This window comes from Bradyrhizobium sp. 956_D2_N1_4 (genome assembly GCF_052076025.1).
GTDB classification, from domain to species: domain Bacteria; phylum Pseudomonadota; class Alphaproteobacteria; order Rhizobiales; family Xanthobacteraceae; genus Bradyrhizobium; species Bradyrhizobium barranii.
The window spans coordinates 3,925,526-4,039,409 of sequence record NZ_CP197237.1 but is presented as its reverse complement, the minus strand read 5'-3'; the positions used below and the strand labels follow the sequence as shown (position 1 = coordinate 4,039,409).

At 62.8% G+C, this 113,884-nt stretch carries 109 protein-coding genes, 1 tRNA gene and 3 pseudogenes (2 of these 113 cut by a window edge); 60 read left to right on the top strand and 53 right to left on the bottom strand.

The genetic code is table 11. The features are described 5' to 3' along the window. The 3 genes from xylB to AB7535_RS19025 form a co-directional block, all read left to right on the top strand. A protein-coding gene (xylB, locus tag AB7535_RS19035; protein ID WP_439036774.1) for a xylulokinase crosses the window boundary here: on the top strand, positions 1-367 show its final stretch. 1,088 nt of this gene lie to the left of the window's left edge; only the last 367 of its 1,455 coding nucleotides appear in the window; the start codon falls outside the window, past its left edge; the stop codon is at positions 365-367. Positions 368-455: 88 nt separating this feature from the next. Next, positions 456-1,472, top strand: coding sequence for a zinc-dependent alcohol dehydrogenase (locus AB7535_RS19030; protein WP_439036773.1), 1,017 nt, complete (start codon positions 456-458; stop codon positions 1,470-1,472). Between the two features lie 23 nt (positions 1,473-1,495). Continuing rightward, on the top strand, positions 1,496-2,161 hold the full coding sequence (locus tag AB7535_RS19025; protein WP_439036772.1) for an HAD family hydrolase: 666 nt from the start codon (positions 1,496-1,498) through the stop codon (positions 2,159-2,161). Between the two features lie 598 nt (positions 2,162-2,759). Here the strand turns inward: AB7535_RS19025 and AB7535_RS19020 are convergent. Together AB7535_RS19020 and AB7535_RS19015 are read right to left on the bottom strand one after the other, a co-directional pair. Beyond that, a complete protein-coding gene (locus tag AB7535_RS19020) occupies positions 2,760-3,881 on the bottom strand; it encodes a D-alanine--D-alanine ligase family protein (RefSeq protein ID WP_439036771.1) in 1,122 nt (373 codons plus the stop codon). Positions 3,882-4,319: 438 nt separating this feature from the next. Continuing rightward, positions 4,320-4,584, bottom strand: a pseudogene (locus AB7535_RS19015) (transposase); the annotation flags it as partial. A 36-nt stretch (positions 4,585-4,620) separates the two neighbouring features. Between AB7535_RS19015 and AB7535_RS19010 the strand changes: the two are divergent. The 5 genes from AB7535_RS19010 to AB7535_RS18990 all read left to right on the top strand — a co-directional run bounded on the left by AB7535_RS19010 (position 4,621) and on the right by AB7535_RS18990 (position 9,561). Further along, the gene (locus tag AB7535_RS19010) at positions 4,621-5,457 is read left to right on the top strand and encodes a hypothetical protein (protein WP_439037378.1); all 837 of its coding nucleotides are present in this window, start codon (positions 4,621-4,623) and stop codon (positions 5,455-5,457) included. Positions 5,458-5,609: 152 nt separating this feature from the next. Further along, complete coding sequence (locus AB7535_RS19005; RefSeq protein WP_439036770.1) at positions 5,610-6,137, top strand: hypothetical protein; 528 nt, start codon at positions 5,610-5,612, stop codon at positions 6,135-6,137. A gap of 138 nt (positions 6,138-6,275) precedes the next feature. Continuing rightward, complete coding sequence (locus AB7535_RS19000) at positions 6,276-7,217, top strand: MBL fold metallo-hydrolase (protein ID WP_439036769.1); 942 nt, start codon at positions 6,276-6,278, stop codon at positions 7,215-7,217. Between the two features lie 104 nt (positions 7,218-7,321). Further along, a complete protein-coding gene (locus AB7535_RS18995; protein WP_439036768.1) occupies positions 7,322-8,446 on the top strand; it encodes a WD40/YVTN/BNR-like repeat-containing protein in 1,125 nt (374 codons plus the stop codon). A 98-nt stretch (positions 8,447-8,544) separates the two neighbouring features. Next, entirely contained in the window at positions 8,545-9,561 is a 1,017-nt protein-coding gene (locus AB7535_RS18990) for a Vgb family protein (RefSeq protein WP_439036767.1), read from the top strand. 21 nt (positions 9,562-9,582) lie between these two features. Here AB7535_RS18990 and AB7535_RS18985 read toward each other — a convergent pair whose 3' ends face one another. Beyond that, positions 9,583-10,431 (bottom strand): HoxN/HupN/NixA family nickel/cobalt transporter, encoded by an 849-nt coding sequence (locus tag AB7535_RS18985; RefSeq protein WP_439036766.1) that lies wholly within the window; start codon positions 10,429-10,431, stop codon positions 9,583-9,585. Positions 10,432-10,910: 479 nt separating this feature from the next. Here AB7535_RS18985 and AB7535_RS18980 point away from each other — a divergent pair, with 479 nt between their 5' ends. Next, complete coding sequence (locus AB7535_RS18980) at positions 10,911-12,434, top strand: multicopper oxidase family protein (RefSeq protein ID WP_439036765.1); 1,524 nt, start codon at positions 10,911-10,913, stop codon at positions 12,432-12,434. Positions 12,435-13,332: 898 nt separating this feature from the next. On the opposite strand, the gene AB7535_RS18975 is transcribed toward AB7535_RS18980, so the two are convergent. The 5 genes and pseudogenes from AB7535_RS18975 to AB7535_RS18955 all read right to left on the bottom strand — a co-directional run. Continuing rightward, positions 13,333-13,554 carry a hypothetical protein gene (locus tag AB7535_RS18975; RefSeq protein WP_439037354.1) on the bottom strand — a complete coding sequence of 74 codons (222 nt, stop codon included), beginning with the start codon at positions 13,552-13,554 and terminating at the stop codon, positions 13,333-13,335. A 5-nt stretch (positions 13,555-13,559) separates the two neighbouring features. Further along, the gene (locus AB7535_RS18970; protein ID WP_439036764.1) at positions 13,560-14,840 is read right to left on the bottom strand and encodes a tetratricopeptide repeat protein; all 1,281 of its coding nucleotides are present in this window, start codon (positions 14,838-14,840) and stop codon (positions 13,560-13,562) included. A gap of 274 nt (positions 14,841-15,114) precedes the next feature. Next, a complete protein-coding gene (locus AB7535_RS18965) occupies positions 15,115-15,381 on the bottom strand; it encodes a hypothetical protein (RefSeq protein ID WP_439036763.1) in 267 nt (88 codons plus the stop codon). A 74-nt stretch (positions 15,382-15,455) separates the two neighbouring features. After that, positions 15,456-15,716, bottom strand: coding sequence for a hypothetical protein (locus AB7535_RS18960; protein WP_439037353.1), 261 nt, complete (start codon positions 15,714-15,716; stop codon positions 15,456-15,458). A 1,129-nt stretch (positions 15,717-16,845) separates the two neighbouring features. After that, positions 16,846-17,622, bottom strand: a pseudogene (locus AB7535_RS18955) (IS110 family transposase); the annotation flags it as partial. Between the two features lie 275 nt (positions 17,623-17,897). Between AB7535_RS18955 and AB7535_RS18950 the strand changes: the two are divergent. Continuing rightward, positions 17,898-18,209, top strand: coding sequence for a DUF736 domain-containing protein (locus AB7535_RS18950; RefSeq protein WP_439036762.1), 312 nt, complete (start codon positions 17,898-17,900; stop codon positions 18,207-18,209). A gap of 445 nt (positions 18,210-18,654) precedes the next feature. Here AB7535_RS18950 and AB7535_RS18945 read toward each other — a convergent pair whose 3' ends face one another. Beyond that, positions 18,655-20,211 carry an ISL3 family transposase gene (locus tag AB7535_RS18945; RefSeq protein ID WP_439036634.1) on the bottom strand — a complete coding sequence of 519 codons (1,557 nt, stop codon included), beginning with the start codon at positions 20,209-20,211 and terminating at the stop codon, positions 18,655-18,657. A gap of 243 nt (positions 20,212-20,454) precedes the next feature. Between AB7535_RS18945 and AB7535_RS18940 the strand changes: the two genes are divergently transcribed. After that, the gene (locus AB7535_RS18940) at positions 20,455-20,697 is read left to right on the top strand and encodes a hypothetical protein (RefSeq protein WP_441279797.1); all 243 of its coding nucleotides are present in this window, start codon (positions 20,455-20,457) and stop codon (positions 20,695-20,697) included. On the opposite strand, the gene AB7535_RS18935 is transcribed toward AB7535_RS18940, so the two are convergent. Continuing rightward, the gene (locus tag AB7535_RS18935) at positions 20,672-21,196 is read right to left on the bottom strand and encodes a very short patch repair endonuclease (protein WP_439036760.1); all 525 of its coding nucleotides are present in this window, start codon (positions 21,194-21,196) and stop codon (positions 20,672-20,674) included. The two genes, AB7535_RS18940 and AB7535_RS18935, sit on opposite strands and share 26 nt — an antisense overlap. A gap of 542 nt (positions 21,197-21,738) precedes the next feature. On the opposite strand from AB7535_RS18935, the pseudogene AB7535_RS18930 reads away from it, so the two are divergent. Beyond that, a pseudogene (locus AB7535_RS18930) lies at positions 21,739-22,038 on the top strand (thiaminase II); the annotation flags it as partial. Beyond that, a tRNA-Leu gene (locus AB7535_RS18925) sits at positions 22,028-22,103 on the top strand. The pseudogene AB7535_RS18930 and the gene AB7535_RS18925, both read left to right, overlap by 11 nt. Before the next feature lie 100 nt (positions 22,104-22,203). On the opposite strand, the gene AB7535_RS18920 is transcribed toward AB7535_RS18925, so the two are convergent. Beyond that, entirely contained in the window at positions 22,204-22,647 is a 444-nt protein-coding gene (locus AB7535_RS18920) for a hypothetical protein (protein ID WP_439036759.1), read from the bottom strand. 12 nt (positions 22,648-22,659) lie between these two features. Next, positions 22,660-23,667 carry a hypothetical protein gene (locus tag AB7535_RS18915; protein WP_439036758.1) on the bottom strand — a complete coding sequence of 336 codons (1,008 nt, stop codon included), beginning with the start codon at positions 23,665-23,667 and terminating at the stop codon, positions 22,660-22,662. Between the two features lie 335 nt (positions 23,668-24,002). Between AB7535_RS18915 and AB7535_RS18910 the strand changes: the two genes are divergently transcribed. The 7 genes from AB7535_RS18910 to qhpG all read left to right on the top strand — a co-directional run bounded on the left by AB7535_RS18910 (position 24,003) and on the right by qhpG (position 37,869). Beyond that, positions 24,003-27,263 (top strand): S8 family serine peptidase, encoded by a 3,261-nt coding sequence (locus AB7535_RS18910; protein WP_439037352.1) that lies wholly within the window; start codon positions 24,003-24,005, stop codon positions 27,261-27,263. 394 nt (positions 27,264-27,657) lie between these two features. Further along, positions 27,658-28,779, top strand: coding sequence for a hypothetical protein (locus AB7535_RS18905; protein WP_439036757.1), 1,122 nt, complete (start codon positions 27,658-27,660; stop codon positions 28,777-28,779). Then, a complete protein-coding gene (locus AB7535_RS18900) occupies positions 28,766-32,383 on the top strand; it encodes a DNA/RNA non-specific endonuclease (protein WP_439036756.1) in 3,618 nt (1,205 codons plus the stop codon). The genes AB7535_RS18905 and AB7535_RS18900 overlap by 14 nt, the downstream gene beginning before the upstream one ends. 223 nt (positions 32,384-32,606) lie before the next feature. Further along, complete coding sequence (locus AB7535_RS18895; protein WP_439036755.1) at positions 32,607-33,764, top strand: ferritin-like domain-containing protein; 1,158 nt, start codon at positions 32,607-32,609, stop codon at positions 33,762-33,764. A 43-nt stretch (positions 33,765-33,807) separates the two neighbouring features. Further along, complete coding sequence (locus AB7535_RS18890) at positions 33,808-35,064, top strand: LodA/GoxA family CTQ-dependent oxidase (RefSeq protein WP_439036754.1); 1,257 nt, start codon at positions 33,808-33,810, stop codon at positions 35,062-35,064. 167 nt (positions 35,065-35,231) lie between these two features. Continuing rightward, positions 35,232-36,431, top strand: a complete 1,200-nt coding sequence (locus AB7535_RS18885) for a radical SAM protein (protein WP_439036753.1) — start codon at positions 35,232-35,234, stop codon at positions 36,429-36,431. 22 nt (positions 36,432-36,453) lie between these two features. After that, a complete protein-coding gene (qhpG, locus tag AB7535_RS18880) occupies positions 36,454-37,869 on the top strand; it encodes a flavin-dependent monooxygenase QhpG (RefSeq protein ID WP_439036752.1) in 1,416 nt (471 codons plus the stop codon). A 1,228-nt stretch (positions 37,870-39,097) separates the two neighbouring features. Here the strand turns inward: qhpG and AB7535_RS18875 are convergent. From AB7535_RS18875 to AB7535_RS18865, 3 genes are all read right to left on the bottom strand, one after another. Continuing rightward, entirely contained in the window at positions 39,098-39,919 is an 822-nt protein-coding gene (locus AB7535_RS18875; protein WP_439037351.1) for a DUF2182 domain-containing protein, read from the bottom strand. 49 nt (positions 39,920-39,968) lie between these two features. Beyond that, a complete protein-coding gene (locus AB7535_RS18870) occupies positions 39,969-40,598 on the bottom strand; it encodes a DUF1326 domain-containing protein (protein WP_135214888.1) in 630 nt (209 codons plus the stop codon). 288 nt (positions 40,599-40,886) lie between these two features. Beyond that, entirely contained in the window at positions 40,887-41,180 is a 294-nt protein-coding gene (locus AB7535_RS18865; protein ID WP_439036751.1) for a hypothetical protein, read from the bottom strand. A 200-nt stretch (positions 41,181-41,380) separates the two neighbouring features. On the opposite strand from AB7535_RS18865, the gene AB7535_RS18860 reads away from it, so the two are divergent. Beyond that, on the top strand, positions 41,381-42,556 hold the full coding sequence (locus AB7535_RS18860; protein ID WP_439036750.1) for a lipase family protein: 1,176 nt from the start codon (positions 41,381-41,383) through the stop codon (positions 42,554-42,556). Between the two features lie 45 nt (positions 42,557-42,601). On the opposite strand, the gene AB7535_RS18855 is transcribed toward AB7535_RS18860, so the two are convergent. From AB7535_RS18855 to AB7535_RS18845, 3 genes are all read right to left on the bottom strand, one after another. After that, complete coding sequence (locus AB7535_RS18855) at positions 42,602-42,787, bottom strand: hypothetical protein (RefSeq protein WP_439036749.1); 186 nt, start codon at positions 42,785-42,787, stop codon at positions 42,602-42,604. Continuing rightward, positions 42,784-43,998 carry a zinc metallochaperone GTPase ZigA gene (gene zigA / locus AB7535_RS18850; RefSeq protein WP_439036748.1) on the bottom strand — a complete coding sequence of 405 codons (1,215 nt, stop codon included), beginning with the start codon at positions 43,996-43,998 and terminating at the stop codon, positions 42,784-42,786. The genes AB7535_RS18855 and zigA overlap by 4 nt, the downstream gene beginning before the upstream one ends. A 225-nt stretch (positions 43,999-44,223) precedes the next feature. Beyond that, positions 44,224-44,481: a hypothetical protein gene (locus AB7535_RS18845; RefSeq protein ID WP_174770120.1), complete on the bottom strand. Its 258-nt coding sequence runs from the start codon at positions 44,479-44,481 to the stop codon at positions 44,224-44,226. A gap of 215 nt (positions 44,482-44,696) precedes the next feature. Between AB7535_RS18845 and AB7535_RS18840 the strand changes: the two genes are divergently transcribed. Further along, positions 44,697-45,071, top strand: coding sequence for a hypothetical protein (locus tag AB7535_RS18840; RefSeq protein ID WP_063982749.1), 375 nt, complete (start codon positions 44,697-44,699; stop codon positions 45,069-45,071). 3 nt (positions 45,072-45,074) lie between these two features. On the opposite strand, the gene AB7535_RS18835 is transcribed toward AB7535_RS18840, so the two are convergent. After that, entirely contained in the window at positions 45,075-46,388 is a 1,314-nt protein-coding gene (locus AB7535_RS18835) for a polysaccharide deacetylase family protein (RefSeq protein WP_439036747.1), read from the bottom strand. A 161-nt stretch (positions 46,389-46,549) separates the two neighbouring features. Beyond that, positions 46,550-47,356: a polysaccharide deacetylase family protein gene (locus tag AB7535_RS18830; protein ID WP_439036746.1), complete on the bottom strand. Its 807-nt coding sequence runs from the start codon at positions 47,354-47,356 to the stop codon at positions 46,550-46,552. An 82-nt stretch (positions 47,357-47,438) separates the two neighbouring features. Between AB7535_RS18830 and mgtE the strand changes: the two genes are divergently transcribed. The 4 genes from mgtE (at position 47,439) to AB7535_RS18810 (ending at position 51,429) form a co-directional block, all read left to right on the top strand. Next, positions 47,439-48,860, top strand: a complete 1,422-nt coding sequence (mgtE, locus tag AB7535_RS18825; RefSeq protein ID WP_439036745.1) for a magnesium transporter — start codon at positions 47,439-47,441, stop codon at positions 48,858-48,860. Positions 48,861-49,087: 227 nt separating this feature from the next. Then, positions 49,088-49,423, top strand: coding sequence for a helix-turn-helix domain-containing protein (locus AB7535_RS18820; protein WP_354078200.1), 336 nt, complete (start codon positions 49,088-49,090; stop codon positions 49,421-49,423). 145 nt (positions 49,424-49,568) lie between these two features. Next, complete coding sequence (locus tag AB7535_RS18815) at positions 49,569-50,387, top strand: aldo/keto reductase (protein ID WP_354078202.1); 819 nt, start codon at positions 49,569-49,571, stop codon at positions 50,385-50,387. Between the two features lie 49 nt (positions 50,388-50,436). Continuing rightward, positions 50,437-51,429, top strand: coding sequence for a hypothetical protein (locus AB7535_RS18810; protein WP_354078204.1), 993 nt, complete (start codon positions 50,437-50,439; stop codon positions 51,427-51,429). Between the two features lie 245 nt (positions 51,430-51,674). Here the strand turns inward: AB7535_RS18810 and AB7535_RS18805 are convergent, their stop codons facing one another. After that, positions 51,675-52,073: a hypothetical protein gene (locus AB7535_RS18805; protein WP_135214881.1), complete on the bottom strand. Its 399-nt coding sequence runs from the start codon at positions 52,071-52,073 to the stop codon at positions 51,675-51,677. On the opposite strand from AB7535_RS18805, the gene AB7535_RS18800 reads away from it, so the two are divergent. Both AB7535_RS18800 and AB7535_RS18795 read left to right on the top strand, forming a co-directional pair. After that, the gene (locus tag AB7535_RS18800; protein ID WP_161495942.1) at positions 52,063-52,212 is read left to right on the top strand and encodes a hypothetical protein; all 150 of its coding nucleotides are present in this window, start codon (positions 52,063-52,065) and stop codon (positions 52,210-52,212) included. The two genes, AB7535_RS18805 and AB7535_RS18800, sit on opposite strands and share 11 nt — an antisense overlap. Before the next feature lie 147 nt (positions 52,213-52,359). After that, positions 52,360-52,554 (top strand): hypothetical protein, encoded by a 195-nt coding sequence (locus AB7535_RS18795; protein WP_028150530.1) that lies wholly within the window; start codon positions 52,360-52,362, stop codon positions 52,552-52,554. Positions 52,555-52,739: 185 nt separating this feature from the next. Here AB7535_RS18795 and AB7535_RS18790 read toward each other — a convergent pair whose 3' ends face one another. Next, on the bottom strand, positions 52,740-53,456 hold the full coding sequence (locus AB7535_RS18790) for a DUF599 domain-containing protein (RefSeq protein ID WP_354078207.1): 717 nt from the start codon (positions 53,454-53,456) through the stop codon (positions 52,740-52,742). A 124-nt stretch (positions 53,457-53,580) separates the two neighbouring features. Here AB7535_RS18790 and AB7535_RS18785 point away from each other — a divergent pair, with 124 nt between their 5' ends. The 5 genes from AB7535_RS18785 (at position 53,581) to AB7535_RS18765 (ending at position 56,731) form a co-directional block, all read left to right on the top strand. Next, positions 53,581-54,243, top strand: coding sequence for a glutathione S-transferase family protein (locus AB7535_RS18785; protein WP_439036744.1), 663 nt, complete (start codon positions 53,581-53,583; stop codon positions 54,241-54,243). An 89-nt stretch (positions 54,244-54,332) separates the two neighbouring features. Then, positions 54,333-54,701 (top strand): YidB family protein, encoded by a 369-nt coding sequence (locus AB7535_RS18780; protein ID WP_354078211.1) that lies wholly within the window; start codon positions 54,333-54,335, stop codon positions 54,699-54,701. A gap of 205 nt (positions 54,702-54,906) precedes the next feature. After that, positions 54,907-55,098, top strand: coding sequence for a hypothetical protein (locus AB7535_RS18775; RefSeq protein WP_014494643.1), 192 nt, complete (start codon positions 54,907-54,909; stop codon positions 55,096-55,098). A 156-nt stretch (positions 55,099-55,254) separates the two neighbouring features. Then, positions 55,255-56,247, top strand: coding sequence for a hypothetical protein (locus AB7535_RS18770; protein WP_354078213.1), 993 nt, complete (start codon positions 55,255-55,257; stop codon positions 56,245-56,247). Between the two features lie 43 nt (positions 56,248-56,290). Beyond that, the gene (locus AB7535_RS18765; RefSeq protein WP_028150535.1) at positions 56,291-56,731 is read left to right on the top strand and encodes a DUF1489 family protein; all 441 of its coding nucleotides are present in this window, start codon (positions 56,291-56,293) and stop codon (positions 56,729-56,731) included. Positions 56,732-56,740: 9 nt separating this feature from the next. Here the strand turns inward: AB7535_RS18765 and AB7535_RS18760 are convergent, their stop codons facing one another. Together AB7535_RS18760 and panC are read right to left on the bottom strand one after the other, a co-directional pair. Continuing rightward, on the bottom strand, positions 56,741-57,490 hold the full coding sequence (locus AB7535_RS18760; RefSeq protein ID WP_081369242.1) for a hypothetical protein: 750 nt from the start codon (positions 57,488-57,490) through the stop codon (positions 56,741-56,743). 76 nt (positions 57,491-57,566) lie between these two features. Further along, on the bottom strand, positions 57,567-58,418 hold the full coding sequence (gene panC / locus AB7535_RS18755; RefSeq protein ID WP_354078216.1) for a pantoate--beta-alanine ligase: 852 nt from the start codon (positions 58,416-58,418) through the stop codon (positions 57,567-57,569). 280 nt (positions 58,419-58,698) lie between these two features. Here panC and AB7535_RS18750 point away from each other — a divergent pair, with 280 nt between their 5' ends. The 4 genes from AB7535_RS18750 to AB7535_RS18735 all read left to right on the top strand — a co-directional run bounded on the left by AB7535_RS18750 (position 58,699) and on the right by AB7535_RS18735 (position 62,499). Then, the gene (locus AB7535_RS18750) at positions 58,699-59,622 is read left to right on the top strand and encodes a division plane positioning ATPase MipZ (RefSeq protein WP_439036743.1); all 924 of its coding nucleotides are present in this window, start codon (positions 58,699-58,701) and stop codon (positions 59,620-59,622) included. Positions 59,623-59,964: 342 nt separating this feature from the next. Further along, a complete protein-coding gene (locus tag AB7535_RS18745) occupies positions 59,965-60,825 on the top strand; it encodes an alpha/beta fold hydrolase (protein WP_063982761.1) in 861 nt (286 codons plus the stop codon). Between the two features lie 145 nt (positions 60,826-60,970). Then, a complete protein-coding gene (locus AB7535_RS18740; protein ID WP_439036742.1) occupies positions 60,971-61,714 on the top strand; it encodes a VWA domain-containing protein in 744 nt (247 codons plus the stop codon). A gap of 59 nt (positions 61,715-61,773) precedes the next feature. After that, entirely contained in the window at positions 61,774-62,499 is a 726-nt protein-coding gene (locus AB7535_RS18735; protein WP_063982763.1) for a DnaJ domain-containing protein, read from the top strand. Between the two features lie 217 nt (positions 62,500-62,716). On the opposite strand, the gene AB7535_RS18730 is transcribed toward AB7535_RS18735, so the two are convergent. Beyond that, positions 62,717-64,567, bottom strand: coding sequence for a D-alanyl-D-alanine carboxypeptidase (locus AB7535_RS18730; RefSeq protein ID WP_354078221.1), 1,851 nt, complete (start codon positions 64,565-64,567; stop codon positions 62,717-62,719). 390 nt (positions 64,568-64,957) lie between these two features. Here AB7535_RS18730 and AB7535_RS18725 point away from each other — a divergent pair, with 390 nt between their 5' ends. After that, the gene (locus tag AB7535_RS18725) at positions 64,958-65,296 is read left to right on the top strand and encodes a phasin family protein (RefSeq protein ID WP_014494653.1); all 339 of its coding nucleotides are present in this window, start codon (positions 64,958-64,960) and stop codon (positions 65,294-65,296) included. Between the two features lie 116 nt (positions 65,297-65,412). On the opposite strand, the gene AB7535_RS18720 is transcribed toward AB7535_RS18725, so the two are convergent. Next, the gene (locus AB7535_RS18720) at positions 65,413-65,685 is read right to left on the bottom strand and encodes a hypothetical protein (RefSeq protein WP_354078261.1); all 273 of its coding nucleotides are present in this window, start codon (positions 65,683-65,685) and stop codon (positions 65,413-65,415) included. A 450-nt stretch (positions 65,686-66,135) separates the two neighbouring features. Here AB7535_RS18720 and clpS point away from each other — a divergent pair, with 450 nt between their 5' ends. After that, positions 66,136-66,468, top strand: coding sequence for an ATP-dependent Clp protease adapter ClpS (clpS, locus tag AB7535_RS18715; RefSeq protein WP_014494655.1), 333 nt, complete (start codon positions 66,136-66,138; stop codon positions 66,466-66,468). A gap of 293 nt (positions 66,469-66,761) precedes the next feature. Continuing rightward, on the top strand, positions 66,762-69,176 hold the full coding sequence (gene clpA, locus AB7535_RS18710; protein ID WP_014494656.1) for an ATP-dependent Clp protease ATP-binding subunit ClpA: 2,415 nt from the start codon (positions 66,762-66,764) through the stop codon (positions 69,174-69,176). A 71-nt stretch (positions 69,177-69,247) separates the two neighbouring features. On the opposite strand, the gene AB7535_RS18705 is transcribed toward clpA, so the two are convergent. The 5 genes from AB7535_RS18705 to AB7535_RS18685 all read right to left on the bottom strand — a co-directional run bounded on the left by AB7535_RS18705 (position 69,248) and on the right by AB7535_RS18685 (position 73,868). Beyond that, on the bottom strand, positions 69,248-69,706 hold the full coding sequence (locus AB7535_RS18705) for a PEGA domain-containing protein (RefSeq protein WP_092193127.1): 459 nt from the start codon (positions 69,704-69,706) through the stop codon (positions 69,248-69,250). 122 nt (positions 69,707-69,828) lie between these two features. Beyond that, a complete protein-coding gene (locus tag AB7535_RS18700) occupies positions 69,829-71,250 on the bottom strand; it encodes an MFS transporter (protein WP_439036741.1) in 1,422 nt (473 codons plus the stop codon). 183 nt (positions 71,251-71,433) lie between these two features. Next, the gene (locus tag AB7535_RS18695; protein ID WP_439036740.1) at positions 71,434-72,459 is read right to left on the bottom strand and encodes an aldo/keto reductase; all 1,026 of its coding nucleotides are present in this window, start codon (positions 72,457-72,459) and stop codon (positions 71,434-71,436) included. Between the two features lie 116 nt (positions 72,460-72,575). Continuing rightward, positions 72,576-72,812 (bottom strand): hypothetical protein, encoded by a 237-nt coding sequence (locus AB7535_RS18690; RefSeq protein WP_259257235.1) that lies wholly within the window; start codon positions 72,810-72,812, stop codon positions 72,576-72,578. Positions 72,813-72,911: 99 nt separating this feature from the next. Then, complete coding sequence (locus AB7535_RS18685) at positions 72,912-73,868, bottom strand: helix-turn-helix domain-containing protein (RefSeq protein ID WP_135216955.1); 957 nt, start codon at positions 73,866-73,868, stop codon at positions 72,912-72,914. Positions 73,869-74,064: 196 nt separating this feature from the next. Between AB7535_RS18685 and AB7535_RS18680 the strand changes: the two genes are divergently transcribed. Next, positions 74,065-75,081 carry a carbon-nitrogen hydrolase family protein gene (locus AB7535_RS18680; RefSeq protein WP_071917400.1) on the top strand — a complete coding sequence of 339 codons (1,017 nt, stop codon included), beginning with the start codon at positions 74,065-74,067 and terminating at the stop codon, positions 75,079-75,081. A 28-nt stretch (positions 75,082-75,109) separates the two neighbouring features. After that, a complete protein-coding gene (locus tag AB7535_RS18675) occupies positions 75,110-76,150 on the top strand; it encodes a phenylacetaldoxime dehydratase family protein (protein ID WP_439036739.1) in 1,041 nt (346 codons plus the stop codon). Here AB7535_RS18675 and AB7535_RS18670 read toward each other — a convergent pair. Continuing rightward, the gene (locus AB7535_RS18670) at positions 76,147-76,785 is read right to left on the bottom strand and encodes an HAD family hydrolase (protein WP_439036738.1); all 639 of its coding nucleotides are present in this window, start codon (positions 76,783-76,785) and stop codon (positions 76,147-76,149) included. The genes AB7535_RS18675 and AB7535_RS18670 overlap by 4 nt on opposite strands. Positions 76,786-77,083: 298 nt before the next feature. Between AB7535_RS18670 and AB7535_RS18665 the strand changes: the two genes are divergently transcribed. From AB7535_RS18665 to AB7535_RS18645, 5 genes are all read left to right on the top strand, one after another. After that, positions 77,084-77,278: a hypothetical protein gene (locus AB7535_RS18665; RefSeq protein ID WP_063982774.1), complete on the top strand. Its 195-nt coding sequence runs from the start codon at positions 77,084-77,086 to the stop codon at positions 77,276-77,278. A 419-nt stretch (positions 77,279-77,697) separates the two neighbouring features. Continuing rightward, positions 77,698-79,983 carry a glycosyltransferase family 4 protein gene (locus AB7535_RS18660; RefSeq protein ID WP_439036737.1) on the top strand — a complete coding sequence of 762 codons (2,286 nt, stop codon included), beginning with the start codon at positions 77,698-77,700 and terminating at the stop codon, positions 79,981-79,983. Positions 79,984-80,017: 34 nt separating this feature from the next. Continuing rightward, positions 80,018-81,316: a glycoside hydrolase family 130 protein gene (locus AB7535_RS18655; RefSeq protein ID WP_439036736.1), complete on the top strand. Its 1,299-nt coding sequence runs from the start codon at positions 80,018-80,020 to the stop codon at positions 81,314-81,316. Positions 81,317-81,375: 59 nt separating this feature from the next. Beyond that, positions 81,376-81,618: a hypothetical protein gene (locus AB7535_RS18650; RefSeq protein ID WP_063982778.1), complete on the top strand. Its 243-nt coding sequence runs from the start codon at positions 81,376-81,378 to the stop codon at positions 81,616-81,618. Between the two features lie 42 nt (positions 81,619-81,660). Further along, positions 81,661-81,855, top strand: coding sequence for a hypothetical protein (locus tag AB7535_RS18645; RefSeq protein WP_439036735.1), 195 nt, complete (start codon positions 81,661-81,663; stop codon positions 81,853-81,855). An 82-nt stretch (positions 81,856-81,937) separates the two neighbouring features. Here the strand turns inward: AB7535_RS18645 and AB7535_RS18640 are convergent, their stop codons facing one another. Continuing rightward, complete coding sequence (locus AB7535_RS18640; protein WP_439036734.1) at positions 81,938-82,954, bottom strand: TRAP transporter substrate-binding protein; 1,017 nt, start codon at positions 82,952-82,954, stop codon at positions 81,938-81,940. A gap of 21 nt (positions 82,955-82,975) precedes the next feature. Between AB7535_RS18640 and AB7535_RS18635 the strand changes: the two genes are divergently transcribed. From AB7535_RS18635 to tsaA, 4 genes are all read left to right on the top strand, one after another. Continuing rightward, positions 82,976-84,016: a transglycosylase SLT domain-containing protein gene (locus AB7535_RS18635; RefSeq protein ID WP_439036733.1), complete on the top strand. Its 1,041-nt coding sequence runs from the start codon at positions 82,976-82,978 to the stop codon at positions 84,014-84,016. A 108-nt stretch (positions 84,017-84,124) separates the two neighbouring features. Continuing rightward, a complete protein-coding gene (locus tag AB7535_RS18630; protein ID WP_063982781.1) occupies positions 84,125-84,865 on the top strand; it encodes an AzlC family ABC transporter permease in 741 nt (246 codons plus the stop codon). Next, complete coding sequence (locus AB7535_RS18625) at positions 84,862-85,212, top strand: AzlD domain-containing protein (RefSeq protein WP_439036732.1); 351 nt, start codon at positions 84,862-84,864, stop codon at positions 85,210-85,212. The genes AB7535_RS18630 and AB7535_RS18625 overlap by 4 nt, the downstream gene beginning before the upstream one ends. Positions 85,213-85,243: 31 nt before the next feature. Next, entirely contained in the window at positions 85,244-85,735 is a 492-nt protein-coding gene (tsaA, locus tag AB7535_RS18620) for a tRNA (N6-threonylcarbamoyladenosine(37)-N6)-methyltransferase TrmO (RefSeq protein WP_014494668.1), read from the top strand. 121 nt (positions 85,736-85,856) lie between these two features. Here tsaA and AB7535_RS18615 read toward each other — a convergent pair whose 3' ends face one another. The 4 genes from AB7535_RS18615 to AB7535_RS18600 form a co-directional block, all read right to left on the bottom strand. Then, a complete protein-coding gene (locus tag AB7535_RS18615) occupies positions 85,857-86,285 on the bottom strand; it encodes an HIT domain-containing protein (protein WP_063982784.1) in 429 nt (142 codons plus the stop codon). Positions 86,286-86,336: 51 nt separating this feature from the next. Further along, complete coding sequence (locus AB7535_RS18610; protein ID WP_439036731.1) at positions 86,337-87,578, bottom strand: GNAT family N-acetyltransferase; 1,242 nt, start codon at positions 87,576-87,578, stop codon at positions 86,337-86,339. Positions 87,579-87,795: 217 nt separating this feature from the next. Next, positions 87,796-88,542, bottom strand: coding sequence for a glycerophosphodiester phosphodiesterase (locus AB7535_RS18605; protein ID WP_439036730.1), 747 nt, complete (start codon positions 88,540-88,542; stop codon positions 87,796-87,798). 16 nt (positions 88,543-88,558) lie between these two features. Next, on the bottom strand, positions 88,559-89,026 hold the full coding sequence (locus AB7535_RS18600) for a RidA family protein (RefSeq protein ID WP_014494672.1): 468 nt from the start codon (positions 89,024-89,026) through the stop codon (positions 88,559-88,561). Positions 89,027-89,259: 233 nt separating this feature from the next. Between AB7535_RS18600 and AB7535_RS18595 the strand changes: the two genes are divergently transcribed. Beyond that, positions 89,260-90,105 (top strand): cell envelope integrity EipB family protein, encoded by an 846-nt coding sequence (locus tag AB7535_RS18595; RefSeq protein WP_247341615.1) that lies wholly within the window; start codon positions 89,260-89,262, stop codon positions 90,103-90,105. Positions 90,106-90,177: 72 nt separating this feature from the next. Then, complete coding sequence (locus tag AB7535_RS18590; RefSeq protein WP_014494674.1) at positions 90,178-90,579, top strand: RidA family protein; 402 nt, start codon at positions 90,178-90,180, stop codon at positions 90,577-90,579. Positions 90,580-90,668: 89 nt separating this feature from the next. Here the strand turns inward: AB7535_RS18590 and AB7535_RS18585 are convergent, their stop codons facing one another. Next, positions 90,669-91,070, bottom strand: a complete 402-nt coding sequence (locus tag AB7535_RS18585; RefSeq protein WP_354124227.1) for an ACT domain-containing protein — start codon at positions 91,068-91,070, stop codon at positions 90,669-90,671. 201 nt (positions 91,071-91,271) lie between these two features. Between AB7535_RS18585 and AB7535_RS18580 the strand changes: the two genes are divergently transcribed. Continuing rightward, a complete protein-coding gene (locus AB7535_RS18580; RefSeq protein WP_196236503.1) occupies positions 91,272-91,427 on the top strand; it encodes a hypothetical protein in 156 nt (51 codons plus the stop codon). 16 nt (positions 91,428-91,443) lie between these two features. Here the strand turns inward: AB7535_RS18580 and AB7535_RS18575 are convergent, their stop codons facing one another. Both AB7535_RS18575 and AB7535_RS18570 read right to left on the bottom strand, forming a co-directional pair. Next, positions 91,444-92,736, bottom strand: coding sequence for a DNA polymerase IV (locus AB7535_RS18575; protein ID WP_439036729.1), 1,293 nt, complete (start codon positions 92,734-92,736; stop codon positions 91,444-91,446). Further along, positions 92,733-93,044 (bottom strand): DUF3572 domain-containing protein, encoded by a 312-nt coding sequence (locus AB7535_RS18570; protein WP_028150563.1) that lies wholly within the window; start codon positions 93,042-93,044, stop codon positions 92,733-92,735. The genes AB7535_RS18575 and AB7535_RS18570 overlap by 4 nt, the downstream gene beginning before the upstream one ends. A gap of 228 nt (positions 93,045-93,272) precedes the next feature. On the opposite strand from AB7535_RS18570, the gene AB7535_RS18565 reads away from it, so the two are divergent. Beyond that, entirely contained in the window at positions 93,273-93,638 is a 366-nt protein-coding gene (locus AB7535_RS18565) for a response regulator (RefSeq protein WP_008566616.1), read from the top strand. A 14-nt stretch (positions 93,639-93,652) separates the two neighbouring features. Then, on the top strand, positions 93,653-95,026 hold the full coding sequence (locus AB7535_RS18560; protein ID WP_028150565.1) for a PleD family two-component system response regulator: 1,374 nt from the start codon (positions 93,653-93,655) through the stop codon (positions 95,024-95,026). Positions 95,027-95,344: 318 nt separating this feature from the next. Here AB7535_RS18560 and AB7535_RS18555 read toward each other — a convergent pair whose 3' ends face one another. Continuing rightward, on the bottom strand, positions 95,345-95,950 hold the full coding sequence (locus tag AB7535_RS18555; protein ID WP_354124231.1) for a TetR/AcrR family transcriptional regulator: 606 nt from the start codon (positions 95,948-95,950) through the stop codon (positions 95,345-95,347). 129 nt (positions 95,951-96,079) lie between these two features. Between AB7535_RS18555 and AB7535_RS18550 the strand changes: the two genes are divergently transcribed. Next, positions 96,080-97,318 (top strand): MFS transporter, encoded by a 1,239-nt coding sequence (locus AB7535_RS18550; RefSeq protein WP_439036728.1) that lies wholly within the window; start codon positions 96,080-96,082, stop codon positions 97,316-97,318. A gap of 191 nt (positions 97,319-97,509) precedes the next feature. On the opposite strand, the gene AB7535_RS18545 is transcribed toward AB7535_RS18550, so the two are convergent. Next, the gene (locus AB7535_RS18545) at positions 97,510-97,917 is read right to left on the bottom strand and encodes a hypothetical protein (RefSeq protein ID WP_085405561.1); all 408 of its coding nucleotides are present in this window, start codon (positions 97,915-97,917) and stop codon (positions 97,510-97,512) included. Positions 97,918-98,731: 814 nt separating this feature from the next. Between AB7535_RS18545 and AB7535_RS18540 the strand changes: the two genes are divergently transcribed. Beyond that, entirely contained in the window at positions 98,732-99,088 is a 357-nt protein-coding gene (locus AB7535_RS18540) for a hypothetical protein (RefSeq protein ID WP_223154002.1), read from the top strand. A gap of 41 nt (positions 99,089-99,129) precedes the next feature. On the opposite strand, the gene AB7535_RS18535 is transcribed toward AB7535_RS18540, so the two are convergent. The 7 genes from AB7535_RS18535 to AB7535_RS18505 all read right to left on the bottom strand — a co-directional run bounded on the left by AB7535_RS18535 (position 99,130) and on the right by AB7535_RS18505 (position 106,667). Then, positions 99,130-100,260 carry a L,D-transpeptidase family protein gene (locus AB7535_RS18535; RefSeq protein WP_439036727.1) on the bottom strand — a complete coding sequence of 377 codons (1,131 nt, stop codon included), beginning with the start codon at positions 100,258-100,260 and terminating at the stop codon, positions 99,130-99,132. Positions 100,261-100,610: 350 nt separating this feature from the next. Beyond that, on the bottom strand, positions 100,611-101,459 hold the full coding sequence (locus tag AB7535_RS18530; RefSeq protein WP_085398842.1) for an SDR family NAD(P)-dependent oxidoreductase: 849 nt from the start codon (positions 101,457-101,459) through the stop codon (positions 100,611-100,613). A 439-nt stretch (positions 101,460-101,898) separates the two neighbouring features. After that, positions 101,899-102,225: a BA14K family protein gene (locus AB7535_RS18525; protein ID WP_014494689.1), complete on the bottom strand. Its 327-nt coding sequence runs from the start codon at positions 102,223-102,225 to the stop codon at positions 101,899-101,901. After that, complete coding sequence (locus AB7535_RS18520; RefSeq protein ID WP_166097105.1) at positions 102,212-102,526, bottom strand: hypothetical protein; 315 nt, start codon at positions 102,524-102,526, stop codon at positions 102,212-102,214. The genes AB7535_RS18525 and AB7535_RS18520 overlap by 14 nt, the downstream gene beginning before the upstream one ends. Before the next feature lie 895 nt (positions 102,527-103,421). Then, positions 103,422-103,589 carry a 50S ribosomal protein L33 gene (gene rpmG, locus AB7535_RS18515; RefSeq protein ID WP_007603295.1) on the bottom strand — a complete coding sequence of 56 codons (168 nt, stop codon included), beginning with the start codon at positions 103,587-103,589 and terminating at the stop codon, positions 103,422-103,424. A gap of 207 nt (positions 103,590-103,796) precedes the next feature. Continuing rightward, positions 103,797-105,122 carry an LLM class flavin-dependent oxidoreductase gene (locus tag AB7535_RS18510; RefSeq protein WP_071913077.1) on the bottom strand — a complete coding sequence of 442 codons (1,326 nt, stop codon included), beginning with the start codon at positions 105,120-105,122 and terminating at the stop codon, positions 103,797-103,799. A gap of 207 nt (positions 105,123-105,329) precedes the next feature. Further along, complete coding sequence (locus AB7535_RS18505) at positions 105,330-106,667, bottom strand: amidohydrolase (protein WP_439036726.1); 1,338 nt, start codon at positions 106,665-106,667, stop codon at positions 105,330-105,332. 161 nt (positions 106,668-106,828) lie between these two features. Here AB7535_RS18505 and AB7535_RS18500 point away from each other — a divergent pair, with 161 nt between their 5' ends. Together AB7535_RS18500 and AB7535_RS18495 are read left to right on the top strand one after the other, a co-directional pair. Further along, on the top strand, positions 106,829-107,371 hold the full coding sequence (locus AB7535_RS18500; RefSeq protein ID WP_166097103.1) for a hypothetical protein: 543 nt from the start codon (positions 106,829-106,831) through the stop codon (positions 107,369-107,371). Positions 107,372-107,448: 77 nt separating this feature from the next. Further along, a complete protein-coding gene (locus AB7535_RS18495; RefSeq protein WP_439036725.1) occupies positions 107,449-108,807 on the top strand; it encodes a metallophosphoesterase family protein in 1,359 nt (452 codons plus the stop codon). Positions 108,808-108,834: 27 nt separating this feature from the next. On the opposite strand, the gene AB7535_RS18490 is transcribed toward AB7535_RS18495, so the two are convergent. The 4 genes in view from AB7535_RS18490 to topA are tightly spaced (at most 32 nt apart) and all read right to left on the bottom strand, a layout consistent with a single transcriptional unit that may run on beyond the window. Continuing rightward, positions 108,835-109,584 (bottom strand): NUDIX hydrolase, encoded by a 750-nt coding sequence (locus tag AB7535_RS18490; protein ID WP_166097102.1) that lies wholly within the window; start codon positions 109,582-109,584, stop codon positions 108,835-108,837. Positions 109,585-109,616: 32 nt separating this feature from the next. Next, the gene (locus AB7535_RS18485) at positions 109,617-110,057 is read right to left on the bottom strand and encodes a DUF983 domain-containing protein (RefSeq protein ID WP_354098449.1); all 441 of its coding nucleotides are present in this window, start codon (positions 110,055-110,057) and stop codon (positions 109,617-109,619) included. Beyond that, positions 110,051-112,399, bottom strand: a complete 2,349-nt coding sequence (gene rnr, locus AB7535_RS18480) for a ribonuclease R (protein ID WP_439036724.1) — start codon at positions 112,397-112,399, stop codon at positions 110,051-110,053. Before rnr ends, AB7535_RS18485 begins: the two co-directional genes overlap by 7 nt. A 19-nt stretch (positions 112,400-112,418) precedes the next feature. Continuing rightward, positions 112,419-113,884, bottom strand: the 3' portion of a protein-coding gene (topA, locus tag AB7535_RS18475; protein ID WP_439036723.1) for a type I DNA topoisomerase. 1,282 nt of this gene lie beyond the right edge of the window; 1,466 of the gene's 2,748 nt are visible here — the last part of the coding sequence; its start codon lies beyond the right edge, outside the window; it ends in the stop codon at positions 112,419-112,421.

The following is a 113,884-nucleotide window of genomic DNA, read 5'->3' as shown; positions in this document are numbered from 1 at the left end:
GCCGTTGCACATCGGTCGCGCCGTCATCGAGGGTGTCGCTTTTGCCATTGCCGATTGCCACGACGCGCTGATTGCGGCCGGCGCGTCGATCGGAACGATCGCACTTGTCGGCGGTGGTGCGCGCAGCCGGTTTTGGGGGCAATTGATCGCGACCGTCATCGACCGCCCGCTGCTGCTGCCGCCATTAGCTCTGCTGGGTCCGGCGCTCGGTGCCGCGCGGCTGGCGCGCCAGGCGAGCGGCGGTGGATTGAGCCACGAGGGCGACCGCCATGGAATGACCATGCTTGAGCCACGCGCCGGCTGGCGTCCGGGTTTGGAGGAACGACGCGCCATCTATCAGCAGCATTATGCCAAATTGCCAGCATGAACATTTGTAAATTAAGCGATACATATGTATAGTGCCGTCATCGCGAAGGCGGTGGCGCCGAAAACATGCAGGAATCAGGGTTTTGAACATGCGCGCAGCGGTGCTCCACGAAGTTCGCGATATTCGCGTCACCGAAATTCCGACGCCAACGCCGGCCGCTGATGAGGTCATCGTGAAGGTTAAGGCCGTAGGCGTCTGCGGCAGCGATTTGCACTCGTACCTTGAAGGCGGCACAACGGGTCCGACCCGGATCAATCCGTTTGTGCTTGGTCACGAATTTTCCGGCACGCTGATTCCGGAGAGTGCGAAACGGGCAGGCTTACCGGCGGATGCGCTGTTCGCCGTGGACCCGTCGATTTCATGCGGTCGTTGCGAGTGGTGTCATCGCGGCCATACCAATCTCTGTCCTAATGTGCGGTTTCTGGGTTACGCCCCGAACAACGGGGCGATGGCCGAGTTCATCTGTGTGCCGACATCCGCGTTACACATCGTGCCTGACAGCATCGATCCCGCAGGTGCGGCCATTCTGGAAACGCTTGGCGTTGCGATCCACGCCATGGATCTCGCGCGCCCCCGATTAATGGAGACCGTCGCAGTGCTTGGCTGCGGCCCGGTCGGTTTGCTGCTGATACAGTTGGCGCGCCTCGCGGGCGCCAGCAAGATCATCGCGATTGACCCGATAAAGGAACGGGCGGATATCGCTTGCGATCTTGGCGCCCACGTCAGCTGCGGCTGTCCTGAAGAAGCTATTGGCTTTACCGACGGCCGCGGCGCCGACCTCGTTATCGAGGCGACGGACTCCTCGCACGGCTTCGAGCATGCCGCGCGCAGTGCCCGCATTGGTGGTCGACTCGTCATCGTCGGAATCCCGGAGAATAATCAGTATGTGCTGAGCGGCGCAGAATCGCGCCGCAAGGGCCTGTCGATTAAATTTTCGCGTCGCATGCCGGAGGTCTATCCGCGAGCGATCGCTCTGGCAGAGGGCGGTCACGTTAAACTCGCCCCCCTCGCAACGCATCGCTTTTCGCTGGACCAGACGCCGGTGGCGTTCGAACAGCAGGCTGCGCGCCGCGACGGGATCATCAAGGCGATCATTTACCCCTAACCCTGTGCTCGCGAGCTCAGTGAATGGCCAAAGCGCTGATTTTCGACTTCGATGGCGTTGTCGCTGACAGCGAGGTTCTAGCCAACACTGTGCTTGCCGAAATCGTAACCGAGCTTGGCGTGCCGACGACGGTTGAGGACTCGTACCGTGCCTATCTAGGTAAGCGCTTCAGCGAAATTCTCGCTGAGATCGAGAGGACGGTCGGCAGAAAGCTGCCTCTCTCATTCGGCGACCAGTATCAGGCCCGCACTCTGGATCGTTTCAGGCGATCACTGCTGCCTATCGCAGGCGTGCGCGAATTCATTGCAAGATTCGATCACGTGCCGCGATGTATTGCATCGTCCTCCTCGCCGGACAGGCTCGCTCTTTGCCTCGACGTTATGAATATGACGTCTCTTTTCCATGGGCGTGTATTCAGTGCGTCCAACGTCGAACGGGGCAAACCCTACCCCGACATCTTTCTCCACGCTTCGGCCAGCATCGGAATTCCTCCAAACGCCTGCATTGTCATTGAAGACAGCCCGAGCGGAGTGACTGCGGCAAGGGCAGCGGGATGTACGGTCGTTGGACTACTGGCTGCGGGACATATCCGCGAAGACCATGGCGCCTATCTTAAGAAGGCGGGGGCGCACTACTTGGCGCTGGACTACCTTGAAACAGAGCGCATCGTTGCCCAACTGCTTGACTGAAGCGCGCGCGAACATCTCCCGGAGCGCTCTGATGTGCTAATTGACAGTGCTCGAGACTTGCTAGCTGCCCCGCAGCGTCTTCCTGGGCGAGCAGCTTTATGCCTTTCCAGACGAGTGCAACGCTATACCGGTTTCGAGATCGCTCGAGTGTCTTGAAAGCGCAATCATGGCAGATCGTGAGCGCTGTCGCGGCCGTCGCCGTCGTGGCCGCTCCGTCCGACGGGTCGTGAACGGTTGTGACAGCGAGCTTTTCGGCGGCTGGACGGCGGGGACCGATTTGGTCAAGAGCCTACAAACTGAGGCCCTTAACAAGTGGCGCACCCGACACGATTCGAACGTGTGATCTTTACCTTCGGAGGGCAACGCTGCCGGACCAGCGAGAAGCAGCACATACGGTTGGCGCGTCCGCTAGTCGCGGATCGGGCTCTCGTGAACCGAGCCGCGTCGCGTCTCGGGCATTCGGCTTCGATCCCTTCTGTAATCCGAACAAGATGGTCAAGCCCTTTTCCAGGGCACCTATGTCTCGCTTAAGGGTAGAACGGCCACTTGGGGATTAAACGTTAAGGTCCTGCTTGGACCCAAAACCGGAAAATCACGCCTAGCTCAAATAGCCCCGCTCCAGTGTTTGGCGCTGCCGGTGTCGATCGAGCGCTCGGTCAACGAGGCGCGTCAATAGCTCTCCATAAGGCAAGCCCGAAGCTTCCATCATCTTCGGATACATGCTGATCGAGGTGAATCCGGGGAGGGTGTTGATCTCATTGAAGTAGAACTCGCCGGTTTGTCGGTCGAGGAAAAAGTCAACGCGAGCAAGGTCGCTACATTCGAGGGCCACGAACGCCTCGGCCGCGAGTGACCGCACGCGCTCCATTTGGGCTGCGTCCAGCTTGGCCGGCAGATCAACCTGAGCACCATCGGGATCGAGGTATTTTGCCTCGTACGAATAGAATTCATGGTGAGAGCTGGGGTTCAGTTCGCTCGCGAGGCTCACCAAAGGTGGCTCGCCCTCAAGCACCGCCACTTCAATTTCGCGTGCGTCGATGCCCTGCTCAACCAACACCTTCAAATCATAACGGAATGCATCATCAATCGCCGCGCCGAGCACATCCCATGCTTTGACTTTATGAATGCCGACACTAGAGCCCATGTTGCAGGGCTTGACGAAGACAGGGAGCTTCAAACCTTCGGCCGCCTTCGCGAGAGATGAAGGCCGATCCTGTATGAAAGCTCTACGAGTGAGCGCGCGATAGGGCGCGACGGGAATGCCAGCCAGTCTGGCGAGGCGTTTAGCGACATCCTTATCCATGCTGACGGCGGAAGCGAGAACGCCGGATCCAACATAGGCGACTTCGGCTAAATCTAACAAGCCCTGTACGGTGCCGTCTTCGCAGAGTGGTCCATGTATGACCGGAAAGACAACATCGATCTCAATTGGGTTGGCCACTTCCGCGTAAATCGGGATGAGGGTGCCGCGTCCGCCAGGTCCCCTTGCGAGCCGCACCTCAAGTGCATCGGGCAGGATCGGCAAGGCCTGAGCGGACGCCTGATCAATGAGACGAAGATCGTTCCATTGCCAGAGCCCCGTCTTGTCGATGCTGACCGGAATTACCTCAAAACGCTCGCGGTCGAGGTGCCGGAGCACGGCGGCCGCCGATTTCAGCGAGACCTCATGTTCGCCGGACCTGCCGCCATAGAGAAGGACGACGCGAATCTTCTCAGTCATAGGCTCAATCATAACGGGCAATGCGGTCATCTTCTAGGCCCGCCGACGATCGTACTTAGACCAGATGGCGTGTCTCCTGGCCGCTTCCGGCCCATCACGGCCGTCGGCTGGTCCACGAGAAATATCTGCTTGTGAGGCGGAAGAAGTATACAGTGTTCGGTGGCCCGCCGTACCGCCGGTCACGCTCTACTCGCAGGCATACGCCTGCGAGTAGAGCCGCGGAGCGTCTCCGCCCCTTGGGTCACGATCGTTGCCGCCTACTGCTTCTGCCTGGTCCTCGCTTCTGTTCGAAGTCGGCCACAAATGGCTCGCTCCAGGATGGGGTCCGGCGAGGCGAGCTCGTCCAAGCTCACAGCACGTGCTGAAACGCACAGGGATCGAAACGGACTGACCTTCCCCACGTCTTCGGCAGAGCAGATAGCTACGCCGGAACGATCCTTAAGTCGCGTTCGAAGCCGATGGCTGGCCGAAGCGAAATTCGGTACCGGTCACCCACATACGGTGCATGATAATAGCCAGCTTTCTGCCACGCATCCTTTCTTCGCCCTACGCGTTTGGCGAGCTTTATGCCCCACGCGCGCAGAACAGACCATTTCTTCGCGATCCGAAGATGCGAGTTCGCTGCTTCGTAGAGAGCGTGACGCATCAGCTTGTCACCACACTTGCTGATATTACCAGACCGGTCGATCTCGCCAGACTGATAGATTACGCCCGGGGATAGCCATGTTAGTGTGTGCGCATGACCGGAACTGCCCTGAATGTCTTGTCGTTCCTGTTGCTCGGCTTCTTCCTCGGAATGAGGCATGCGACCGACGCCGACCATGTGGTCGCTATCGCGACGATCGTCAGCCGTGAACGCAGCGTGGCGGGTTCGGCGCTGATCGGTGCCGCTTGGGGCGTAGGACACACCATCACGGTCATGGCGGTCGGTGCGGCGATCGTCGTGTTCGGGGTCGTTATCCCGCCGCAGCTTGGTCTGTCGATGGAATTTGCGGTCGGCATCATGCTGATCCTGCTCGGCGTTCTCACCTTGACGGGGATCGGGCGCGCGGTCGGCGCAGCTCACGTCCATGCCGGCGTCCGCAGCGGACATACGCTTGATCTTCATGACCACTTGCATGCGCACGGCGATTACGTGCACCGGCACCCGCACGGTCACCACCTTGGTGCGCACGGGCACACTGAGGAGCATACACCATTGGCGCGGCTTGACCGATCCTGGCTCGGGCGGATCGCGCTCTATGAGTGGCTGCGCCCCTTCGCGGTCGGCCTCGTGCACGGCCTTGCAGGATCGGCCGCCGTCGCCCTGATGGTCCTATCCATCATACGCGAGCCGATCGCTGCGCTCGGCTATCTGCTGCTGTTCGGGCTCGGCACCATCGCCGGAATGATGTTGATCACGCTGATACTGTCGGCGCCGTTTGTGTTCACGGCGGTCAATCTGCCGAAATTCAATTGGCGGCTCCGGGTGGCCTCGGGGCTCGTTAGCTTCGTCTTCGGGCTGGTCCTGGTCTACGGGATCGGCTTTGCCGAGGGGGGCCTGTTCACTGGCGCACCGACCTGGGAACCCCATTGACCGCAAGTTGGCGACGGCAAGGAATTGGTGCGGGCAGGTCTGTTTCACCGCCGCGTCGGTTGACCGCCGCGGAAACCGAGGGATAGACTGCCGCAACCATAAATGGAGGATGCGCCATTCAGACGATCGGCACGGCCGGTGGGCGATCCTTGTTGCTGGCGGGCGTCGTTGTGGCGCTCGCGGCAACCGCGGGTGTGGCATGGCTACACGAGATCCGACCGCGGTCGCAACCAGCCCTGCAACCGATCAACGCGCGGGCCGAGAAGGCGCAGCTGCCGGCATTGACGGCGGACGAGGAGCGCTTCGCAACAACCTTGTGGGCGGTCCACCGTGAGGCGACGCGGTCGGCCGTGGCATTGAGCTTTGCCGGCATCACCTATCAGACCGAGGATCGGGACGCACGGGCGTTCGCACGAAAGATCGAGCCGCTGGCGAAATTCTTTCATGATGCCGAAATGCAGGTCCGCGCCATGAGCGCGCCACCCTCGCTATCAAAGACACAGTCGCAGTACGTCGACGCGATGGCACTCTACGCCAACGCCGCGGCCGAGATGCTAAAGTTCGCCGAAGACGGCGACTCGCAGCGACTCCAAGTTGCGCATGGGTTGGATGTGAAGGCTTCGGAGTACATGCTTCGCGTTGGCGAAGTGCTTTGGCCGGGACAATACAAGCCGCACTAGTGGTCGATCGAAGGGAAGCAGCAAGCGAAATCCGATCTTTCAGTCAAAAAAGAAGTCATCTAGCTGTAACGGAGGAACGCAATGAGAAAATGTGCACCAAGAATCCGTTCGTTTGCGTTGACCGCGGGGATAGCGGCGATGACAAGCCTATTCGGCTTGGCGGCGCAGGCCCAACAACCGGTCTGCTCGGCATGGCTGGTCGAGAGCAGCCGTTTCATGAACGTGCCGTTCGGATCCTTCATGCCAGATCGGACTTTCGTGCCTGGCAGCACCAAGCCGGAGAGCAACATTCCGAGCGTCGATCTGCCGGTAAACATCGGCGTGATCAAATGCGGAAGTGAGTTGATCCTCTACGATACCGGTTGGAAGCAGCAGGATTACCTGAAGATGACCGGGTCGGATCACTGGGCTCCGCTGCCGGACCAGTTGAAGGCTCTCGGCTTCAATGCGGCCGATGTCACCAAGGTAGTGATCGGCCACGCTCATTGGGACCACGCCGGCCAATTGTCCGACCTGCCCAATGCCGTGCTCTACGTCCAGCGCGAAGAGCTCAAAGCGATTGAATGGGCCCTCAACTATCCGGAACCGCACATCCGGGCGGTTAACTCCGATCCGGGGGGCTGCAACCGTACGCCTGCTTGCGGCTACATGCCGCTCACCGTCGAGGAGGTCTACGGCAAGGTGCTGAAGGGCAAGGCGGTGATCGTCGACGGCGAGACGGAGATCCTGCCGGGCGTGCGGATTCATCCGGCGTTTCGCGCTCATACAGCCGGCTCGCAACTGCTCGAGGTGCCGACCAGCATCGGTAAACTAGTATTTGGCTCGGACGCGTTCTCGTCGTACGAGGGCATCCGCGATTGGATGACGGCGAACGTGCAGCAGACTGATACCGTCCAGCAGTTTCTCGCCTATGAGAAGTGCTACAAGATCACCGGCGGCTATAACAACTGCGTCGCCGCCCACGAGCCGCTGAGCTACACGGACAAGTATCCGTTGACGAAGAATTCTTGGGTAGCGCTGAACGGCGGCCGCATGGCCGAGCTCACGCTGGCGCCGGGTGAAAAGTCGCGCAAGCCATGAGAGGTGTTTTCGAAGTGGGATCAGTCTTCCCACCTCGACCGCTTGATCCTGCGATTGGAAGAAGAAGTATCTGCGCGCGTTGGCTGCCCCTCTGGCTTGCCTGCGTGATGTTCCTTTTGACTGGCAGCGTGTCTGCGCATGACGCGAGCAGCTATGGTGGCGTGTTTCGCTCCCGTGATCTCGGCGCCGCCTGGTTGAATGCTGATGTCGGCCTGTTTCTCAATGCGGCACTTGTCGTCGCCGTCGACCCAAGCGATTCCTCCCACCTGTTGGTCGGCACCGACCTCGGAATCTTGAGTTCGCACAATGGAGGTCGGAGCTGGGTGCCGGAGGCGCGAGATCTTGTCATCGGCGCGGTATTCGCGCTTGCCTTCTCGCCGGAGGGCGAGTTGGCGGTGTGCGCGGCTGCAAACGGTCTGTTTCGCCGCGACCGCAACGGTTGGCTGCGCGCCAGGGCCCCGGACTCCGCGATTCCGGCGCGAACTCTGGTCGGCGGACCAGCGAACAATCATTTCTATCTGCTCGGGCGCAGCGGGCTGTTTTCGAGCGAGGACGGCGGGCGCACCTATGCGGTCGTGCCCGGGGTCCCCCAGGGGAGCGAGATGACGGCGCTGGCGGCAATTGCGGGAACGGCCGACACTCTGGCGGCGGTGATTGAGGGCCGAGCGATGATCAGCCGCGATGGGGGACGCACCTGGTCCGACGCCGGTTTTGGCGGCGCAGACGCGCCCGTCGACACGATCGCCACCGATGCGATGCGGCCGCGTCGGTTGTGGGCGGCGGCGCGCGGCAGAGTCGTTGTCCGCGACGATCTCGGTTCCGATTGGCATTCCGTTGGACGTTCACTGCCTGAGCCGAAAGCCAGAGTGCGCGGTATTGCGGCGAGCGCAGACGCGATGGTCCTGGTGGTTTCCTCTGATCGCGGAATCTACCGCAGCGAGGATGGCGGAGAAACGTGGGCGCAGAAAGAAGACAACCTTCCGATTCATATCGAGGCCGGCCCTCTCGCCCGCGATCCGAAAGATGCCGGTGTCATCTACGCTGTCTTTTCGCTGATGCCCTATGCGGAGGTCTGGCGCATGGCGGTCGACGGCGGCAACCTGTTGGCGCGCATCGAACCGATCAGCCTGGCCGGTGCTTTCTCGTTCGTTCTGCTCGTTCTGATCGGCGGCTGCCTTGCGGTACGTTACCTGTCACGCAAACGCGGCGCCGCCGATTTGTCGCTTTGATCCGCGCGTGGCCGCCGGTACCACTGACGCGAATAGCCGCGGCCACTATCGTTGAGAAGTTCGGATTCAGGAACGGTATCAGAGTCGTGGAGTGACTGGTGTCGACTTCGAAACTCGTGCGGAGTGCACCGCGAAGGATTGTGAACTTCGGAATCGGGGCGTTAACCGCAATGCTTTGTATCGCGGTTCTGGCGGGCGGTGCGCTGGTGCTGGTACGAGCCGTCGCCAAGGAAAAATTCGTTGAGTACCGCATGGGCGGGCCAGAGGATGCGCCAATCGCGATTGCAGCAGGCATCGACGGCAGCATCTGGTTTACCATCGACCATGCCTATGCGATCGGTCGCGTGCGGAATGGCCGCATCGAGCGGCTGCCTACGTCGAACCGCAACATCGAGCCGCTCGGGCTCGCGGTCGCGGCTGACGGTAGCGCCTGGTACACGGACCTCGCCGCGCGCGCTATTACGCGCGTGAGCAGTAGCGGCGAGATCGCACGGTTTATGCTCGATACTCCGATCACTCGCCTCGGACGGCTGGCGATCGCGCCCGATGGGGCCGCTTGGTTCGCCGACCTGACCGGCTATGGCGTGACCAGGCTGAAAGCCGGAGTTTTTACCCGCCATCGAATCGAATCTGCGAGGGGCGGACCCTATGGCATCGCCGTGTCCACCGATGGCACCGTGTGGGCGACTTTGCAGAACGGCAACCAGCTGCTCCGTGTCGCCGCCGATGGGACTAGCGAGACGTTCGACCTCCCCCACGGTGGCGCCGTGCCAACTGACGTCGCGGCTGGCTCCGACGGCTCGGTGTGGTTCCTGCAATTCCGCGCCAACCAAATCGGGCGTTTCAAGGATGGGCAATTCTCGGATGTCGAAGTGGGGCAGGAAAACGTCGGTCTAAGCGGTATTGCCATTGCTCCCAACGACGACGTGTGGTTCGGCATGATGCGCCGTGCGAGTGTCGGGCGATTGCGCAATGGCCGCATCGCGGTCTTTCCGCTGCCGCGCGACAATGCCCGGCCATTCAGTGTCGCTGTCGATCGCGATGGCAATGTCTGGTATGCGGATATTAGCGGATTTGTCGGCATGCTGCCGGCCAAGCATGCGGGGGCACCCTAAGCGCAGAAGACACAATGAGAGTTAGGACGCCGACAATGCCGCCAGTTCGGATACCGCCCGAATTGTCAGCACGACGCCCATCCCGACGATCAGCAGACTGGTGGCGATCTGCAGGCGGACCATCCAGATGCTCTCCAGCCAGTCGAGCACCTTTTCGCCGACTTTCGCGGCAACGATGCCGACCACCACCAGCGTCGCCGCGAAGCCCAGGCTGAATACCAGGACGGTGATCACGCCCAGCATGACTTTTCCGCTCGACAAGGCGCCGAGCAGCAGCGCCAGCGCGGCGGGATCTGGGAGCAGGCCACCTGCAACACCCAACGCCAGCAGCACCGGCAACTTCGGACGATTTTCGGCCACGACGTCAAGCCGGTGCGCATGGACTTTGCCGAATCCGTGGCTATGCCAGACCACCGGCTCGTGACGGCCATCGCCATGAGCATGCCCATGGCTATGCGGGTGGTCGTGGTGAGCGTGGTCGTGCTCCTGATCGCGCGCGCGGGCGTCCGCACGATGCGTAGCGTCGGCCGGCTGATAAGCTTCGCCCATCGCGAGCGCCACAAGATCGCGCTGCGTCCATAGCATCCATAGGCCGAGCACGATCACCAGACTGCCGACTACGACCGCCAGATAGGCTTCAATCCGATGCGGTTGCAACCAGGCTGAGCCGAGCGAAGCGAGCACGCCAATCAGGACGATACCGCTGACGTGGGAAAGCGTGACGAAAATTCCAAGGATCACCGCGTCGATCGGCTTGCCGCGCGTACCAACGATGTAGGCAGCCGCGATCGTCTTGCCGTGACCCGGTGTCGCCGCATGCGCGGCGCCCGCCCAGAAGCTTGACGCGATGAAGAACAGGAGTTCTCGCATTCAGGGCAGACCGTCAGTTGGCCGGTTATGGTCGTGGAATGTGCTACTTTAACGCGGTCAAAAATTCCCTCAAGGCCGCCACGGGGGCCACGGATTGGATTCGCGCCGTGCTCTTGCCTGCAGCTCGCTTCAGTCGCCGCCGATCCGTCAAGCCTTTGCTTGTCTGCATTCGCATGACCAGACCAACTTTCGCTTCGCGTCAAAAGCGGCGGATTTGAGCTCGGCCGCAAACTTCTGGTCTGCCCCTATGAACCGACATGTAGCTGCACGCGTCAACGGAAGCGATGGGCCATAACCAAAAGTTCCAGCTGCCCGCCTCGGACATTCTTCGGGCAAATTGCGATGGGAAGCTGCAAAAAGCTGTGACGAAACGGTAAGTCGCGACACATTCTAATCGCCTACCGCCATCCGGCTCACTCACAAATGGCGGGACGCAATTTGGCCCGATGGAGGATACTTAGTATCGTCTGGCGGTATCCATGCGCGTGATGAGGGATGCAATGCGCCAGTCTTGGACGCCCGACCGCCGCTTGTTTATCAGGGCCGCTAGTCGTTTCCTTGGCGCGACGGCCGCGGCCGGAGGTCTGCTGTCGCTTGGCCCATCGATGCCGGGGGCACGTTCGCAGCCTGAACCGCCACAGCCGGAGCCACTCATCCAGCCGCCGGAGATGCATAGCGTCAATGGCGTGCTCGATGCGACGATTGCGGCAGCGCCTGGATCGGTGCAACTCGGCGATCGCGCGTTTGCCGGCCTCCTTTACAATGGCGCCTATCTGCCGCCGACGCTACGAGCGCGTTTGGGAGACATGCTGCGGATCACGTTCCGCAACAATCTGACCGCCGGGCTCGATCGTCCTGGCTACGTGGGTCCTATTTGTACCGGCGCCGGCACCGCGTCGAACCTGCACTTTCACGGTATGAGCGTGTCGCCACAGGGCAACAGCGATAACGTGTTCGTTCACGTTCAACCCGGCGATACATTCCAATACCAAGTGCGCATCCCGGCGTCAGGTCGGCAAGGTCCAGGCTTGTTCTGGTACCACCCCCATGCGCACGGCTTCGTCAATGATCAAATCCTTGGCGGTATGTCAGGTGCTCTGGTCGTTGATGGCATTGATCAACTTTTCCCGCTGCTGCACAGGTTGCCTGAACGCTTTTTTCTGATCAAGCACGTCAAGTTTGACGACGAAAGCGAAATGGTTTCGATCAACGGTCAGATCAATCCCGCCGTCGTCATGCGCCCCGGCGAAATGCAATTTTGGCGCATCGCGCACATCGGAGCGTCGGATTTCTACAAATTGCGTATTGAGGGCATGCCGCTATACGTCGTGGCGACCGATGGGCACGCGTTGTCGCAGCCACGCAAGATGACCGAATGTTTCATTGGCCCCGGCGAGCGGATTGACGCCATTGCGATCGGTCCGCCGGCAGGGGAGTACCCGATGCGAACCATTTCTTTTCAGAACGAAGCCTGGCGGCCGCCGGAACCGGTTAGGCAATTGGCAGTCATCCATTCCAGCGGTTCGTCGCAGAGTGCGGCGATCGAGGATGATGTCTTGCGCCAGCGAGTCACTGGGCCGCAATGGATAAACGACCTTCGCGCCGCGGCGATTGCACGGAGACGGACGCTATCTTATTCGCGAACCGCCGACCGTAAGGTATTCATGATTGACAGCCGCGTCGTTGACGAGGCGCGCACCGACCAAACCGTAAAGCTCGGCGATACGGAAGAATGGACGGTGATCAACACGGATCAGCAGTATCACAGCTTCCACATTCACCAGACACCGTTCCTGGTGACAGAAGTAGGCGGCGTTTCCTGGCGCGATGATAGCCTGCGCGACACTTTTTCAGTACCGCCGGCAACGGACCTAGGGCCCGGCGTGCTCAAGGTCGTCATTCCGTTCACCGATCCAGAAATCGTCGGTCGATTTGTGTACCATTGTCATGCAGTCGACCACGAAGACAAGGGCATGATGGGCATCATCGAAGTCGTTGCTTGAACGCACCTGCACGCCGCGAGTAGGTGACAAATACCTTTCTCGCTCCGAGTCAAAGGCTGCCCTCGGCAGCCAGCATGATCTTAATCGGTTCACCTTCCGGCAGCCGACGTCGCGACGTTGGGAGCGAAGTCCGCCACGGGCCAACAGGGGAAGCACCGCGGCTTGACCGTTCACTGACCAAGCGCGTCCTGATAGCGTCCGGCGCGGCCAAGCCTGGAATGCCTCAGCGACAAGATTAGCGGAAAAGCCGCCGCCGGGTTGAGCGCGGCGACGGCTTCTTCTTTACGCACTCAGACGGCGGCGACTACCCGTCGCGACGCATGAAGGAAACGGTTAGCGGGCGCTGCGACGCCATCAATTGGATGACGTTCCTGTTTGCGCAATTCATCGACTAGACGTTCGAGGTACGGCGGCAGAGGCCACGCTTTGAGAGATAAGTTCTGTTGCAATCTGTCACCCACCTCGTCACAGATCGACCGGGCAGTCTGATGATCGATGTGGTCCGATATTCTGCTGGTCGGTTCCATATCGCGACCTTTCGATTAGGCCCCACGATTAACTCAAGTTACAGGGATGCGAAAATGTTTCGCGCACCTTCGAAAGAATGCCGATGGCTTCATTGAATGGAACGAAGACACTGTGCGTCAGGCCGATTGCCATTCTCAGCGCTGATACCTACAACCCGCCGAGTTAGTGAAACTCTTGGGGCGCGACTTTCAACACTCAGAATGTCCGTTCCGGGTCACGAGCAGTAATACTTGCAGTGAGCAAATCAAGTCGGCTCCGCCTCTGACAGGGGACCTCGGCAAGGCTCCCGCAATTGTCGCGATGTGCCACAAACGGACTCGCTGCCCTCCTTTAGATCTCCTCGTCAAGAAGTGTCTAACCCTCACCTCACTCATTGCTCCCGCACGCCTCCCTTCCTCAGCCCATCGACAATGTCGTCGATCTCGCGCCGAAACTGCGGGTTAGTTGAGAATGCATAAACAAGTTGACCGTACGCTTGCACGGTGAAGTTTGGTCGAACCTTGTTCAATTCGGCCAACGCCTGCCGGGCCTGCTCCAATTGTCCGGTAGTTCCGTAAGCCGAGACCAAATCTATATAGGCGTACGCGTACAAGTTGTTCAGATTGACCGCGCGCCGGCATTCTTCGATGGCTTCTCCATATTCGCGCAGGTGCAAGTGTGCATGGCAGGCCAGAAACGCCAAAGAAAAGCAACAGGATCTCTGGGACTGAGACGGAGAGCCAACTGGGCCGGGGAGAAGGCTTCGCGCGCCCGCCCGGAGACGATCAATGCGATTGCTTTACTACCGTGGGCAGTTGGATAATTTGGATCAATTTCGAGCGCAGCATCGTATTCAGCCAATGCCTCCTCGGGGTATCCAAATACAAGAATGTTTCCCTTGACCGCATGGGCCCTCGCGCTTGGCGAGCTTTTGGACAGAACTCTGTCGATGAGGTCGATCGCTTGCTTTTTGTCTTCAACAACGGACGCAGACCATCCGTTGTTCACATCTGCGGCTAAACACTGCGCTTTCCCGACCATGGCCTCAACGTTGTCCGGATCGAGCCGTAGCGCACTGTCGAACAAGTCCTTTGCCTGGGCATTTTCTGTCTTCGACCGCGCCTCATAGAACTTTGCCCAGCCGCGCATACTGAAGTCCATGGCGTCAGGATTGCGTGATCGGTCCGCTTCGCTGCGGCGGCTTTCGGCCTGGATCAGTTCAATGTTGAGCGAGCGGGCGAGCCGCGCCGTGATCCGGTCCTGCAACGCGGCGACATTGGTACGATCGCCATCGAAACGATCCGACCAGATGTCGCGGCCGCTCGGAAGATCCGTAAGGGATACGTTGACCCGGACCTGATCCCCGTTGCGCCGCACCGCGCCCTGGACTGCCCACCGGATGCCAAGATCCTTGCCGAGCGCCTTAAAGTCGATCTGCTTGTTTTTGTATGTAAAGGCCGTCCCGCGTCCGATGACGAACGCGCCAGGCATTTGCGCGAGATCGGTCGTCAGATCGGTCGTAATGCCGTCAGCGAAATAGTCCTGCTCCGGATCGTTGTTGAGGTTTGCGAATGGCAGGACGACGAGAGACAAACGGGGAGCAATGTCGGGCCGGGCCGTCGCCTCCTTCTGCGTCTGTTGCTTGTCCGGAAACACGTCGGTGCGGAGCGTCTTCCACACAGTCCAGTAGCCGACGAGGCCACCCGCGATCGCGCCGACGGCGGCAATCGAGGCAAGCGCCCCGCCGATCAACTGCAATCGTGCCCGCAGGCGACTCTTTAGATTGCGATCGGATGGCGGTTTCCCCGGTTGCTCCTTATCGGACGTCGCTTTGTCCGGTTGCTCGTTATCGGATGTCGGTTTGTCCGGTAGGTCGTCGGAGACTTCCGAGTTCGTCACCGTTGCTTCCCCGCAGGGGCCAAACGCCCGGATCCAAACACTAGCAGATTTTCGCCGCCTCGAGTTAGTCAAGGTTGCTGACTAAGTTCACGCCTCTCTCAAGTTGTTGCTTTGACAATTGTCGGTTCTACGTCGTCCGAATAGACGTCCGGTTGGGGTTCAAATGCGAAGAACTCAGAGTGAGCAAAGTAAGTCCGCTCTACCCCACCAAGCTGACCTCAATGATAGGTGTCGCCACTTCGCTGATGGGCCAGCAGCCGACATTGGCCGCTCCTCAATCGCTCCGCCTGTTAGACCGGTCCGCACTTTGGTCCAGCGCGCCGCCAAGCCAGATCGACACGGCACTCGACGGAATAATTTGCTTCGGTGTGTGCGGATTGAGGGTGCCCGCGGTCACGACCAGCCCTTCGTCGAGTTTTTCTTTCGCAAAGATCTTGGCTTCCTTCTCCGTCTCGAATGTCTTGGTCAGCCGAGGATGTCTTGGCTTTGGCAACATCCCTCGACGTTGCACCTCGAAGGTTACGTACCAAGTGTGCCTCATCGATTGCTCAAAATGTAGCGGGTCACAAAGCTGCCGTGCCGAGAAGTGCTCCGCTCGTGACCCGCAACAAGGCATTACCGCCGCACCCCAACTCGATTGACACCGCCGTTTAAGTTGCCACCGGCGTTATGACGGACTGCAGCGCGCGCTACAGGTCGAGGCCTAAGCACGACACCGGCCCGCGCGATGCAGCCCGCCGGATAACCAACATACGTGCAGTAGATCACCGCGTGAGCCGGTGCCGGGGAGAGAGAGAGACCTGCGAGTCCCAACAGAGCGCTGGCCGCAATCCCTGCAACTGTGCTCGATCCAATCCATAGACGCTTCCCATTCATGGTAATCCTCCCGCACTTGCGAACTGAAAGGAGACTCAAGCTGCCTCTGTGCTGACATTGCTTGAGCGTCGAGAAATAGTTGACGTTGATCTGGATCAAGGGCGGATGTGAAGCCATGCATGCCGGGCGGTGTCAGCATGAGAGTGCTGCCGTCCAATAATATAGATCAAGACGAAGGCGGCAAAGGCGAGTAGACTCTTGAACCTGGGGCAGTCCAGCAAAGGAGGCAGTCATGATTTCTCGACGAAAGCTTCTTTCTTCCTTGGGCTTGGCGACCACAGTAGCCGCGCTCCCGAGCATGCTGATGGTATCCGACGCCGAGGCGCAGACCGCTGGCATGGAGAGGCGTCAAGATCGACGTGAGGGGCGCCACGAGCGCCGCGAAAATCGTCGTGACGCGCGCCAAGTGCGCCGGGAGGGTCGCCGTGACGCGCGCGAAGTGCGGCGAGGAGGCACACCGGGGACGGCAGGCACGACTGCGACAGGAGTTACGACGGGAACAGCTAAGTAGCTGAGCCTAGTGGACTGCCCGGTCATCATCTTGCTCACAGTCCCGCGCAGCCTCGCTGAGTAGGTCGCGTGCGTGAAGGGCACGCTGCTTTCCCTTTACCCAGCGAGCCGCGCTCGCTTCGCCGTGAACTTTTCGGCGCGCGCTCCGCACGGTCGTTGGGGACTTTGGAGCGTATGAGCCCAGCGGGTACCGAACGACCGCTACCCACTAATCGAGAATGGCTCAAGTTCCGCGTTCTTAGTGAAATGCTCTGCTTGAGTCCGGTAAGGGTCAAAATCCGAAGAACTCACGTTGAGCACAATTGGTCTGCTCTGCTCCCGGAAGCAGACTTCCTATCCAGCCATTTATGAGTACACGCCCTTCTGTAATGGGCCCGATGATGTCAAGCCTCCCGAGTGAACGCCACGCCGCCGAGCTCATGCTTCTGTTCGTGGTCGACGCCTGGCCGCCACATCATGCTGTCAGAGGGAGCGGTGAGCCTATCTAGATACGCGTGGTTCGTCGGACGACGGCCACTGGGCGTGTAACGGCTTCACCGCATCCACCGTCCCGGCGACGGGACTTCGGGCACCGGGCTTCAGTTCATCCCGGTTGCGTTCTTGATCTCCTCCACGTCTTCTATGCTGCGATTGAGCCCGCTTCGGCCCATCGGTAAGTCGTGCCATCGACCCAGATCCGATGCAGGATCACTGCGAGCTTGCGTGCCAAGGCGACCTTTGCGCGCTTCGAGCCTCTCCGCTTGGCGACGTCCATCCCCCAGCGTTTGAGTTTTGAGAACCGCGTGATGCGCGATAGCAGAACGTTGGCGGCTTCATACAAGGCCGTCCGCACCGTCTCATCGCCGGCCAGCGTGATTCCGCCCGTGACGTCCTTTTCTCCCGATTGATATTTCTTTGGCGTGAGCCCGAACAGCGCGCCTGCTGCCTTTGACTTTACAATGCGATGAGGATCATCAATCGCCGATTTGTAGGTGATGGCCACCAGGGGACCAACGCCTGGTACTGTCATAAGCTGGCGGCAGACTGCATCATCACGCACAATTGCCAGCACAGCCTTGTGTAGTCTTCCGTATTCTGCCTTCAGGGCCGATCGTGCCGAAAGCATCGCACCAGCAATGCGCTCCAATGTCGCCTGGCCTGCAACCAACTCTCGAATCCGCGCTTCGAAATTCCTTCGCGTCACCGGGCCAACCTTCAGACCGAAGCCGCGCAAAATCCCTCGGATACTTAATTCTACATCGATCAGCCGCCCGAGAAGCTGTTTGCGTGCGATCAGGAGTGCCCGGATCTCTTGCGCATCAACCGACTTTGCGTGTAGACGTCGCTTTCGTCCTGATCGATCCCGCCGTTTTCCAATGCTGTGGTGGGCGTTGGCAGCCATGGTCATCGCTGTCAGTTCGGTCATGGGCTCGCGTCCAACGCACCCTCGATTGGCTGATTAGGCCCGAGGGACGGCAAGAGCCTCGATCGCCTTCCCGCAACAGCTCACGCCTGCTTTTTTCCCCTGCCGCCAAGCGGCGGCATTCCTCGCGGAAGACAAAAAAGCAGGCTTTCGCCGTCCTCCGCTGGCGCTGCGGGCCTGGTGGCTGCGGGCCGATCGCTTCCCGGGCCAAGGATCGCCATCGAGGCTGCGATGGGCGCGGCCCGAACAACAGACAGACGGAGATCACCATGGCGACCATCGGCACTTTCACCGCTTCGGACAACGGCTACACCGGCTCGATCAAGACGCTAACGCTGAACATCAAGGCCAAGTTCACGGCCTCCGAGAAGGACAACGACAAGGCTCCCGACTACCGCATTTTCGCAGGAGCGACCGAGTTTGGCGCCGCCTGGAAGAAGACCGTCCGCGACAGCGACCGCGAATATCTCTCGGTCAAGCTCGACGATCCGAGCTTCCCGGCTCCGATCTACGCCTCGCTGGTCAAGGTCGAAGGCGACGAGGGTTTCAGTCTGATCTGGTCGCGCCGCAGCGGCGACTGACGCCTTCGGATCATCGGCCCCGCCTCCTCGGAGGCGGGGCCTTTTTGCGTTTTCCTGCGCCGCTGTTTAAGGGGAAGGAGAAGAGCAATTCTGCCTCCAAAGGAGGCGCGCACCGTCGGATTTGCGGGACACCTCAAGCACGATTTGAGGCGCCTAGTTGTAAGTTAATTGAGCTTTTGGGTGCGCTTTTGTTGGGTGGATCAAGAGCTCAAGCGCCATCTGCGCTATCGATTGAGGCGCCGGATTCGACTTGATAGCCGGCTCCAGGAGCAGGCCTCATGTGCGAAATTGAGCCGCTTTCCCGGCGAGATAATCGGTTCTGGATCGCGAGACATTCGAGAGGCAACGCATACGTCGAAGCGTCGCCCAGCGCCGTTTGTGCGGTTGAATGGGGTGTCAATCGGCCTGTAAATTTGGCTCTGACGCAATTTTGGTGCAGCTCCGATTATTCTGCACCGATTAGCCTGGCCTGAAGGAGATCGATTTTCCCGCGACCGTACATCTGCCTTCTCACGAGCTTGAGGCGGGTGATCTGACCTTCAGTCTGTCCGTTGGACCAGGGCGAAGTGATTGCCGCCCGAACCGCCGCTTCATCCTTCGTGACGCCGCTGGCGAAGGAAGTCACGAGACTGGCGCGGGCGCGGTCGATCCACGGCGTGAGCCCTGCTTCGGCTCTGCGCCGGATCATCAAGTGGAATTCGGCGATGATCTCGCGAGCCTCGACCAAGGATGGTACGCCAGCTTCGATTGCCGCGACCGTGACGGTCTCTGCTTTCGTGAGCAGATCTCCGCCGATTGTCATGAGGCGCGCGATCGTTCTGGCCGATGGAATCCGCTGAAGTTTTCGTGCGTCGGGCTTTTCAGCCCTTCGTCTGCGGGTCGCCCACTCGCTGATGACGCGGAGCGAGCCTCTGAAGCCACGCGCCGTTAAACGACGCCAAAGTTCAGCCCCGTTTCGGCAGCCGGACGCCCACTGATCGTCGAGCCACGGCAAGTGTAAGTCCAACGAACTTTGCCGGGTCCGGAAGACATCGTGTCGTTCGCCGCGAATCGCCTGCCGTACCAGCTGCCTGCTGTGACCAGTCTGACGCACGATCTGCTTGATGGGTATGCCATTCTTCGACAGAGCCAGGATAGCCGCATTGGTCTCCTCGCGGCGCAGATAACCCTCATACTGGATCCGCTCTGCGGCTGTTAGCAGCTTGGGATCAATCGTGGTCGCGCCGATCACTGTGCGTATCTGGCGCATCGATTTGCGAACGGCATCGAGGAAGGCCCGACTGGCGTTCTCCATCAGATGCCAACGATCTGCAACCTGTACCGCATGCGGTAAGGCTCTTGCTGTCGCTTCGCCATATCCCCCACCACGGTCACGGGCAACGATCGCGATCGTGGGATGAGCAGCGAGCCAGGCTTGGGCAGTTGCGGGCTCCCGATCCGGGAGCAGGGTGACTACTCGGCGCCGCTCCAGGTTGCAGATGATGCTGGCGTATCTGTGGTTGCGCCGCCAGGCCCAATCATCAATGCCGATAACCCTGAGCGGATCAGCTGGCGGACGGCTACGGCGTCGGACCACGCGAAGGAGCGTATCCTTGCTCACCGGCAGCATTAGCCGTTTTGCGAAGCCTGCTGCCGGTCGACCGCCAAGTGCCAGACCGAGGTGATGGACGATAGAGTCCAGCCTTGCCGTGCGTCGCGCCGACGGTGCCAGCACCCCTTCGGCGAAGCGCTCGGTGAAGATTTGGCGCCCGCATAGGACGGCGCCGCAACGGAAGCGACGAGCAATCACCAGAAGCTGTACGATCCGCCCCGAAAGGGGAAGATCAGTCACACGACGCCGGTATCGGCTATGGACGCGTCGGGAAACCGTTCCGCAAGATGGGCACAGACCAATGCTTCCCGACGCCCGGACCGCAATAACAGCCTTATCACCTTCGTAGTACGCACTCTCTACAACAAATCCACTCGGCACCAGACTGGAGCGCTGGAGTGCCTGCTGCATGGCGCTGATTCTCCCCCAAATCAAAGCGCCAGACATCCCTCGAACTGCATCAAAAGTGAGTCAGAGCCAAAATTGGACGCCGATGAGGGGTCAAATTTACAGGCCGATTGACACCAGTGCGGTCTCGATGGTGATTTCGATACCCACCCCGAACTGAAGGGATGGCTGCGGAAGGCGCACGCGCTGGCGGAATCCGTCGCGTCGATGCGGCCCCGGTTCTGGCGGGCGGAGCGTGCAGGGCCGATGGGATTGCCATGCCTCGCCGAGACGGACGGGCAGGGGCGCGTCAACCGGCGCTTGATCGTGATCCATCCGCTTTGGCGCGCGGATCCGACCTTGCTGAGCAGACTGGGCGTCGCGTCGCCCGGCGTGCGCACGCTGCCGATCGACACGTTCGATCTCGAACGTCGGCCGCTGCGCGCGCTCGAGATGGCCGGCGAGAGGCCGCCGGCTCCGGCCTTCACCGCAGACGCTGCCGCGGGTTAGTCCCCGCCGCATCGAACAGGCGTCGGAGGATGCGGTCCAGTTTGGCCGCGTCCTTTGCCTGACACTCCCAGATAACAGCGCTTCGCCATCCGGAACGCTTCAAGAGCCGTCGGGCCGCCTTATCCCGCTGCGCGTTTCGTTGGAGCTTCTTCGTCCAATAGTCCGCGTTCGTCTTCGGCAGCCGGGCCCGCTCGCAATGGTGCTGGTGCCAAAAACATCCGTGAACGAAGAGGGTGGTCTTCCATCGCGGGAAGACCAAGTCCGGCGTGCCGGGAAGCTCGGTGCCGTGGATCCGAAAGCGCAGCCCGAGAGCGTGCACGGCCTTGCGCACGGCGATCTCCGGCTTCGTGTTCTTCGATCGCACTTGCGCCATCGTCCATGAGCGGAGCGACGGATAGCTCTCCTTCGGCCGGCGCGTAGCCGGCGAGACCTGCTTGCCAGCGTTCGGGCGAGGCCGTTTTGGACGTGCTCGGACAGGTGCTCTGCGATGGACTGCCATTGTTCACCGGCATAGTCGTCGGCGAAGGCACTTTCGAGGCCATCGCCCCTTGGAGCATGGAACTTCCTTAGCTTCACATGCCCCCCAGAGGGGGCCGATCCGCGCGTGGCTGGCCTACGCGCCAAGTGTAAGGCCATGCCAAGAAGACCTCGATGCGTCGCGCCGCTTGTCCCGTGTGGCACACCCCGCAGTTCTGCCATCCGCCCCAGTGGAGCAGGCCGATGCAGAAATGGTATGTGGCGCCGTGCAGGATTCAAAAGCGAGCATCGGCGCAACAGCGGCGACCAGTTGGTCACCGATCACCTAATTCGCATAAGGTTCGCTACGCGAAGCAATCTGGTGCTCCTGAAAGGCACTTTTCTGCGGGAAACGCACCTATTCTCGCGCCGGATCTCCGTAAGTCATTGAAATTGCGTTAAATCAGCCCGCCCTCCGAGCGCACCAAATCTATGTTTAAGCTATTGAATTCACATTACTTTTTATGAAAGCTACTTGTCCCTATCATAGATCCAATCCGCTGGCGGTTGATCGGGAATCGGGCGATGCTGGCGCTCAAGGTGGCGCTGGCCCCTTGCGTGATCAGGTACGGGACGATCGCGAAGCGGCTAGCTGCGCGACCCGATGCGGACGCTGCGACGAACCCCTACCGCGTTTGGATTGCCGAGTACGCCGGCGCGCCATACCAAGAGGTCGCGGCGAAAGCCGGAGCGCACTTGGAGCGTCTCGTCGATCTCTGCGCCACCCCGGCCCGCGAGGCAGAGTTGATTGCGATCTTCAAAGAAACCACCCGTCTCGAGGCAGACTTCTGGGAGATGGGCTGGCGCGCGGGCCGGCGTGTCGAATGGCCCTTTGGCAATTGTCAGGCTCATAACCTGAAGGTGGTAGGTTCAAATCCTATCCTTAGTCAGCCTCATAGCCTCTGCTGCACTGAACCCACGGCGAAAAATTGCAGTGACAGTGCTGGGATGCAGTCCAGCATTGTCACAGTAATCGCCCCCTCGAGGACCCTAACCGCCTTCCACTTGTCCCATGTTGCATCGGTTGGGATCGCCATCCGGTCCTCTGGCCGCGACAGCGCCAGTTGCGACCGCAATTGAAGTCCTGATCTCCGTGTCCGCTGTAGGCCTCTTATCGCGGGCATTGATGATGTGCTTCCCGATCGCATTCTTGTGCAGTTTCTTTTCGGCGACAAAATCTTTGACCAGGTTGACCGTGTCCGCGGGAATCCGCACCTCCGCCTTCTCGCTCTTCATTTTTCTCGCGAAGCTCGCCAGTTGGTCGTGCTTCTCGATCATTTTCACGACCTTGATCACGTCGTGAAGCCCCATCACGAATGAAGCGGTTGGCGGAAGATGCGTGGGGATGATTTTTTCGGCCTGGCTAGGCGCCTTCTGCTTCCGGCCTGATGCTTTCGCCCTAGCCTTCGCCTTAGCTTTGGTCGGCTTTTTCATGCTAGCCTCCTTCTACGGTGTGACGATCACTCTGGGTCTGAACAAATTGAGCGTGAGCGCCTGATTGACGGCCTCCGCGGCGATTGCCTCCGCTGGAGTCGACGGACGAACACTGATGAGTGACAAGGTTGGAACGATTGGAACGGCCGGATATGCTCGAAGGTGCCCCAGGCCACGCAAACCGGGGGAGGTGACGGCTACCCCCATGGTGATCTTGTGGAGGTCTGTGCGGATCGCTTCCCCGGTGAACGACGCTTCGGTGACCTGCAGGCCCGGCATGATCTGCGTGAACAGGATCTTCGGCGAAACGCCGCCGCTGATGAGAGTCTGGAATTCGAGCGCATCGACGAGCGTTGGTGGCCCGTCTGGCTTTTCTTTTGGACCCCCGAGATTGTCGTAGATCGACATGTTGATGAAATCGGCCAGGAATTCTTTCACACCGATCTTGCCCGAGATCGGGTAGACATAGTTCGGCGGAACGAGATGGGTGTAGTTGCGTCCGATCGATTCTCCGTTGCAGTAATGGTCGGGAAGCTTGAGAAGCGCGCCGAAGCTGTCGGTGAGCGTGAAGAGGCGCTGGTTCTTGCGGGATCGATCGGCTCTGCCCTTGATACCAAACGTCAGATTCGAAGTCGTGAACGGCTTGAGAAGATTTATTTCCGTGTTGAAGTTATTCTCTTCGGTCATCTCCAGGTCAAACGTGTAGGCAGCGCCGGCCGTGTAGAACGTGTCTACAACGTCCCTGACATGTCCATGGAAGAGCTTCGGCTCGAATTGATTGATCGGTCGCCCGTTTTTGAAGCCAACCCCTATGTCATGCGCCTGAGGATCGACGCGGCGGTTCTCCAAATTTGCATCCGCCGTCAGCCAGCCGATCGTGAGGTCGATGATAGCTTGCCGCGTCTCGCAGCGGATCTGCTTGACGATAGTTGGTGTGTCGACCCCGGAAACGTTCTCAGGCAACGGTCGAATTGCGCATCCGGCAACAAAAACGGCCGCTGCAAGCGGCAATATCCGCATAAGCACGGCATCCCCCTGAAACGGCTTTGTTATTTTAAGTGAATATCCGGCACTATTGCATAAGAGCCACCTTCAAGTCTGTAACTGGCACGCAACAGTTGTCAAAAAAGATAAAGCAATCAAAGAGGGGCATTGGCCGTGGACCGGCTCGAAGCGCCATCTTCGGAAAGACAGTATCTCTCTGGAGGCGCTGGACGATCATCCCGGTATCCCACTGCGGCACTGTGCACCGACGTTCGCGCAAAACAAAGCACGACGGATCGTGACGACCGCACTGTAACTGAAATTGTCGTGTCTCACCTAAGGGGTGCAGTTCAGTCCACGGCTGTCACCCGATTTCTCGAGTTGGGTATTCGCTTGGCGACAACGTCGTCATCGCTGACATCGACTGGGGCTTCCGTACCAGCCACCAGGAATTCGCAGGCGCGATCGAGCGCACCTATAATGCGTTCTCCGGGAACGACGATGTTCGTCAGGGCGCGCAACTAGGCCATGGAACTGCAGTCCTTGGAATTGCGGCAGCACGCCCAGACGGTGTCGGAGTGGTCGGATACGCGCCCGCGGCAGCAGTGTGGGCGATACAGGCCGACAGTTCCGCCTCTCCGCGGAAATTTGAAGAGCCGTGGGCAGAAGCGATCGATTTCGTGCGCCGAACGGATTCCAGCGGGCGAAGGAAGGTGATCATTCTCGAGGTCCAAACCTGGCCTGCTCTCGGGAATTATGAACAGGTGCTTCCCGTTCACCGGGCCATCCGGGCCGCGATTGCTGATGGTTGTGTCGTGTGCGTGGCCGCCGGGAACGGCAACCGTCCTGCAGATCGCAATGACTTCGGCGAGCCTTTCGATCCAACAGGGTCAATCCTGGTCGGGGCGACGGCCTATCACGCGAGCGAGAACAAGCGGGCGCCATTCAGCAACTACGGGGGCCGCATCGTCGTCTCGGCGCCGGGCGATCCTGTGCACGACGTCACTTGCGCGCAATCAAGCGACATCGCCTATCGGAATGGGTTCGGTGGGACTTCTGGTGCAACGCCAAAGGTGGCAGGCGTGGTCGCGCTAATGCTATCGGTGAACCCGACCCTCAAGCATGAAGAGATTCAGGGGATACTGGCGGGTACCGGAACTTCGTTGACGGAAGATCCGGGCAAGCCAATCGGCGTATTTCTCAATGCTGAGGCCGCGGTCGCGGAGGCGTTTCGGCATCGCGGCGAGACCGCCCTCGTCGAACCCGTGATCGTGCCGAAAAATCGGGCAGAACGGGAAGAGGCCGTTGTGGGCCTGCCGCAGGACGAACCGCACCGCACCGGTCCGCTCGTTCTGCCGGATGATATCCGGCGTCGTCCAATTTCGTGGGCATCGAAGTCACGTTCGGGATCGCGCGCTGCTGCAGCTGCCGCCGTCCGGAAAGTGGAGCGCCCATTGGCCGGGGTAACACCGCCGGATAACGACAAGACGCTGCGGATGTTTCGCGAAAGCGTCGAAGGGACGCTCACACAGCAGGATCGGATCCTGATTGTCGAGCAGGCGATCGAGACGCTCGAGGGGTTCTATGTGCATCGGCCGCTGAAGGAGGCGATCCACGCGGTCAGGCCAACGCAACGGCTGCGCGTCCTGCTGCGCCATCTACAACAGAAGGCAGACATTCCTGCCGAGGAAAAGGACGAGCTTACGTTTCATAACAAGGTCACCGAGATTTTCAATTCGGTTCGTGACCTTCACACCATCTATGAGCTGCCGATTCCCTATCGCTACTACACCGCGTATTTGCCGTTCGAGGTGGCGCATTTCTATGACGGCGATACGCGAAAATATCTCGTGACGCGCGTCAAGCGAGACTACGAATTTGCTCACCCGGATTTCGAACCAGGCTCGGAATTGGTCTATTGGAACGGAATGCCGATCGAGCGCGCCGTTCTCCGGAATTCCGACCAGACGGCCGGGAGCAACGAAGCCGCGCGCCACGCCCGCGGCATCAGTTCGCTCACGATTCGGTCGATGGACACTGCGCTGCCACCCGACGCGGACTTCGTCGACATTGAATTTTTGCCGCCGGGCGCGGGTCCGGGAAGTTTTCTCCCAATGCGGCAACACTGGTTCGTCAGCTACACTCCGCCCGACGAGTTCGCTGCGGCGGGAATTACGGCGACTGCGCTCGCAACGGTTTCCCCGACGCCGACGGTCAGCCCGTCGCAGCAAGCCGCGCATGACTCACTGAACTTGGGGCCACAGGGCATCGCGCGGAAGAGCGAGATTCTCTTCGAGAAAGGTACGACGTCTCGCAGGATTGCCACGGAAATTGACCCGGTTCCGCCCGATCCGATCGCTGCGACAGATATAAGACTGGCTGCCTTTCTCGGGCTCGATACGGCAGCCGAAGCCGTGCGTAAGGCACGGCAGCGGATTTTCGACCCCAATTGGCGCCAAAGCGCAGGGGGCACCAAAGCCGGCGACGAGGTGAACGGCCTTCGGGGCAGTGCGTCGCCGGGAACGGTCGCCGATACGATCGGCGGCACTGAATTTCCGGTGACCTCGCCATGGCACATGGTGTTCCGTGCTCGCGAGTTCGACATGGGCGGCAAACTATACGGACACATCCAGATCACGAGCTTTGACGTCAGGGATCCCGACGGATTTGTTGGCGAGTTCGTGCGCCTAGCGGAAAAAATGCCGAGCAATGGGCTCATTCTCGATGTGCGTGGTAATGGCGGTGGCCTCATTTGGGCGGCTGAACGGTTGTTACAGACATTCTCTCCGGTGCAGATAGCTCCGGAGCCCATGCAGTTCCTAGTGACGCCGGGCACCGTTGATTTGTGCCGTAACAACCCGTCGACATCCCGGGTTCCTCTCAATCGCTGGCGCTCGTCGCTGGAAGAGGCGGTGGAAACTAGCGCGGTGTATTCGCACGCGTTTCCTCTCACCGACGAAAGTACCTGCAATGCTATCGGGCAACGCTATTATGGTCCCGTCGTTCTCTTGATCGATGGCAACTGCTATTCGGCGACCGACATGTTTGCCGCCGGATTTCAGGATCACGGGCTAGGCCAGGTGATCGGCGTCAGTGCCAGTACCGGGGCCGGCGGTGCTAATGTCTGGGAACATCGGCTGTTGACCGAGATGCTCCCGGTTGGTTGGGGACTGAAACTCTTGCCGAAGCAGGCGAGCATGCGGGTGGCGATTAGGCAGTCGTTGCGTGTTGGTCCGAAGGCTGGTGCGTTGCTCGAGGATTTCGGTGTGATCCCGGATCAGCACTATAAGCTGCAGCGCGGGGATTTGATGGAGGGCGACCGCGGGCTTTTTGCGTTTGCTGCTGCCGTGCTCTCGAAGGAGAGGCCTCGCATCATCAGGATTACCCCCGAGGCAAGGGCTGATCGGATCTCGAAGAAGAGTCAGATCACGATCGAGACCGCAGGTCTTGATCGCCTGGACTTCTTCCTTGATGGCCGACCGCAGGCTTCCATCGATTTGGCGCCGGATGAACTTGGGAAGGCCGTTCTGCATCCACAGATCGATCGGGGCACGACCCTGAGACTGTTGGGCTACCACGTCGAAGTCGCGCAAAGGCAGAGACCGGCGGCACTCTGCCTTAAGGTCGTTTGAGTTCCTTTCGACCCAAGCTTGAGGTGGTCCGACTGCCGCCGACCAGCGCCGCGCATCTTGGCAATCGCCCAGTTTCGCTTTCCGCTCCGCCGGAGAAGCCGGAGTTAAGGCGCGGGGTGGCGTCTAGCTAATAGTCTGAAAGACGCAGTTCCAAACTCTGTCAGCGACTTGGACCAATCCGCCGATGGTCCCGGAGCAGTCGACGGCCGCTACGATGCGCAGGGGTGCGCATGCGCGTATGCGTTGGTCGCGACTTAGGATTGCGATTGCTGCGGATGCCCGCTATAGTCAATCTATAGTTGCGATTGGTTGCGATATTTCCAAATTTTGAGTGATCGCGTTCGGCGAGTTTTCAGGCATCGTTATGCGGGCCGGTCTGCGTGAGATTTGAGAAATGAGCGAGGACGCCGCAAAATATCGGGCTCCGAATGACCACGCCATCATCGTTGGCATCAATCGATACCGTCTGAAGGACGATATTCCAGAGTTGTTAGGTGCGGTGAACGATGCCACATTATTTCACGAGTGGACGATTTCACCCAACGGCGGCGGTCTCAACCCCAAGAATTCTCATCTTCTTGTGTCTCCGAAAGAGCCAGGTCCTTTCGAGCCGTTTCGCGACGACATCGAGGATGAGATCTTCGAGTTTTATAACCGATCTTATGGGACTGGCGGAAGGGTGGGGCGAAGGCTGTACCTTTTCATGGCGGGCCATGGCGTCGCGCCTGCCGATGGCGACGACTGCAGCCTTGTTCTCGGGAATTCTCCGCTTAATCCCTATCGTGTTCTAACGGGACGTCTTACCGCCGAGCGCGTGTTCAGGCAGCCGCTTTTTGAAGAAGTCGTTCTGTTCATGGCCTGTTGCCGGGACGTATCCGGAGCGGGAAGTCACACCGGCTTGCCCCCAGCAGGCGAGTCACTTCCGAACGCAAGGTATTTCCACGGACTTGCGGCGAAATGGAAGAAGCGCGCACTTGAGAAGCAATTGCCGCATCCGTTCGATGCCCAGAAGGAGCCTCTCTGGCAAAGCGTTTTCACTCATTCATTGTTACTTGGCCTGAGCTCTGCCGTTGATAGTGCCGGTCGGATAACCGCACTGTCGGTGCGTGATTTCGTCAAGAAGCAGGTCCTCAATCTCGTTCCACAGGATCAGAAGTTTGCGCCGCCGTTTTTCCTTGATGAAGACACGCCCGCAATCGTTTTCCGCGAGGCGGAAGCGGTCGCCGCGGCTCATGGTGGAGCGGCTAGTCCGCGCGTCGAATCGCCGTCCGCCCTGGCCATCAATTCCACGCCCGCGCCCGCATTGATTCCAGTCGATGTGGCGCTTGGCGATCCGGCGGCGGTCCTTTCAGTGCTGGATGGTGCCGATCTCTCGCCGATCAATGTTCAGCCAGAGCCCATCGGCGATGGAAAGTACCGCATTCATCTGCCGCCGGGCCTTTATGCGTTCAATGCGGGGCCAGGCCCTTCCGTGCCGGTGCGGGTGTTGGGGGAGGCACTCAATGTCAACCTCTGACGCGAAGATCGTTTCCGTTCGAATCGAGTCTGCGACGCCGCTGACCGAGATTTCCGTTTCCGACAGCCGCTTCAAGAAAGTGCGGCTTGAGGCTAATTCCGGTCCGCTTGAGTTGCAGCTTCCGCCCGGTGTCTATGAAATTGCGTTTCGTGACGGCGCATTCATGCATCAGCAGCTGGCGATCGTGTCGGCAAACGAGCCCCAACCGGTGATTGTGCGTCAGAAAATTGTCCCTTCGCAGCCGGATGAAGAGCTTGAGGCGGCCGAGCCCGCCGGCGATGCCAACATCCGCGTGAACATAAGACAAAAGCCAAACGATGATGACGATATCCCATACGTCGACAAACCGACTTGCGGCCTATCGATCTGCGACGAGTACGGCACTCCATTGTACTCTCCCGATCCGGCGGCCGGCTTGCTGACGTTCCATGCGGATCCTGGTTTCTACCGCTTGCGTTTGGACCCCGGGCTTGAGGGACAGCTTCTGGAAACGCCGATCATCGTTCCTCCCGATTGGGTGGTCACGCTCTCGTGTCCACTGCGACGCTACCGCAAGGACGACTACCGCGCGGATCTCGCTAGCGTGCAGGTGCGCATGTATCCCCAGAATTCCTCTTCCAGCTCCGCGCCACAAGAGATTCGTCGCCTTGAACGAAAGGCGCTCAGGCTACTTGCAGGCCGGCGCACGCTCAGCGGCGAATCGTTTACCCGCTTCATCTATGACCTTCTGAATCAGCACAACATCAATCCGATGTTCGGCTTTTATGCCGGCCATCTCCTGCGCATCGAAGAAGACTCGGGCGACATCGAGATCCTGGCGAATCTTATCGATCGCCTCACCGAGTTGGTAGATCCAAACCGCACGTTCTTCCATCCTGATGTCGAGGCGTTGAGGTTGCGGCTCCAACTGCTGCGCAAGAATGACCTCTCGTATCGGCCGTTCACGTTCCCGCCGATGCTCGCGGCTGGATGGCGAACGATCCTGAATGTGGCGGCAACACGATCAGATCTCGTCCCACGCGGTTCCGTTTGCGATCTTGTCGCTCCGCGTCTCGTTGCCTCCGACGCGCATATGGTTTGGACTCTTAGCCAGACATCGGCCGCGCCGCTGCTTTCCGCGGGCGAGTCACGCCGCATAGTGGCAAAGGCCGCGGTAGTGGTCCCGGACGCTGCCAGCCCGCCGGCGGCGGTTCCGCTTGAAGACGTCGCCGCAACGGAAAACGGCATTCACATCATCGACGTGGCGTTACAATCACGCGATATTCGCAACTGGTTCCGCCAGGAGTGCGGGTTCACGTCTACTTCCGACATCCCCGATGAGCCCCGCATCAGTGAGGCGGAAAGGGCCGTTGCTCTTACGATCCGACCGATCGCTCCAACAGAGAAGTCTCAGCCCATCTTTGAGCGGCTGCAGGCTTCTGAGCGCAAGAGCGGCACCCTAGCGACCACAACCGAACTAGCGGAGCGCCTACATCTCCCGATCGTGACCGTCGAGAGAGCCGTGCGCAGCATCTCACAGAAGCTGACTGAACAAATCACACGTTTCGGCATAACCGCGAGGGAGAGAGTAGCCATGGCGCGTCCCGAATTGATCATTCCTTATGATTCGGAATTTCTTGGGGATGGCTTTAGTGTACCGATGCCGAGCCTATCGGATTCTCTGCGCGCGAGTGCGTTCGCTTCCGGCGCGGTTCTAGACTACACTCACTACTCGCTTGTTATGCATGCCGAACGCCGGGTCGCGATTTTCACCGCCCACAACGTCGACGCATCGCGCGCGGTGCGGGTCAAGGGCGGATTGACCTGGAAGATGGACGAACGCGCAGGTGAGAGTCAGTTGGGTTCGGAAACGTACGACGGCAACCAGCTGGACAAGGGACATCTGGTCCGTCGCGAGGATGTGTTGTGGGGTCCGGTACCCGAGGCGAAGCTCGCCAACAAGGCGACTTATTTTTATACGAACGCTGCCCCCCAGCACCAAAACTTCAACCAGGACGAATGGGTTACGCTTGAAGACTGGATTCTCGACAAGGCGACCGACTTCTCCTATCGCCTGTGCGTGTTCACTGGGCCGGTCCTTCGCAGCAACGACCCGGTACTGAACGACTTGCCACCAAATTTGCGGACGATGTTTCGCGCACGCGGGCCTGCGCAGATTCCAGCGGCCTTCTGGAAGGTGGTCGTGCTCCGCGATGCGACCGCAGGCGGAGAGGATCTATCGGTTGTCTGCTTCGCCATGCGTCAGTCCGATATGTGGAACGACCGTGAAGGCCGGCGCCTGCTGAGGCTGAAAGTCCATCAGGTGACGATTGGCGCGATCCAGGAGTGGACAGGCCTCGACTTCGGAAGCCTGAGCGACGTCGACGAACTTACCTGGTCAGAGGAACGCACCCGCGCCGCGCCGGCCGAGCCAGGCGAAGCGGAATGGCCGCTGATCCGATCGGCCGGCGACATTGTGTTCAGCGGACCGACCCGCCGGCTGCGCGGGCTGCGAGCGGTCAGGGGCGCGAATGTGCCACGAGCGGGGCGTACCCTGAACCCGATTGACGCCGGCGCCGATCACTGCGCGGACTGCGGCGGCGATCAATCCTTCAATGCACGAGAAGCCATTGCTGCGCTCAACCGCGAGGTTGCTCGCCTAACCGAGGTGGTTGCGGGTATGGGGGCTTCAGGTAGCCATCCGACAGGCGGCGTGCGCGCGGCACTGCCCGGAGCGGAGGCCGCCGCGAACGCTGCGCCAGACGACGATAGCGTCGAACGCATGGTCTCGGCTGCGCCCGATAACATGAAGGACCAGGTACGGGAGTTCGCCCGCGAGGTGGTTACGCAGCAAAAGATTGCCAAAGGCGAAATCGCCGTTCCGGCTCCGACCGAACTGGAGCGCATAGTAGGCGGCAATCGCGTTCAGGCCGGGTTGATCCCGTCGTGTGTGTGTATCGGCGACGCCACCCAGTGGTTCTGCACTGGCGTAGTGGTCGCGCCGCGCGTGGTACTGACCGCTGCTCACTGCGGTTCGAGCATCACCAGGATCCTTATCGGCGACCAGGCAACACCCCAACTGCTGGGACGCGTGGTGGCGGTACGCCAGACCATCGCCCATCCAAACTATCGGAGCCATCCATTCAACGAGAATGATATCAACATTCTCATCCTCGACCAAGACGCGGCAGTCGTCCCCGCGCGTTTGGCGACGATGGACCAGTTGAAGCAAGCGTCGCAGGTCCATCTGGTAGGCTTTGGCTACAATGATCCGCAACTGCCCAAGGGTTTCGGCGTGAAGCGCGAGGTGCGGGCGCCGATGGGGCCAATTCGCCGCTCCGAGGCCGACAACCTGACGCAGTTCGAACAGCTCACCGGCTTCCATTCTGCCTATGAATTTGTGGCGGGGCGTAAAGGCCTCGGGCGTGATACTTGCAATGGCGACAGCGGCGGTCCGGCTTACATCGACAGCGATCAGGGTTCCGTTGTGGGCGGCCTCACCAGCCGAGCGACGCGCGACGCGAACGTTCCATGCGGGGCTGGCGGCATCTACGTGCGAACGGACTCGTTCCGGAGCTACATCAATAGTGTCATCACCGCGCAGGGGCTGCCGCCGCTTCCTTGAGCAAGAAACACTGGAAGCGGACGGATCCGCTTCCACGTCTTGATCGGCCCCGTTGACCTCGACAAACCAGCTTTTTGGCGCGCGCGGGGCCCGCGCCTTCACGGGATTGATTGGTTCGTGCGCGTCGCTCGTGCTTAAGTTGTTGTCGCGCCGGCCAACCTTTGGTTGCGATCTTCGGCGCACCCCACTATTATTCCCGGATATAGAGTGATGGTGAGTTATTATGGCGATAGATTACTCTCCCCTGACCATCAATCGCCATCTCGATGCCCGCCTCCGCAGCATTCAGACGGCCGCTATCCAGGGCGACGCCGCGCGCCAGGAACTCGGCGGGCTGCTGCAGCACGCCTTACAGCTGGAATTTGCGACGATCCCGACTTATCTGTCGGCGGTTTTCAGCCTGACGACGGCAAATACCAAGATCTCCGAGTTGATCCTGCGGGCGGCCATTGAAGAGATGCTTCATATGACCGCGGTGGCCAATCTCATGAACGCCATTGGCATCTCACCCGACATCGTGGCCGCGGTGCCCGACTATCCCTGTCAGCTGACCATTCTTGACCCGCCGCTCAAACTCGATCTCCGTTCTTTTTCGCTCGATCTGGTCAAAGATCTTTTCATGCAGATCGAAACGCCGGAGGATCCAGTCCATTATCCGACGGCCCGCGCAGCAGGTCTGCCCAGAACGATCGGGCAATTCTATGAGGGCATCATCGAGATCATCGATCGCGACACCATTCCCGGCTTGTTCGATAACGCCACGCGCGACGCGTACAAGCAAAGGGAGGTCGTTCCGAATTTCAGGCCGATCGCCTATCTCAGCAACCAGGACACCGACACCTACCCGCTGAAGAACGACATCAATTTCAGGATCACGGACAAGGCATCCGCCGTCCAGCATCTGCGCTGGGTCGTCGGTCAGGGGGAGGGCACGGCCCCCTTCAACCCGCTCACCGCCGAGGGCATTCCCGCGCACTTTTACCGGTTCGAGTCGATCATCAAGCAGCATTTTCTCGTCAAGGACGAAAGGGTCAAGACACTCGGATATTCCTTTTCGGGCGGCGATCTGCCGTTTGACGAGGCCGGCGTGCATGAATTCCGGACCAACGCTAAAATCGCGGACTTTGACGCTTATCCAACCATCAGTCGGCAGATGACGCGTTTCAACGATTACTACGCCAGCATGATCAACGCGTTGCAGCAGGCTTTCAATTGCCCGGCTCCCGATCAGCAAGCCCAGGCAAAGGCGGCCTATGACGACGCGATGGCAACCATGCAGACCATGCCCAATGTGGCCTCGGCCATCATTCAAAGCGCCCAGCGGAAAGGTGTAAAGGCCGGCATCCCTTTCGAGTTTCCCAAGCCACCGCCGATCTCCTGACGGCATCCATAGATACGCGTCCCCAAACCGGAGGTATGAATCAATGGCATTCCCAGACGATCTGACAGGTGTCGCAGCCTTCAAGATTCATCCGGCCATCGGCTGTGCCCGGCTCGCCAGCAACAAGGATTATTATGAATTCTTCGATTACGAGAACAAGCGGCAGACCGACCCGCAAAGCGTAAGGTACATGTCGCTGCGTGACGGCAGGCACTGGATCATGCGGCAGGCGGTGAGGTTCAGGATATTCGCGTACGACAACCTGGGCCGCAAGATCGGGGAATTGACGGGCGATGTCATGACCAGGCTCGGGCTGCGCGCGACCTGGACCGCGAATGTAGCCAACCGAAAGCTCAACGTTTGGTCCCAAGGAGCAACGCCCGTGGTCGAGGCGGGAGCTTCCGCCACCGCAGGTGAAAGCAAGCGGCTCGAGGGCGACGATCCCTGGCGCCCGGGGGGCAAGGTCTGGCTCGGCGACATCACGGGCGATGGCCTGTTCATCCCGCCGATGGGAGGAGCATATCGCGAGACTGCCAACACCTCTATTCCACCCTACGGCAATCATAGGAGGGACAATGGCATCCTCGACACCACATCCGATGGCTCGATCAATGTCAGCCTGGCCGGCGCCGGCGACATTCCGATCGTGCCCGCTTGCGTCATCGTCGCGCCGCAGGATCACTCACCCGATGTAGGCCCGGGCCAGATCGACAATTTCCAGAACAAGGATTTCGTGAAGGAGACGAGGACGCTTCTGAACATACCGCAGAACGCCAGCCTTACCGGCATCGGCTACGCCATGGACATCGCGATGATGAAAACCATGAATGCCGATTACAACCCGGGCATGGAAATCTGCCTCGACGGCGGACCGGCGTTGCCCAATCCGGCCAGCGCGTTCTTTGCGCGGGGACAAGCACACATTGACGCCAACGAGATCCGGCCGAGCTATGCGACCGCAAAGCCGGGCCAGTTGACCGCGGGACTCTGCTCGGCCTGGCAGACCGATCTGAGCGCCTGCCTGAACTATTGGACGTCGACCTATCCCAATGATGTGTCATTCACCGCGGCGCCGAAGACGCGGGTTCTCGCGCGAAAGCAATTTGCCGCCGCCGGCCCGCGTATCAACGACCCCGACTGGCTCAACGCGAACATCGATATGATGGAAATCGCCCGCGACGTCGAGGGTGACATCAACTTCCTGCACGGCACGGAGCGAAACGCTAATGACACCGCCGGCGACGTGCCGGTGGCGCCATTCCCGGTGGAGGCCGAGAAGCTGCCGCCGGAGACGTCGTGATGGCGACCGCCCGTCCCGTCGAGGAGATCGATCGCCACGCTCACACGCGGCCGCGCTCGGCAAAGCTCCATCTCTTCGAGAGCGAGGCGGGGCACTTCGCCCTCGATGTCGAGAGCGGAAATATCCATCCGCTGCCCGCGGGGCATGCCAACGTCCTGGACGCAACGTTGCGTCTGGGCGATCCCGGTCGCGCCGAGTTGACGGCTCTCGCGTTCGGTATCGTGACCCCGGCGCCGATGCCGGCCGGCACGCCGGCAAGCGTGCCGGTCAAGGCCATATCGCTCGCGGTTGCGCAGACGTGCAACCTCGGCTGCACCTATTGCTATGCGCAGCAGGGAACATTCGGGGGGACGGCAGGCAGCATGCCCCCCGATGTGGCGAGGGCCGCGATCGATCGGCTGGTTGGAGAGGCCGCTTCCGGCGAAAGCCTGACACTGGCGTTCATGGGCGGAGAGCCGCTGGTCAACCGCAAGACGCTGCACGCGTCGACCCGGTATGCCGCTTCCGCTGCCGCCGCGCGCGGCATCCGCATCGGCTTCACCATGACGACCAATGCCACCTTGCTGAACGACGAGGACATCGCGCTGTTCGAGGAATACGGCTTTACGCTGACGGTCAGCCTGGACGGCTTGCACGCAACGCATGACAATCTGCGGCCGTTCCGCTCGGGCAAGGGCAGTTTCGAGCAAGTGGCAAGGAATGTGAAAGCCCTGCTGGCGACCGAGCGTCGGCGCTATCGCGTATTGGCGCGCGTTACCGTGACGCCGAAAAACCTGGACCTGCTCGAGATCATGTCCGGTCTGCTGGATATGGGGTTCGATACCATCATGTTTTCGCCAATGCTCAGCGCGCCCAGCGGCAAGGACGAGATGGACGCCGCTGACCTCGATCGGTTGCTCGAGCAATTGATCCGGTGTGGCGATAGTTTTCGTGACGGCTTGCGACAGGGCCGCATCCTGCCGTTCTCGAACGTCATCACAACCCTTCAGCGCATCCATTCCCGCCAGCGGGAACAATATCCCTGCGGCGCAGGTGGCGGATATATGGGCGTGTCGGCGGAGGGGGGACTGTATGCCTGCCATCGCTTCGTCAATGACGAGGATGGCGTGATGGGCAATGTATTCACCGGCGTCGATCAGGGCAGGCAGTCCAGCTGGCTCGATAGCCGCCACCTTCAGAAGCAGTCTCCTTGCGGCACGTGCTGGGCGCGCTACCTCTGCTCCGGAAGCTGCCACTACGAGTCGATCAAGCGCGGACGCCCGGCCTGCGACTACATTCGCGGGTGGTTGAATTACTGCCTCGTCCTTTACACCGAACTGTTGCGGACCAATCCGGACAGCTTGAAGCGTATCCTGACGGTCCACTGATTTCTCTTGCTGCGGACAAAACATGGAATTTGCCGCCGAGCATGATGTCGTGATCTTCGGAGCCGGGCCGGCGGGAGCCTCGGCCGCCATTCGGCTGGCGCAAATGGGCCTGGACGTCGGGCTGGTTGAGCGCCTTTGCTTTCCGCGCGGTCATGTCGGCATTTGCATATCGGATGAAACGGTCGCGCTGATCGACTACCTCGGCCTTGGCCGCGAATTCGACAGCGCGCAATTCTGGCGGCGCCATCTCACGGCCGTGAGGTGGGGAGACCCGGAGGCAAGGCTCGTTCCGCAGCAGGGATACCATGTGGATCGTGCCGTGCTCGACCAACTCATGTTGCGCCGATCCCGTTCGGTGGGCGTGACTATTTATCAGCCGGCTCAGCTCCAGGAGGTGAAGCGGCTGGAGGATCTTGGCTGGGGCGTATCGATCACTGCGAACGAACGACGACAGCGCCTCAAGGCGCAACTCATCGTCGACGCAGCCGGACGGCGCCCGGCCATCTCAGGCGCGCGCATCAAGGATGGCCCGCCGCTGATATCAATCCATGCGAACTGGGCGCCTACGAGGACTATGGCGTTCGACGGATTGATCGAAGCCGGGGAGGATGCCTGGCTCTGGTACGCCCGGACGGCGCACGATCAGGCAGTGGTATCTGTCTTCTGCGATCCGCGCAGCCTCCGGGCAGACAAGGCGGGCGGCATGCAAGCGCAGTATGCCCGCCTGCTCCAGCAATTCCGCGCCTTGCGGCCGGAGCAATTGGGAGAACAAAATTCCGCTCCGCAAGCCTGCGATGCCACCAGTCACCACGCCGAGGATCCCGTCGGCAACAGTTACATCCGGCTCGGGGATGCGTGTTTCAGCGTCGACCCGCTGTCGTCGCAAGGCGTGCATCTGGCGTTGCAGTCGGGCCTGCAGGGCTCAATTGTCGTCAACACCATGCTGAGAAAGCCGGAAAACGCCGACGCAGCCCGGCAGTTCTTTTGCATGCGCATAGGCGAACGGGTCGGCCGCTACAAAGGCAGGACAAAGCAGGAATATGCACGGGTCGCGGCCATTTACCCGAACGCATTCTGGCGCGCGCGTGCGGGCGCTGCCTCTGCAGCAATGCCTGTGGGCGATTCCGATCCATCCGTGCAACCGCCGCCGCGCGCAACATCCGACCAGGTCGCCGTGTCGCCCCATGCCTCGTTCGACGCAGCGCCCGCGATCGATGGCGCCTTCGTGCAGGTCCGGCAGGTCGTCAGGCACCCCAATATCGACGGTGGCGTTGCTTACGTCGAGGGCGCCGATCTGGTTCGCTTGCTTTCCGCTCTGCCGCCGCGGTTCGCTTATTGCGATATTCCGAAAATTTGGCGAGACTACGTTCCGCCGGCCACCGGCGACAGGATCGCGTCATGGCTGTGGAGCAAGCACGTCCTCGTGCGCGTGGTCTGAGAACTGCAACTCGCCGCGCGGCGAACAATTTCTCGCCCGCCTGCACATCTTTTTGAGCAGCACAATGACGGCATGGCCCCGCGCAAAATGCTGTGATGCGCTACGCGTCTCGGTAGCACCTTAAATCGCTCGCTTCGCAGACTTCGCTAGGGAGCGCCACCCTACGCCTCCTGGAAACTTCTATCATGCAGCCGCCCGGATCGATTGATCGGGCCGATTACGCTTGCTCGCCGATACGAAAACAGGGGTTCCGAAGTAGTAAGTTTTAGCGATGCAGCGGGGACCGGTGACTCGAACCCCCGACGTTTCGGAAGCGTCAATCCGGGCACTGTTGCGCCGCTCTCGCGGTTGGACTTTTCGCTGCAAGCTATTGATCTTTAACGAACGGATTTTGATTCAGTTAAAAAATTTCCTTGAGATATCAATGCGAATAGCATGCCTCTTAATCAGCGGGGCCGCTTTCGAGGCCTGATGCGCCACCAGGCAAACCAATCAAATACGATACCAGCGTTCAGACCGGACCTCTCAAATTGGGAGTTTTCTTCGTTACCTGTACGAGTTGGTCTCTGCCATCTGCTCGAGCGCGGCGGGATGGCTGCGCGTTACCACAGCGGCTAACTCGTTCCGCGGCGGCGTGGAGCGGGAAACGCTTTCACCTGGAATCGGCCCAGATCCTTGGACTGACTACTCAGATCGTACACTTCGTCTGGCCTGACGTTCAGCAACGATAACGTCGGTCACCAAAGTGGTGGCTCTTTTGGTTTAGTCTAGGCGTTTGGGACATTGAGCGCCATCGTAAGGAATAGCGAGCCACGTGGAGCACTCCTTTCATTTGGAAATAGCTGCCAAGCTATTGAATTTGCATCGTATTCATTATTGATGTTGGGAAAGGCAGTAGCGTCTGTGTGGCTTGAATCCGTCGGCGGTTCTCAATCCAATTTCCTCCCAGGTCTTGATCACCCGAGATCTTTTCGACGAAAGGCTCCTTTAAGCCGGAAATGCACCTAAACTCTTTGCCCATTTCCGCAAGCCATTGAAATTTCAATAAATGCGACCGCCCTCCGAGCGCACCAACCTCGAAAGCCGATCGATGGAGAGACCGGCTCAGGGAGCCCAGGTCTTCGCCGTTCGGCCGTCCCCGCCTGACGGTTCGAGTGTAGGGCTGGCGGCTCGGCGCGATCGCCGTTTGCAACGGGGCACGCGAACCGAACATCAAGCAGGTTGCTCATCACCGCGGCGACGACACCAGTAGCCAGACGCCGGCGGCCGCACACGCAATGCCGGCGGCGCGCGCGATCCATCGTCCGATCGGCGTAAGTTTCTCCAACAGGACGAGCAGGGCCAAAAGCGCAATCCAAAGCACGTTCATCACCCCGCCTACGAACAAAAGCGCCATCAAGACCCAGCAGCAGCCGACACAATAGCCTCCGTGCCGCAGCCCCAGCAGCAGGCAGCCTCGCAGGTTGTCGCGAAAGCCGCCGTGGCGCATCAGGAACAGAAATGGCGACTGGCATTGGGCGAGACAGACGTCCTTGAGCGGTGTCCATTGATAGACTCCCGCCGCGATCAGCACGATTGCACTGAGCAGATTGCTGGCGATCGTCATCCGGGAATCCAGCAGGACTGCCCGCTCGATCGCCCATTGGAGTAGGGTCGCTGCCAGTGAAAAGCCGCCCCAGGCGAGGAGATAACCGGCCGCAAACCAGCCGGTCGCAGCGAACGGCTTGCCCTGCGCTCTCCCCTGTCGACCCACGCGGGCGTACATGAGGATCATGGGCGCTGCCGAGGGTGCCATCATTCCGACCATCATCACCACCCACATCAGCAACACATACGCGAACTCGATCGCTCGCCATGGCTCGCTCGCCGGCAACATGATTCCGATCCCGGCCGGGATCATGCGGAACCCGGTCATGTCCATGCCGCCCATGTCCATGTCCTTGGCGAGCCAGAGCACATAGGCCCATGCCAGCGCGACAATGATCCCGATCGCGCCGCCGACGATCAAGCGATCGCGCCGCAGCACGGTTTCCAGGGGGCCGTCGGTCATTTGCGATAAGTGTTGCCGGTCTTCTCGCAAGGCCGGGTCAGGAGTTGCATCACGCCTGGTTCGACCAGCGGATCGGCGCATAGAGGCCGTTCTTGCCGGAATTGTCCCAGCGCATGCCATGATCGCTGAACGTATTACCGGCGGCGCCGACTGCCATGACCATCCTGTCGGGGCTGACTGGATGGCCGATGTTGGCCCACATTTCCCCGCTCGGATGCATGGTCGGCAACGGGTCGACGGACATGTGCAGAATATCAGGGATTTCCGCGGACCGCGTCTTGCCCTCGATTCGGAATGTGATCGGGACCTTGCGAACCCCCAGGTTCTTGCTGATCAGCGGTGTGAACGCGGCCATCGGACCACCGGCGGCGCCGGTGAAGATCGCGGCTAGAGCCTCGGTCTGCTCATCGTTGGCGCGCTGGTCGATATAGGCGGCCACCGACCAATCTCCGTCTGCCATGATCCCTGGCGCGTGGAGGATAACCAGGACATTGAGTCCATCGAGCTCGATGTTGCCATAGCGGCCGCTCTCGACGTGGAAGATCAGCGGTACGTTACAGAAGCCCTCGGTCGGTCGCGCGGTCAGCGGGGGAGCCGCCGACACGAGGCAGGGACACACGATGCTGCAATTGCAATTCTCGAAGTAGTCACCGGAAAGGTGCCATGGGACATCTGCCATCGCTATCTCCCGCTAGGCCGAACCCGTTAGATTACTTTCGAATGAGCTACGTGCAGTTGAAAGTTACGCTGCGTGGCGAAGTCCCGCAAGCTGAAGTCCCGCAAGCTATTGTGAGGCTCGGTCAATCGACTGGAAAAAGCACCTATCAGCTGGAGATCCACCCAAACTCTTTGCCCATTTCCGCAAGCCATTGAAACTTCAATAAATGCGACCGCCCTCCGAACGCACCAAACGGCGGATCGCGCCGCTTTAGCCGGGGTAGGGGCCTGTTTCTGCCGAAATGCCCTCTCAGATCAAGTCGATGATCTGATCATAGAACATCAGACGAAAGTGGCTGCATCGGACGAGATGCGTCTGAGCGAATCTCTTCAGCCAATCCGATTTGCCGAGATTGACCACGGCAGCCTGGCGCGGCGGCGGTCCCCAATCGATTGTGTCGAAACTGAAATTATAGACTTCCTCCGGCGTGATCATCGAAACCTGGGGCCGATGAATCCGCAGATGCCTCATGTCGCTTTCGATAGTACAGTGCGCGTCCGGTTGGAATGAGTTGGAGCGGGCAAAGCCTGGAACACCGGCCACTCCGCGGGATCCTCCCTGCTCACGCAATTGTTCCCGGACGTAGTCTGCCAGGGGCGCTGGTCGATCGACACCTTCTTATTGCGTTTCTATGCTATCACATCTTATAATTGATGAACTCCGAGAGACACGAAATATCGGTCGCTGGCTTCCGGGTCCGAACACGGGCGGCTGGAGTCGAGCACCTTTGCAAGGAGGGCAGCATGACGCTCAAGTCGGGATTCCAATTCGCGGAGGCGCAACTTCTGCTTGAGATGGCGCAGCGTGCCTACGCCGGCACGCCATCGCTGACCGAAGCGGTGGCAACCTGCGGCGTGCCCTCCGTGCCCGATCCAAGCTCAAATTGGGCGATCCGCAAGGACCTCACCCCGACGAGTGCCACGCTATTGGATAATTACTGGCAGGTCTGGCAGAACCAGAGTGACACCACCCAATACGCGATCGCAGTGCGCGGCACGGTCGCAAGTGCGGCCAGCGTGTTGGCCGACTTGCTGTTCCCCCTGATCAACGCGCGCTTTGACGTGAAGCTCGGTCCGATCTCGCTGCCGTTCTATCTTGCCCGCGATGAGGGTGACAGTGCGGTGAAAGCCGGTGTGCATTCGGGCTTCGCTCTGAGTTTGCTGCTCATGCTGTTCACCACCGATAGCCCATTGTTCGTGACCCTGGGGCTGCTCGCGGAGCAGGGTAACGACGTCTACATCACCGGGCACAGCCAGGGTGCCTCGATCGCCACGCTGCTGACCTCGCTGGTCCGGCACTCGACGGATGTTTTTAAGGGGCCGGCCTACAAGACCTATACCTTCGCGCCTGCCAAGGCCGGCAACGACCATTACGCATACGATTACGCGCGGCTTGCCGCCGTCGACGGATACGGTTGGGCCGTGACGTCGACGCAGGACTGGGTGCCGCAGGCACCGTTTGCCCTGGAGTGGATATCAGACCTCAACACGCCAAATCCGCTGCGTGGGTTCGGCGGCAGTCTCAATCCTGAAGCAACGATCGCGCTCGGCAGCGTGGTCACCGACGGTGAGAGCGCAGTCAATCGCGTTCGCGACGATGCGGTGAGGCGGCTCAAGCAGCGGGTCGAGAGTCTTTCTCGGAGACTGATATCCGAGACGATCCATTTGACCGCCGCCGATCTCGGCGCGGCAACCGCCGCACCGATCACGGGATCAACGATCTCGGACTTGATCCAACAGATCCTCGACCAGCTTCAGGCCTCGCTGAACTATGCTGACGTCGGCGCGCTGCTGCCGCTCTTCGCCAACCCGGGCGGCAACCCGACCGATGGGACGCCGGGATGCCAGAAGCTGGACTATTTCTGGCAGCACCACCTCGGCAACTACCTGAAATACATGAAGCAGCAATATGGCGGCTGAGCCGGGAAGGACTGCGTGCGCCCTCCGAGCGCACCACCTTCATCCTTATCGCTGTTTTGGCTGGATTTCGGCGACTGCCTCGCGCGGTGCTCGTTGGTCCAAGCCATCATCAGCTTGTCCGCCGGTCAAAGTGACCGGCGGGAATATGCTGTCGTAGATCGCACGCGCCTCACGGATGAGGCGCTGCCGCTCGAGCTCGGATTTCGGAACCAATCGAACGACGTTGGTCATTTGCGTTCCGCGGCTTCGTCAGCGCGGCGCCAGACCGGGAAGGGGTCTGCGAGCTTCGCCCATTCCGTGACGTTCATCGCCGGCTTTCCCGGGACGAGGCAGGCATCCAGACGGGCGCGGAGCGAACCTTCATCCATGCTGGTGCCGATGAACACGATTTCCTGGCGGCGATCGCCGTAGATGTCGTTCCAGTTCGCACGCAGCTGTTTCCGCCAGGACGGATCATCCGGCCAACGTTCCGCAGGTACGGCCGCCCACCAGAAGCCAAGCGCCTGCGTGCGCGTGATCGTGCCAGCCTGGCTGATCTCGCCAAGCCATTGCGGGCGTGTTGCCAGCCAGAAATGTCCCTTGGCGCGAATGACGCCGGGCCAGGGCTGCCTGACGAACTTGTCGAACTTTTCGGGATCGAACGGCCGGCGCGCGCGATAGACGAAGTTCGTCACGCCGTATTCCTCGGTCTCCGGCACGTGATCGGCAAAGCCGTAGAGCTCCTTGAACCAGAGCGGATGCTGCTGCGCCCGCTCGAAGTCGAACCGGCCGGTGTCGAGAATGCGATCGAAGGCGACCCGGCTGTGGTTGGCTTCGATCAGATCCGCGTCCGGATTGAGCGCGCGGATGATCTTTCGCGCTGCCTCGCGTTGTGCGGGCGACGCGTCATCGACCTTGTTGAGAACGATGACGTCGGCAAATTCGATCTGCTCGACGAGGAGATCGACCAGCGTGCGCTTGTCGTTCTCAAGCGCTTCGCCGCGCTGATCGAGAAAATCCGTCGACGAATAGTCTTTGAGCAGGTTCACGGCGTCGACCACGGTGACCATGGTGTCGAGGCGCGCCACATCGGAGAGGCTTTCGCCGTCTTCGGAACGGAAATCGAAGGTCGCCGCAACCGGCAGCGGTTCGGAGATGCCGGTGGATTCGATCAAGAGATAATCGAAGCGGCCATTTTCTGCGAGCGCGCGCACCTCCTTCAGGAGGTCGTCTCGCAGTGTGCAGCAGATGCAGCCGTTCGTCATCTCGACGAGCTTCTCGTCAGTCCGGGACAGGTTCGCACCGCCATCGCGAACCAGATCCGCATCGATGTTCACCTCGCTCATGTCGTTGACGATCACCGCCACCTTCAGGCCGTGCCGGTTGTTCAGGACGTGGTTCAGCAAAGTGGTCTTTCCAGCCCCGAGGAAGCCGGACAAGACGGTGACGGGGAGTTTTTGCATGGAGATCGAATAGCCTTTTCAAGGGGATAGGGCGGTGACGCTTGGGGAGGGGCATTGGGACCAGATATGTAATGTTATAACATTACATTCGTTGGCGGCGCCGCCGTCAAGCCGTTTCGCGGCTCAGCTGAAATTCACGCGAACATTGAGGTGGATGATCGTTGTAGCGATCGGCTGCCGCTCAGCTCCAGGCAGCAGCGCGCTCGAAGGACCGGCGCGGGCCTCTCAGCCATATTCGTCGCCGATCCCGTATTCGCGGTAGATCTCGAGCGGATCCGTGTCCGGAAACAGGCGGCATTTGGCCTGGGCGAGGTGCAGGCTCACCGCCGACGGCTCCTTGCCGTTCGCCAGCATCTTGCGGATGTCGTCCATATGCGCGCTCGGCTGGTGTTTTGGTTCGAGCTGCTCCAGCGCGACGAGCGCGGTCGCCAGGGCCTCGGTCAGAACCCAGTCGTCGTGGCCCGTGATTCCCTTCTTCGGCATCGGCAGACCCCACATGCGGTGGCTGTGCCAATGTACCGTAGCTTCCGGCGAATCTCCATCGCGCAGCTGGCAACCTCGCGTTTACGTGGAACACGCAGGCCCCGGTACTCTCGCTTGCATTATGAACGCGCGTGGCTAAAAGGCGGCCGGCGATCGTATCTTTGTCGAAATAAAGATGGCGTAGACGGATCGCACCGCTCAGGGCTGGAGCCAGCATGGTCTTTCTTAGCTTCGTCTACCGCTTCGTGACGAACTTCGCCTTCATGGCGATGGTCTATTTCAGCCTGAATTTCATGGAGAAATACCAGAACCGGGCGATCCTCGCGATCCTGGTACTGGTCTATGCCGGCATGCGCGCGGCCTCGACGCTGCGTGCGTTCTATTTCTTCCAGAAGATCGAGAAGCTGGAGGCGGAGACCAAGCGCCTGCAGGCTCCGATCAATGACGGTTCGGGCGCAACGAACGCGCGCAAGCAGGTCGTGGCCGACGTTGGCCGGCTGCGCCGCGATGGCGAGCTCAAGTCCTATATGGACCTGTTCTTCCTGGCGCTGATCGTGCTGCTCTGTGTCGCCAACATCATGCGCCAGTAGAGCTTACTGCGCGCGCTTCTTCAGGCTGGCGACGCGGGTCGGATGCGTCGCGGAACTCCGCGGTGTGGCGCCCTTGGGCGCCGTGCTCTTGGGGGCAATGCTCTTGGGGGCGGTGCCCGTAGCCTGCGCGGTGTGCTTCGCTCCGGCCGGCGCCGTATGTGCGGTCCGATGTCCGCGCGACTTGCCGGCCTTGCCCTTGGCCGCATGGGGCGTCTCGGCCGCCATTGCCAGCCGCATCGCGGCGCGCCGCGACAAGGTCGTCGACAGCAGGACCTCGACCGAGCCCTCGGGGATGGCAAAGAGATCGCGATCGGGCACGGGCAGGGTGGCTGCGACATTCGCCAGCGCCATGGTCTTGCGCGGCAGCAGCGGCTGATGCTCGGTCTGCGCGTTGAGGTCGGCAAGCGAGGGCGCCGGCAGCGTCTTGGTCTGCGCGAACACGAAGTTCGGCACGGACGGCCAGCGTGCGATCGGCACGGTCTCGGTCGGTGGATGCAGCAGCCATTCCACCGGCGTGGTCGGCGTTGCCGGCCGGTCGGCGGTCGCGGGCACCACATGCACGATGCGATAGCCGCGCGCCTTGAGGTCGCGGATGATCTTCGGCAGCGCCGCCACCGTACGGGGCTGGATGTCGTGCAGCAGCAGGATGCCCTTGCCCTTGGCTTCCAGCCGCTGGATCGCGAGCTGGTAGACGCGGTCGGACGACACATGGCGCCAGTCGTCGGCGGGGAAGTCGGCGCTCCAGACCTGGATGCCGCGCGAGATCAGCAGGTTTTCGACGCCTTCGGCGCGCATCAGGCCGGGAATGCGGAAGAACGGCGCGAGCTTGGACGAATCGGTCATCGCGGCCGAGGTCCACTCGATGCCGCCGTTGATCTGCGTCTCGGCCTTGTCCAGCGGCATCCGGTCGAACGTCAGCGGATGGTTCATGCTGTGCGTGCCGACAGTGTGGCCCGCGGCAATCAGCTTGCGCACGCCTTCCGGGTTCGCCTTGGCCTGCTCGCCGATGATGAAGAAGGTCGCCTTGATGCACTCGTCGTCGAGCATCTTGAGGATCTGGTTCGAATATTTCGGCAGCGGACCGTCGTCGAAGGTCAGGACGACTTCATGGTCTTTCAGCGGCAGCGTTTCGCGGTACTGCATGGTGCCGATGCGCGGATGCTCGCGCGGATCGACCACGAGGGTGCGGGAGGTCCCGAGTGCGTCCGGATGGCCGGGACAGTCCGCGGCAAGGGCCGCCGGTGAACCGACGACCAACAGCCCCAGATAGAGGACGATCCACGATCGCGTCCGAACAACAACGCTACTTCCGATCATGAACCTCGTCTGCCTCCTTACGCGACTGCCGCCTTAATTGGTCGGAGACGCCCAGAAACGGTTCAGGCGCAATACCCTCTACATCCTTGCATGCCGTAGCATGAACAGACTGTTAATAGGGCCCAAATCACCCCATTTTGCACCGCCGTGACATTACGGCATCAATGCGCATCGGCGCTCTTCTGTGATGTGCCCGCCGGCACGACGTGAACGACGCGATAGCCGTTGTCCCTGAGGTACCGCAGGAAGGCCGGCATGATCGCGGCCGTGCGTGCCTTGGGGTCGTGGAAGAGGATGATGCCCTTGCCGGCGGCGGCGAGGCGCTCGGTGACGAGCTTCAATTCCTGCTCCGGCGTCATCTCGTTCCAGTCGCTGGCCCAGAGGTCGGCCCCGAACACGACGATGCCGCGTGACTGGAGCAGGTCGAGCTGCGCTGGCGTCCCCTCGAAATAGGGGAAGCGGAAGAACGGCGTCGAGGGCGTCGTCGTCGACACGCCTTTGAGCGCCGTCTCGTCGGCGGCGATGCCGCGGTCGATCTCGTTCTTCGCCTTCTCGAACGGGATCCGTGCCATGAAGGGGTGCGACCAGGTGTGGTGGCCGACAGTGTGGCCCTCGCGCGCGATGCGCTTGACCATGTCAGGATGTTCGGAGGCGTGAAGGCCGATCAGGAAGAAGGTGGCGCGCACGCATTCCTGCGCCAGCGCCGCCAGCACCTTCGACGTCGTCGGCGGATGCGGGCCATCGTCGAAGGTCAGCACGACCTCGTGATCGGCGAGCGGCAGCGTCTGCGGAAAGCTCTTCAGGCCCACGCGCGGCGTGGTCTTGGCGTCGACACTCAGAACGCGCGAGGTGCCGAGCGCGTCCTGGCGCGGGCAGTCCGCGGCCTCCGAAGAGGCGATGCCGATGAGGCCCGCGAAGACCGCGCCCACCGGGATCGACATCCATTTCAGCCGAAGCATCTTTGCCATTGCGCTCGCAGTTCGCTTGTGGGTATTGCCTGACCGTCAGCTCAGACCACTCGTTCCAACCTGTCAAACGGCGAGGCGCGCCATGGATGAACATATGGACGGTGCCCCATCCGCCGAGGCCTCGGTACTCGACCACGTTCCGATGCGCAATGAAGACGGCGAAATTCGTCACGAATTCGTCGAGGAGATTGCCCATGCGATCGAGGCCGGCGACAGCGCCGCGCTGCGCGCCTGCATCGCCGAGCTGCACGAGGCCGATCTCGGCGATCTGATCGGAGCTCTCGCGCCCGACCACCGCGTTCGCCTGGTCGAGCTGACCGGGCGCGACTTCGACTTCTCGGCGCTGAACGAACTCGACGAGGGCGTGCGCGAGGAGATCCTCGAGGAGCTGCCGCCGGAGACCGTCGCGGAAGGCGTCCGCGAGCTCGAATCCGATGACGCGGTCGAGCTGCTGGAAACCTTGGACGAGGCGGAGCAGGAGGAAATCCTCGAGAAGCTGCCGTTGCAGGAGCGCGTCGCGCTCGAGCGCAGCCTGCTTTATCCCGAAAATTCCGCCGGCCGCCGGATGCAGACCGAGTTCATCGCGGTGCCGCAGGATTTCACCGTCGGCCAGGCGATCGACTACATGCGCGAGACGCCGGATCTGCCCGACCGCTTCTACGAGATCTACGTCGTGGACAAGGACCAGCACTGGCAGGGTGCGGTCTCGCTCGACGTCCTGCTCCGCGCCCGCCGCCCCGTCGCGCTTGCCGAGCTGACCGACGAGGATCGCCGTCGCGTCTCCGTCCTGGAGGACCAGGAGGAGGTGGCGCGCATGTTCGGCAAGTACAATCTCGTCGCGGCACCGGTGCTCGACACCCAGGATCGCCTGGTCGGCGTCATCACCGTCGACGACGTCGTCGACGTGATCGAGGAGGAGGCGGACGAGGACCTCAAGGCGCTCGGCGGCGTCAACAGCGACGAAGAACTCTCCGACACGGTGTTCACCATTGCGCGGGCGCGGTTCAACTGGCTGCTGGTCAATCTCGCCACCGCCTTTCTTGCATCCTCAGTGCTGGGCCTGTTCGAGGGGCAGCTGGAGAAGATGGTCGCGCTCGCGGTGCTGGCGCCGATCGTCGCGAGCCAGGGCGGCAATGCAGCGACCCAGACCATGACGGTCGCGGTGCGCGCGCTTGCGACGCGCGAGCTCGGCTCCTCCAACGCCTGGCGCGTGGTGATGCGCGAAGGCCTGGTCGGGCTCGTCAACGGCCTTGCCTTCGCCTTGATCACGGGCATCGCGGCGGTGGCCTGGTTCAAGATCCCGGGCCTCGGCATCGTCATCGGGCTTGCGATCATCTGCAACCTCGTCGCCGGCGCGCTCGGCGGCATCCTGATCCCGATGGCGCTCGAACGTGTCAGGGCCGATCCGGCGGTCGCGTCAGGCACGTTCGTCACTACGGTGACCGACGTCGTCGGCTTCTTCTCCTTCCTCGGCATCGCGACGCTGTGGTTCGGGTTGAGGTAAGGCGCGCTATGCCCTCGCGTGTCCCGGGCGCGCTGCAACGCCCTTCGCGTTGCTGCGCAGAACCGCGACCCAGAAAGCAGCACGGCACGTGGTGGCGAAATTGGCCCAGGCTCAGCAGCGCACCGCTGCGCGCTGCGCTGCGTCCGGAGCACGAGACCGTCTTCGCCCACCATCATCTTTAATCCGAACTTAAGCGACCTGCCGCATCATTGCCCGTGCTTGGGGGAATGAACATGCGGTTGCGGCTGAAGGCGGACGGACGGGTCGTCGAGTTGCGGGATGGGCAGGAGCTTCCGGTCCAGTCATTTCCAGTCCAGCCGTTGCCGGTCCAGGCGGCGGCCAATGCCGCCCCTGGCGATGATGCCAGCTCGCTCGCCGTGCGCGCTCTGCGCCGTCGCGCCTGCCTCACCCAGATGGAGTTCGCCGCCAAGCTCGGCGTTCCCGTCGAGACGATCCGCAACTGGGAGCAGGGCAAGCGCGCCCCGCGAGGACCCGCCCGCGCGCTGCTCGCCGTGATTGCGCATGCGCCGGACACCGTATTCCAGGCGCTCGCCAAAGCCTGACGTCAGGGCCAAGCGCGAACCTCCCGTTAGCATTGCGCTGAATATCCGGCCCGGCGCCGGCGTCGTCCGTTGGCAGTGTCATGGGCCGGGTCCATAATGGCGCCCGGATGATGTTTTGAGGCGATCGCAACAGAGAGGATTCCTCATGCTGTTCGTCGAGGCCAATGGCGCAAGGATACCGGCGATCGGGCTCGGGACCTGGGAGCTGAGCGGGCGCGCTTGCGGCCGCGTGGTCGAGCAGGCGCTGCGGCTCGGCTATCGCCACATCGACACTGCGCAGGTCTACGACAATGAGCGCGAGGTCGGCGACGGCCTGCGCGGCTCCGGCGTGCGCCGCGACGACATCTTCCTCACGACAAAGGTCTGGACCAACCATTTCGCGCCTCATGATCTCGAACGCTCGGTCAAGGAGAGCCTCGCCCGGATGCGGCTCTCCTCCGTCGATCTCCTGCTGCTGCACTGGCCCAATTCGCACGTGCCGCTGGAGGAGACGCTGGGTGCGCTGTCGCATGCCAAGCGCATGGGCCTGACCCGCCACATCGGCGTTTCCAATTTCACCGTGGCGCTGACCGAGCAGGCGGTGGCGCTGTCGCCGGAGCCACTCGTCTGCAACCAGGTCGAATATCATCCTTATCTCGACCAGACGAAGGTGAGGGGAGCCTGCGACCAGCATGGCCTCGCGCTGGTCGCCTACAGCCCGATCGCCAGGGGCCGCGTCAAGGCCGACCAGACGCTCGCTGCGCTCGGCCGCGCGCATCGCAAGACGCCGGCACAAATCTGCCTGCGCTGGCTGGTGCAACAGAATGTCGCTGCGATCCCGCGCACCTCGCGCGTCGAACGTCTGTCGGAAAACATCGATATTTTCGATTTCGAGCTCTCGGACGACGAGATGGCCCAGATCGCCGCGCTGGCAAATCCCAAGGGCCGCCTGACCGATTTCGGCTTCGCGCCAAAATGGGATTGAGAGGGGGCCGCTGTATGCTAGGACCGGCGTGGCAACCCAAGATCGATCGATGGAACTGCGGAAGATCATACGGACGGACATTGCAGCGTCGGCGGTCGCGCATCTGACGCTGGTGGCGCTGATCATCCTGATCAGCGAAGTCCATCCGTTTCACGCCGCGGCGCCCGAGACCGTTTCGGTGGACATCGTCACGCCGGAGCAGGTGAAGGAGGAGGAGGCCAAGGCCAAGGCCGAGGAGAAGGCTCAGGAGCAGGCGAAGGAGAAGCCGCCGGAGCCGCTGCCGGACCTGAAACTGCCGAAGCTGGATTTCACCGACAAGGACAAGGCGGAACCCGCGCCGAAGCCTGCGACCCAGCAGCAGGCCGCGGCGCCGTCGCCGCAGGCCTCGCCTGAACCGCAGCAGAAACAGCCGCAGCCGCAACCCTCACAGGCACCGAAGCAGCGGGAGGCCAATGTGCAGCCGCAGCCTCAACAGCCGCAGCCGTCGCAACAGCCGCCTCCGCAACCCCAGCAACAACCGCCGCCCCAGGCGATGCCGCGGCCGCCGTCGCAACAGCCGCCGCCACAAGCGATGCAGCAGCCACAGGCCGCGCCGCCGGCCTATCAGGCGCCGGAGCCTGACGTGACGGTCAAGTACGGTGTCATGCTGGGCCTGCCGCCGGAATTGCCGCCGGAGCTGCCGAAAGACGCCCCCAAGGACGATGGCGGCGATGCCAAGGATTCGATCGCAGCCAAGCTGCCACCCGAGGTCATCGCCGCGCTGCGTCGCCACCTGAAGAGCTGCGCCAAGCTGCCGGCCGGGGTCGACCCGACCGATAACGTCAACATCAAGCTGCGCACGGTGTTCGCCACCGACGGCACGCTGGCGCGCCCGCCGATCCTGATCGAAGCTCCGCCATCCGCGAAGGGCGTGGCCATCGTGAAATCCGCGACCGCAGCGCTCCAGGCCTGCCAGCCCTACAAGATGCTGCCGCCCGACAAGTATGGTGAATGGAAGATCTTGGACCTGCCGTTCTCGCCGCGGGATTTTGGCGGAGGGTAGGCGGCTCGTACCCATCCTGCGAGCTAAGGCCTCCCGGTTCGCGGCTTCAACCATGCCATGATTACGGCCTGCGGCGTTCTCCGGCTGCGTGGCAAGCTATGTCCTTCGATGGTGCGCCGTGCAAACGCGCCGGCCTGATCGGCGGAGCGTCGCTGCGCCGGTGCGAGAGCCATCCACTCGCGAATGACGGCGCGTCGAATTTTCGATTTTGGCATCGGATCAAATCCATGAGTTCGGGTGGATGTTCACGCTGCCTGCCGAAGGGGGATGGCCTCCGAGCGCCGCGCCAGAAGCACGCTGCCACATGGATGCTCGGCGCCTTGCAGGACGACGAAGCCGCGCTTCGTCACTGCGGCACGAAGAGTGTCCTTCGCAGCTGCCTTCTGCGCGTCGAGCCAGATCACCAGCACGGCGCGGGGGCTCAGGAAATCGTCGAGCCAATCCACTGTCGCATCGAGTGCGTGAAGCGTGCGTCGCCGCCAATCCACGAGCGCGACTTCATATTGACCTGCCGGCCGGCCGCAATTACCTGCCGCCGCCGCCAGCAGATATCCGCGACGATGCAGCTCAATCACCAATTCCATGCTCTTCGCGCCGACCACGACGATGCGTTGCCGCGTCGAGCAGTTCGCGATGGCCATCATCGGATCGATGATCCTGTCGCTGACCCCTGAGTTCGACATCATTTCACCAGTTCGCTACGCCGCGCGAGCTTGCGCGACGGAGCGGATATGGTGCCGGATGCTGTATGATTTCGAGATTGGCGCGATCGCGGTTGCATAGGATCGGCATAGGACCGGCCTCGGCCCCGCGCTGCCGGAAACTTATGTCGCGCTTATAAACAGACGATGCACCCCCCATCGCATTCAAATGCCGTCAGCGCCATTCTTCCGGCCCGCGCTTGCTATCGCGCCTTGCCTGGAGACAAAAATGTCCGCTTACCGTGCATTGATCGTGGGACTACACGATCGTCCCATCAGAATGATCCACATGGATTGCATCGACGACGAAGCCGCGATCAGCTCCGCGGAGCGGCTCGTCGACGGTCGCGACGTGGAGCTCTGGCAGATGGATCGGCCTGTGGCCAGATTCGATTGCCGGTCCGGGACGATGCGCAGGAAGTAGGCCGGGATATCGCCGAGTGGGCGAGCCTCGCGCCTTGGGATGACGGAGCCAGTCGCGTCGTCATTGCGAACATAGCGAAGCAATCCGGACTGTCACCGTGAAAAGATTCTGGAGTGCTTCGCTGCGCTCGTAGTGACGGTGTGGAGAAAACGCGTGCCACCCTTCGCTCGCGCGCAGCAGATGCCTCAAGAACCGCGCTTCCGCGTCTCCGTACCATCCATCTCCTCCGGCGCCATCGCCGCCCAGGCACTGGACGCGAACTGCCTTCGCCAGGTCACGATCACGACCGCCGCGGTGGTCACGAACAGCACCCAGGGGCTGACGAACCAGCCGAGATAACCGAGTGCGAAGAAGAAGGCGCGCTGGCCGCGGTTGAAGTGGCGGCCGGCGGATTCGAACAGGCGCGAGGTGCGGATGACGTGGGCCTCGGCCTCGGGCGTGTCGCGCCGGTCAGCCGGCGGCATGCCGCCGAACAGGATCGCGACATAATTGAACAGGCGATAGGCCCAGGCGAATTTGAAGAAGGCGTAGACGCAGATCAGCACGAGGCCGACGCATTTCAGCTCCCACAGCGCGGGCGAGGGGCTGAGATCGATCGGCAGCTTGGCGAGGATGGTGATAGCGTCGTTGGTGGCATGCAGCAGTGCCAGCGCGCCGCCGAGCGCGAACAGGCTGGTGGAAGCGAAGAAGGCGGTGCCGTTCTGGAGCGAGGCCATGATCTGCATGTCGACCATGCGGGTGTCGCGGTCGAGCAGGCGGCGGACCCAGACCTCGCGATAGCGGTTCATGCGCGCCGACAGGCTGTCGCGGCCATAGGCCGAGTGCTCCAGCGTCAGGGCATAGACCAGCCATTCGATGATGAAGAAGCCGACCGCGGTGATGTCGACCCAATGCCTGCCCATGTCTCACTCCTCGCGAAGATCGCAACGATTGCCACGCGCGGCCGGGTGCGGCAACGATTGATTGGCGGCAGGCGATGGCGCTAAAAGCAGCCGCATCCAAAGGACCTAGGGAAGGACCAGCGACATGGCAGCGCTCAAGCTCGCGATCGGAAACAAGAACTACTCGTCATGGTCGATGCGGCCATGGCTTGCACTGCGCGCCAATGACATCCCGTTCGTCGAGACCGTCATTCCGCTCTACACGGATAATCCTGCGGACAAGGATCGGATCCTGTCCTTCAGCCGCGCCGGCAAGGTGCCGGTGCTGGTCGACGGCGACATCACGGTGTGGGATTCGCTCAGCATCATCGAGTACCTCGCCGAGCGCTATCCGGACGTGAAGCTGTGGCCCGACGATGTCGCCGCCCGCGCGCACGCCCGTTCGGTGTGCGCCGAGATGCATTCCGGCTTCATGGCCTTGCGCAACGAATGCGGCATGAACCTGCACCGCCCCGTGGGCGCCGTGACGCTGTCGGCGGACGCCAGGGCCAACGTCGCGCGCGTGCAGGAGATCTGGCGGGAGTGCCGGGCGCGCTACGGCGCCAAGGGACCGTTCCTGTTCGGCCGCTTCGGTGCGGCGGATGCGATGTACGCCCCGGTCGTGCACCGTTTCCGCACCTACGCGATCGAGGTCACGCCGGAGACCAGGGCCTACATGGACACGATGATGACGTTGCCGGCGTTCCAGGAATGGACCCGCGACGGAATCGCCGAAACGCTCGTCATCGAGAAATTCGAGAACGTCTGACCCGCGAATGTGATCGGGCGCCGCTTGACGATGTGCAGGCTGGCGGCGCTCAATCGCGGTGGAAGGACCGTTTGGGAGAGGGCAGGGGCATGGGAATTCTGGACTCGCTGGAAAACAACCCCGCGCTTCGTAGCGCGCTCGGCCAGCTTGGCGCCGCGGTCCTGCCGGCGGTGTTGAACGAGGTGCTCGGCAGCAACAATCAGGGCGGCCTCAGCGCAATCGTCGCGAAGCTCCAGCAGTCCGGCTTCGGTGACCAGGTTAAATCCTGGCTCGGTAATGGCCAGAACCTGCCGATCTCGGCCGACCAGCTCCGCGCGGTGCTCGGCAGCGACACGGTTCGGCAGCTTGCGGCGCGCTACAACATCCCGGTCGATCAGCTCGGCCAGATTCTGGCCCAGGAAGTGCCCAAGGCCGTGGACCAGGCAAGCCCGGAGGGGCATCTGCCCCACACCGTCTGAGGGAGCCGGTTCCAGCGGTATCCTCCACCCACCGGTTCCCGCACTATCGTCCTGAAAATACTGCCGGATCGGCCTATTTGCCATGCCTGTATACCGCTGGCCAAAACGCCGCATTGCGTGCTATATGTCACGCCGGGTTTTCAGCCGGTCCGACGCAGTGGGACCCTGGGCACGGCCGGCGCTGTTTGAGTCATGGAGATGGGCGTTGAAGCATAAATTCCCCGTGGGAACGCGCGTACTGTTCACTGCCAGCAACGTCGCGCGCCCGGCTGCGAGTGGCTCATACGAGATCATCCGCCTGCTGCCGACGGATGGCGACGACTGCCAGTACCGCATCAAGAGTTCGACTGAAGCGTTCGAGCGCGTCGCCAAGGAAAGCCAGCTCGCCCAATCCTGACGGATGACGGTGCCGCGCGTTGACATCGCGAAGGAATTCGCTTCGCTCGCCGTCAAAAGGCCCCCTTCGCCTCGACATGGTGAACCGGGGGCAGTTGCCGACTCGCGGGGGCTCGCTTTGACCATTCGCTCTTTGCTCGCGTGAGGGACGTCGCGCATGAACTGGGCATGGGCCACTTCGTTCGACCAAATCTCGCGCCCGCAGGCCTTTCCGATGTGGATGATCCTGGTAGCCGCCGGCTTCCTCGGCCTGATTCTCCTGATTACGCTGGTGCGCGCCGAAAGGTCGGTTGCCAACGGCGCGCTGACCGTCATCACGCTGCTTTCCATTGCCATCGCCGTGGCTGCCACCGTGCGCGTCTATGGTCCGGCGGAGGCGGCGCCGCCCGGCGAGGCGCGCGCGCAGAGCGCGGTCGTCGCCAGCCTGCCGGCGCTGTCCTGTCTCGACGATCTCGCCGGCAATGCCGTGGCGATTGGTTGCGAGAAGGCGCTGTTCGGCTCGCCTGACGCGGCGGCTGCGGCCGTCTCCTACACCGCCGCACGGATCGACCGGCTCACCGCGCTCGGCGATGCCGCGACCGCCGAGAAGAGCCTGACGCTGGACATGAAGGTGCTGCGCAAGGCGCTGGAGCGCGATCGCTACGGCCTCGTCGCGCAGGTGCTGGTTGCGCGCGACGGCTGCACGCAGTTCGACTGCCCCGCCTTCCGCTCGCTGACCGATCAGCAGCGGGTCGCCGCCAACATGGATTCCCATCTCTACGACACGCTGGTCGCACGCTATGCGCCGGGCTGGAACGCGCCCGCAACGGCCCCGGCGATGCCGGCCACCGCGGCGCTTGCCGGGATGCCGCCATCGATGCCGACGGGCAGGCCGACCAATGCGGAGTTCCCGAGCGCGTCTTCGACGCCGCCGGTGAGCATCATGAATCCGGAGCCGCCCACGGCGGCGGTGCGACAGGCGGCGCCTGCCGGAGGCGCAGCCTCGGCGCCGCGCGCGTCCGCTCCGACCTCGGCGCAGGCTGCTGCTCCTGCGGCGCCGGCTGCGAAGAAGCCGCCGGCGCCGAAGGCCGCGCGTGCGCCGGCCGCAGCACCGGTTCCGCTCGCCCCGCCGGCCCCAGCCCCGGCTCCTGCGGCTGCGGATAACGAATAGTTCGGCATTCCAAATACGTGGCTGCCCGGCTAATGCTGGGGCCATGCCGCTACATTTGATCAAGCTCGCCGTCGGCTGCGACTCCGTCAAGGAATTGAAGGGGTGGGTCGCCGAACGGATGCAGACCGCCAAGAAGAAGGGTCTGCCGCAACATCACATCCACATCACCCGCATGGTGCCCAAGCGCGACGCCGAGATCCTGGCGGGCGGATCGCTCTACTGGGTGATCAAGGGCGAGATCGCCGCGCGTGAAAAGATCATCGGCATCGAGCCGTTCCGCGACAAGGACGGCATCGGCCGTTGCCGGATCGTGATGCAGCCGAAGGTGATCACGGTATCGCCGCGGCCGATGCGGCCGTTCCAGGGCTGGCGCTACCTCAGCGACGATTCCGTGCCGCCCGATCTCGGCAAGTCGGCCGCCGGCTCGATCGCGGCGATGCCGGAGCCGATGCGGCGCGAACTGCGCGATCTCGGACTGCTCTGACGCGGCCGCTCATGGCGACGTGACGATGTGCAGCCGCGCCCAGTCGGAGGGCGGCATCACGACTGGACGTCCGCCTTCGCCGATGGCGTCGATGATGTCGACCAGTTCGGGCTCGACGCCCATCTCGAGCAGGTACTTGCGATACTGCTCGCCAAAGATCGTCGTCAGGCTCTCGCGTTGTTCGGGCGCAACGTTGGGTGCGCGGCGATTGCGGATGGAACGGCCGGTCAGCACCACCGTCGCACCTTGCGGGAGGCTGCGATGCACCCCGCCGGCGAGCATGAGGACGCACGCGAAATCGCACGCCGGATCCGGCAAGGATACCTTGGCGTCGAGCGGTCCGCCCGGGCGCTTCAGCGCAAAACAATCCGCCTCCGGCCTGCCGGCGCAGGCCCCGACCTCGGTCGCGCCGGCGGTGGCATCCAGGCGGCGGTCGCGCAGGATGCGGCCCATGCTGACCGCAACATTGAGGTTGGAGCCGCCCCAGCTATGGATGACGAGCGGTAGCTTGTGTCCCGCCTGGCGATCGAGAATCGCGATCAGCCGCTTGTAGCTGTCCCATTGCACCGTGCCCTCGGCGGCGATCCAGTCGGAGCAGCCCGGTCCGCAGGCCCCGGCGGGGCCATGGGCGACGTAGAAGATCATCGCATCCGGCGGCGACCCGTACAGGCCGATCGGCGGGCGCTGTTGTGCCTGGGCGGCAGTCGCGGCGACAAGCGCCAGCACGCCGTTCACGATCATCGTGCGGATGAATGACATGCCCCTGCCAGCCGGCTCGTTTCCTCGCCCCGATCATCCATCCGGGCGATGGAACGCGCAAGATCGAGCTCGGCGGTTACACCGCGATATTGTCGATCAGCCGGGTCGTGCCGAGCTTGGCCGCCACCAGGATCCGCAACGGGCCGTCCTTGCGCGAGGTGACCGGCGCGAGCGTCTCGGCATGGCGCGCCTCGAAATAGTCGAGCGCAAAGCCGGCCGCCGTGATCATCCCGGCGCCGCGCGCCATCGCGGATGCGATCGCTTCGCCGGCGCGGATGCGCCCGGCGCTGTCATTCATGGCGCGGTGAAGCGTGGTCGCGGTCTGCCGCTCCTCCGGCGAAAGATAGACGTTGCGCGAAGACATCGCGAGCCCGTCGCGCTCGCGGACCGTGCGGGAGCCGGTCACCTTGACGCCGAGGTCGAGGTCGCGCGCCATCTGCGTCACCACCCGCAACTGCTGAAAGTCCTTCTCGCCGAAGATCGCGACGTCCGGCCGGCACTGCGTGAACAGCTTGCCGACGACGGTGGCGACGCCGCCGAAGAAGTGCGGCCTGAAGCGGTCCTCGAGGCCGGCCAGCGCCGGCCCCTCCGGCACGATGCGGGTCGCAAAGCCTTCCGGATACATCGCCTCGGCGCCGGGGTGCCAGACGACGTCGACGTCCTCGGCGGCGAGCTTGGCGAGATCAGACTTCCAGGTGCGCGGATAGGCACCAAAGTCCTCGGTCGGGGCGAACTGGGTCGGGTTGACGAAGATCGACACCACGACGCGACTCGCGCGCCGCCTGGCGAGGCGCACCAGCGACACATGCCCGTCATGGAGGGCCCCCATGGTCGGGACCAGCGCGATCGTGGCCTTTCGCTTGCGAAGATTGTCGACGGCGCGTCGCAAGGCGGGGACCGTGCGGGCGATCAAGGGGCTTCGTGACATCAGGACTCGACAGGGTTGGGGATGGGAAGCGGGCGCGTCCCGGCGCCCGGCCGACTAACCTTAACAAGCGCCGATCGTGGACGCCATGCATTCGGATGCGGCACAGCATCCCGCGCGAGGCCGCGCACGATGTCGCGACATGGCTGAATCGCAAGCGAGAGATGGTGCCGTGATTCATTTCGAACACGGCGCGCTGCGATTTGCATTTACTGTCACGCATTTCACTTGACCGCAGCCGCGGCCAACTCGAAGATATTCATCAGGGGTGTTGAGGATCGCTATGCTTGTGCAGGCTAGCCAAGGCCAATCCGGCTCGGCGCATGTCGTCGTGCTCGGTAACGAAAAAGGCGGCTCCGGCAAGTCGACCACCGCCCTGCACATCGCGGTCGCGCTGCTGAAGGCCGGCCAGCGCGTCGCCACTATCGACCTCGACTGCCGTCAGCAGAGCTTTACCCGCTACATCGGCAACCGTTCCGCCTGGGCGCGCCGCACCGGCCTCGGCCTCGAGCTGCCGGTGCACCGCTGCATCAAGCTCGGCGAGACCATGCAGATCGCCGAGAACGAGAATTCCGAGTTCCAGCAGTTCATGGAGGCGGTCTCGGCGGTCGAGAGCAATTTCGACTTCATCGTCATCGATACGCCGGGCACCGACAGCTATCTGATGCGCTTGGCGCACTCGATGGCCGACACGCTGGTCACGCCGATCAACGACAGCTTCCTCGATTTCGACGTGCTCGGCACCGTCGATCCCGCCAACTACGCAGTGACTGGCGAGAGCCACTATGCCGAGATGGTGCGGGATGTCAGGCGCAAGCGGCGCCAGCTCGACGGCTCCAGCACCGATTGGATCGTCGTGCGCAACCGCCTGTCGATGCTCGGCTCCCGCAACAAGCAGCTCGTCGCCGAGGGCCTCAAGGATTTGTCGCTGCGGCTCGGCTTCCGCTACGTCGACGGCTTTGCCGAGCGCGTCGTCTATCGCGAATTTTTTCCGCGCGGCCTGACCGCGCTCGACGAGATCGACGAGGCCACGCTCGGCATGCGGCCCAACCTTGGCAATCTCACCGCGCGGGAAGAGGTGACGGGCCTGCTCCGCCAGCTCAAGCTGCCGCTCGACGAACGTGGCCGCCGCCGTGCGGCAAATCGCGCCGAGTGGTTCAGCCAGGTCGACAAGCCGCTCGAGGTCCACGACATCCTCGGCGCCTGAGGTGGCGGTATATCGCTACTTCCAGCCGATTGAAGCTGCCGGTTCCCGCTGGAACTGAGTGCGGACTTCGCCGTTTCACCCTGTGTTTACCGTGAAATTGAAGCCAATCGAGACCGGTTGCGTCGGATGGTAGCCTGCACCTGACGTAGCCGCCTGAGAACGGGATGCCCAAGAAACGCGTGCGCCGCACAATGAAAGGGCTGAAGGTTCACAATATTTAAGCTTCCTGTCACGCGGCTGTGACATATATTAGGGAATAGGCGACCAGGGGCCGAAGAGCCCCGGAAGAACACGATTTTCAACAGGGATTCAGGCCGCAAGAGCCTGAGGCTGAGGACGAAAATGAAGCGTGGAATTGCCGTTCTGGTTTCGGTTAGTGCCCTCTTTGGCGTCGCCTATGTCACGGCGAGCAAGTGGGCGATCAGGCACGAGACCGTGACCTTCTACGACGCCTCGCGCGACAATCGTCCCGTGCCTGTCGATATCGCGGTTCGCCGCGACAAGGAAATGCAGGCCAATGCCGGCATGATCACGCTGCCGGTTGCCGTGATCAATCACGGCAACACCGTCAAGAATACCGAGTACGGCTTCCTCGCCAACATCTTCGCGGCGCGCGGCTATATGGTCGTAAGCCCGCAGCATGATTTGCCGACCGATCCTCCCATGGTGACCAAGCCCGGTGAGCTCTATGTCGGCCGGTTGCCGCAGATCCTTCGCGGCGTTGCCAACATCCATCTCGCCATGCAGGAGATGAAGAAGGTTCAGCCCAACGCCGATTACGACAGGGTGACGATGGTCGGCCACTCCATGGGCGGCGACATCACGATGTATTTCGCCAAGCAGTATCCGGATGAGGTCAAGAAGGTCGTCACGCTCGACAATCTGCGCGTGCCCTTCGTCACTGCCGGCAAGTTCAAGATCCTGTCGTTCCGTTCGCAGGATCCGCAGTTCAAGACCGACGCGGGTGTCATCCCGACCGATGAGGAATGCGAGAAGGCCGGCATCCAGGTCGTGAAGACCGAATTCCAGCACAACGACATGCGCGACACCGGTCCGGATGCGGCGAAGAACTCGATCCAGAGCATGCTCGACAAGTTCCTGAGCGACGGCGACAGCGCCGTGGCGCCCGTCGATACGCGCTCGGCCCCGCCCAATATCCTGGAGCCCGGTCCGGTCGCTCTGATGGCGCCTGCCAAGAGCTGACACCGACACAGGTTGACACCGACACCGCTCCGATCGTCTGCACGACCTGCAAAGCCTCCGCCGGCATCCGCCCGCGGAGGCTTTGCACATTGACCGGGCCGCAGGCGCTAGCCACATTAGCCGCTCACGCAAGAAGCGAGCAGGGATGTCCGGCGAACCCGTCAAACCGCGTGGCCGTGATGCCGTCTCGAGCCAAACCGGCGGCACGCTGCCTCAAGCCAGCACCGCGGAGGACATCGCCGCGTTCGTCGCCAAGGCGCGTGCGCTGTCGCCGCATGCCCCCGGCGCGAAGGGGCGGCTGATTTTCGCGCTGGATGCGACGATGAGCCGGCAGCCGACCTGGGACATGGCCTGCGCGCTCCAGGCGGACATGTTCCGCGAGGCCGCAGCGATCGGCAGCCTCGACATCCGGCTCGTCTATTATCGCGGCTTGAACGAGTGTCGCGCCACGGGCTGGATCTCCGACAGCGCGAAGCTCGCGATGCTGATGAGCAAGATCGACTGTCGCGGCGGCGACACCCAGATCGGCAAGGTGCTGAGCGACGTGCGGCGCGAGGCGGTCGCCTCGGGCGTGCGTGCCGTCGTCTTCGTCGGCGATGCCATGGAGGAGAAGGTCGACGAGCTCTGCGCCAAGGCCGGCGAGCTCGGCATGCTCAAGGTCCCCGTGTTCGTGTTTCAGGAAGGCGCCGACGCCGTGGCCGAGCAGGCCTTTCGCGAGATCGCGCGGCTGACCGGCGGGGCATGGTGCCGGTTCGATCCCGGCGCGGCGGCGCAGCTTCGCGAGCTGCTGCGCGCGGCCGCGGCTTATGCCGCCGGCGGCCGCGAGGCGCTGTTGAGACTCGCCAAGAGTGCGAGCGGTGCGGCCAAGCTGATCGGGCAGATGAAGTAGCGGCCCGCGTCGGAGACGGACGCCATGCATTTTGCCGTGAGGGCGACTATATTCCGGCCATGACCCTGATCGCCGGCGCCATCGCCGTTATCACGCTTTATCTGCTGCTCCAGATGTTCCGCTCCGCCAATCCGGCGGTGCTGGCGCGCACCATCAAGTTCGGTGGCGGCGTGGTGGCGCTCGCGGTCGCAGCGTTCACTGGCCTGCGGGGCGAGCTGGCGGTGGCGATCCCGCTCGGGATTTTCGGCGCCGGGCTTCTGGGCTGGACGCCGCTGGCCAATGCCGGCTTCGGCAATATCGGCGGGCTGTTCGGCGGTGGCGCAACGCGCCCGGCCGGACAGGCCTCGCGCGTACGCTCGCAATTCCTGGACATGCGGCTCGACCACGATTCGGGTCAGCTCGCCGGCCAGATCGTCGCCGGTCCTCACGCCGGGCGCGATCTCCAGGAGTTCGATCTCGCTGGCCTGCTGGCGATGGCTCCGGCGTTCGACGCCGAGAGCGTGGCCCTACTTGAAAGCTATCTGGACCGCCGGTTTCCCGCTTGGCGTCAGAACGCGCAGGGCGATGCGGCAGGGCGGCAGCGCCGCACGGCGCCGAGCGGCAAAATGACGGCGGAGGAAGCCTATCAGATCCTTGGCCTGCAGCCGGGCGCGGGGCGCGACGACATCAGCCGGGCGCACAAGTCCCTGATGAAGAAACTCCATCCCGACCAGGGGGGCTCGACGTATCTCGCTGCCCGTGTGAACGAGGCCAAGGATACTCTGCTTCGCACGCATAACGGCTAACTCCGGCACTACGCTACAAACGCCCGTACCGCGTAAGCTCCGCTTGCTCTGTCTGCCGTCGCCCCGATGCCCGCCTTTGTCGGCGTGGTCGATCCCTTGAGTAAAGTTTTAACCGTAAATCCTTGACGAGAGGTTGTCGCGGAACTGGCATCGCCGCATCCCCCAAACAAAAATGCCGCGCAAGGCGCGGGCATTTTGATTGGAGCGGTACGACAGATCAGTTGCGGACGGTGATGCAGGAGATGTCGGCGCGCTTCAGGGCGCGGCAGACGGCTTCGGCCTGGTCCCGCTCGAGCCCGGCGAAACGGGCCCGGTAAAGCTTGCGATTGTCCTTGGCGAGGACCGGCTCGGTGAACGGGTCGGCCTTGCTGAGCAGGCCGCGGGCCGAGCTGCGGGCGGCGTCGATGCGCTGCTGAGCTTCGTTCTCGCTCTCGAGTGCGCCGACCTGGACGATCCAGCCGCTATGGGTGACGACCGGCTTGGTGGTGGCGCTCATCTGGATCGGCTGCGGCACAGGATCGGCCGAAGCGAGCTTCGCAGCAGCCGGAGCGGGCGCGGCGGCCGTTGCGGCCGGCAGCACGCCGAGGATGCCGTTGCCGGTGCCGAAGCCCGCCGGCTGACGGGGCATCTCGGTGCGGGCGAGCTCGGCCTTCGGCGCTTCCGGCTGGCTCGCCATCTCGGGCTTGTTGATGAGATCGGCGCGGGCGACGACGGCGCCGGAGGTCTCCGCGACGTCGGAGCGGGCCGCAATCGTGCTCGTGACCTGCGGTGCGACCTGAGCCGGGGCGGCGGAGGCAACCTTCACGGTGCCGGCCTTGACCTGAACCGTCTTCACCCGGACCGGCTTCATCGGCTCGGACGAGCCGGGGATGATGGAGAGCGGCTGGCTTGAGATCACGCCATTGGTGAGCGGCGCGGGCTCGATCCTGGATTCAGTTGGCCGAACCTCAGGCTTGCTGGTGTCAGGCCTGGCTTGAGCCGGCGGCATCGCGGCGGTCGCGGCCGCAAGCGCCGACAGGCGCGAGGCGAGACGCTGCGGGGCCGTCTCGGGGGCAGGGGCGGCCGCAGCCTGCTGGACCTGCGGAGCGGGGCGGGCCGGGGTCTCCGATGCATCGGCTACGTCGGTATTGGCATCTGCGCCGTTGCGCTCGGTGACAGCGACGACGGTGTGGGTGGTGGCGCCCTTCTCGAGGTTCTCCGCGAGCAGGTTGCGCATGGTGGCGTCGCGCGAGCCGCCGCTGCGGCCGCCGAGCACCACGCCGATCAGGTGGCGGTTGCCGCGACGCATCGAGGTCACGAGGTTGAAGCCGGAGGCGCGGGTGTAGCCGGTCTTGATGCCGTCCACGCCCTCGACGCTGCCGAGCAGGTGGTTGTGGTTGCGGATCGACTGTCCGCGCCAATTGAACGTCGAGGTCGCGAAATAGCGATAGTAGCGCGGGAAGCGCTCCTGGATGGCGCGGCCGAGCGTGGCCTGGTCGCGCGCGGTCGTGACCTGCTCGTCGTTGGGAAGGCCGTTGGCGTTGCGGTAGACCGTCTTGGACATGCCGAGCGAGCGCGCCTTGCGCGTCATCATCTGGGCGAAGTCGTCCTCGTCGCCGCCGATCGCTTCCGCGATCACGACGGCCGCATCGTTGGCGGAGCGGGTGACGAGGCCCTTGATCGCGTCCTCGACGCGGATGGTCTGGCCGGCACGGAGGTTCAGCTTGGTCGGATCCTGATCGGCGGCGTGCTGCGAGACCGGCATCTCGGTGTCGAGCTTCATCCTGCCGGACTCCAGGCGCTCGAACAGCAGATAGAGCGTCATGATCTTGGTGAGCGAGGCGGGGTGGCGGATTCCGTCCGGGCTCGTTGCCTGGAGCACGGAGCCGGAATTGCCGTCGACGATGATCGATGCGAATTTCGGGCTGGAGCTGTCGGACACATCGCGCTGCACCCGGTGGTGCGCGTAATTGCGCCGGTGACGCCGTGCCTCGGCAGCATCGGTGAAGATGACTACGGCGGTGACCGTAAGAAGCCCGAAAACGCCAACCCGCGCCAAGCGCGAGGAAGACAAGTTTTTACGAAGCATGAAACCCCGTCCCCGTTTCTGACTTGATCACCGGCCCGTGAGGCGAAATTGTGCCCACTCGACCCGGGATCATTACCTGCTCAGGCTGTCTCTCCGCTGGTGTTCGCTGCGGGGAAACGTTGGGCCTGAGCCGCTGTTCTGGCTAAGGTGATGTTCTCGAACGGCTTTTGACCGTTCGCGGAAGCTGAACACGTCCAGGGAATCAGGGTAGGGGTCCGCGGTTTCCAAAAGCTTAAGGAACCATTGCGGGAAACCCCGGGAATCTCATCGATTTGCATCTAATTTTGTGCGACGCACAAGATTCTTGACTTTTTTGTGCGTTGCACTATTTTTGGGCGGAGTCAGGGAGCCGGGGCTTCCGGACCAAAGCCAGGGAAAAAGGATTCCGAAATGTTCAAGGTTGAAGACTTTCAGAGCTACGGGAAAGAGCAGTTCGAGCAGTGCGTTGCTTCCGCGACCTCGATGCAGCATGGCCTCCAGGCGATCGCCAGCGCGTATGGCGACTACACCAAGAAGTCGTTTGAAGACACCAAGTCCTTCGTCGAGAAGCTTTCCGGCGTGAAGTCGCTGGACAAGGCCGTGGAAGCGCAGACCGACTTCGCCCGTTCCAGCTACGAGACCTTCGTTGCGGAATCGCAGAAGATCGCCGGCCTTTACAGCGACCTCGCCAAGCAGGCGTTCAAGCCGGTCGAGACCATCGTTTCGAAGTTCACCCCGGCTGCCAACTAACGTCCTCTGGAACTCCTGGAATCGAAAGGCCCGGCTGGTTCAGCCGGGCTTTTTTTTGTCGCGACAGAGATCCGGTTCAGCGCGCCACGCGCAGCTTCGACAGCGACGTGCCGAGGTCAACCCCACACGGTCTGACTCGCCGACATCACCGGACAGAACGCGTCGATGCCGCTCGCCTTGGCGTCGTCGCGCTGCTTCTTCCGCCGCGTGTCGATCTGCGAGGCATTGCTGTACCACCAGCGATTCTGCGCATCGAGACCGCCGGCGAGGAGCACGAGGCCACCGAGCTGATCGACCAGGTTCTTCGCGGCCGTCTGCATCGCCGACATCTTGCCGTCCTGGGCCATCGAGCCGGCGTTGTCGAGCAGCATGGCGACGCGCATGCGCACCAGGGGCCACGCGATTGAACGGCAGCTCGATTGGACCGTAGAAAACCGGAGGTTTCCCGCGAAATCGCCGCTGCCGCTTAACGGCCGGATTCCTGGTGAAGATGTTCTAAACGGTGCCGGCCGAAACTTTTGTCAAATCGGTCCGGATTGACTAACCTTGGTCTGGATCGCCGGACCGGGAATCGGGACTGCCTCGACCATATTGGCCAGACCGTTGCACGCTTGCGGCGAGCCGGGGGCGGGCCCATATTCCCTACAATCGAGCCGGGCTTGACCGGACCGGTTGGAAGCGGTGATCCAACAAGGCGGCGCGCCCGTGCAAAGCTCCGAAGGGCGGGGCCGCGCGGCTGACCGTCACTCGCTTCCGTGGGGAATTTGAACGCCTGAGCCATGCCGCACCTGACTTTCAGACTAGACCTGTCCGCGCAAGCCGCTGCCCACGCTCCTCGTATGAGCAATGACGAGAACCGTTCGGGCGGACCGACGGGGCCGAATACGTCTGTCATCACCAAGGTCAAGCCGAAGACCAAACGGCCGAACCTGTATCGTGTGCTGATCCTGAACGACGACTACACGCCGATGGAATTCGTCGTCCATGTGCTGGAGAAGTTCTTCCAGAAGGACATCGAGGCCGCGACCAAGATCATGCTGCATGTCCATCATCACGGCATCGGCGAGTGCGGCGTATTCACCTACGAGATCGCCGAGACCAAGGTGACGCAGGTGATGGACTTCGCCCGCAAGCACCAGCATCCGCTGCAATGCGTGATGGAAAAGAAATAACTGCGCGTTCACATCCAGAGTTATTTAGATCGGTTCTGGTTGCGCGGTATGTGACGGCAGCACATCCTGCTGCGTGATCCCGCGAAAATCAGCGGCGTCAATCCTGCCCAAATGGGTAGTTCTGCCCCCAAATCGGAACGGGTTTTGCATCGAGCATGCCGTGGGCGCGTAATGCCCATTTGAGTCGCGGAACCGGTCTTTCGCCGCGGTCTTGTATAACTATATGTGACAAAGGTTGTTGTTGCCTGACCGGGCGATGGCGATCATGATGGTGGGGGCCATAGAGGACGCGAATGCCGACTTTTTCCCAAAGCCTTGAACAATCCCTGCATCGTGCGCTGGCGATCGCAAACGAGCGTCATCACCAATACGCGACGCTCGAGCATCTCTTGCTCTCCCTGATCGACGACTCCGATGCAGCCGCCGTCATGCGCGCCTGTAGCGTCGATCTCGACAAGCTCCGCACGAGCCTCGTCAACTACCTTGAAACCGAATTCGAGAATCTGGTGACGGATGGCGCCGACGACGCCAAGCCGACCGCCGGTTTCCAGCGCGTGATCCAGCGCGCGGTAATCCATGTGCAGTCGTCCGGTCGCGAAGAGGTGACCGGCGCCAACGTGCTGATCGCGATCTTCGCCGAACGCGAAAGCCATGCCGCGTACTTCCTGCAGGAGCAGGACATGACGCGCTATGACGCCGTCAACTACATCAGCCACGGCATCGCCAAGCGGCCGGGCGTCTCCGAGGCACGGCCGGTGCGCGGCGTCGACGAAGAGACCGAGGCAAAGGGTACCGAGGACGCCAAGAAGAAGGGCGAAGCGCTCGAGACCTATTGCGTCAACCTCAACAAGAAGGCGCGCGACGGCAAGATCGATCCGGTGATCGGACGCAATTCCGAGATCAACCGAGCGATCCAGGTGCTGTGCCGCCGGCAGAAGAACAATCCGCTGTTCGTGGGCGAGGCCGGTGTCGGCAAGACCGCGATCGCGGAGGGCCTCGCCAAGCGCATCGTCGACAGCGAGGTGCCGGAGGTTCTTGCGGCTGCGACCGTGTTCTCGCTCGACATGGGCACGCTGCTCGCGGGCACGCGCTATCGTGGCGACTTCGAGGAGCGCCTGAAGCAGGTGCTGAAGGAGCTCGAAGCGCATCCCAACGCCATCCTGTTCATCGACGAGATCCACACCGTGATCGGTGCGGGCGCGACGTCGGGCGGGGCGATGGATGCGTCGAACCTGCTCAAGCCGGCGCTTGCCTCGGGCACGATCCGCTGCATGGGCTCGACCACCTACAAGGAATACCGCCAGCACTTCGAGAAGGACCGCGCGCTGGTGCGGCGCTTCCAGAAGATCGACATCAACGAGCCGACGGTCGAGGACGCGATCGCGATCCTCAAGGGTCTCAAGCCTTACTTCGAGGACTACCATCGGCTGAAGTACACCAATGAGGCGATCGAGGCCGCGGTGCAGCTCTCCTCGCGCTACATCCACGACCGCAAGCTGCCGGACAAGGCGATCGACGTGATCGACGAGTCAGGCGCGGCGCAGATGCTGGTGGCCGAGAACAAGCGCAAGAAGACGATCGGCATCAAGGAGATCGAGACCACGATCGCTTCGATGGCGCGGATCCCGCCGAAGAGCGTGTCGAAGGACGATGCCGAGGTGCTCAAGCATCTCGAGCAGACCCTGAAGCGCACCGTGTTCGGTCAGGACAAGGCGATCGAGTCGCTCGCCGCTTCGATCAAGCTGGCGCGTGCCGGTTTGCGCGAGCCGGAGAAGCCGATCGGCTGCTATTTGTTCTCGGGTCCGACCGGCGTCGGCAAGACCGAGGTGGCAAAGCAGCTGGCGGCGTCGCTCGGCGTCGAGCTGTTGCGCTTCGACATGTCCGAATACATGGAGCGTCACACCGTGTCGCGCCTGATCGGCGCGCCTCCCGGCTATGTCGGCTTCGACCAGGGCGGCCTGCTCACCGACGGCGTCGACCAGCATCCGCATTGCGTGGTTCTGCTCGACGAAATCGAGAAGGCGCATCCCGACCTCTACAACGTGCTGCTCCAGATCATGGATCACGGCCGGCTCACCGACCATAACGGCAAGCAGGTCAACTTCCGCAACGTGATCCTGATCATGACCACGAACGCAGGTGCTTCGGATCTCGCCAAGCAGGCGTTCGGCTTCACCCGCTCGAAGCGGGAAGGCGACGACCACGAGGCGATCAACCGGCAGTTCGCGCCGGAATTCCGCAACCGTCTCGATGCCATCGTCTCGTTCGGCCATCTCAGCGTCGAGGTGATCGGTACGGTCGTGGAGAAGTTCGTGCTTCAGCTCGAAGCGCAGCTCGGCGATCGCGACGTCACCATCGAACTGTCCGAGCCCGCCAAGACCTGGCTGGTCCAGCATGGTTACGACGAGCAGATGGGCGCACGGCCCATGGCCCGCGTCATCCAGGAGCACATCAAGAAGCCGCTGGCTGACGAGGTGCTGTTCGGCAAGCTCAAGGGTGGCGGCCACGTCCGCGTCGTCCTGGTCAAGGACGAGGCCGACGAGACCAAGGACAAGATCGGGTTCGAGTTCCTCGACGGTCCGATCACGCCGAAGCAGGAGAAGCTGCCCGGCGCCCGCAAGCGTCCGCCGGGCAAGTCCAAGCCGGGCGGTGGCGGCTCCGGCGGCTCGAAGGGGCCGACCTCGAAGGGCCCGCTGGTCAAGGCTTGATTGCGAGCGATATGAATTGAAAAGGCCGGCTGAAAAGCCGGCCTTTTTGTTTGCGTGGCGGTCGCGAGGCGCTAGGTGCCGGTGTCGGGCGCAGGCGCTGCCGGCGGCCGCGGCTTCTTCGGCGCGGGTGGCCGTGCGCGGGCAGGGGCTGACGGCTGCATGGTCACGATGACAGGATTCGGCTTGTGATCGGTTGCCGCCCCGGTGGCAGCATCGACGCCCATGCCGACGACACCTCCGAGCAAGAGATTTCCCGCGAAGCCTGCGGCCCCGGAGGTCGGTATGTCCCGGCTGAGCGGCACGATCTGCGGTTCATAGCCTTCCTTCTGGAAGGTGATCGAAATGTCGGCGTTCCGCTTGACGACCACGGAGCACGGCGTCGTGCAGGTGGTCGGAACTTCCATTCCGCTGACGACGGCTTCCACGCCCGACGGTGTCGATGAGATGCTGATGTTTTCGGTCGTGCCACGCGTGACAGACGCGCAGCCGCCCAGCATGACGCTGAGCGCCACAATTCCAAATGAACGCATGAAATGCCCCTTATTCCCCGCGTCAATGAAGCGCAACCGGAGCGGGAGGGCAATACGTCATTGGTCCAGATAGTTAAGCCACGCACAAGTTGCGCGCGAGAGCAGCAGAACCTGGACGTGAGCTATTCGCCGCGCAGGCGCTGGTCGTCCTGTACCCGGACGTGCTCGGCGCCGCGCGCGCCCGCGGGCGACAGCCGCAGCATGCTCAGCACTGCACCGCACAGCGCAAATCCGACGCCGACAAGGAGCGCGATCCTGGTTCCCTCGGTCGGATAGCGGCCGAGCAGCAGCGCCACCAGCGCCGCGCCGGTGGTCTGGCCGAGCAGGCGCGCCGTGCCCAGCATGCCGCTGGCGCCGCCGGCGCGCTCGCGCGGGGCGGCCGCGATCATGGTGCGGTTGTTGGGGGTCTGGAACAGGCCGAAGCCGGCCCCCGCCAGCGCCATCCGCCAGATCACGTCGAGCGGTGTCGGGCTTGCAGGCAGGAAGGCGAGTGCGCCGAGGCCGCCGGCAAACAGCGTGAGCCCGATGCCGCCGAGCAGGCCGGCCGGGTAATGCTCGACCAGGCGGCCGGCGAGCGGGGCTGCGAACGCCACCGCGATCGGCCAGGGCGTGATCAGAAGTCCCATATGCACGGCGGAATAGCCGAAGCGGCTCTGGAGGTAGAAGGGGATCGCGACGAAGGCCAGCATCTGTCCGCAGAACGAGGCGATCGAGGTGGCAATCGACAGCGCGAATACCGGAATACGCAACAGGTCGACCGGCAAGAGCGGCGAGGTCATGTGGGTTTCGCGGTAGATCAGCAGTGCGCCCGCGACGATGGCGATGGCGAATTGAACGAGACAGGTGACGGCGGCCTCGCCATGACCGACGCTGTCGACGGCCGCGATGCCGACGCCGAAGGTGATCGCGGACAGCCCTGCGCTCTGCCAGTCGAAGGAATGGCCAGCGGGTTTTGTGTGCGGCAGGCTGCGCAGGCCGAGCACCAGCGTCACCGCACCCAGCGGGACGTTGATGGCGAACAGCCAGGGCCAGGTTCCGACCGCCAGGATGCCCGCGGCGAGCGTCGGGCCGACCGCGGCCGAGAAGGCGACGACGAGCGCGTTGATCCCGATGCCGCGACCGAGCTGGCTGCGCGGGTAGGTGAAGCGCACCAGTGCCGCGTTGACGCTCATGATGCCGGCCGCGCCAAAGCCCTGGATGATGCGCGCGATCGTCAGCAGCGGTAGCGTATGCGCCAGCGCGCAGAAGGCGGATGCGAGCGTGAACAGTACGAGCCCGGCCAGATAGACGCGGCGATAGCCGACGATCTCGCCGAGCGACGCCAGCGGCAGCAGCGAGATCGTGATCGCGAGCTGGTAGCCGTTGACGATCCAGATCGAGAAGGCCGGGCTCGCATCGAGGTCGGCCGCGATCGTCGGCAGCGCCACGTTGGCGATGGCGCTGTCGACGACCGCCATGATGATGCCGAGCGCAATCGTCAGCACCGCCTGGTTGCGCTGCGGCTGCGGCAGGCCGTCGGCATGCTCGATCGGGGCAGACGACATGATGGAGGCGCGCCTGATTGGAGCGGTGATTCATCCCCGGATTAGGAAATTGCAGGATGGATCGCAACCCGGCAGGACCCGGACGGTTCCTGTGCCGGAAGCAGGCCTTCCGGCACAGGAAAACGGGTCGGGACCGCTTTCGCGAGGGCTCGGGGAGCCGAGCGGTCGGGCAGTTGGCCGTCGCTACACCGCCGGCGGATTGCGGTCGGTGAAGGTGGTGCGCTGGTGCCAGTAGGGATAGGGCAGCGTCACCTTGCTCGCGGCATCGAGCTTTGCGATCTGGTCCTTGGTCAATGTCCAGCCGACCGCGCCGAGATTTTCGCGCAGCTGCGTCTCGTTGCGCGCGCCGATGATCAGCGTCGAGACCGTCGGACGCTGGAGCAGCCAGTTCAGCGCGATCTGGGAGACGCTCTTGCCCGTCTCCTGGGCGACCTCGTCGATCGCCTCGACGACGCGATAGACGTGCTCATCGGGCACGGGCGGGCCGAAATCGGCGGTCTTGGGCAGGCGACTGACCTCGGGCTTCGGCTGGCCGCGGCGGATTTTTCCGGTGAGGCGTCCCCATCCGAGCGGTGACCAGACCACGGCGCCCAGCCCTTGGTCGAGACCGAGCGGCATCAGCTCCCATTCGTAGTCGCGCCCGATCAGGGAATAGTAGGTCTGGTTGGCGACGTAGCGTGGGAAGCCATGCTTGTCGGCAACCGAGAGCGACTTCATCAGGTGCCAGCCCGAAAAGTTGGAGACGCCGACGTAGCGGATCTTGCCGGCGCGCACGAGCACGTCGAGAGTCGCAAGCACCTCTTCAGGCGGGGTGAACGCGTCGAAGCCGTGAAGCTGGAACAGGTCGATGTAATCGGTGCCGAGCCGGCTCAGAGAACCGTCGATGGCCGCGAGCAGATGCTGCCGCGACGAGCCGATGTCGTTGGGCCCATCGCCGAAGCGGAAGGTGGCCTTGGTCGAGATCAGAACCTTGTCGCGGCGGCCCTTGATGGCCTCGCCGAGGACGCGCTCGGATTCGCCGAGCGAATAGACGTTGGCAGTGTCGAACATCGACACCCCGGCATCGAGGCAGATATCCAGAAGGCGCCGCGCCTCGGCCGCGTCCGTCGTACCCCACGCAGCAAGGCGGCCGACGCCGCCGAAGGTGCCTGTTCCCAGGCTCAAAGCGGGCACCATGAGGCCGGATCGGCCCAAGCGTCGGTATTCCATCGATATGCTCCTCGGCTGGCCGCTGGTTGATCGATGCGGCCTTGGGGTGCGATGGTAATGCAAGCGCGGGCCGCGTCCTATCACGCGCTCACATACCGGCCTTGCTCGGGAATGGCCTAGTCGTGCAGACGCATGTCATCGAATGCTGCATCGGCAAGGCGCGCGCCTGGCGTCTTCACCGATGACTGAACCTCGATCCTGGTTGCGGGCGAGGGGAAGCAGGCGGCTTCGCCGTCACGCGCCTGCCGCGGCAGCAGCGTCAGGCCCCAGCCCACCAGGACCAACACCGCGAGCCTGATCGCGATCACACCCAGCAACAGCTCCGATCCGCTTATGGTGGCGTGAGTCCTCATGCACGCCAGCCTGATGCGCGCAGCCGGACAAGGCAATCTGGAATTGACGAGCCTTGCCTTCGCCTGCAGCGAAGGCTCGAGGTGATAGCTGGCTGGATGTCAGTGCCGCAACTGGCTCTGCCTGAAGTCGCGTGGCGACATTCCGAAATGCTCGCGGAAAACGCGGCCGAAATGCGAGAGATCGTTGAAGCCCCAGGCGAAGGCGATCTCGCTGACATGGCGATGGGCCAGCACGGGCGAGGCGAGGTCACGCCGGCATTGGGCCAGACGCTCGGCAAGCACGTGGCGCTGGAACGAGGTATCCTCGTCGGCGAGGAGATCGTTCACATAGCGCGGCGAGATGCCGAGTGCAGCAGCGGCCTCCGACAGCGAGAGGTCGGGATCCGCCAAATGAGCGCGGATATGGGCCTTCAGGCGATAGAGCAGGGCGGAGCGGTGGGTGGAGGACGGCAGCGATGTCTTGCCGAGCCGTTCGCTCAGCGCCATCGCGAGCAGATCGACGGCCTGCTCTGACAACGCCGCAGCGTTGTCCGGGGCAAGTCGGTCCGCGCTCTGGCAAAGCCTGAAGATGAAATCATAGGCGAGCCGTTCGAGCGGCACATCGGCGCCGAACGACATCGCGGTGAGCGTCTCGGTGGCGCCGAGCCGGCGCTGCAGCATTTCGCGGGGCACCTTGAAGATCGTTTGCGTGAAGGCGTGGTTGAACTTCAGCTCATAGGGCCGCGTCGTGTCGTAGAGCGCGAACTCGCCCGGATGGATCACGGTCTCGCGGCCGTCCTGCACCACGCCTCCGTCGCCGCGATTGCCGAGCGCAACCAGGACAAAATCCTGATCCGAACGCGCGATGCGGGACGGCGTCCGGAACACGTGCTGGCGGTCGGAGCAGACCTCGGAGCACACGGCCTTGCCGAGCGGGGCCTGCGTGACCGAGCCGCGAAAGGCGCTGCCGAGGTCGGACTTGCAGTCGAGCCCGACGAAGACGTCGCAGACGATGTCCTGCCACAGCGCCAGCCGCCGGTAGCCGGGGCTGCCGTCTGTCGTGAACTGGATTGGCATCGGCAAGCCTCCCTGTCACATCCAGCAAAACCGCATGTAGGCGCAGATCCAGCCAGGCCGAAGGCAAGTCCCGTACCCGTCGGCGATCCCGGCCAGTCGAGTTTTTGTTCCACTGCGGTCGAGCGCCCGGCCGGGTGGCTTGGCCAAATAGACTGCATCGGACGTGGCTTCCGATCAACCGGCAATGGAGGCGGGAATGGGCATCGAACATCCGAAATACAAGGTCGCGGTGGTGCAGGCGGCGCCCGCCTGGCTGGATCTCGACGCCTCGATCGACAAGTCGATCGCGCTGATCAGGGACGCCGCCGAGAAGGGCGCCAAGCTGATCGCCTTTCCAGAGGCCTTCATCCCCGGTTACCCCTGGCACATCTGGATGGACTCGCCGGCCTGGGCGATCGGCCGCGGTTTTGTGCAGCGCTATTTCGACAATTCGCTGTCCTATGACAGTCCGCAGGCCGAGCGCCTGCGCGACGCCGTACGCAAGGCAAAGCTCACCGCCGTGCTCGGCCTGTCCGAGCGCGACGGCGGCAGCCTTTATCTCGCGCAATGGCTGATCGGGCCTGACGGCGAGACCATCGCAAAGCGGCGCAAGCTGCGGCCGACCCATGCCGAGCGCACGGTCTATGGCGAGGGTGACGGCAGCGATCTCGCCGTCCACGCAAGATCGGACATCGGCCGCATCGGTGCATTGTGCTGCTGGGAGCATCTCCAGCCATTGTCGAAATACGCGATGTACGCCCAGAATGAGCAGGTGCATGTCGCGGCCTGGCCGAGCTTCTCGCTCTACGATCCCTTTGCGCCGGCGCTCGGCGCCGAGGTCAATAATGCCGCCTCGCGCGTCTATGCGGTGGAGGGCTCCTGCTTCGTGCTCGCGCCGTGCGCGACGGTCTCGCAGGCCATGATCGACGAGCTCTGCGACCGGCCCGACAAGAACGCGTTGCTGCATGTGGGCGGCGGATTCGCCGCGATCTACGGTCCCGACGGCAGCCAGATCGGCGATAAGCTGGCGCCGGACCAGGAAGGGCTGCTGATTGCCGAGATCGATCTCGGTGCCATCGGTGTTGCCAAGAACGCTGCCGATCCCGCCGGGCATTATTCGCGGCCCGACGTGACGCGGCTCCTGCTCAACAAGAAGCGATACCAGCGTGTCGAGCAGTTCGCGCTGCCGGTCGACACCATTGAGCCCACGGATATCGCGGCGGCGGCGAGCTGATCGCCGGGATCAAGGGGAGGGTACGATCATGGAATCCGCAATTCCTCTGCATCTCGAGACCCAGCGCACGCGCCACAAGCGCGTGCCGGACGATTACCAGCCGCCATATCCGTCGTTCGTGGCGCGCTACCAGCCCGCTGTGAGCCGTGTCGTGATGGCCTATTTCGGTGTGCAGTATCGCGGCGCCGCGCCGGCGGCTGCGACGGCGGCACTCGCCGAGATCGCGGCGCGATTTGCTGCCGAGGGCGGGCCTTCGCATTGGGACCGCGCCCGCTACGTCGACCGCGCCGGTTATGAGACCGTCGTGTCGGTTGCCTATTGGGACGACATCGCGCGCTTCGACACCTGGTTTGCACTGGCGCGCGTGGCCTGGAACGAGAACCGCCGCGAGGGCATCGGCACCTTCATTGAGGTGCTGCGTCCCACGGTCGCCCGGCACGAGACGCTGTTCTCCTCGCTCGACCGGCCCGAGGGCGTGGCCGCAATCGCCGACGGCATGAGCGGCGAGGTGCAGGAGCACGCCTATTGGGGCGGCATGCGCGATCGCATTCCGCTGTCGCAGACCGATCCGATGACGCCGGGCGGCGCGCCGGAATTGGTCCGCGACGGCGCGCGGCTGCGAGTGAAGGCGCATGACAATCTCTGCCTGATCCGCTCCGGGCAGGACTGGAGCGATACGGAGGCATCGGAGCGAAAGCTCTATCTCGACGATGTCGAGCCGGCGCTGCGCGAGGGCATGGATTTCCTGCGCGACGACGGGCTAGCCATCGGATGCTACGCCAACCGCTACATGCAGGTGCTCTCCGCCGACGGCAAAGTGAGCGAAAAGTCCTACGGCCAGAGCTGGTGGAAGAGCCTTGCCGCACTGGAGCGCTGGGCGGAGTCACATCCGACCCACGTCAAGATATTCGGCGCGGCGATGAAATACCTGTCGACGCTCGGGCCGTCGGCAAAGCTGCGGCTCTATCACGAGGTCACGGTGGCCGCCGCGGACGAGCAGTTCTTCGAATATCTGAACTGCCATTCGAAGACCGGCATGCTGGCGGCCGTCGAGACCGTCAGCGCCTAGGCTGCGCAGTGACCGAGCAGTTCGGGATGCGCGGCGCAGATGTGATGCGCGCCGGCATCCCGCAGCTCGGCCTCGCTGCCATAGCCATAGAGCACGCCGATCGCGGTCATGCCGTTGGTGCGGGCGCCGATCACGTCGTGGCTGCGGTCGCCGATCATGATCGCGCTGCCGGGATCGACCTTCGTTTCGTCGAGCGCGTAGCGCAGCAGGTCGCGCTTGTCGACACGCGTGCCGTCGAGCTCGGAGCCGAACACGCGCTCGAAATACGGTTTCAGGCCGAAATGATCGACGATGCGGGTGGCGTAGACCGCGGGCTTGCTGGTGGCGACGAACATACGCTGGCTGGTTGCGGCGATCGTCGCCAGCGTGTCGATGATGCCGGCATAGGCCTCGTTCTCGAACAGGCCGATATCGGCAAATCGCTCGCGATAAAGCAGTAGCGCACGGTCGGCGAGCTCGTCGCTTCCGGTGAGCTTCTTCAGGCTGGCGTGCAGGGGCGGTCCGATGCACCAGGTCAGCTCGTCCTCGCTCGGCACGGCAAGTTCGAGCCGCTCCAGCGCGTATTGGATTGAGCGGGTGATCCCGGGCTTCGGGTTGGTCAGCGTGCCGTCGAGATCGAAGAAGATTGTAGCCATGCCAGTCGTGCCCGTGTTGATACCGCCGTTGTTTGACCTAAACGACGCGGCTGCTCAAGGCAACGCCGCCGCGTCGATGTCGCGTGCCGTTTTTAAGCTCGCTATTGGCAGGGCATAAGCGTAGGGTCCTGCGATCACCGCCCTTCCCATGGCATCCATCGGTGACTGAGGGTCACTAGCGCTCCCGCCGAACGAGGAGGAGCGCGCATGCCTCGCTTTAATCTGGCCGACTGGATCGTGCCGCCGGTGATCGTCCCGCTGTTTCTGTTGCTCCTGGTGGCCGCTGCGGCTTTTCTGCATGGATAGGACGCCGCTCCAATATCTGGTGAGCGGACGCGATCAAAGCGGCTACGTCAGCCTGGCCCGCACCACGACGGCCGCCGCTCTGAAGAAGGCGAGGGAGCTGTTGCAGGAAGGCTATGTCGACGTGCGGATATGCACGCCGCAGGGCCGGGTTCTGCTGTCTGACGAGTTCGACCAGTTCGAGGCATGAGGAGCGCAGGGGCGTCAAACGGCGCGCCCGGATCCTCCGCGAGGAACGATACCCGTATGAAAATGCTTATTGTCGCATTGGCGCTTGGCACATTCGTGCAAAGCGCAGTCGCGAAAGAGAAAGAGCCGGACTGCCGCGCAATCGAGAGCACGAGCGGACGGCTCGCATGCTACGACGCTGCGTTTCCGCCGAAACCGAAGCAACCCACTGCTGCCGAACAAGACGCCGCGCGGGCTGCCTACAAGGACCCCTTCATTGCGGAAGAGGCCAGAACCGCAGCGAAGCTGAAGAATATCTGTCGCGGCTGTTGAGGTTTGCAATCAAGCAGCGCGTGGCAGGGGTGACGGACGACAGAAATCGCCGGCGCGTCCGCCCGCCGTGCACGCTCCGACATCAAGCGAAATCATAGAGGTGCCGACATGACGCCGCTCCGCCGTATCGCCGTGATCGGCAACTCGCTGCCTCGACGATGCGGAATTGCGACCTATACGACCGACCTGAAGAACGCGATATCGATTTCGCGCCAGGATCTGGAGACCTGCATCGTGGCAATGACCGATCGCGGTCAAGCCTATGATTATCCTCCGGCGGTCGCGTTCCAGATCAAGGACGGCAATATCGAAGACTACATGCGGGCCGCGGATTTCCTCAATGCCGGCCGGTTCGATGCCGTGTGTTTGCAGCACGAGTTCGGGATTTTCGGTGGTGAGGCCGGGGCCCATATCCTCGTGCTGTTGTCCCGCCTTGCCATGCCGGTGGTGACGACGTTCCATACCGTGCTCGCCGATCCGACACCTGCGCAGCGGACGGTCATGGAGCGCATCGTCGAGGCGTCGTCGAAGGTCGTGGTGATGGCCAATAAGGGCCGCGAACTGCTGCGCGACGTCTACCGGGTGGCCGATGACAAGATCGAGGTCATCGCCCACGGCATTCCGGATGTCGCCTTCGTCGAGCCTGATGCAGCGAAGGCCAAGCTTGGATTTGAGCAAAAATCGGTCATCCTGACATTCGGCCTGTTGTCACCGAACAAGGGCATCGAAATCATGATCGACGCCATGCCGTCGATTCTGAAGCGCTGCGCGAATGCGGTGTATGTCGTGCTTGGCGCAACGCACCCCAACCTGGTCCGAAACCAGGGCGAGGCCTATCGCGAGAGCCTGGTGGCGCGGGTGCGCGAACTCGGAATTGACGACCACGTGGTGTTCTTCGACCGGTTCGCGGATCTCGCCACGCTGCTCGAATTCATCTCGATGTGCGACGTCTATGTCACGCCCTATCTCAACGAGGCCCAGATGACCTCGGGAACCCTGGCCTACAGCTTCGGATTGGGGAAGCCGGTCGTCTCGACGCCTTACTGGCACGCCCGCGAGCTGCTTGCCGACGGGTGCGGCGTGCTGGTGCCTTTCAGCGACGCCGCGGCGATCGGCAACGAGATCGCAGGCCTGCTGACCGACGACGCCCGCCGGCAGGCGATGTCGCGGCGCGCCTATGCGGCGAGCCGGATGATGACATGGGAGCGGGTGGCCGAGCGCTACGTGTCCGTCTTCGAGAATGTACGGCAAGGCCATCGGCTTAAGCTCTTCGCGGGCTCGGACATGAATGTGCCGGAGCCACGTAGCGCCGCATCGCCCGATATGCAGATCGGCCATTTCCTGTCGATGTGCGATGATGTCGGCCTGTTCCAGCATGCGGTCCATTCGGTGCCGGATCGCGCGCACGGCTATTGCGTCGACGACAATGCCCGAGCGCTGCTGCTGGCCTGCGCCCTCAATGGTCCAGGCGAACAGCCGCTGTCGGAAATCCTGACGAGCCGGTTTGCGGCATTCGTGCAGCACGCCTGGAATCCCGACACCGGGCAATTTCGCAACTTCATGGGGTTCAATCGAACCTGGCTTGAGGACAGAGGGTCGGAAGACAGTCACGGGCGGACGCTATGGGCTTTGGGCGAGGCTGCACGCAGAGACGCGAGCCCGGCCCGGCGCCTGTGGGCCGCTGCTTTGTTCGCCCAGGCATTGTCGATCGCGGCGAGCTTTCGTTCGCCCCGCGCATGGGCATTCATGCTGCTGGGCTTGGACGCCTATTGCGCTGTAGCTCCGGACGATCTCCACGCCAGGGACGTCCGGCATTCCCTTGCCGGCAGGTTGATGACCTGTCTGGCGTCGGTCGAGACGTCTGACTGGGTGTGGTTCGAGGAAGGGCTGGCCTACGACAACGCGCGGCTGCCGCAGGCGCTGATCCTCACAGGCATGGCGACGCAGGCGCCCCAATATCTCGATGCCGGATTGAGGTCTCTGCGCTGGCTCATGACGCAGCAGACGACCGCGGCAGGGCATTTCCGGCCGGTCGGCACCGCCGGCTTCGGCGAGCGGCGGCAACATCCCCGTGCGTTTGATCAGCAGCCCGTGGAGGCAACGGCGACGATCGCCGCCTGCCTCGCTGCGTGGCGTGCCGACGGCGATGCCGAATGGAAAGCCATGGCAACTCGGGCCTTCGCCTGGTTCCTCGGCAGCAACGATCTCTCAGTGGCGCTGGTCGATCCGCTCACTGGCAGTTGCCGGGATGGTTTGCACGCTGATCGCGCCAACGAAAACCGCGGAGGCGAGTCCGTTGTTTGCTATCTCCTCGGGCTTGCTGAGATGCGCCAGCTTGCGCGCGTCAACCCGAGCTTGACGAGGCCCACAGCCTTGCGCGCCGTGAGCGCCTGAACTTCATCTTTTCATTCAGCACGCCGAGGATACCGTGTCACAAGCTTCTTTCCTGAACCGGCAGGGGCTTAATCTGCGCCCCGATCCAGCGCGAGTCATCGTGCGGCCCTTCAAGCCGGCAACCGAACCCCGCGACCTGAACCCGACCGACAAGATGCGTGCAAATCATATCGTCGACCGGGTTCTGGCGCTCAGTTCGGAGGCCGTTGCAGTTCAGCTTGCGGATGTGCTCGACAATTTCCAGGGGCGACATCGTAACCTCCTAGAGCGGTTCGAGACCCGAGCGGATGAAATGGAGGACGCTTTCGCCACGCATGGCGTCTTCTCGAAGACGCAGCGCCAGCTGATTGGTGCCTATTTTCTCAGTGAGTATTCGTTCGAAGCCTCTGCCTTGTTCAACCCCAGCATCGTCCCGCACCCCGATCAATCGGGGGCACCGAAGGGAGGTTCGCGATTCATCGTCAGCCTCCGGGCCATCGGCGAGGGGCATGTGTCGTCACTGACGTTTCGCACCGGAACGATTGCGGCTGACGGAAGCCTGGCCGTCGATCCGACGGCGCGCCTTGCCTCGGTCCCCCGGATCAGCCATCGCGTATCCGGATCAGACGGCGACCGTGTGGAATTGGTGTTCAGGCCCGAGGAAGACCTCAGCGAGCGGGTCATCTTTCCCGTGACCGAATCCCAATCCAACGGGATCGAGGATGCGCGCTTCGTCAAATTCAACGACGGCGATCGGGAGATCTACTACGCGACCTATACGGCCTATAGCGGACGTGCGATCCGGTCTGAATTGATCGAGACCAGCGACTTCATGTCGTTTCGGCTAACGCCTTTGCGGGGGTCTGCAGCGAACAACAAGGGCATGGCGCTGTTCCCACGCAAGATCGACGGCCGCTATGCCATGATCGCGCGACAGGACAATGAGAACCTGTATCTGGTCTATTCGGACGACCTCTACACATGGGAGGGCGGCCGGGTGCTTTTGAAACCGCAATTTCCCTGGGAGTTCGTCCAGATCGGCAATTGCGGGGCGCCCATCGAACTTGACGAAGGTTGGCTGCTGCTGACGCACGGTGTCGGCCCGATCCGGAAATACTCGATCGGAGCGGCGCTGCTCGACAAACGCGACCCGTCCAGGGTGCTGGCTCGCTCGGCCGAGCCGCTGCTGCGGCCTGAACCGTCCGAACGCGAAGGGTATGTCCCCAACGTCGTCTATACCTGCGGTGCGATGAGGCACAATGATCAGATCATCCTGCCATATGCCGTGTCGGACACCTTCTCCAGCTTTGCAACGATCAGGATTTCCGCGCTCATCGAAGCGATGCGCGGCTGAGCGCGGCTGTCGCGGTCGTTGACGTCAACTCCGTGTGTCAACAGGTCAGAGGTGCCGTCATGGTGCGCGAAACAACCTACGTGGTGCAGGCGTTCAACGCCGGCAAGGGTGGAAATCTGAAGGCCGACTCTCCCATCGTCTGCAAGTCGGAAAGCGGCGCGCTGCGCACGGCGGAGAGACTGGCCTTGAGCAAACTCGGCGTCGTCGCGTTCTCGTCCAGCGGCGATCCCGAAATGGGTGACTATGACGATGAGCCTACGGTGTTCTTCCGAAAGGGCGAGCTTCCGGCTGGTTTCGACTGAGGCCCTGATCGTGGTCGAGCAGATATTGGCGGAGAGGCACAGATGAACGAGCGACTGGACATATTGAAGAAGGCCCGCGATCGCATGATCGAGGACAGAGACACGCATGCGAAGGTGCTGGCCGCTCCCTTTGATCGCGACAATGCCGAGCGAGCACGGAACAAATTCGTCGAGCTTCAAACGCTGATCGATGCCCTGGACCGCGCAATCAGCACAGAAAAGCCGGCCTCGGCATAGGACCGAAGCGAGTGAAGGGCGGGACTGGCGGACATTTCAACGCAGCACCGCAGTGGCATGCCCGCGGCCGCCACGGCTCGCTCTATTGCTGTCTTGCCCATTCGACGATCGCCGCGGCATCGGCGCCTGCCTGCGTCTCCCAGGTGGTGATCGCGGGCGTTGCCGCTTTCCGAAGTGCGGCGACGAGGGACGCCGGCGCCGGCTCGGCGATGTGGACGGCGTTGTCGCGCATGCGCGCATAGTTTTCGATGGTGCGATGGGTCAATAGCGCGAATTGGCTTTGCTCGGTCTCGGCCGCCGCGGCCAGCACCTCGCGCTGCATCGGCTCGGACAGTTCGGCAAATGCGTCGCTGCGGACGAAGGCGATCGAGACCGGCATCGCGTAGTTGATCGCTGTAAAGTAGGGCAGGAAGTCCCAGAGCTTGCGTCCCGCGCCGCCGTCGCCGGAGGTGAGGAACGCATTCAGCCGGTGCTCCCTGAGGCCAGCGAGTGCCGCGTCCATCGGCAGGAACTGTGCATTCGTGCCGGCCGCGCGCATGACCTCGCCGGAGTTGGCGTCGTAGGCCCGCAAATTCAGTTTCGGCAGGGCGTCGGCGCCTTCCAGCGCATGGTCCGACCAGAGGCCCGTGGCCGGCCAGATCGTGACATAGAGCAGCTTCAGGCCGCGCGCCGCGAGCGCCTTCTCGTAGAGCGGGCGCGCCCGCAGATTGGTGGCGCGGGCGAGGTCGACGGACTGCACCAGAAAGGGCAGGGTGGACAATCCGAGCACCGGGTCGAGGCCCGAAAGCGCGCCCGCGAAGGCGTCGCCGCCGGCGATGCGACCATCCAGCGCGGCGCGCGGCATTTCGCCCGAGTTGATCTTGAGCTCGTTGTCGAAAGCGCTAGCTACGGTCACGAAACCGTTTGTGCGCGCCGCGACACGATCGGCGAAACTGGTGAGCCCGATCCCGGAAATGTTGTTTTGCGGATATTCCGTGGTCATCCGCCAGTTGACTTGCGCCATGGCGGGCGCGGCGGACAGGACGAGGGCTACGAGGACGAGGATCGCGCGGATCCCTGGGGCGGGGCAGCGCATTGGGAGAAGCGGGTCAAACAGCATATATTGGCAACTCGTCGAACCATGGCACGATGCCACAACATGGCAGATCATCTTGTTGCATGCCGCGCCGGAGCACGCCACAGCGATGCTTGGGCACGGCTGACGCGAACTGCATCACTCATCATCGCCGCACTGCTCGTCTCGGCGACACGGGTGGCGGCGTGGGACAGTTCGCCCGCGAAGACCAATATTGCCGTCCCCAGCGTCGAGGAGCTTGCGATGCCACCGGCGAATCCGGTCGCTGCGCGCGAGAGCGATACGCGGGAATCGATCTGCCTGATCGTCGAGGCCGCCGCACGGGATGCCAATCTGCCGCTGGAATTCTTCGCCCGCGTGATCTGGCAGGAAAGCCGATTCCAGGCCGATGCCGTGGGGCCCATGACGCGCAGCGGCGAGCATGCGCAGGGGATCGCGCAGTTCATGCCGGGCACTGCGAGCGAGCGCGGGCTGCTCAATCCCTTCAACCCGGTGCAGGCGCTGCCGAAGTCGGCCGAATTTTTGAACGAGCTGCGCAACCAGTTCGGCAATCTCGGCTTGGCCGCAGCCGCCTATAACGCCGGGCCGCGCCGGGTGCAGGAATGGCTCGCCGGCACCGGCGGCATGCCGGAGCAGACCCGCAACTACGTCTATGCCATCACCGGCACGAGCGTTGACGCGTGGGCCAAGGCGGGAGCGACCGGCAAGGGACCGCCGAGTTCGCCGCCGACGAGCTGCCGCGATCTCATGGCGCTTCTGAAGCGCGCGCCGAATGCCTTTGTCGCCGAGCTCGAACAGCATGTCGAGCTCGCTGCCGCAAAGGTCTGGGGCGTACAACTCGCTGCCGGCTTCGACCGCAACAGGGCGCTGGCGATGTATTCCCGCGCCGTCACACGGCTGACCGCGGTGATCGGCGACCGCGATCCGAGCCTGCTAAGCTCGGTGATGCGCAGCCGCGGTACGCGCGCGTTCTACCAGGTGCGCATCGGCGCGGACACGCGCAGCGAGGCGGATGATCTGTGCAACCGTATCCGCAAGGCGGGCGGGGCGTGCTTCGTGCTGAAGAACCGGGGTGTGAGCGGGTAGGCGCGTCTGCCTGCGCGCGCATGCCAGCCCCGCCGCGCGCTTCCTTGACGCCAGCCACAGCATTGCCCGTTATGCGGGCACGATTCCGCAATCCGGCCAAAGACTCCCGTGGCGCTTCCTCCGCTCGATTCCCCTCAATGGCAAAGTTCCTGGCGCGCGTTTGCGTGGGGGCTGCGTTCGATCACGCAGACGATCCTCACGCTTGTCCTGTTCGCGACCTATCTCGGCATCGGCGCGCTCGCCCATGACACCCATTTCAGCCTGCTCTGGGCGCTCTGCTCGACGCTGTTCGTCTGGGCGGGCCCCGCGCAGATCATTTTGATCACCACGCTCGGCTCCGGCGCGACCATCATCCAATCGGCGATCGCGGTCACCGTCAGCGCGATCCGGCTGTTTCCGATGGTGGTCTCGGTGCTGCCCCTGATGCGCACGCCGACGACCAAGCGGCGCGAGCTGTTCTTCGCCGCGCATCTTACGGCGGTGACACTGTGGGTCGAATGCCATCGCTTCCTGCCGCAAGTGCCGCGCGAGCGGCGCATCGCCTTCGTCAACGGACTTGGTTTTGGTCTGGTCTCCGTGTGTCTCACCGCCAACACGGTCGGCTATTTCCTTGCCGCCAACCTTACGCAGACGCTCGGCGCCGCGATCCTGATGCTGACGCCGCTGTCGTTCCTGTTCTCGACCGCGCGCAACAGTCGCGAGGTCGCCGACGTCGTCGCGCTGACGCTCGGGGTTCTGCTCTATCCGCTGGCCGCGAAGATGAACTCCGGGCTCGACATTCTCGTCAGCGGTTTGGTGGCCGGCACGATCGCTTATGGCGTGCATTGGTGGCGGGAGGTGCGCGCATGAGCTTTGCGCAGCTCATCGGCGACTGGCACGCACTCGTCGTGCTGTTCGTCGCCGGCGTTGTTCCCAACCAGATATGGCGCATGCTGGGCCTGTGGTTCGGCGGCGGCATCGACGAGGGCTCGGAGCTGCTGGTCTGGGTGAGGGCGGTCGCCACCGCCATCCTGGCCGGCGTCATCGCCCAGATCGTGGTGGAGCCGCCGGGGGCGCTCGCCAGCGTGCCGGACCTCTTGCGCTATGGCGCGGTCGGCGCAGGCCTCGTCGCCTTCCTGCTGACCCGCCGCTCGATCTTCGCAGGCGTGGTGACAGGCGAAGTCTTCATGCTGGCCGGAAAGTGGTGGTTAGGCTAAAACCACCGGCGAACAGCAAGGAACGGGAAATATGGTTCGCGAAAACGAGCTCCGCGAGGGTGAGGTCGCCATCGAGCTGCCGTCGACGGAAGATGCCGGCCTCGTCTTCATTGGCCGCATCCGCACGCCCTGGACCTCGCGGATGGAGACGCCGCGACAGGGGCGTCAGGACGGCCCGGTGTGCCGGCTCGAGATCTTCGAGCCGTTCGTGCCGGCCATCAAGGGCGTCGATTTCTACAGCAATCTCGAGGTGCTCTACTGGCTCGACAAGTCGCGCCGCGACATCGTCCTGCAAAGCCCGAAGAACAACGAGAAGACCCGCGGCACGTTTTCGCTGCGCTCACCGGTGCGGCCCAACCCGATCGGCACCTCGATCGTCAAGCTCGTCGGCATCGAGGGCAATGCCATTCTGGTGCGCGGGCTCGACTGCATCGACAATACGCCGCTGATCGACATCAAGCCAGATCGTTGCGAATTCACGCCGCTGGCCGCCCCGCAGGCAGGGGATTTTCAGACGGAGTGAGGGGCGCGCCGCCCTGACCTCGTCATTGCGAGGAGCTCTTGCGACGAAGCAATCCAGACTGTTTCCGCGGAGGCAGTCTGGATTGCTTCGCTGCGCTCGCAATGACGGAGTGTATCTGGCGCTATCCCGCCTTCAGCGCCGCGATCAGCTTGGCCGCATTCTCTTCCAGGACCTTGACGTCTTCCTTGCGGCTGGCGGGCGGCAGCATGGCCACGCCGTCGTGGCGCGGCATCACGTGCATGTGGAGATGAAACACCACCTGGCCGCCGGCGGGCTCGTTGAACTGCTGCACGGTGATGCCGTCGGCCTCGAACGCCTTCATCGCAGCGGCCGCGATCTTGTGCGCGCCGCGGGCGACGTGGGCGTAGTCATCAGGCTTGATGTCGAGGATGTTGCGGGCAGGGGCCTTCGGGATCACCAGCGTATGGCCCGATACCCGCGGCATGATGTCGAGGAAGGCAAACACATGCTCGTCCTCATAGACCTTGTGGCAGGAAAACTCGCCGCGCAGGATCTTCGCGAAGATGTTGTTGGGGTCGTAGGCGGTCATGGCGGCGGCTCCTCGAATTTTGCGCTTACTGTCATCAGCCGTGGCAAACCGTCAAGGCGCCTCGTCGACGCCTTTGCGGAACGGGCCGAGCTCGGCCAGCTCCCGTCCGGCCTCGGCGACATAGGCGCGCTCGCGCTTGAGGTAATCGTCGATGGCGCGGCGCAGGCCGGGATCGGCGATGAAGTGGGCGGAATGGGTCGTCCGCGGCAGGTAGCCGCGCGCGATCTTGTGCTCGCCCTGCGCGCCGGCCTCGACGTTGTCGAGGCCGTGTTTGATCGCGAAATCGATCGCCTGATAGTAGCAAACCTCGAAATGCAGGAACGGATGATGCTCGACCGCGCCCCAGTTGCGGCCGAACAGCGTATCCGAGCCGATGAAGTTGATCGCGCCCGCGATCCAGCGGCCGTTGCGGCGGGCCATCACCAGCAGCACGTCTTGGCTCATGGTCTCGCCGATCAGCGAGAAGAATTCGCGCGTGAGATAAGGCCGGCCCCATTTGCGCGACCCGGTCTCCATGTAGAATTCGAAGAAGGCGTCCCAGGCATCCTCGGTGATGTCGCTGCCGGTGAGCCAGTGGATGGTGATGCCGCCGGCAAGCGCATCGCGCCGCTCGCGCTTGATCGACTTGCGGTGGCGCGAATTGAGCGTGGTGAGGAAATCGTCGAAGGTCGCAAATCCCTCGTTATGCCAGTGGAACTGCTGATCGGTGCGCTGGAGGAAGCCGTGCCCGGCGAGCCGTTTCCACTCCGCCTCACGCGCGAAGGTCACGTGCACCGAGGAGGCCTTGCTGACGCCGCACAGCGCCACCAGCCCGCTTGCAAGCGCCTCCGCGATGCGCTCGCGATCGACGCCGTCGCGTACCAGCAGCCGGGGCCCCGTGGCCGGGGTGAAGGGAACCGAGACCTGGAGTTTCGGATAGTACCGTCCGCCGGCGCGCTCATAGGCGTCCGCCCAGCCGCGGTCGAAGACGTACTCGCCTTGGGAATGCGATTTCAGATAGCAGGGCACGACCCCAGCGACGCGGCCATCGACCTTGGCCACCAGATGCCGCGGCCCCCAGCCGGTGCGGATGGTTGCTGAACCCGATTTCTCAATTGCGGATAAAAACGCGTGCGAGACGAAAGGGTTATAGGCGGGTTTTGAGAGGCCGAGGGAATCGCCTGGAAGCCCGGATGAAGTTCCCGCGCCATGCCCGTTGCAAGCCTTGTCGGGATTGGCACATGCGTCCCAATCCTCGGCAGATACCTCGCCAATCGAGGGTACAGCCTCGAGTGTGATTTCAGATGATGCCATCTTGCCCAAGATCGTGCATTGCAGCAGCGACTTCAAGAGGCGGGAACCGAGCTCTCTCGTGCCCCGGACGCGCCGCAGCGCGCAGCGGTGCGATGCAGAGCCGGGGCCCATCTCTCTGCATAGCGTGCCGCCTTCGGGGTCCCGGCTCTGCGCAGCAACGCTGCGCATTGCGGCGCGTCCGGGACACGAGAGCGAGCGCTGTGCAACGGGCGGAGCCCTACGGAACGAACCCCTCAAAGATCATCTGATCCGCATATTGCCCGACCCGCGTCCGCTGCTCCGGGGTGCGCACGGTCCAGCCGAGCAGGGCGCAGCCGAGGACGTTGCGGGCGATCCAGGGGACGGGGGCCGGCAGGTGGTCGACCTTGAAGGCGACGAAGTGCGGCTGGGTCTGAAAGCCGTGGCGCAGATACAGCATGCTGTCGCGCTGCGCCTGCGTCAGCTTCGCCCAGTACTCGTCCTCGTAGGTCCGCTGCGCAACGATGCCGCGCGGGCGGGACGGCAACAGCTCACGCAGCGCCAGCACCTGGTCGGGATCGAACGACATGCCGACGGCGGGCCCCTGATAGGACGCCAGCACCTCGGCCATCCGCTTCACCAGCTTGCGGTCGCCGCCAAAATGGCTCTTCACCTCGATCACCAGCGGCACGCGGCCGGCGACCATGGCGCAGAGGTCGGACAGCGACATCATCCGCTCGTCCGTGTCCTTGAACTTGACCGCCTTCAGCTCGGCCGCGGTCTTCTCGACCACCTCGCCGGTGGCCTCGGTGAGGCGGCCGAGCGCGTGGTCGTGATGCACCATGGCCTCGCCATCGGCGGAGAGCTGGATGTCGACCTCGATCGAGAAATTGCCCGCGATCGCAGCCTGCACCGCGCCCGGCATGTTCTCGACGACACCGCGGGAAATGTCATGCAGGCCGCGATGGGCGACCGGCCGGGCTGTCAGCCAATCAGGAGCGCGCAACGCCGTCAGCTCCGTGTCAGGCGACCTCGAACACGCCTTCGACCTCGACCGCCGCATCCGCGGGCAGCGAGGCGACGCCGACGGTGGTGCGGGCATGGCGGCCCTTGTCACCGAAGGCGGCGACCATCAGGTCGGAGGCGCCGTTGAGCACCTTCGGCCCGTCCAGGAAGTCGGGCGCCGAGTTGATGAAGCCGCCGAGGCGCACCACGCGCACGACCTTGTCGAGGTCGCCGAGCGCCGCCTTGACCTGGGCCAGCAGGTTGACGGCGCAGCCGCGCGCCGCCGCGGCACCGTCCTCGATCGAAACGCCGGCACCGAGCTTGCCCTTGGCGATTAGCTTGCCGGCGGGGTCGAAACAGACCTGGCCGGAGACGAACAGCAGGTTACCGGTGCGCACGAACGGAACGTAATTGGCGACAGGGGTAGGGGCCTCGTGCAGCTTGATGCCCTGTTCCGCCAGTTTCTGCTCGACCGTGCCCGCCATGTTCGACCTCGTTGTCCAAATTTCATCCGCCCGGCTGCGTCCATTTGGAGGCCGGGCGCGCCCTGTTTCGCCCATCGTGCCGTCACATGCAAGCAACCGGAGCGACTGCATTTTGTTGTGGCCAGGCAGCAGGTTCAAGGCGGGGGCCGCAACTTTACGTGAAACGGCCTCAGTTGCGACGCAATGGAACGGTCATTAAAATGTCGAATCTGCGCTTTCCCCAAGGATGACACATGGTGCACCTTTTCCGGACTTCGCTTGGTGTGATGGCGCTCGCGGCGGCTGCTTTCGGTGCAGGCGGTGGAGCGCAGGCGGCCAGCGGTCCGTTCCTTGCGCACCAGGCGCTCTATGACCTCAGCCTCGTCAAATCGCGCTCCAATTCGATCAACAGCGCGCGCGGCCGCATCCTCTACAATTTCACGGGAAGTTCGTGCGAGGGCTACACCTCCGAATTCCGCCAGGTCTCCGAGCTCGACAGCGGCGAGGGCAAGATCACGCTGAGCGACCTCCGCTCGAACTCCTGGGAGGACGCCGCGGGAAAAAGCTACCGCTTCAAGATCGAGACGCGGATGAACGAGGCCGATGCCGGCCGGGTCGACGGTTCGGCCGAGCGCGACGGCGACCACATCAACGTCAAGCTGAAGCTGCCGGCGCCGAAGAGCTTCACCCTCGACGGCAAGATCGTGTTCCCGACCGAGCAGATCCAGCGCATCATTGCCGCCGCCAAGGATGGCAAGTCGCTGCTCGAGCTGTCGGTGTATGACGGCTCCGACGACGGCCAGAAGGTCTACAACACGCTGACCGTGATCGGTCAGCCGATTCCCGCCGACCGCACTGCTTCGCCCGATGCATCGACCACGGACGAGCACATGAAGTCGCTCAAGCGCTGGCCGGTTACCGTCAGCTATTTCGACCGCGAGTCCCAGCAGAAGGAAGGCGAGCAGACGCCGGTCTACGCGATGGCGTTCGAGCTCTACGAAAACGGCGTTTCGCGCCAACTCGTGCTCGATTACAACGATTTCGTGATTTCCGGCGCGATGGGCAAGTTCGACGCGAAGGACAGCAAGCCCTGCAATTGAGGGGCGAGGCTAGCCCTCCGCTCGCTCTCCAGCTACGCTCCCTCCCAACCACAAACCCGGGAGGCAAGCACCATGCCCAAGCTCGACCATCTCCGCCCCAGCGGCCTGCATCACAATCCGGCCTATTCCCACGTCGTGACCGCTTCAGGTGCGCGCACCATCTACATCTCTGGCCAGGTGTCGGTGGACGAGGAAGGGCGGATCGTCGGCGAGGGCGATATTGCCGCGCAGACGACGCAGGTGATGCAGAATCTCGGCCATGCGCTGAAGGCGGCCGGTGCGACCTACGCCAACATCGTCAAGATCACGACCTTCGTCGTGAACTACAAGCCGGAGCTGCGCCCGATCATCGGCAAGGCCCGCTCGGCCTTCTTCGAAGGCATGGAGCCGCCCGCCAGCACCCTCGTCGGCGTCTCCGCGCTCGCCGCGCCGGAATGGCTGATCGAGATCGAGGCGGTGGCGGTCGCGGATTGAAACGACCGTGGGATGGGTAGAGCGAAGCGAAAGCCATCACCCTTGTTGCGCAGGAAGAGCTCGATGGGTTTCGCTTCGCTCTATCCATCCTACTTTGCTGCGGACATAGCTCGCAAAGCAGTCATCGCCTCATCGGCACGCTCAGCAGGTACGAAAAGATGATCGTGGTGGAAGGCCGACACGGCATTCACGCTGATGCCGGCTTCGGCGAGGCGGGCCGTGACTGCAGCCAGAAAGCCCACCGCGTCGAGTGCGGAGTGAACCGTCAGGGTGATCAGGCGCGAGGCGAACGCGTAGCGTAAGCCTGACGCCTCGGCTTCTTCGCGCAGGATCACCAGCGTGGTTCCATCCTGCTCGCGAAACGTCAGCAGCGGGTTGACCGCTGCGGGAACGGGCTCGCCGGGTGGGATCGTGCAAAACACGAAGGTGCCGTCCAGCAGTTCAGGCTTCATGTTTCTCAACAGCGCGTCGAGGTCGCGTTCGCCTGTCACGATGGTCAGCCTCTCAGCGCGTTCGGAAGAGTACAGCCCTTGCGAAACCGATCAGCGCCGGAACCTGACAGGGCCTCGCCAACATACCTTTGTATATCTCTTCCAATCCTTCTCATACGCTGACCTTACGCTGGTACAATTGAGCGACGGCCGGAGATTCTTACAATTTGAGTCTACTCGGGTCACTGCGAGGAAGCTCAAATGAACGTCATGATTGGAAGGCTCAACGGCCTGTGGCACCTCATCGTCGGGTCTTGTCAGATCCGAACTCCGTTCCTGGCGACTCAGGATCGGCAGTTGGTCATTCAGTATGCCCGGCGTGTCTATCCGGGTGCACGGATCTTCGAACGCGACTGAATTGAGCAGGACTCGATCATTCCTGCTGTCCTGTTTCAGGGCCATCATACGCGATGCCGCGAATGACGGCGGAGTTGCCGAACTTCTTGCGCAGGCTGTCCACCGCGCGCTCGGCATGCGCAGCACGGCGGTCGAGCATATCGGTGTCGTCGGCAGGCGAGCCCTCGCGCAGCGCGCTGACGCCGGCGCCCATCAGGCGGAACGCGGTGCCGTCGATCTCCTTTGCCAGCATCTCGCGGCAGATCGAGAAGATCTTGGCGGCAAGCTGCGTCGGGCCTGCGATCGACTGCGAGCGGGTGCGCTGGCGGAAATCGGCGGTCTTCAGTTTCAGCGTCACGGTCGAGCCGGCAAGCTCGCTGCTCTTCAGCCGCGACGACGTCTTCTCGCAGAGCCGCCACAGGATCTTTTCCAGCGTCGCGAAATCGCGGATGTCGGTCTCGAAGGTGGTTTCGCTCGAAATCGTCTTGGCGCCACGATCGGGCTCGACGCGGCGGTCGTCGATGCCGCGGGCAAGCCGCCACAGCCTGCGGCCGTCACTCGGAAACTGCCGCATCATCTCGATCTCGTCGGCCTTTTGCAGGTCGGCGATGATGCGGAAGCCGCGCTGCACGAGGCGCTCCTGCGTGGCCGGGCCGACGCCGAAGATGAAGCCGACCGGCTTCTCCGCCAGCATCGAACGGGCTTCCTCCTGATCGAGCGCGGCAAAGCCGCGCGGCTTGTCGAGGTCGGAGGCGATCTTGGCCAGGAACTTGTTGCAGGACAGGCCGACCGAGACGGAGATGCCGATGTCGCGCTCGATGTTGCGCGCGAACCGCGCCAGCACCTTGGCCGGAACCATGCCGTGCACCCGCTCGGTGCCCGAGAGATCGAGGAAGGCCTCGTCGATCGAGAGCGGTTCGACCAGCGGCGTCAGCGCCTGCATGGCCTGGCGCACCTCGCGGCCGACTCGGACGTACTTGGCCATGTCGGGCGGGATCACCGTCGCGTGCGGGCAGGCCTCGAGCGCCCTATACATCGGCATGGCCGAGCGCACGCCGTAAGTCCGCGCGATGTAGCAGGCGGCCGACACCACGCCGCGCTTGCCCCCGCCGATGATGACGGGCTTGTCGGCGATGTCAGGATTGTCGCGCTTCTCGACCGTCGCATAGAAGGCGTCGCAGTCGATATGGGCGATGGTCAGGCCTGCGAGCGCGCGGTGGCGGACGAGGCGAGGGGAACCGCAGGCGGAGCAGCGCCGTACGCCCCTATCCAGATCGGCCAGACAATCCCGGCAGAAGCAGCGGGGTCCGGCCGTATCAGGGACGGTCACGGCACGTCGCGCTCCCAGGAGGGGTCACCGAGCGCGTCGCCCAGCACCTGCCGCGCCGCAGCAACGTTGGTCGGATGCAGCTCCGCGGTCGAGGCAAAGGCCTTTACGGTGGCGTCATCGCGCATCACGAAATCGAGTACGCTGAGGAGGAAATTCGGGTCCGAGGCGGCATTGCGCAGGGTCTCAGGACCGACGCCTGTCTCAGCCAGGAACAGGCCAAGCCGCTCCGGATCGCCGGCCACGAAGGAGAGCGCCTGAATCGCAACGATTTCAGCGACTTCGCGAGGGTTGTGAACAGGCTTTTTCAAGGGTTCGGTTTGCCTTTCCGTTAACTTTCGGTGTCTACTTTGAAACCATCATGCCCGAGTCTCAAGACCGCCGACAAGCAACTGGAAACCACATCGCAGAAAGTCGGCCCTCGGGTTTAACGAAACTCAAGCGAATCTGAGGCTAGTTTGAATCCAGTTTTCGAAGCGCCGGCGAGCGGCGCCTGAGGCGTCACATGTATACGGCTTCGTGCCAATCAGGAGGGCGGGATGGCTAAGACCGTCCTGATCGTGGAAGACAACGAGCTCAACATGAAGCTCTTCCGCGACCTGTTGGAGGCGCACGGTTACCAGACCTCCGGCACCAGCAACGGCTACGAGGCGCTCGACCTCGTTCGCAAGATGCGGCCCGACCTCGTGCTGATGGATATCCAATTGCCGCAGGTCTCGGGCCTGGAGGTCACGCGTTGGATCAAGGACGATCCGGAGCTGCGCGCCATTCCCGTCGTCGCGGTCACGGCGTTCGCGATGAAGGGCGACGAAGAGCGCATCCGCGAGGGCGGCTGCGAGGCCTATTTGTCCAAGCCGATCTCGGTCGGCAAATTCATTGAGACGGTCCGGCGTTTTATCGGATAGGAAGTGAGTTCAAAGTGTCTGCGCGTATCCTGGTTGTCGATGACGTTCCCGCCAACGTCAAACTCCTCGAAGCTCGCCTGTCCGCCGAATATTTCGACGTGATGACCGCCTCGAACGGCACCGAGGCGCTGGCGCTGGCCAGCCGCGCCGAATGCGACATCATCCTGCTCGACGTGATGATGCCCGACATGGACGGCTTTGAAGTCTGCCGCCGTCTCAAGACCGATCCGGCGACGCACCACATCCCCGTCGTGATGGTCACCGCGCTCGACAGTCCCGCCGACCGCAATCGCGGGCTGGAAGCCGGCGCCGACGATTTCCTGACAAAACCCGTCTCCGACGTCGTGCTGATCGCGCGCGTGCGCTCGCTGACGCGGCTGAAGATGATGACCGATGAGCTGCGCATGCGCGCCATCACCTCGCTCGAGATCGGCATGCAGGCGCCCGAGCGCAGCGCCGTGGCCGACACCGGCCGGGGCGGCCGCATTCTGCTGGTCGACGACCGTCAGTCCTCCTATGAGCGGCTGGCGACGATCCTCGCCGCGGAGCACACCATCGACGTCGAGCCGAACCCGACGGAAGCGCTGTTCCACGCCGCCGAGGGCAATTACGACCTGCTTATCGTCTCGCTCGACCTCAACAATTTCGACGGCCTGCGGCTGTGCAGCCAGGCGCGCTCGCTGGAGCGCACGCGCCACGTGCCGATCCTGGCGATCGCGGACCCCGAGAACTCGACGCGGCTGCTCCGCGGCCTCGAGATCGGCGTCAACGACTATTTGCTGCGCCCGATCGACAAGACCGAGCTGCTGGCCCGCGCCCGCACGCAGATCCGCCGCCGCCGCTACACCGATCATTTGCGCGACAACGTGCAGAACTCGATCGAGATGGCGATCACGGACGCGCTCACCGGCCTGCACAATCGCCGCTACATGGAGAGCCATCTGGCGACGCTCGCTGACCAAGCCTCGACCCGCGGCAAGCCCCTGGCACTGATGATTCTGGACATCGACTATTTCAAGTCGATCAACGACAATTACGGCCACGACGCCGGCGACGACGTGCTGCGCGAGTTCGCGGTGCGCGTGCGCAAGTCGATCCGCGGCATCGACCTGGCCTGCCGCTACGGCGGCGAGGAGTTCGTCATCGTGATGCCGGAGACCGATCTGCACGTTGCCGGCATGGTCGCCGAGCGCCTACGCCGCTCGATCGCGGGCGAGCCGTTCGCCGTTCACAAGGGCACCAAGCGCATCGAGGTCACGATCTCGATCGGCCTCACCACGTTGGAGCAGAAGGGCGAGGCGGTCGCCGACGTCCTCAAGCGCGCCGACACCGCGCTCTACCGCGCCAAGCACGACGGCCGCAATCGCGTGGTGTCGCAGGCGGCGTGAGGCCGCCTGCAACAAAAACTACGAAAACAACCCCATGCACAGTAGCCGGCGTTAGCCGGATCAATGGCTTATGCGGGTAGCTCGGCGGGCCTATGCCGATTGCCCGCGTTTGACACGTCGGGCAAAACAGGAGCATTTTGATAGGATCGGGCAGGGCGCGGTTGTTGCGCGAAGCCCTCTCCCCAAACTCCGCGGTCATTCCCCGCGTAGGCGGGGAATCCAGTACGCTGCGGCCTCTCGGTTCTAGCCTCGCTGCCTCTGGAATACTGGATCACCCGCTTTCGCGGGTGATGACACCGAGTGATGCGGCAGCAGTGCTCAGCGTGGCGTGCGCTTGCCTGCCGTTGCTGGCTTCTCCGCACCCCCCACATCCACCCCCGCATTCCGCAGCAGCACCTTCGCCGCTTCCTTCGCGGCGCGGGCCATTGCGGGGTCGTCGCGCACGAGGTCCTGCGCGATCGAGCCGTCGACCAGGAGCACGAGCTGGGTGGCGAGCGCATCCGCCTCCGTGACGCCGAGCTCGTTGAGCCGTTCGCGAAACCAGACGCGACGGCTTTCCTTGAAGGCGATTGCGATCTTCTTCACGGCGCGGTCCTTTGGGCCAAGCTCGGCGACCGCATTGACGAACGGGCAGCCGCGAAAATCCTTGGCCGCAAAGCGCCGCTCCAGCGAATCGAAGGTGCCAAGAATTTGCTCGGCCGGGGGCTTGTCGGAGGGGCGCGGCTTGACGAAGCGCCGCTCCAGATAGGCCGCGATCAGCGCGTCCTTGGAAGGGAAGTGGTTGTAGAGCGTGCGCTTGGAGATGCCGATCTCAGCCGCGATGGTGTCGACGCCGATGGCGCGAATGCCTTGCAGATAGAACAGCTTGTCGGCGGTCTCGAGGATCCGCTCCTTCATCGTCTGTGGTGTGGGCGGGGGAGCCATGCGGCAGCGTGCGTCCTGTTCGCTTGACAGCGTGCACCTTTCATAGCCTAAGTGCACAGGTCTGTGTAATTAAAAACATCGCGAATTGCAGACGCCGGCGCGCGCGTCGCGCCGACGAGGGAGAAAAATATGCCCCTTTTGCAGGTCCTGCGTCCGACATTGCCCATCCTGATCGGCGCCTCGATCATGCTGACGCTGAGCATGGGGCTGCGGCAGAGCCTCGGCATCTTCATGCAGCCGCTGACGCATGACATCCACATTTCGATCTCGGATTTCACGCTGGCGCTGGCCGTGCAGAATCTCGCCTGGGGCTTTCTCCAGCCGCTCGCCGGCGCGATGACGGTGCGCTACGGCTTCCGCCCGATCATGATCGTGGGCTCGCTGATGTACATCGTGGGCCTCATTCTGATGGCGACCGCGAACGGGCTCGTCAGCATCATGATCGGCGCCGGCGTGCTGATCGGGACGTCGCTGGCCTGCACCGCGGCCGCGATCGCGATGTCGGTGGCGGCGCGCGCGGTGCCGGAGACTGTCCGCTCGACCGTGCTCGGCATCGTCTCCGGCGCGGGCTCGCTCGGCGCGCTGTTGTCGGCGCCGCTCGGGCAGTTGCTCAACGAAGGATTTGGCTGGCGCGTCGGGCTCGCCGGTTTCGTGATCATGTCGGTGCTGATGATCCCTGCGGCCTGGTATGCGGGCCGCATCGACGCGATTCCGCTGCCGAAGCCGACCGCCGACGACATCGGGGATGCCTCCGCCGCGACGGCTGCGAAGACGGCGTTCGGCAACGCGTCCTTCGTGGTGATGACCTGCGCCTATCTCGTCTGCGGCATGCAGCTCGTGTTTCTCACCACGCATCTGCCGTCCTATCTGGCGATCTGCGGCCTCGATCCGATGCTGAGCGCGCAGACGCTCGGCATGATCGGCGGCTTCAACGTGCTGGGCTCGCTGTTCTTCGGCTGGGCGGGCCAGCGCTGGAACAAGCTGGCGCTACTGGGCGGCATCTACATCCTGCGCTCGCTCGCGCTTGCCTGGTATTTCATGCTGCCAGCGACGTCGTTCTCGACGCTGCTGTTCGGCGCCATCATGGGCTTCCTCTGGATGGGGGTCGGCCCGCTGGTCGCCGGCGCCGTCGCCGAAATGTTCGGCCTGCGCTGGCAAGCGATGATCCAGGGCCTCGCCTTCATGAGCCACCAGATCGGCAGCTTCCTTGGCGCCTACGGAGGAGGGGTGCTCTACGACACGCTCGGCTCCTACACCATGGCCTGGCGCATCGGCGTGGCGCTCGGTCTGGCCGGCGGCATCATCCAGGTTGCGTTCGCGCTGATCCGGCCGTCGCAGCCGCCGGCGCCGGTGTTGCGGACGGCGTAGCGGGGCGGTGCTCGCTAACGTCAGCTTGGGAGCTTACAGCGGACGCCGTGCTGTTTCGTCGTGATGGCAGCGTGTGACCCGAAGCTTGGCGCGCGGACGAACTTTTCTCCGGCTGTGACATTGCAACAATTCATGATCCTGCAGGCGGATGGCGCGTCGTCGCGTGCGCCATCCGCTCCTCCACATGGGCCCTAAGCTTTCAGGTCCGTGATCCGCATAATCGCGACCACATTCCCGTCGTTGTACGCCTGTTCTTTTGTTTCCTTGTTGCAGGTCCAGACAAAATTCTTCTTGCCCGTAAAGGTCTTTCCGTCCTGCTCAAGCCGAAGCTCCCCTTCGGTGATATGGCAGATCATGGCATTCATCATCGGGGGCCCCATGGTCTTCGCCCCCGGCTGCATGATGACATCGCGCATTGAGACGGTCTTAAAACCTGGGATCAGGGATGGTGTCTCGCCTTCATATTCACGCACCACGACACCTGGCCAAGGCGTCATATCCTTGTAGCCTGTGGTTTGAGCGGCGGCTGGCCTGACCATGGCAGCCGAGGCCGCTGCCAACGCGATTCCCAGTGCGGACCTTCGATCGATCTTGCTCATCGCTTTCTCCCGACGTTACCGAACGAGCCGCCGCATAAGCAGCGCGCAAAGTTCGTGGTGAACGGTGGTCGAAACCGAAAAAAGAACGGCTTCTAAGAGAGCGTGCTTGCCGATGGCACCAGTGCTGCTCGTTTGCCCAGACGGTGATTTCGGCACATCCCACTTTAAGGGCAACGACATTCTACGTCACCTGACGAGTCTGGGGAACATGTGAAACGAAGTCTCTGCCTGGCCCACGGGAAGGTCCGGATTTGGCCCCAAGCGGTCGACCCGGCATGTCCGCTAGATGTCCGCTCCTTGGGGCTGAAGCAGACTTGATATGCTCAGCCCGAGTTCTTCGGGGGGTGACCCGAAGCGGACGTGCGTCGTGGTCGCAGCGATATCCGCCTACTGTGCCGACATCGAAATTAATAGCGGGTTGACGATCGGAGCAGGCGGATTTGTCATCTCGGACGGAGATACTGCTGCGTCGTTGAGATTGCGGACCGGGCGCTGCGATGCGGAGGGCGTGCTTAGGGCCAAACTCAACTTCTTCAGCGTGCGCCGGAACTCGTGATCATACGACGCGTCGACATCGCGCATCGTTGAAAACGATGTGACGAAATATTCCTTTAATCGGGTCGATCGATTCTCCATCTCCAGAGAGAATACAAGCACTGTTGGCCTTTCATATCCGGTGGTGAGTGAGCAAGCTTAAACTCTGCGGTACCGGGGCGGCGATGTGTGTGGCCCTGGAGTGGCTACTACGGGCCCAAGTTTGGCGTGCCTTGACGTGTTCGGCGTGTGGGACTTCCACTGCGGGATTAGGAGTAAGATGAACAATCACCTTCGGCATGCAGCGCTTGCTGTATTCACTGTCATGCTGCCGATCTTTACAATCGGTCACGCTCGCGCCCACGATTATCAGCACCCCGAGTTGAACAGCTGGTATGAGAGCTTGCACAGTGGCAAAGGGCCTTGCTGCGATGGCAGTGATGCGAAGCGCGTTGATGACGCCGATTGGGAAACTAAGGACGGTCACTATCGCGTACGCCTTGATGGCGAGTGGGTTGATGTTCCGAACGAAGCTGTCGTGGATGGACCGAACCGCGCTGGCCGTACGATGGTCTGGCCTTACTACCTAGATGGTCATCCGAAGCCGCGCTGCTTCATGCCGGGGAGCATGGGCTGATAGCGAGCGCGGGGATGCAAGCCTGAAGTAGACCGGGCGCTCTAGCACCCGTCGTCTCCTTCCACAACGGTCGACAGGAAGCTGGAACGAGCCAGATCACATGCAATCGGTTTCGAGAACGAGGTGCCAAACCATCTACTCGTCAACGAACCATCGTTGGTGACCGAGGGGATTGGCGGCAGTTGCGGCAGATAAGATGCATACGGCATCACTTTCGCAAGCGTCGCTCTGACCAGATACTTTGCTAGAAAAGCCTCGTTCATTCCGCCGTCCAGTCCGCTATAGATCGGGGCTGCCGGCACGTTGTCATTGAGCAATCGCGCGAATTCGAGTTCGTCGGTACGTTGCTTCTCAAGCGCCCGCCGCGCAATTTTGGAATCCACGACAAACGCGGGGCATTTATCGGTGGGACTGAACACGAGAGGATACGGCGAATTTGGTGGAGCTTGCGCATCGAACACATAGCGTCGATTGCACACGTCCACCTTAGGTTCGAGATGCGTCGTCTCGAAGTGATCGTTGCCGACTTTGAGCATTTTCCAGAAGGAGAGGTTCGGGCTATTTCGATGCTGCGCCAGGTTTGCCGGCGTGAGGCGGAATGGATAAGCCTGGACCTGAAAGGACGGTCGGCCGCCGAGGGAGTCCCGCGCTAGCGAATAGATCTCGCTTATCTGTTCGTCGGTCATGGCATAGCAACCGCTCGATGAGCAGTCGCCATGGATCATGAGTAAGCTGCCGTCGCGATTGTTTGCCTTGTCGAAGCTGTTGGGAAAGCCGACGTTGATCGCGAGATGGTATTCGGAGTTGGGATTCATCAGCTCGGGAGTAATCGTATAGAACCCCTCTGGAGCCTGACGGTCACCCTCCTTCAGTTTCGGCCCGAGATCCCCCGACCACCGACAGATCGGGTACACCTTGAGGATTTTGAAGAGGCCGGTGGTGTCCTGTTTCCAGACTTCGAGCTCCGCCTCTTGCTTGAAGACGCGCACAAGGATAGGCGAGTATTTTGGCATCTTCTTTTGTCGGAGCAGCGAGAGCAACTCGGGTGGTAGCTCCTTTGTAGCCTTGGCCGGCAAGCGGTTGCTGTTTTCGCCAAGGCAGGTGGCCGGCGACAACGTCGCGAAAAAAGCTGCAGTCAGCACAAGCGCACGGAGTGCCGTGGCGCCGATCATGACCTTACCTCGGGCGTGGAATCTGCTCATTTGGGTAGCGTGTAGTCAGTGGGTTCGTAAGGCAAGCCCAGATGGACGCAGTCACCGGAGAAGTTCGAGCTTATCGTTGGCCTTGGGGATGCCAAGACGCTCGGTCTCGTCGTCCGCTTCTGGCCCATCAGCGAAGTGGCGACACCTTTCATTGAGGTCCGCCTGGTGAGGTAGAGCGGACTGACTTTGCTCACTCTGAGTTCTTCGCATTTTGATCCAACTGAGACATTGGCGGTCCACTGCGCAACGGCTTTGAAGCCGGTTTCAGCCCTATCCGAATATTCGTGTTAGCCGCTAAGGCTGGTGGAAGGGCTGCGCGCTCAACGTTTCGGGGTGCGCCCGCGGATGTGGTCAAAGCCTTGCTTGATTGCGGCGAAGCGCGCTTCGATCATCGGCTCGAATTCGAGGTCGGTGAAGATATACGGCAAGTCCTTTTCGACGCCTTCGCGGACGAGTTCACCGACATAGTTGGGTTCTATGCCCTGAGAGATGCGTTCCCGGAGCATATTGATCCACTCGGCACGTGGGCCCGAAGTCGGCAAGGCAGGGAGCGCCCCCTCGAAGCGCTTGGGGAGATTGCGTCTTGAGTCCATGATTTGAGTGCGGATGATCCCTGGACACAGCACCGATACGCCAATCCCTCGGGGCGCGAGTTCACGCCGGAGGCCCTCGGACAGCGCGACAACGCCATACTTGGAGACGTTGTATGCATTGCTCTCCCCTGAAATGAGGCCAGCGATCGAGGCTGTGGAGACGATGTGTCCACCCTCACCATGCTGCTCGATCAACGGCCCGAAAATCTCGATCCCCCAAATGGTCGCCATCAGGTTGACGCCCATGGTCCAGTTCCACGACGCCTCGGTCCAGGCGCCATAAGGCCCACCGGCGCCGACGCCCGCGTTGTTGACGAGGATATGCACCTTGCCATAGCGGGCAGTCGTGGCTTCGGCGGCCGCCACGAGTTCGGCTTTGAGTGAAACGTCCGCTTTCACGCCGTCGACATCGACGTTGGTGAGCCTCAGTTGCTCGAGCGCTGCGGACAGAGCCGCTTCTTCAATGTCGCAAAGCATGACCTTCGCCCCCGCTTGGGCGAAGGCGGTCGCGATCCCCAGTCCAATGCCTGACGCTGCACCGGTCACGAACACAGTCTTTCCAGCGAGTTCCTTCACGCGCGTTCTCCCCGTGCAAGCGGACACCCTCGCGCCAAAACGCCAAGTCTGCCCGGACGCCATATGACCGCGTTTTCGAGGGATTGAGAAGCGTGCCGGATGTCCGTTCGTGGTCCATCGTTGACATGGGCAACCAGGTGTCAACGTCGTCTTCCATGCGCATAGCGGGCGCGACAATTCAGGAGCATACATCTACGTCTGCGCTCGTGCCTTGGACGCAACGCGGCGCTTCGGGGGCGCGCTGTCACAAGCGTCGGCACCCGAGGCGTCTCCGGCAGAACGACGAGCATGAGGACCCGAGGAGAGTCACGCGTTGGCCGTGACGCGTAAGGTGTCATGGGAAAGTTCGAGACGCCATCTCGACGGCGCCTCGAATCCAACCGGGTCATCTGGCCATCCGTTCGGACGTCCACTTGATCCGGTGACTTGCGGCTTTGCATTACCTGCAGATATGGCGGTTGCCGTCCCACCCGAGGTAGGTGCCCGTTGCCGGATCGTAGGATCGATAACGCTCCGCGCAGGAACGTGAAGCAGTGCCATCCGCGCGAGCCATGGCGCTGTCCGCGCCTTGCGCAGGAGCTGCGCCATCCGGCAACTCGAGGCCCAGCCGACCGGCCGGCGTCAGCGTGCCGTTCAGGTTGCGATTGGGGTTCTCGGCCTCGTACGTATCGGGATGGCTGCTCGCAAAGCCGGATTGCGCGTAGGCGGCGCTTGCGGTCAGGCCCGACAACAAAGCCACGGCAGCGAGAATTTTAAGTCCAGTCATGGTCCATCTCCATCATTGCCCGGTGCAATCGTGCTGCCGGTGCGAGAGGAGTTGGATCGACATCTGCGCTGAACAAGCTCGCTTGATCCCATGCGCGCGACCTGACGCGATCTCGTCGTTCAAATGCAGAAAGAATCGTTTGCTTGTGGAACGCAAAAGAATGGGCCACCGCCGCCAGCAGCGCGCCTGTCTTTGCTCTCGTGCCCCGGGCGCAGCGCAGCGTCACCTCGACGGTGCGCTTGCGCGCGACCGGCGGGCGACGCTGGGCTAGCTGCGGCCAGCGCTGGCCGATCGGGTCCAAGTTCAACTGAAACAGAAAGCCAGCGGGCGGTATGAACTAGCGACGTCCTGATCGCTTGAGTTCGGCGACTTTAAACCTGTTGCCGGCCTGCAGGCTGCTGCAAAACCAGTGGGCCTTGTTTCGGTTTTCGCCCAGGAACACCTTGGTTTCAACGCAACCCTCGTAGGATGTATGGGTGATGGTGTCTCGGCACGTTGGCGAGAAAGGTCCATAGTTCGTACCGCCGCCCGACTCGCTGCATCCGACCCAGGGATCTTTGCCGCTTGGGAAGCTTGATGCACAGCCACCGTTGCAGCTGCTGGCGACTTTCTCCAGGCTGGCAATCCTCCCCATCACCGAGCCCGGCGCATACGAAGGCGTGCTCGCGGTTGACGTTCGAGCGGTTGACGCAGTCCGACGCGGCGCCGTTGTGTTTGCTCCCCGCTCCGACACGTGAGGCTTTGCCACCTGTTTCGGCGCATCGACCGTGACAGGGGGAATCGTGGCGGCGGACCCAGTCGGGATTTGCGACGCTGCCGGGGCGCACAGCAAGGCAGTTGATAAGACAGCGACGGCTGAGGGCACGACAAAGCTTGACGAGAACTTCATGAGCATGTCCTTCCCAAATTCGGGACGGAGATGCCGCCCCGGTAAATGCACGGTAACATACATTTCGGATTGGGCAACCGAGGGTTGAGGTGGCATCTGCCTATAAACTCGCCATCCACAAAGCGTGGCCCTCGGCGGAACGGCTCTGGCTTGCTCCGTCGCAAGAGCTCCCCGCAACGACGGCGTGGAGAAGGAGCAGCGCGTCAACTTCGGTCTCGTGCCCCGACAGGAGAGGGCACAAATAAAAACGGGGCCGTGAGGCCCCGTCAAAAGTCCGTAGCTTATTCCGTGATCTTACTTGATCTTCTTACTTGATCTTGGCTTCGCGGAATTCGACGTGCTTGCGCGCGACCGGATCGTACTTCTTCTTGACCAGCTTGTCGGTCATGGTGCGCGAATTCTTCTTGGCGACGTAGTAGAAGCCGGTGTCAGCCGAGGACACGAGCTTGACCTTGATGGTGACCGCTTTGGCCATGTTCAGAACCTCAGGAATGAAGGGAATCTGGAGCCGGCCAAACGGCCCGCGTTGGCCGGCAACCTAGCCAGAAACCGCCTGATGTCAAGGTTTCGAAGCGTTTTCGAGCGAAGTGGGCACCGGTTCGCGTCAAGAAAACGCGTCAAAAACAACAACCTAGAGCCCCGAACGGGGCTCTAGGCTGGAAAGCCACCCAAAACGGGCCCATTACGCCTCGAAGAACCGGTTTTTCGGCCGCGGCAGGCCCAGATTCTCCCTCAAAGTGGCCCCTTCATACTCCTTGCGGAAAATCCCGCGCCGCTGCAGCTCCGGCACCACCTTGTCGACGAAATCGTCGAGGCCGGCGGGCAGGAACGGGAACATGATGTTGAAGCCGTCGGAGCCGCGCCCGACCAGCCATTCCTCCATCTGGTCGGCGATGGTCTTGGCCGTGCCGACGAAGGACAGCCCGCCATAGCCGCCGACGCGCTGGGCGAGCTGGCGCACCGTGAGCTTGTCGCGCCTGGCGAGGTCGACCATGCGCTGGCGGCCGCTCTTGCTGGCGTTGGTCTCCGGAATCTCCGGCAGTTGCCCGTCCGGATCGAAGCCCGAGGCGTCCGTGCCGAGGATGACCGAGAGCGAGGCGATGGCGCTGTCGTAATGCACGCGGCTGTCGAGCAGCGCGCGCTTCTCCTTGGCCTCATCGACGCTGTCGCCGACCACGACGAAGGCGCCGGGAAGAATCTTGAGATGTTCGGGATCGCGGCCGATCTTCTCCATGCGGCCCTTGATGTCGGCATAGAGTTTCTGGCCGTCGGCGAGGGGGCCGCCGCCGGTGAACACGGCTTCCGCCGTCTCCGCCGCAAGCTGCCTGCCGTCCTCCGATGCGCCGGCCTGCACGATCACCGGCCAGCCCTGCACGGGCCGCGCGATGTTGAGGGGGCCGCGCACCTTCAGATATTTGCCGTTGTGGTCGAGCACGTGCATCTTCGCGGGATCGACGAACACGCCGCTTTCGACGTCGCGCACGAAGGCGTCGTCGGCGAAGGAATCCCAGAGGCCCGTGACCACGTCGTAGAACTCGCGGGCGCGCTTGTAGCGCTCGGCATGCTCCATGTGGTCGTCGAGGCCGAAATTGAGCGCCGCGTCCGGATTTGAGGTGGTGACGATGTTCCAGCCCGCGCGCCCGCCGCTGAGATGGTCGAGCGAGGCGAAGCGCCGTGCCACGTGGTAGGGCTCGTCAAACGTCGTCGAGCCCGTCGCGATCAGGCCGATGCGCTCGGTGACGGCGGACAGCGCCGACAGCAGCGTGAACGGCTCGAACGAGGTCACGGTGTGGCTGCGCTTGAGCGCGTTGACCGGCATGTTCAGCACGGCGAGGTGATCGGCCATGAAGAAGGCGTCGAACCTGCCGGCCTCGAGCTTCTGGATCAGCGTCTTGATATGGCTGAAGTTGAAATTGGCGTCCGGCCAGGCCCCCGGATAGCGCCAGGCGCCGGTGTGGATGCTGATCGGCCGCATGAACGCGCCAAGCTTGAGTTGCCGTTGTGCCATCGCCCCGTATCCGTTCTGGGTGTCGTTGGGGAAGACATAGGGACGCCTGGGAACTCCGCCATCGGGGGAGGCGGGAAGATTATTTTGTTTTTTGATCGACTCTCAGCATGTTCGCGTCATTCCGGGGCGCCGCGCGGAGCGGTGAGCTCAGATGCGCAATTGCGCATCTGAGAAGCCCATCAAGCCGCAGACACTGATGCGAGGAAGCTACTGCCCCCGCGCCCTTTGATCGAAGGCGCTCAGCACGGCGAGCGTCATCGCGGTGACGCCGGTCCGGATGGTCGGTTTCGGCACCGGGGCGAATTGCGGCGAGTGGTTGCCGGGAAGCGGCGGGCCGCTGCCGTTACGCGCGGCGGCGACGCGGTCGGGCTCATAGACGCCGATGTTGAAGAACATCGAAGGCACGCCGGCGTTGACATATTCTGAATAGTCCTCGCTGGGCGTGTTTGCCGGGCTGACGTTGAACTTGTCGCCGAAGGCCACTTTCAGCACCCGCTCGGCCTGGCCGACGACAGCGGCATCGTTCATCACCGCCTTGGTCCCCTCGTCGAGATGGATTTCGGGCGCCGGCGCATCCGCCATCGCCGCCACCGCCTTCGCCGTCCGCTCGATCCCAGCCAGCATCCTGGCGCGCACCTGCGGCTTGAAGCTGCGGATCGTGCCGATCACCCTGGCCTCGTCGGGAATGATGTTGCCGGCGGTGCCGGCGTGGATCGCGCCGATAGTGACGAGGCCGAATTCGGTCGGGTCCTTTTCGCGGCTGATCACGCTCTGCACATCGACGACGAAGCGGGATGCCATCATCACGGGATCGATGGTCGCCTGCGGTATCGCGCCATGGCCCCCGCGGCCAACGAATCTGATGAAGAGACCGTCAACGTTCGACGATCCGACCCCGACCCTATAGGTCACGGAGCCGTAGGCTCCACTGCCGTCGTGCAGGGCAAAACCCGCGTCGGGCTTCGGAAAGCGGGTGAACAGGCCATCGTCGATCATCGCCTTTGCGCCCGTGACCTCTTCCTCGGCGGGCTGCGCGATGAACATCAACGTACCGTGCCACTGGTCCTTTATGCCGACCAGGGTCTTCGCTGTGCCGACCCAGCTCGCCATGTGGATGTCATGGCCGCAGCTATGGGCGACGAATGTCTCGCGGCCCTGCCAGATCTGCTTGTCGCGGCTGGCATAGGGCAGGCCGGTCTTCTCCTCCATCGGCAGTGCGTCGAGCTCGGTGCGAACCATGATGGTGGGACCGTCGCCGTTCCTGTAGATGGCAACAAGGCCGGTCTTTCCGACGTGCTCGGTGACCTCAAAGCCAATCGCACGCATCTCGGCGGCGAGTTTCGCCGCGGTCTTCACTTCCTGGTAGGCAACCTCGGGATGGGCGTGGATGTCCTTGTAGAGCGCGTCGAGCTTCGGGTATTCGCTCTCGAAGGAGGCCTCGATCGTTTGCTTCAATCTGGCGACGTCGAGCTCCGCATGGGCGGGCGGCGAGAGCAGGCCGCACAACGCCACGGAAGCGAGCAGAGGCCTTACGAACCGCGTCATCCGATTCTCCAGTCGTTTAAGCGCCCATTCCCTCACCTAGCACATCTCGTCGCATCTTGCCGCGATAGAAATGGAAGAACGGCACCGGCGCATCGGGGCGTCTCTTCGAACCAATCCGCCTCTCGCTTCGACCAAGCCATGACCTCGTGAGGAGACCCGACATGGCAGGCGCAATGACCGTGGACGGCGGCACCGTTCGCATCGACCGGTCCATGCCCTGGGTCGGCCGGCTGCTGTCGCTGCCGCTGCTGGCCGCGAGCGGTTATCTCTTGTGGAATGTCGGCCTCGGCCTGCGCCAGGATTTTTCCGGCTTCGGCCGGCTCGCCGATGATCTCGTGCCGGTGCTGGTGTTCACGGGGTTGGGACTGCTCGTCGGCATCCCCGGAATGATCCTGCTGACGTACCGCACTTTCGTCGTGCTCAACGAGACGCTGCGCCAGATCGTCATCACCAGGCAGTTCGGCCCGCTCAATATCCGCAGCCAGCGCGATCTCGCCGACTATCACTTCGTCAGCATCACCGACGACTATGATGCGGATCTGACGACCTACGACGTCAATCTCTGCGGCAATAGAGGCACCGAGCCGATCACGCTTCAGAGCTTCACCAGGCGCGAGGAGGCGGACAAGCTCGCAAGCGAGATCGGCCGCGTCCTCAAGCTGCCGGCGCGCGACTATGTCGGCACCGAGCCTGATGCGGACTGATTGAGGTCCAGCCACGACCTGTTGCTACCCGTTGCGGAAATTGCCATCCTCGCGGCCGAACACCGCAATGGAAGGCCATGACCTCAACGAATAATTCCATTCCCGCGCTTCTACCGCGCGGCAAGGGCCACCAATTCCTGTTGTATGGCGACTCCTGTTCGGGCGTGCCGGGTGGATTGCACGAAAAGACCTTCGCCTCGGTCAATGCGATCGTTCAACGCCTGAGGCCGCAGCCTGAATTCGTGCTCTTCCCGGGCGATGAAATCATCGGACTGACGCCGGATCCGGACGCGCTCCGCGCGCAGTGGCGCTATTGGCTGGATACGGAAATGGCATGGCTCGACCGTGCGGCCATTCCGATGTGGCACACAACCGGCAATCACACGACCTATGATTTGACGAGCGAGGCGGTGTTTCGTGCGGTGCTCGCGCTGCCGAAAAATGGGCCGCCGGGACAGGCGGGCCTCTCCTACTTCGTGCGGCGCGGCGACCTCCTGATGGTGTTCGTGAACACACTCTGGAGCGGCCTGGGAGATGAGGGCCATGTCGAGCTCGGCTGGCTGGAAGCTACGCTCAGAGAACATGGCGACGCCCGACACAAGCTCGTCCTTGGCCATCACCCGGTGTTTCCCGTCAACGGCTTTACCGGGACGTATCAGCGCGAGATCGGCCACGAATATGCTCGCCCGTTCTGGGACATCCTGGTGAACGAAAACGTGCTTGCCTATCTGTGCAGCCACATCCTCGCCTTCGACGTGCAGGCGCATCGCGGTGTCATGCAGATCTGCACTGCGGGCGCGGGAACGGCTCACAGGATGCCGGAAGGCGTCGAGTATCTGCATTGCGTTCAAGCCGCGCTTGACGAGGAAGGCCTGCGTTATCAGGTGCTCGATGTTCACGGTGCGGTCAGGGAGAAGATGGAATGGCCGCTCCGCGATCCTGATCCCGCTCAGTGGAGGGAGCTGCCGCTCGGGGAAACCGAAGCGCCGTTCAGCGGATGCGTGGAGAGCGGGCGGCGGATCGAGCTGAGGCTTGTGGGGCAAAGCGCTGCGACCGATATCGCATCAGCCCAGACGATTTTCACGGCCTTCGCGCCTGGTTCGATTGCGCCGTTCTGGCTTGGTCTCAGGGGACCGAAGCAAACCCTGACAGCCATCGTGGGGCGTGAGCCGGGACGAAGCCCAACCTATTGGTTCGGACCTGATCTTCCGGCGGGCGAGGGTTTCGATATTCACGTTACGCTCTATCCGGACATGGGCCCCGGCGGTCTCTTGTACCGCGATCACGGCTCCCCGCGTTGGTCGTCCTTCACCTCCGCGACGGCGCGAGGGTTGGAGCAGCTTGTGTGGCCGCAGCGCTGGGCGATCGGTCACGGACAAGGTGGCAGCGAAGACCGCGCCTTCAGAGGTGCCGCGCTGAGTTTGCTGATCGCGTGAACGAGCCTAGAGAGTTCGGTGGCTGGATCAGCTCAAAATATCCTTCTGCATCTTGCCGCCGTAGAAATGGAAGAACGGCACCGGCGCGTCGTGACGGAGCGGGCCTGTGGCAAGGCGCGTGTCGAGCTCGTTGAGCACGTTGCGTGTCATCGGGTGCAGATCGGCGAGCGGCTTTGAGCCGAGTTCGACCCAGACCAGCTCGACCAGTTCGGCATCCGCATGGATCACCCCCTCGACGCGGTGGGTGATCGCGGAAGCGTCCGCCGTGAAGAAGCGTGTGTCGAAGCGCTTGACGCGGCCGGGCGGAGTGATCGCACGCGCGATCAGGAACAGGCTGGAGGGATCGGGCAGCAGGCCCGCATCCGCGAACGGCTTCCAGGCGCCCTCGAGTTTTGCTTTCCCCTCGGTCTTGCGTCCGAGGCAGAGGCCGGTCTCTTCGCAGGCCTCGCGGATTGCGGCAATCGCCAGCGACTTTGCGCGCGAGGCCGGAGTCTTCGGGCTGCCCTTGGCGAGATTGGCTTCCAGCTCGGCGGTGATGGGGGCGGCGACCGGCACGCGGTAATCGTCCTTGTCGACGCGACCGCCGGGGAAGACGAACTTTCCGGGCATGAACACCACCTTGTCGTGGCGCTTGCCGACCAGGACTTTTGGAATGTTGCCGCTGCGATCGACCAGGATCAGCGTCGCAGCATCGCGGGGACGGAAATAGGGATGGTGGTCGGCTTCCTTGCCCTCGTGGATCTTGGCCTTCTCGGCTCCCTGCGACGTATCCGTCATGTCCTCACCCAAACCGCTTTTTGATTATTTGCTTAGACCGGCGGAATACCATCCGGAGGGTTGTCGTCAAAGCCGTGCATGCGCAGAGCCCATTGCAAGCCGACCACAGCTCCCTTGACCGGCTGGAGCAGCGCGAGCGAGGCGACGAAGGTGAACGGCAGATAGGCCGCGAAGCTGAGCCAGACCGGCGTGGTGTAGTTGGTCTCGATCCAGAGGATCGTGGGCACCACGATGTGGCCGACGATGACGATCACGAGATAGGCCGGCAGATCGTCGGCGCGGTGTGGCGTGAAGTCGAGGCCGCAGGTCGCGCAATTGTCCGCCGTCTTCAGGAAGGCGCGGAACAGCTTTCCCTCGCCGCAGCGCGGGCAGCGGCCGCGAAAGCCGCGCTTCATGGCCGTCCAGACGTCGCGCTTCTCGACGAGACCGGTTTCGCGCGTCCAGGTCTTTGGGGCCGTGCTCGTCGTCACCATGCCTTGCCCTTCTGGCCCTTGCCTTTCCCTTTGGCGTTCTTGCCCTTGCCGGGCTTCTTCTGTTTCGCCGCCTTATGTTTCTTCGCTGGACTGCGTCCGGGATGCGCCTTGAACGAGGGGCGGCGTTGCGGACCGGATGGCCTGCGGCCGCGCGGCGCAGTCTCGCCGGTCGACGACAGCAGCTCGAAGCGTAGCGCGCCTGCGATGGGAGCTGCTTCTATCAGACGGACGTCAACGACGTCACCCAGCTGATGCATGGTGCCGCTGCGCGTGCCGACGAGCGCGTGCCGGCTCTCGTCATAGTTGAAATATTCCGTGCCAAGGGATCGGATCGGGATCAGGCCGTCGGCACCGGTCTCGGCGAGCTTGACGAACAGGCCGGCGCGCGTGACGCCGGAGACGCGACCCTGGAAGCTCGCGCCGATGCGGTCAGCGAGGTGATGGGCGATCAGCCGGTCGACGGTCTCGCGCTCCGCCTTCATCGCGCGCCGCTCGGTCACCGAGATATGGGCTGCGACCTCGCCAAGGCTTTCCGGAGTCTCGCTGTCGGGCAGGGCGCCCTCGCCGAGGCCGAGCGCGCGAACCAGCGCGCGGTGCACGACGAGGTCGGCATAGCGGCGGATCGGCGAGGTGAAATGCGCGTAGCGGCGCAGGTTCAGGCCGAAATGACCGTAATTCTCAGCGGAATATTCGGCCTGGGCCTGGGCGCGCAGCACGACCTCGCTCACCAGCGGGAAGTGGTCGTGGCCTTCGAGCTGCGCCAGCACGCGATTGAACAAAGCCGGGCGCAGCGCGCCGCCTTTCGCGAACGGAACGTCCAGCGTCTCCAGAAACTCCGCGAGCGCATGAACCTTCTCCAGCGTCGGCTCGTCATGCACCCGGTAGATCAGCGGGAGGGACTTCTTCTCCAGCATCTCGGCCGCCGCGACGTTGGCGAGGATCATGAACTCCTCGATCAGCTTGTGCGCATCGAGACGTTCAGGCACGACGACGCGATCGACCGTGCCGTCGCTCTTCAAGAGGATCTTGCGCTCGGGCAGATCGAGATTGAGCGGATCGCGCTCGTCGCGGGCGCGCTTGGCGCAGGCATAGGCGGCATAGAGTGGCCTCAGGATCGGATCGAGCAGCGGGCCGGTGGTGTCGTCGGGCCGGCCGTCGATCGCGGCCTGCGCCTGCGCATAGTTCAGTTTCGCCGCCGAGCGCATCAGGATGCGGTGGAAGCTGTGCGAGCGCTTGCGACCGTCGGGGCCGAGCACCATGCGCACCGCGAGCGCGCCGCGCGGCTCGCCCGGCACCAGCGAGCAGAGATTGTTGGAGATGCGCTCGGGCAGCATCGGCACAACGCGGTCCGGGAAATACACCGAGTTGCCGCGATCGAGCGCGTCGCGGTCGAGCGCGGTGCCCGGCCGCACGTAGAAGCTCACATCGGCAATGGCGACATCGACGATGAAGCCGCCTCTGTTGTTCGGATCAGGATCGGGCTGCGCATGCACCGCGTCGTCGTGATCCTTCGCATCCGGCGGGTCGATGGTGACGAGCGGCACGTCGCGCCAGTCTTCACGTCCCTTCAGATTGGCCGGCTCTGCCGCTTCGGCTTCACGCTCTGCCGCGGGCCGGAACTGCAGGGGGATGTCGTGCGCGTAGATCGCGATCAGGCTGATCGCCTTCTCCGACTTGACCGAGCCAAGCTTCTCCTTGACCCGGCCTGAGGCCAGCCCAAAGCTGCGGGTGCGGACGATATCGACGCTGACGAGGTCGCCGTCCCGGGCGCCGTGCGTGTCGGCCGCGGCGATGTTTAGCTCGCGGTCGGCGGACTTCTTGTCGACCGGGACCAGCCGTCCGCCGCCTTCGGGAAGCTCGCGGAATACGCCGAGGATGCGGCTCTTCGTCTTGTCGAAGACCTTGATGATGTGGCCGCGATAGGCCGGGCCTTCGTTCTCGTCCGAGCGCTCGACGCGCAGCAGCGCACGATCGCCAATTCCGGCCGCGGTGCCGGGCTTTGGCCGGCGCGGCATGACGATGAGGATTTTCGGCGGTTCGCCGCTTTCGACCTCGTCCCATTCGGTGGGGGAGGCGATCAGCTCGCCGTCACTGTCACGGCCGGTGATGTCGGCAACCAGCGTCGACGGCAAGCTGTCCGGCTCGGAGACCTTGTGGCGTTTCTTCTTGATAGTGCCGTCGTCGGCGAGCTCGCGCAGCATGCGCTTGAGCTCGATGCGATCGGCGTTCTTCAGGCCGAACTCGCGCGCAATTTCGCGGGTCCCGACCTTTCCGGGATTTGCCTTGATGAAGGCGACGATGGCGCTCCGGTCGGGAAAGCCATGGTCATTCTTGCGTTTCACTTAACCTCTAATTCTTGATCTAGGTCTTGCCGGCACTCTTCTTGGCCGGAGCCTTGGGGGCGGCGGCCTTGGTCGGCGACGTTTTTGCGGTCGACGACACGGCGGCGCGCGCCTTGCTGGTGGATTCGGATTTTGGTTTGGCCGCCTTCTTCGCGGCCGGTTTCTTCGGCTTCGGCGCGGCGTCATCGCCGTCGGCGGCCTTCGCCGCAGCCTTCTTGGCCTTGGCCGGCTTCGCGGCTTTCTTCGCCTTGGTCTTGCCGCCGCCCTTGGCCGCGCGCTCGTCGATCAGCGCGATCGCCTGCGGCAGCGTGACGGTGTCCTTTTCGAACTCGGCCGGGATCGTCGCGTTGACGCCGCCCGCCGTGACATAGGCGCCGTAACGGCCGCTCTTCACGGTGACGGTGCCGAGGGTCGGATGATCGCCGATCGCCTTGCCGGGGTCGGCGCCGAAGCGGCGGCTCGGGCCCTTGGCGACCTTTTCCGCGATCAGCGTCACCGCGCGGTTGAGGCCGATGTCGAAGACCTCGTCGCCGCTCTCCAGGCTGGCGTAGGTCTTCTCGTGCTTCACGAACGGCCCGAAACGGCCGAGACCTGCCGTGATCGGCTGACCGGTCTCCGGATGCTTGCCGATCTCGCGCGGCAGCGACAGCAGCTTCAGCGCAAGCTCGAGCTCGACATCGCCGGGCGAGGTGCCCTTCGGGATGCCCGCGCGCTTCGGCTTCTCGCCTTCCTCGTAATCCTTGGGCTCGCCGAGCTGGATGTAGGGGCCAAAGCGGCCGGCCTTGACCCAGACATCGCGACCCGTATCGGGATCCTGGCCGAGCGAACGGTCGGCGGTGGTCTCGCTGTCGGCGGCGAGCTGACGGGTGTAGCGGCATTCCGGATAGTTCGAGCAGCCGACGAAGGCGCCGAACTTGCCGGCCTTGAGATTGAGCCGGCCGTTGCCGCAGCTCGGGCACTGCCTGATGTCGCCACCGTCGGCGCGGGGCGGATAGATGTGCTGGCCCAGCATGTCGTCGAGCACGTCGAGCACCTGGGCGACGCGCAGATCCTTGATCTCGTCGACGGCGCCGATGAAGCCGGTCCAGAAGTCCTTCAGCACCTGCTGCCAGGAGATCTCGTTGTTGGAGATGCGGTCGAGCTGCTCCTCCAGATTGGCGGTGAAGTCATATTCGACGTAGCGGCTGAAGAAGCTTTCGAGGAAGGCGACCACGACGCGGCCCTTGTCCTCGCCGTGCAGGCGCTTCTTCTCGAGCTTGACGTAGCCGCGGTCCTTCAGGACCTGAAGGATCGAGGCATAGGTCGAGGGACGGCCGATGCCGAGCTCTTCCATGCGCTTGACCAGCGAGGCCTCCGAGAAGCGCGGCGGCGGCTCGGTGAAGTGCTGGGTGACGGCGAGCGACTGCCGCTTCAAGCCGTCGCCCGCACTCATGGCGGGCAGGCGGCGCGAATCGTCGTCTTCCTCGTCGTCGCGGCCTTCCTGGT

Coding starts and splice junctions, on each gene's coding strand:
- AB7535_RS18830 (WP_439036746.1), bottom strand. CDS start 47,356: ATGGCAAAGATGCTTCGGCTGAAATGGATGTCGATCCCGGTGGGCGCG.
- AB7535_RS18900 (WP_439036756.1), top strand. CDS start 28,766: ATGTCAACCTCTGACGCGAAGATCGTTTCCGTTCGAATCGAGTCTGCG.
- tsaA (WP_014494668.1), top strand. CDS start 85,244: ATGGTTCGCGAAAACGAGCTCCGCGAGGGTGAGGTCGCCATCGAGCTG.
- AB7535_RS19030 (WP_439036773.1), top strand. CDS start 456: ATGCGCGCAGCGGTGCTCCACGAAGTTCGCGATATTCGCGTCACCGAA.
- AB7535_RS18905 (WP_439036757.1), top strand. CDS start 27,658: ATGAGCGAGGACGCCGCAAAATATCGGGCTCCGAATGACCACGCCATC.
- AB7535_RS18695 (WP_439036740.1), bottom strand. CDS start 72,459: ATGGAATACCGACGCTTGGGCCGATCCGGCCTCATGGTGCCCGCTTTG.
- AB7535_RS18735 (WP_063982763.1), top strand. CDS start 61,774: ATGACCCTGATCGCCGGCGCCATCGCCGTTATCACGCTTTATCTGCTG.
- AB7535_RS18750 (WP_439036743.1), top strand. CDS start 58,699: ATGCTTGTGCAGGCTAGCCAAGGCCAATCCGGCTCGGCGCATGTCGTC.
- AB7535_RS18790 (WP_354078207.1), bottom strand. CDS start 53,456: ATGGGCAGGCATTGGGTCGACATCACCGCGGTCGGCTTCTTCATCATC.
- AB7535_RS18815 (WP_354078202.1), top strand. CDS start 49,569: ATGCTGTTCGTCGAGGCCAATGGCGCAAGGATACCGGCGATCGGGCTC.
- AB7535_RS18675 (WP_439036739.1), top strand. CDS start 75,110: ATGGAATCCGCAATTCCTCTGCATCTCGAGACCCAGCGCACGCGCCAC.
- AB7535_RS18535 (WP_439036727.1), bottom strand. CDS start 100,260: ATGATCGGCGCCACGGCACTCCGTGCGCTTGTGCTGACTGCAGCTTTT.
- AB7535_RS18965 (WP_439036763.1), bottom strand. CDS start 15,381: ATGAGGCACACTTGGTACGTAACCTTCGAGGTGCAACGTCGAGGGATG.
- AB7535_RS18810 (WP_354078204.1), top strand. CDS start 50,437: ATGGAACTGCGGAAGATCATACGGACGGACATTGCAGCGTCGGCGGTC.
- AB7535_RS18640 (WP_439036734.1), bottom strand. CDS start 82,954: ATGCTGTTTGACCCGCTTCTCCCAATGCGCTGCCCCGCCCCAGGGATC.
- AB7535_RS19000 (WP_439036769.1), top strand. CDS start 6,276: ATGACAAGCCTATTCGGCTTGGCGGCGCAGGCCCAACAACCGGTCTGC.
- AB7535_RS18565 (WP_008566616.1), top strand. CDS start 93,273: ATGGCTAAGACCGTCCTGATCGTGGAAGACAACGAGCTCAACATGAAG.
- AB7535_RS18780 (WP_354078211.1), top strand. CDS start 54,333: ATGGGAATTCTGGACTCGCTGGAAAACAACCCCGCGCTTCGTAGCGCG.
- AB7535_RS18580 (WP_196236503.1), top strand. CDS start 91,272: ATGAACGTCATGATTGGAAGGCTCAACGGCCTGTGGCACCTCATCGTC.
- AB7535_RS19025 (WP_439036772.1), top strand. CDS start 1,496: ATGGCCAAAGCGCTGATTTTCGACTTCGATGGCGTTGTCGCTGACAGC.
- AB7535_RS18680 (WP_071917400.1), top strand. CDS start 74,065: ATGGGCATCGAACATCCGAAATACAAGGTCGCGGTGGTGCAGGCGGCG.
- AB7535_RS18760 (WP_081369242.1), bottom strand. CDS start 57,490: ATGTCATTCATCCGCACGATGATCGTGAACGGCGTGCTGGCGCTTGTC.
- AB7535_RS18950 (WP_439036762.1), top strand. CDS start 17,898: ATGGCGACCATCGGCACTTTCACCGCTTCGGACAACGGCTACACCGGC.
- AB7535_RS18770 (WP_354078213.1), top strand. CDS start 55,255: ATGAACTGGGCATGGGCCACTTCGTTCGACCAAATCTCGCGCCCGCAG.
- AB7535_RS18510 (WP_071913077.1), bottom strand. CDS start 105,122: ATGGCACAACGGCAACTCAAGCTTGGCGCGTTCATGCGGCCGATCAGC.
- zigA (WP_439036748.1), bottom strand. CDS start 43,998: ATGCAAAAACTCCCCGTCACCGTCTTGTCCGGCTTCCTCGGGGCTGGA.
- AB7535_RS18740 (WP_439036742.1), top strand. CDS start 60,971: ATGTCCGGCGAACCCGTCAAACCGCGTGGCCGTGATGCCGTCTCGAGC.
- AB7535_RS18835 (WP_439036747.1), bottom strand. CDS start 46,388: ATGATCGGAAGTAGCGTTGTTGTTCGGACGCGATCGTGGATCGTCCTC.
- AB7535_RS18485 (WP_354098449.1), bottom strand. CDS start 110,057: ATGGTGACGACGAGCACGGCCCCAAAGACCTGGACGCGCGAAACCGGT.
- AB7535_RS18765 (WP_028150535.1), top strand. CDS start 56,291: ATGCCGCTACATTTGATCAAGCTCGCCGTCGGCTGCGACTCCGTCAAG.
- AB7535_RS18500 (WP_166097103.1), top strand. CDS start 106,829: ATGGCAGGCGCAATGACCGTGGACGGCGGCACCGTTCGCATCGACCGG.
- AB7535_RS18645 (WP_439036735.1), top strand. CDS start 81,661: ATGAACGAGCGACTGGACATATTGAAGAAGGCCCGCGATCGCATGATC.
- qhpG (WP_439036752.1), top strand. CDS start 36,454: ATGGAATTTGCCGCCGAGCATGATGTCGTGATCTTCGGAGCCGGGCCG.
- AB7535_RS18795 (WP_028150530.1), top strand. CDS start 52,360: ATGTCCGCTTACCGTGCATTGATCGTGGGACTACACGATCGTCCCATC.
- AB7535_RS18650 (WP_063982778.1), top strand. CDS start 81,376: ATGGTGCGCGAAACAACCTACGTGGTGCAGGCGTTCAACGCCGGCAAG.
- AB7535_RS18875 (WP_439037351.1), bottom strand. CDS start 39,919: ATGACCGACGGCCCCCTGGAAACCGTGCTGCGGCGCGATCGCTTGATC.
- AB7535_RS18670 (WP_439036738.1), bottom strand. CDS start 76,785: ATGGCTACAATCTTCTTCGATCTCGACGGCACGCTGACCAACCCGAAG.
- AB7535_RS18700 (WP_439036741.1), bottom strand. CDS start 71,250: ATGTCGTCTGCCCCGATCGAGCATGCCGACGGCCTGCCGCAGCCGCAG.
- AB7535_RS18745 (WP_063982761.1), top strand. CDS start 59,965: ATGAAGCGTGGAATTGCCGTTCTGGTTTCGGTTAGTGCCCTCTTTGGC.
- AB7535_RS18550 (WP_439036728.1), top strand. CDS start 96,080: ATGCCCCTTTTGCAGGTCCTGCGTCCGACATTGCCCATCCTGATCGGC.
- AB7535_RS18915 (WP_439036758.1), bottom strand. CDS start 23,667: ATGCGGATATTGCCGCTTGCAGCGGCCGTTTTTGTTGCCGGATGCGCA.
- AB7535_RS18690 (WP_259257235.1), bottom strand. CDS start 72,812: ATGAGGACTCACGCCACCATAAGCGGATCGGAGCTGTTGCTGGGTGTG.
- AB7535_RS18805 (WP_135214881.1), bottom strand. CDS start 52,073: ATGATGGCCATCGCGAACTGCTCGACGCGGCAACGCATCGTCGTGGTC.
- AB7535_RS18840 (WP_063982749.1), top strand. CDS start 44,697: ATGGTCTTTCTTAGCTTCGTCTACCGCTTCGTGACGAACTTCGCCTTC.
- AB7535_RS18985 (WP_439036766.1), bottom strand. CDS start 10,431: ATGCGAGAACTCCTGTTCTTCATCGCGTCAAGCTTCTGGGCGGGCGCC.
- mgtE (WP_439036745.1), top strand. CDS start 47,439: ATGGATGAACATATGGACGGTGCCCCATCCGCCGAGGCCTCGGTACTC.
- AB7535_RS18615 (WP_063982784.1), bottom strand. CDS start 86,285: ATGACCGCCTACGACCCCAACAACATCTTCGCGAAGATCCTGCGCGGC.
- AB7535_RS18595 (WP_247341615.1), top strand. CDS start 89,260: ATGGTGCACCTTTTCCGGACTTCGCTTGGTGTGATGGCGCTCGCGGCG.
- AB7535_RS19020 (WP_439036771.1), bottom strand. CDS start 3,881: ATGACTGAGAAGATTCGCGTCGTCCTTCTCTATGGCGGCAGGTCCGGC.
- AB7535_RS18725 (WP_014494653.1), top strand. CDS start 64,958: ATGTTCAAGGTTGAAGACTTTCAGAGCTACGGGAAAGAGCAGTTCGAG.
- AB7535_RS18980 (WP_439036765.1), top strand. CDS start 10,911: ATGCGCGTGATGAGGGATGCAATGCGCCAGTCTTGGACGCCCGACCGC.
- clpS (WP_014494655.1), top strand. CDS start 66,136: ATGAGCAATGACGAGAACCGTTCGGGCGGACCGACGGGGCCGAATACG.
- AB7535_RS18525 (WP_014494689.1), bottom strand. CDS start 102,225: ATGACTGGACTTAAAATTCTCGCTGCCGTGGCTTTGTTGTCGGGCCTG.
- AB7535_RS18505 (WP_439036726.1), bottom strand. CDS start 106,667: ATGACGCGGTTCGTAAGGCCTCTGCTCGCTTCCGTGGCGTTGTGCGGC.
- AB7535_RS18555 (WP_354124231.1), bottom strand. CDS start 95,950: ATGGCTCCCCCGCCCACACCACAGACGATGAAGGAGCGGATCCTCGAG.
- AB7535_RS18730 (WP_354078221.1), bottom strand. CDS start 64,567: ATGCTTCGTAAAAACTTGTCTTCCTCGCGCTTGGCGCGGGTTGGCGTT.
- AB7535_RS18590 (WP_014494674.1), top strand. CDS start 90,178: ATGCCCAAGCTCGACCATCTCCGCCCCAGCGGCCTGCATCACAATCCG.
- AB7535_RS18540 (WP_223154002.1), top strand. CDS start 98,732: ATGAACAATCACCTTCGGCATGCAGCGCTTGCTGTATTCACTGTCATG.
- AB7535_RS18895 (WP_439036755.1), top strand. CDS start 32,607: ATGGCGATAGATTACTCTCCCCTGACCATCAATCGCCATCTCGATGCC.
- AB7535_RS18785 (WP_439036744.1), top strand. CDS start 53,581: ATGGCAGCGCTCAAGCTCGCGATCGGAAACAAGAACTACTCGTCATGG.
- AB7535_RS18940 (WP_441279797.1), top strand. CDS start 20,455: ATGGGATTGCCATGCCTCGCCGAGACGGACGGGCAGGGGCGCGTCAAC.
- AB7535_RS18545 (WP_085405561.1), bottom strand. CDS start 97,917: ATGAGCAAGATCGATCGAAGGTCCGCACTGGGAATCGCGTTGGCAGCG.
- AB7535_RS18935 (WP_439036760.1), bottom strand. CDS start 21,196: ATGGCAGTCCATCGCAGAGCACCTGTCCGAGCACGTCCAAAACGGCCT.
- AB7535_RS18820 (WP_354078200.1), top strand. CDS start 49,088: ATGAACATGCGGTTGCGGCTGAAGGCGGACGGACGGGTCGTCGAGTTG.
- AB7535_RS18610 (WP_439036731.1), bottom strand. CDS start 87,578: ATGGCATCATCTGAAATCACACTCGAGGCTGTACCCTCGATTGGCGAG.
- AB7535_RS18600 (WP_014494672.1), bottom strand. CDS start 89,026: ATGGCGGGCACGGTCGAGCAGAAACTGGCGGAACAGGGCATCAAGCTG.
- AB7535_RS18800 (WP_161495942.1), top strand. CDS start 52,063: ATGGCCATCATCGGATCGATGATCCTGTCGCTGACCCCTGAGTTCGAC.
- panC (WP_354078216.1), bottom strand. CDS start 58,418: ATGTCACGAAGCCCCTTGATCGCCCGCACGGTCCCCGCCTTGCGACGC.
- AB7535_RS18870 (WP_135214888.1), bottom strand. CDS start 40,598: ATGGCAGATGTCCCATGGCACCTTTCCGGTGACTACTTCGAGAATTGC.
- AB7535_RS18945 (WP_439036634.1), bottom strand. CDS start 20,211: ATGCAGCAGGCACTCCAGCGCTCCAGTCTGGTGCCGAGTGGATTTGTT.
- AB7535_RS18635 (WP_439036733.1), top strand. CDS start 82,976: ATGGCACGATGCCACAACATGGCAGATCATCTTGTTGCATGCCGCGCC.
- clpA (WP_014494656.1), top strand. CDS start 66,762: ATGCCGACTTTTTCCCAAAGCCTTGAACAATCCCTGCATCGTGCGCTG.
- AB7535_RS18845 (WP_174770120.1), bottom strand. CDS start 44,481: ATGCCGAAGAAGGGAATCACGGGCCACGACGACTGGGTTCTGACCGAG.
- AB7535_RS18490 (WP_166097102.1), bottom strand. CDS start 109,584: ATGACGGATACGTCGCAGGGAGCCGAGAAGGCCAAGATCCACGAGGGC.
- AB7535_RS18495 (WP_439036725.1), top strand. CDS start 107,449: ATGACCTCAACGAATAATTCCATTCCCGCGCTTCTACCGCGCGGCAAG.
- AB7535_RS19010 (WP_439037378.1), top strand. CDS start 4,621: ATGACCGGAACTGCCCTGAATGTCTTGTCGTTCCTGTTGCTCGGCTTC.
- AB7535_RS18960 (WP_439037353.1), bottom strand. CDS start 15,716: ATGAATGGGAAGCGTCTATGGATTGGATCGAGCACAGTTGCAGGGATT.
- AB7535_RS18665 (WP_063982774.1), top strand. CDS start 77,084: ATGGATAGGACGCCGCTCCAATATCTGGTGAGCGGACGCGATCAAAGC.
- AB7535_RS18705 (WP_092193127.1), bottom strand. CDS start 69,706: ATGCGTTCATTTGGAATTGTGGCGCTCAGCGTCATGCTGGGCGGCTGC.
- AB7535_RS18920 (WP_439036759.1), bottom strand. CDS start 22,647: ATGAAAAAGCCGACCAAAGCTAAGGCGAAGGCTAGGGCGAAAGCATCA.
- AB7535_RS18660 (WP_439036737.1), top strand. CDS start 77,698: ATGACGCCGCTCCGCCGTATCGCCGTGATCGGCAACTCGCTGCCTCGA.
- AB7535_RS18685 (WP_135216955.1), bottom strand. CDS start 73,868: ATGCCAATCCAGTTCACGACAGACGGCAGCCCCGGCTACCGGCGGCTG.
- AB7535_RS18625 (WP_439036732.1), top strand. CDS start 84,862: ATGAGCTTTGCGCAGCTCATCGGCGACTGGCACGCACTCGTCGTGCTG.
- AB7535_RS18855 (WP_439036749.1), bottom strand. CDS start 42,787: ATGACCAACGTCGTTCGATTGGTTCCGAAATCCGAGCTCGAGCGGCAG.
- rpmG (WP_007603295.1), bottom strand. CDS start 103,589: ATGGCCAAAGCGGTCACCATCAAGGTCAAGCTCGTGTCCTCGGCTGAC.
- AB7535_RS18860 (WP_439036750.1), top strand. CDS start 41,381: ATGACGCTCAAGTCGGGATTCCAATTCGCGGAGGCGCAACTTCTGCTT.
- AB7535_RS18890 (WP_439036754.1), top strand. CDS start 33,808: ATGGCATTCCCAGACGATCTGACAGGTGTCGCAGCCTTCAAGATTCAT.